Source organism: Alistipes timonensis JC136 (genome assembly GCF_900107675.1).
Taxonomy (GTDB): domain Bacteria; phylum Bacteroidota; class Bacteroidia; order Bacteroidales; family Rikenellaceae; genus Alistipes; species Alistipes timonensis.
The window spans coordinates 115,343-230,685 of sequence record NZ_FNRI01000005.1; the positions used below are offsets into that span (position 1 = coordinate 115,343).

Below are 115,343 nucleotides of genomic sequence, written 5' to 3' on the forward strand. Positions count from 1 at the left end.
TCCATCGCCAGCGTCCCGCCGTGCAGTTCGGCCAGGGAACGCGACAGCGCCAGTCCGATTCCCGTTCCGGTCGATTCGTCCTTGCGGGCATGGCGGAAGAACGGGGCGAAGATAGGCTCACGCATCTCCGGAGGCACGACCTCGCCGTCGTTGGTGACCGTGACCCGGAACGCATCGTCAACCACCGACAACCCGACGCGGATCATCGTTTCCGAATATTTCAGGGCATTGTTCATCAGGTTGCTCAGAATCTTGATGAAAGCCTCCCGGTCTACCTGCGCATAAATCTCCCCCTCGCCCGGCTCCAGTTCGAAGGTCTTATGCTGCTGCTTGGCCGAGGAGCTGAAACGATAGAACGTCTCTTCGACGATATCCGTCACGTTCTGCCGTGCCAGATTGAGCGACAAGCGCTCCTTCTCGATCTTCTGGAAATCCAACAACTGGTTCGTGAGGTCCAGCAGCCGATTGGTGTTGCGGTCCATGACGATCAGGTCCTCGGCGATGCTCCGGTCCATCGTCTGTTTGCCGAGGATGTTCTCCAACGGGCCCTTGATCAGTGTCAGCGGCGTACGGATCTCGTGCGCAATGTTGGTGAAGAAGCTGATCTTGGCATTATACAGCTCCCGTTCCTTCTCGCGCTCGAAAGCCTGGATGTGCTGCTGCTGGCGGCGAACGTTGCGGCGCGTATGGTAAATCCGGATCAGCACGAGCGCACCCAGCGCAAGCAGTCCGTAGACGACATAGGCCGTCACGGAGAGGTAGAACGGCGGCGAAACCTCGATGAAAAGCCGTTTCTCAGGCTCCGCGCCGGCATTGCCCGAACCGGCCGGGAGGCGTACCCGGAAGTTGTATTTGCCGTAAGGGATTTTCGAATAGGTGATCGTGGCGCTCCCGGGCGTATATTGCCGCCACTTGTCGTCGAAGCCTTCGAGTTTATAGAGCAGGCGGTTGGTCTGCGGCTCACGGTAGCTCAGGGCAGCGATTTGCAGCGTCAGGGAGTTCTGGTTGTGCTTCAGGCGGATCGAATCCGAGCAGATGATGCTCCTGCGCAGCGGGGAGTTCCGGCCTCCGACCAGGACCTTCTCGTCCAACAGCGAAAAATCGGTGATGTAGATAGGCGGCACGTAATCGGTCTTACGCCCGAGGAGCGTCTCGGGGTTGAAGGAGATCAATCCCTCGATACAACCGAAATAGATGGTTCCGTCCGGGGATTTATACCCTGACTTATAGTTGAACTGGTTGCTCAACAAGCGGTCGGTCACGGTGTAGACCTGCCGGACACTGCCCGCCCGGGGATCGAACAGCGCCAACCCCCGGTCGGTCGTGATCCAGAAGAAACCCTGGTCGTCCTCGATGATCTGGAAAACAACGTCACTGGGCATTCCGTTGAAGGTGCTGTAACGGACGAATTTATTTCCGGCCGGGTCGAAACGGCAGAAGCCCGAACCTTCGGTGGTGAGCCATATCCGGCGGTTGCTGTCTTCGAAAACGCTCGTAACGTTGTCGTAGGGAAGCGAATTCGGATCGTCGCCGTCGTGCAAGAACTGCGTCCAGGCATCATTGCGCGCATCGTAGCGGTAAACGCCGTTGGAGGAGGTGCCCACCCACAGATTCCCGTCCGAATCCTCCCGGATATCGTGGACCATCTTGCCGCCGTTGATCTCCGGAACGTGCAGGAATCGGTCCGTCTCGCGGTTGTAATACTGAAGGCCGTGCATGGTTCCCACGTAGATACGCCCGCCGTTGGTCTTGTAGAGCGCGAAAACATAGTTGCTGAACAGCCGCCCCGGCTTGTTGTCGTTGTCGTATTTGCGGATACGGCCCGTCCGGGTGTCGATCACCCAGATACCTTTCGCAAAGGTGCTCACCCAGAGGTCGTCCCCGTCCATCAGCAGTCCGTGGACGTTGGTGAACTCCCGGCTCGGGGAGAAAAAGCGGAACGAGCCGTTTGCGGGATCGAACGTATAGAGTCCGGCATCCTCCGTGCCTATCCAGAGCCGCCCGTCACTGCCCGGACAGATTTCCCGCACGCGGCGGCCCCGGAGGCTGTGCGGATCGTCGGTGTGGTAATATTTTTCGAAATCGGAATTCCGCTGGGGCAGGTAATTGATGCCTCCGAAGAACGAGCCGATCCACAACCCGCCCTCGCGATCCTTGCAGAGCGAGTAAACGGCGTTGTCCGAGAGCGAATAAGGGTCGTAAGGAGAACTTTTCAAATGCTGGTAACGCCGGGTGCGAATGTTGTAGACGACGATGCCCGATTCGGTGCCGATCCACAATTCGTCGGGCGAATACGGCAGGATGTGCCGCACGAACAGCGGTGCATCGGGATTGTCCGACAGCCGGAGCCGGGTGACCGTCCCGGCAACGAGGTCCACCTTCGCCACGCCGTGTTCCTCCAGCCCGAGGTACATCTCGTTGTAGTCGCTCAGGCAGATGAAGGAGATGATGTCCTTGGGATAAATCTCCTGCCCGTCGGCATCGAGGAACGGCTTCACGTTTTGGAACAGGTCTTCGGTACAGTAAAGCCCGCCGCCATAGCCGGCGAACCAGATGACACCGTTCTTATCGGAGGCGAGGCTGCGCAGCGGCTTCCGCGGCTTGTAACGGCACTCGACCCCGCGGGTCTGCGGGTCGTAGCAGAAAACGTCGCTGTTCTCCACGACGATCCAGACACGGCCTTCCCGGTCGCAGTCGAGGATCGAAATGGGCTTGGTAATCGGCTTCCCGTCGGCAGCGTAGAGCGGCACACCGGAAAAATTCTCCGTCTCGGGGTCATAGATATAAAGCCCCGAGTCGGTGCCGACCCAAATCCGGTGGTCGTGGTCCTGGACGAGACATTTGATCAGGCTGTTCCCCAGTCCGGTCGTGAGACGGGGATCGTGCATGAAAGTCTTGAACGATTTCCCGTCATAGCGGCATAGGCCGTCCTTCGTGCCGAACCACATGAAGCCCTTGTCATCCTGAATGATCGAGGTAACCGTATTTTGTGACAATCCGTCGTTGATGTCCAGCCGGTCGAAATGGATCGACTGCGCACGGCCCAGAAAAACGCCGCAGCAAAGCACAAAGACAAGCGAGTAGAATTTTCCCATACGAAGTTTTGGTTAGCAGAACAAATATAAGTAATTAAAATCACAAAAAAATATCCCGTAGACACTGAGACAAAAGAGGCAGTCAACGCAATCAATTCACAAACAACACATTACAAATCAAAAACAATCCGTTTATCCCGGCGGCGATACAAAATTGAGATAATTCTTGTGTTAATAGCGACTATATTTTCTTGCACCGGTTTTCCCTTTCATACCTTTGTTCTAAGTAAAACACCCAACTTAAAACGGCACGCCCCGAACGGCTGCCGGACCGAAAGTAACCGATGAAAAAGTGCATTCCCATCCTGTTCGCATGCTGCGTGATAGCCGGTGAAACCTCTGCCATGGAGGGCCGCCTGTCGCAGCGAATCACACTGAAAACCCCGGGTAACAGCGCCGTGACCTATAACCTGCGCGAAACCGCCAAGGAGGGGGGGGGAATTTTAGAGGCTGACCGACAGCTGCCGCTGACCATCCGACGGCAAAAAACCGAAACAGACAGCGAAATCAGGATCGTTCTCACGCTGACGGCGGACGATCTCCTATATTATAATGTAGAGCAGTCGTTCAGCACGGGCCTCGTCCACGAGAACTGTCTCTTCTATATGCCCGGGTTCTGGTATCACAAAAACCTGCGGTCGCCCCAATCGGCTCCCTCATTCCACACCAGCGACAGTTGGCAGGTGCGCGAAGACCGTCTGAGCACGCCCCTCACGGGTATCTACGACGAAAAATCAGGAACCTATTACACGGTGCTCCGCACCGACACGCCCGACTGCGAGGCGCTCGCCTGTCACAATTACGGCGAAGTGATCCTCTCGGGCAAAACATCGCTGGGCTTCACGGGATTCCGCAATGCGGACGCGCACGCGGCGCTGGTCTTCGGGTTCCCCTACTGCGAAGCCCCGAAATCCTATATCCGCAAACTGACCCTCGCCCCGGCCGTCCGGGCATTCGAAAAACTGGAGAAGGGCGAGACGCGCCGTCTGACATGGACGATCCGCAAGGGCGTCAGCCCTTCCTACTCGTCGTTCGTGGCCGGGGTGTGGAACGACTCCTTCGACACGCTCGATCCGCAGCCTCTCGAACCGCGCCATACCCCTGCCGAAGCCAAGGCCATCCTGGCCGAATATTTCTCCCAGAGCTATGTCGGGGACTATCCGCTGAAATTCACCTCCGGCGTGGAACTCCGCACGGCCGACTGCGAAAGCACGGACCTCGCCGAGGTGGGATTCGTGGGCCGCGTGCTGCTCAACGCCTTCAACGCGCTGGAATACGCCGAAGCGAACGGCCGCGAACAGCTCGCAGCAGAGGCCCGGTCGATCTTCGACAGCTACCTGCAATACGGATTCACACCGGGCGGCCTGATCCGCGAGGTGGTCGATTTCAAGCGGGAACGCGAGACCGACGTTTACAGTATCCGCCGTCAGTCGGAGGGCCTCTACGCCCTGCTGAACTACCTCGACTATGAGAAACAACACGGCCGCAGCCATCCCCGGTGGGAGGCTCGTATCCGGACCCTGCTGGAGAAATTCCGCACGCTTCAGAATCCCGACGGCAGTTTCCCCCGCAAATTCCGCGACAACCTGACCGTCGTGGACGCCTCGGGCGGCAGCACGCCATCGGCCACGCTGCCCCTGACGATGGCCTATGCCTATTTCAAGGACGAGGCTTACCGCCGGAGCGCCGAACGCACGGCCGACTATCTCGAAAAGAATCTCATTTCCAAAGCCGACTACTTCTCGTCGACGCTCGACGCCAACTGCGAGGACAAAGAGGCTTCGCTCTATGCCGCAACGGCGATGTACTACCTGACGTTCATCTCCGAGGGCGCCGAACGGCAGCGCTACGTCGATCTGTGCCGTGAGGCGGCCTATTTCGCCCTTTCGTGGTACTACCTCTGGGACGTGCCTTTCGCCCAGGGGCAGATGCTCGGCGACGTGGGCTTCCACTCCCGCGGCTGGGGCAACGTGTCGGTGGAGAACAACCACGTCGACGTCTTCATCTTCGAATTCGCCACGGTGCTCGACTTTCTGGCCGAAGCGTGCCACGAACCCCGCTTCGAGCGCATGAGTGCCGTAATCCGAAGCTCGATGCTCCAACTGATGCCCGTCGAAGGATCGATGTTCGGGATCGCCCGCACGGGCTACTACCCCGAGGTCGTACAGCACACCGCCTGGGATTACGGCAAGAACGGCAAAGGCTTCTACAACGACATCTTCGCGCCGGGCTGGACCGTGGCGTCGCTCTGGCAGATGCTCAGCCCCGACCGCGTCTCGAACTATTTCGCCAACCGATAAACCCACTGGAAAATGACACGAATTCTACTGCTCCTCATTCTCCTCGCACCGCTCGCCGCACCGGCGCAGAACGCCCTGAAAGAACGCGAGACGATCTGCACCCTGACCTCGAAGGAGGGCCACGGCGGGCAGTTCGACTGGAAAATGAAACGCGCCGACGAGGTGGGCGTACGCTCCGAGGAGGTCTCCTCCGCCAAGCTCCCGACCGAAGAGTGGCTGCCGGCGGTGGTCCCGGGAACGGTGCTCAACTCGCTGGTGCACGACGGCGTCTACCCCGAGCCGTACTACGGGCTCAACAACAAGCTGGAGTCGAACCTCATCCCCGACCTCTACCGCGCCGGACGGGATTTCTACACCTATTGGTTCCGGACGGAGTTCCGGCTCGACAAAAACGCCTACCGGGGCAAAAAAATCTGGCTCCAGGCCGACGGCATCAACTACCGCGCGGAAATCTGGCTCAACGGCAGCATGGTGGGCAACACGGCCGGCATGTTCCTGCAGCGCGTCATCGACATCACCGACAAGGTCACGTTCGACCGGGAGAACGTCCTGGCCGTGAAGGTCTACCCCGTGGACATGCCCGGCACGATACGCCCCAAAGGCGGCAAGTCGTTCGGCGCCAACGGCGAGTTCCAGAACGGCGGCAACGGCGAGATCGGCCGCAACGTCACCCAGCTGATGACCGTCGGGTGGGACTTCTTCTACCTCGACGGCATCCGCGACCGCAACACCGGCATCTGGCGCGACATCACGCTCTTCACCACCGGGCGCGTGCGGCTGGCACATCCGTTCGTGAAATCCGAGTTGTCGAAACCCGGCTACGACGTGGCGCGCCAGACCGTCTCGGTCGAGGTGAGCTATCCCGACTACATCCCGCAGAACACCTGGCGGAAAGCCAAAGTCAGCGGCGAAATCCGCGGTGAAGGCATCCGCTTCGAAAAAGAGGTGTCGCTCTACCGCGGCGAGGTCCAGGAGGTGGTCTTCACCCCCGAGGAGTTCCCGCAGCTGGTGATCCGCAATCCGCGCTTGTGGTGGCCGCTGAACAAAGGGAAACAGGAACTCTACGACCTGACGCTGAAAGTCGAATTCGACGGCCGGGTCAGCGACTCGATTTCGACGCGCTTCGGCATCCGGGAGATCACCTCCACGACCGACACGCCGGACAGGTCGCGCACGTTCAGCGTCAACGGCCGGCCGCTCTTCATCCGGGGCACCAACTGGCTCCCGGAAGCCATGCTCCGCACGTCGGACGAACGCACCCGCGCCGAACTGCGCTACACGGCCCAGTCGGGCGTGAACCTCATCCGCTTCTGGGGCGGCGGCATCACCGAATCGGACTATTTCTTCCAGCTCTGCGACTCGCTGGGCATCCTCGTCTGGCAGGAGTTCTGGATGACGGGCGACACCAACCACCCCAACGATCCGGGCGTCTACTACGCGAACGTGGTCTCCACGGTGAAGCGCATCCGCAACCACCCCTCGCTGGCCTACTATGTCTCGTCGAACGAGAGCACCGAAATGCCGCAGATGGAACGACTGCTCGAAAAACTCGACGGCACGCGCGGCTATCAGATGCAGTCGGAATGCGGCGGCATACACGACGGCAGTCCCTACAAGCAGGTCAACATCATGAGCCACTACGAGGACAAGGCTTCGCCGCGCGGCAGCCGCGTCTACGGCTTCAACCCCGAATACGGCGCCCCGTGCCTGCCGACGGTCGAATGCCTGCGCGAAATGATGGACGAAAAGGACCTGTGGCCCATCAACAAAGCGGTCTGGGACTATTCCGACGGCAATGGATTCCACCTCATGTCGACGCTCTACACCGACATGACCAACGAATACGGCCCCTCGCAGAGCATCGAGGAGTTCGCCGAAAAGGCGCAGTTCCTCGGCGCCATGAACTACAAGAGCATCTGGGAGGTCTGGAACTACAACAAGTTCGGCTACGGCGACCGCTACACGTCGGGATTCCTCTACTGGTACCACAATTCGGCCGTCCGTCAGGTCGCCGGACGCATGTGGGACTGGTCGCTCGAACCCACCGCGGCGCTCTACGCCGCGCAGAACGCCTGCGAGCCCCTCCACCCGCAGTTCGACTACCTGAAAAACACGGTGTCGGTGGTCAACGACCACTACCGCGCATACCGCGGCTACCGGGTTACGGCCGAGGTCTATGACCTCGACATGCGGCGCATCGACTCGCAGTCGGCGACGGTCGACCTGCCCGAAGACGGCGTTGCGAACGACGTGCTGACGCTGAATTTTTCGGCGTCGAAGACCCCGGTGCAGTTCATCAGGCTGAAACTCTTCGACGAACGCGGCAAGCAGGCGGGCAGCAATTTCTACTGGCGTTCGGACAACGAATACAAGGGCGCCAACACGCTCACCGGCCCGGCGACGGCGGGATTCCAGTCGCTCGGCGAACTGGCCCGGACCCGCGTCGCCGCGTCGTACGAAACCTCGGTAGACGACGGATGCCACTACATCAACCTCCGACTGAAAAACACCGGCCGCACGGTGGCGTTCTTCACGCAGGTACAGTGGCTCGACGAGCGGCGCAAGCCCGTGCGGCCGTCGTTCTACACCGACAACTTCCTCTGCCTGATGCCGGGCGAGAGCCGGACAGTGCGCATCGAAACGGCACTCGACAAACTCCCCGGAGAGACATACACGCTCGTCGTGAGGGGCTTCAATCTCGACACGCGCGAATTCAAGGTCAAAATCCGGCGTCCGTGAAACTCCTGCTGTACATTTTCGCCCTCATCCTGGCAATGGGCATCCTGACCCGCAAGCACACCTACGACGTGGTGATCGTGGGCGGAACCCCTGCGGGGATCACCGCCGCCGTCGCCGCCGCACGCGAAGGAAAAAACAGCGTCATCCTCGAACGCTCGGGACACGTCGGCGGGCTCCCGGTCAACGGACTGGGCGCCACGGACATCGCCACGCGGGGCGCCACGGCGGGACTGTTCGCCCGTTTCGTGGCGCTGAACAAGGCCCGTTACACCGAAAAATACGGCGCCGGCTCCCCGCAGGTGCGCGATTGCAGCGACGGATACCATTTCGAGCCGTCGGTGGCGGCGGAGACCTTCGAACGAATGCTCGCCGAGGCCGGTCCCGGAAGCATTACGGTTCTGACCGGACGCCAGTTCGACGCCGAAGCGCGCTACGTCGAGAAGCGGGGCGACCGAATCGTTTCGATCCGCATCCTCGACCGCACGACGGGCCGGGAGGAACAATACCGCGGCGCCGTGTTCATCGACGCGACCTACGAAGGCGACCTGGGCGCAGCCGCAGGGGTTCCGTTCCGGACCGGACGCGAAGGGGCCGACGAATACGGCGAACCCTGCGCCGGAAAAATCTACCGCTGGTGGAAGCACGGTCCCGACGCCGACGGCACGACCTATGAGGGCGACGACGCCATCCAGGCTTACAACTACCGCCTCTGTCTGACGGACGATCCGCAGAACCGGCTGGCGATCCCCCGGCCCGAAAACTACGACCGCAGCGAGTACGCCTCGCTGGTCGGCGACGTATTGGACGGACGCAACACGGACGCCCGTTACCGCAGGGCGGATTCGGCGGCTATCGCCCGGAACCGCCGGCGCATCGGGGCCGGAGAGCGGACCTCGGCCCCCGGCGACGTCTGGGGCATGGCCAAGGTGACGAGCATGACCCGCCTGCCGAATGCCAAGACCGACGCCAACAACCAACACCTCGCACTCATCTCCACGGACCTGCCCGAAGAAAACTGGCCGTGGCCGACGGCCGGCTGGGCGTGGCGCGACCGTTTCGCAGAGCGTCTGCGCGACTATACGCTGGGCCTGCTGTGGTTCGCCCAGCACGACGAGGCGCTGCCCGCGCATTTCCGCGAAGCCTGTCTGCGGTGGGGCCTCGCCGCCGACGAATACCGCGACAACGACGGATTTCCGCGTCAGGTCTACGTCCGCGAAGGCCGGCGGCTGGAAGGCTGCTATTTCTTCACCGCCAAAGACGCCCTGCCCGAAGCCGAGGGGAAGCGTCCGCCGCTCCACCGCAGTTCGGTCACCGCAAGCCACTACGCCCTCGACTCGCACGCCGTGCGCAAACGCGAGCCGGGGCGCATACACCTCGACGGATTCTTCAGCCACCCGACGGCCGTTTACACGGTTCCCTACGGCGTGATGGTTCCCCGGCGGGTCGAAAACCTGCTCTTCCCGGCAGCCGTCTCGGGCAGCCACGTCGGATTCTCGACCCTGCGCATGGAGCCTTGCTGGATGGCCTTGGGCGAAGCCGCCGGAACGGCAGCCGCACTGGCGATCGACAGCCGCCGGAACGTCCGCGAAATCACCGTGGACACGTTGCAGGAACGCCTGCTCCGCCACGGGGCTGTGCTGGTCTACCTGCGGGACCTGAAACCCGGCGATCCCGATTACGCCGCCGTACAGCGGTTGGCGCTGCGGGGCTTCTTCCCCGAATGGGAAGCCGGTCTCGACCGCCCGCTCGACGAACCCACGGCGCGTCTCTGGAGCTCGCTCGCCGGACGGAAAATACCGGCCGACGGCACGACCACCCGGCGGGAATGGCTTCGCCGGATCACAATGAACTAACTTCTAAAACAAAATGAATATGAAACGAATTTTCTCCTTTCTGACTGCCTTCCTGGCCATTGTCACGATGATGCTGTGCTGCAGCCATTGCAGCAAGGACGACTCCGACAACGGCAACACCGGAAAACCGTATGTCCGGCTCAATTTCAGCGAAAAGATGGTGTCCAACTCCGCCGGATCGCTCGAAATCTTCGTGTCGTCGAACACCGAATGGATCGCCGAGCCGCGGAGCAAATGGCTCAGCGTAACCCCCAACAGCGGCAAGGGCGACCTCTCGGTGCGCATCTCCTTCGAGACGAACGGCACGGAGAAGCGCACGGGCATCGTCCGCTTCACGGCCGACGGCGTCAATCCGGTCGAGATCACCATCACGCAGTCGGCGCTGACCTTCACCAACCCCATCACCATCGGGGGTAACGTCGCCACGATGCCCGATCCCTACATCGTCAAGGACGGCGAATATTACTACACCTGCAAGGCGAGCGGCAACGGCATCGCCATCTCGCGCTCCTCGCGGCTCACGGCAATCAACAGCACCACCAAGAAATGGAGCCTCCCCTACGAAGGCCCCTCGAAACCGTGGAACATCGCCGACCTCTGGGCTCCCGAGCTGTTCCACATCGGCGACCGCTGGTACGTCTACTACGCGGCCGGACGCCGCGGACAGGACGGAATCACCGGTTACAGCACCCAGCGCAGCGGCGTACTCCGTTCGAAAGCCAACGACCCGCTGGGCGAATGGGAGGATATGGGCATGCTTTACACGGGCTACAACTACCAGCCGGGCATCAAGCCCACCATAGAGAACACGGAATATGCCATCGACCTGACGACCTTCGAGCTGAAGGGTCAGCGCTATGCCGTCTGGTCGGGCAACGGAACCGACGCCGTTCAGCAGATCCGCATCGCTACGATGTCGGACCCCTGCACCATCTCCTCGTCAATGGTCATCCTCTCGACCCCCACGCAGTCCTGGGAAACGATGGACGGACGCAAGATCAACGAGGGTCCCGCCATACTCGTCAACGAGGAGAAGGGCAAGCTCTTCATCGTCTACTCCTGCAACCCGTCGTGGACCAAGAACTACCGGCTGGCCTGGCTGATGCTCGACATGAACGACGGCGACCCGATGAATCCGGCCGACTGGAAGAAGTCGAACAACTACGCCTTCTGGCGCTGCGACAACACGAAGGAACCGGTATCCGGAGTCAACGGACTGGGACACTGCACCTTCACCAAATCCCCCGACGGAACCGAGGACTGGATCGTCTACCACGCCATGCGTTATTCCGACGGCGGATGGGGCCAGCGTTACCCCTTTGTCGAGAAATTCACGTGGAACGCCGACGGAACGCCCGATTTCGGGAAAGGCGCCGGATGGGGCGAATCCCTGTTGCTGCCCTCGGGAGAGACGCTCTGAAAACATCTTCGCATTGTTAACCTAACCGAATAACAGTACCGCAAACCGATGAAAAAATTCCTTTTAGTTGTACAAACCCTGCTGCTGCTCGCGGCGGCCTCGAACGTTCAGGCACAAAAAAGCTACGACCTGAAAAAATTCCCGAAGGGATGCCAACCCGAAGAGATCGGCATAAGGCTCACCGAACGCTACCTCCAGACTCCGCACTCGCACTGGGGCGACATCAACTCGAAGTACAAGGTAACACTTGTAACCTATCCCGATGTCTGTGCCTGGCTGGGCGCATTGTGGTTCACCGCCGGAACCGGCAACGACAGCCTCTACACCCGGCTCGTGGAGCGTTTCGAACCGCTGTTCACCACGCAAAAGAACTTGCAGCCCAACCTGTTTCCCAAGGATCACAACGTCGTCGATTTCTATGTCTTCGGCGCCGTGCCGCTGGAAATCTACAAACGCAACCACGATCCGAAATACCTGGAGCTGGGCATGAAGTATGCCGACGGCCAGTGGGAGCTGCCCGCCAATCCGCAGCACTACAAGCAGCTGTCCGAAGCGAAAAAATACGCCGACGACGACTACTCGTGGCAGACCCGGCTCTGGGTCGACGACATGTTCATGATCACCGACCTGCAGGCCCAGGCTTATCTGGTTACGGGCGACAAGAAGTATATCGACCGCGCCGCCCGTGAGATGGCGCTCTACCTCGACCGCATCCAGCGTCCCAACGGACTCTTCTACCACCACACCGGCACGCCCTACTTCTGGGGCCGCGGCGACGGCTGGATGGCCGTCGGCATGGCCGAAATGCTCCGCATGCTCCCGAAGGACAACCCCTACCTGCCGCGCATCCGGGCGGCCTACATGCAGATGATGGAGACGCTGCTGCGCTATCAGGCCTACGACGGCATGTGGCGTCAGATCATCGACAACCCCAATTCCTGGAAAGAGACCTCCTCGACGGCCATGTTCACCTACGCGATGATCCTCGGCGTGAAGAACGGCTGGCTCGACCGGAAAATCTACGGCACGGCCGCCCGCAAGGCATGGCTGACGCTGCTCTCCTACCTCGACGAGAAAGACAACCTCCGCAACGTCTGCGAAGGAACCGGCGCCAAAAACAGCTTCGACTGGTATCAGAACCGCCGCCGCCTGACCGGCGACCTGCACGGACAGGCTGCCATGCTGTGGTGCGCCTATGCGCTCTCCTGCGACGTGAAACCTTACAAACTGACGCCGAAACGGTAAACCAGCCCCTATCATGTACAAAATTCTGAAAACATTCCTTCTCGGATTCGCCTTCGCCGGACTGTGCCTGGCGGCATGCAGCGAGAAAGCCACCTCCGGATCGGGCGTAAAGCCCCAACCCAAGCCCGACCCGACGCCCGAAGTCGAAGATTACGACCTGATCAACTTCCCGGACCGGAAGGGTCCCAAAACGGTCGGCGAAGGGGTTGTCAACCTCTTCATCCGCTCGGGAAACTCCAACTGGGGAGACATGCACTCCAAGACGAAGAGCACGCTGACCTCCTATCCCGACGTCTGTGCCTGGCTGGGTGCATTCTGGTACGCCGAGGCGGCCGGGAACAACGATCTGTTCAACCGGCTGGTGGCGAAGTTCGACCAGTTCCTCGAAGTGGACGACAAGAACATCGAACCGAACAAGAGCCTCGTGACGCAGATTCCCCGCACGGAAAACAATGCCGTGGACTACAACATCTTCGGCGCCGTGCCGCTCCATATCTACTACGTCAAAAAGCAGCGCGGCGCAGCCGAGTCGGAGATCAAAAAGTACCTCGACCTGGGACTTCGCTACGCCGACCAGCAGTGGGAGCTGCCGACGGAGCAGAAATACCTGGAGAAGATGAAGAACCCCGAGTATTATCACAACCTGGGTTATTCGTACCAGACGCGCCTGTGGATCGACGATATGTTCATGATCACGGCGCTCCAGTCGCAGGCCTATCTGGCGACGGGCGATGAAAAGTATATCGAACGGGCCGCCAAAGAGATGATTCTCTACCTCGACGAGCTGCCGGGCGAAAACGGGATTTTCTACCACGCCCCCACCGCCAAATTTTTTTGGGCCCGCGGCAACGGCTGGATGGCCGTGGGAATGCCCGAAATGCTGCGGATGCTTCCCAAATCGTCGAAATACGACGTCTACCGCAACCGGATTCTCACCGAATACAAGAAAATGATGGCCACGCTGAGCGCCTATCAGTATGACAGCGGCCTGTGGGGACAGCTGATCTACCCCAATCAGGGCGACATGTGGGAGGAGACCTCCGGATCGGCCATGTTCACCTATGCGATGATCCTCGGCGTGAAGAACGGCTGGCTCGACGAGAAGACCTACGGCACGGTCGCCCGCAAAGGCTGGCTGGGAATCCAGAACTACCTGAACACCAACTTCGAAATCCGGAACGTCTGCTGCGGGACCGGAGCCGGCACGAGCTACGCATACTACCGCGACCGGGAGAAATACACCGGCGACCTGCACGGACAGGCTGCCGTGATGTGGTGCGCCTATGCACTGACAGAACTGGCCAACGAACAACAGCAATAAACGTCACGAAAACTAACCTAAAACTCTCCTGCATGCCTATGAAAAAAATACAGCAGACCGAATGAAGGAACATTCGGTCCGGGGTGAAACTCGCCTCCCGGACCACGGGCTTCCTCGGCCCGGACAACCTCTGAATTATTATCATCAATCAACTAAAACCGTATGGAAAAATTTTATAAAACAAGCACCGGGTGCGCCAGAGCCCTGAAAAGCGTGAGCTTCGCCCTGCTTCTTGTGATGTTCCTGTCGGTGAACGTCGGCGCTGTCCATGCACAGGGCGCCTCCGCGCAAACGGGGAAACGACGCATCACCGGAACCGTCACCGACACCGACGGAGCACCGCTGGTCGGCGCCACCGTCTACATCAAAGACACCAACGTCGGAACGACGACCAACACCGACGGACTCTTCGTCATCGACGTACTGCCCAAACAGCAGATCACGGTCAGCTACATCGGCTACCTGTCGCAAACTCTGCCGACCGACGGCCGCGAAGTAATCAACATCAAACTGAAGTCCGACACGGACCTGCTCGAAGAGGTCGTCGTCGTCGGCTACGGCAAGCAGAAACGCCAGGCGATGGTCAGCTCGATCGCCACCGTCGGATCGCGCGACCTGATGCAGTCGTCGTCGAGCAACCTGACGAGCAACCTCGCCGGACAGCTCGCCGGTCTGATCAGCATCCAGCGCAGCGCCGAACCGGGACGCGACGATGCCGAATTCTGGATTCGCGGTATCAGCACCTTCAAGGGCGGAACCAACCCGCTGGTGCTCGTCGACGGAATTCCCCGTGACATCAACAACATCGAGGCCGACGAAATCGAAACGTTCAGCATCCTGAAAGATGCCGCGGCGACGGCCGTCTACGGCGCCGAGGGTGCCAACGGAGTCATCCTCGTAACCACCAAGCGCGGTACGATCTCCCGTCCCAAAATCTCGTTCCGCATCGAACAGTCGATCGCCTCGCCGCAGCGTTTGCCCGAGTTCGTCGATTCGTGGGACTACCTCGAACTGGCCAACGAGGCCCGGTCCAACGACGGACTCACGCCCAGTTTCAGCGCCGCGCAAATCCAGCTCTACCGCGACCGCGCGGACAACGACCTCTATCCGAACACGCAGTGGATCGACGAACTGGTCCGCAAAGCCGTGCACAGCCAGCGCTACACGCTCAACTTCCGCGGCGGCGCCGAAAATGCCAAATATTTCGTCTCGATGGCCTACTACCAGTCGGACGGCGTCTTCAAGGAGAACCCCAACGGCAAATACGACAGCAACTTCGGATTCGAGCGCTACAACCTGCGCAGCAACATCGACCTGAAAGTGAGCAAAACCACGCGCCTGAGCGTCGATCTCGCGGGTCAGTACGTACACCGCCGCACGGCCAACCGTTCGGCCGACGACATCTTCAGCTTCATGCTGCACACGCCGTCGTACCTCTTCCCGGCCATTTACAGCGACGGCACGCTCGCCAGCTACGAGAAGCAGGCCGACTCGAACAACCGCAACCCCTACAACATGCTCTACAATCAGGGCTACCGCCAGGAGTGGGGCGTGAAGATCCAGTCGAACATCAAACTGGAACAAGACCTGAAATTCATCACCCCGGGTCTGAGCGTCCGCGGAAGCGTCAGCTTCGACTACGACGGCAGTTCGGCGACGCTGCGCGACTACTGGCCGAGCCTCTACCACGCCAGCGGCCGCGACGCCGAAGGCAACCTGGTCTTCACCACCACCTCGTCGGGATCGCCCGAGATATCGGACCCCAAGTTCACCTCGACGAGCTATCTGCGCAAAATCTACATCGAAGGCGCCGTCAACTACCAGCGCACGTTCAACTATGTCCACAACGTCAGCGCCATGATCCTCTACATGCAGAAGGAGCAGCAGAAGAACGATCCGGTGCTCCCCTTCCGCAAACAGAGCATCGTGGGCCGCGTGACCTATTCCTACGACAACCGCTACTTCATCGAGGGCAGCTTCGGCTACACCGGCAGCGAAACCTTCGCCAAGAAGAACCGTTTCGGCTTCTTCCCGGCCGTCGGCGTCAGCTACTTCGTCTCCAACGAGAAATTCTATCCCGAAGGGCTGAAAAAGGTGATGAACAACCTGAAAATCCGTCTCTCGATGGGCCGCACGGGTAACGACGACACGGGAACCGACCGCTTCCTCTACCGCGCGACGTTCAACACCGAGGGCCACACCTTCAACCAGGGCATCGGAACCTCGGCCTCGAACGGCATGGGAGCCGGCATCTACGACCTGCGTTTCATCAACAACGACATCCACTGGGAGATCGAAACCAAACGCAACGTCGGACTCGACCTCGGCTTCTTCGACAACGAAATCGAACTCACGGCCGACTATTTCAACAACCGCCGCAAGGACATCCTGCTGGAACGCAACACGGTCCCCGGAGTCGCCGGATTCCACGCCAAACCGTGGCAGAACTACGGTATCGTTGACAACTGGGGCGTCGACGCCAGCCTGAACGCCCGCCACGACTTCGGCAAAGTCCGCATCAGCGCCCGCGGTACGTTCACTTTCGCGCGCAACAAGATCATCGAATACGACGAGCTGAACCAACTCTACGACTACCAGCGGATCACCGGCACGCGCGTGAACGAGAACACACTCTACATCGCCGAGCGCCTCTACACCGAAGACGATTTCATCCGCACGCAGAATCCCAACGGAACCTACTCCTACGAACTGCGTCCGGGTCTCCCGACCGTCGCGCTGCAAGGAACCCTCGGCCCGGGCGACATCAAGTACGCCGACCTGAACCACGACGGCGTGATCGACAGCAACGACAAGATGCGCGGCGTAGGACACCCCTACAATCCCGAGATCAATTACGGTTTCGGCCTCAACGTCGAGTACAAAGGCTTCTACGTGAGCGCGTTCTTCCAGGGCACGGGCAACTCGTCCGTACTGCTGGCGTCGGGCAACAATCACTTCTGGCCCTTCAACTGGTATGAAGACAAATCCAACTACCGTACGCTGTTCCTCGACCGCTGGACGGCAGACAACCCGCGCCAGGATGTCACGATGCCGCGTCTGCACAGCCATTACAGCCACAACGTCAACAAGGAACCCAGCACGTGGTGGCTCCGGAGCGGCAACTTCCTGCGCTTCAAGAATCTCGAAATCGGCTACAACCTGCCCAAGACCTTCCTCCGCAAGATCCGTCTCGACGCGGCCCGCATCTACATGCTGGGCAACAACCTCTGCGTCTGGGACGACATCAAATACTGGGACCCCGAGCAGGGCAACCGAAACCAGGGCATGAGCTATCCCATGTCCCGCACCTTCACGCTGGGACTCGAAGTCAACTTCTAATCAAGGAGAACGAACTATGAAACAGAATTTTGTAAAAATACTTTCCCTCGGACTGCTGGCCTGCACGGTCTGGTCGTGCAGTTTCCTCGACGTGTCCGACGAACTGGCCGGCGGCATCTCCGACATCTCGCAGGTGTTCAGCAATGTCGACCGCACCAAAAAATGGTATTCGCAGGTCTTCAACAACCGTCCCGACTATTCGGCCGTCTGGGTCACGGACAGCCCGATGGGAAATCCCTGGACCGCCTACTCCGACGAAATCTACACGCGGCTGGCCAACAATGCGGGCAAATACACCGAGTGGAACTCGGCCAACAACAATTCGCAGCGCTGGAACACGCTCTACGAGAGCATCCGGCAGGCCAATATCTTCCTCGAACAGGCTCATCCGATCGTGGACGAGGGAGGTCCCGACGCCGACCGTCTGACCGAAGCGGAGATCAAGCTCTACAAGGCGAACGTCCGCTTCATGCGTGCGGCTTACCACTACTACCTGATGGAGATGTACGGCCCGATTCCCATCGTCGACCATTCGATGACGCTGGAAGACAACCTCGACCTTCCGCGCAACTCGCTCGACGAGGTGATCGAATTCATCGACCGGGAGCTGAAGGAGTGCATGGAAGAGATGGCGCAGGAGCCCTACCACGACAACGAAAACCTCCGCGCCGTGCCCACCAAGGGCACCGCGCTGGCGTTGCGCGCCAAACTGTGGGTCTACGCCGCCAGCCCGCTCTTCAACGGCGGATGGGCCGAGGGCCTGGCGCTGACCAACAAGGACGGAAAACGGCTCTTCCCCGACCGGGACGACTCGAAACTGCAAACGGCGGTGGACCGTCTGCGCGATTTCCTCGACTACGCCGAATCGGGCAGCCGCTACGAACTCGTCAACACGGGCAATCCGGACAAGGACCTCTACAACCTGTTCCAGGAGTACAACAAGGAGATTATCTGGGCCACCTCGACCAACTCGTGGGGCAAACTGGGGGAACAGAAATTCGACACCTTCGCCACCCCGCGTTCGCAGCCTCAGGGCCAGGGCGGATTCCACGTCCTGCAAGAGTTGGTCGACGACTTCTACATGAAGGACGGCAAGCCTGTCAAGGCCACCTCGTTCCTCCCCAAATCGGAACTCTACCCCGCCAACGAAGCCGAGATGGGAACCTACAACGGCGTTCAGGTGTCGAAGATGTACATCGACCGCGAACCCCGTTTCTACAACACCGTCACGTTCTCGGGCATGAAGTGGCACATGAGCAATCAGGAGATTCAGTTCTACCGCGGCGGCAAGGATGACAACTCGGTGGCCGACGGCGCCCCGCTCACGGGTTACCTGCTCTACAAGCGCATGAACCGCACGGTCTACGGAGGCAACATCTCCGGCGCCGTGACTTCGAAATACCGTCCGGTGATTATTTTCCGCCTGGCGGAGTTCTACCTGCTCTACGCCGAGATGCTCAACGAAGTGGAACCGGGCAACAAGGACGTGCTGAAATATGTCAATCTGGTGCGTCAGCGCGCCGGGCTGGACGACTTGGAGGCGCTGAATCCTGCCATCGAGGGTAACCAGACCTTGCAGCGCGAGGCAATCCGCCGCGAGAGCCGCATCGAACTGGCCACCGAGGGACAGCGCTACTTCGACGTGCGCCGCTGGATGATCGCCGACAAGGCGCCCGGCGAAGGCGGCCAGGGAGGCGATTTCCACGGCATGAACGTCGATCAGGCGCAGCCCGCGTACTACACCCGCACGAAGTTGCAGACCCGCTCCTTCAAGAACAAAAACTACCTCTATCCCATTCCGCTGGACGAGATCAAGCGCAGCGACATGCTGGTGCAGAATCCCGGCTGGTAGAGCGTATAAACCGATAAACTTACGATAATGAAAAAAATCAGCATATTCCTGTTCGCGGCGGCGGCCCTGCTGGGTGCCGGATGCAACGACAGTTCCGACACGGACAAAGTGATTCCCGTTTCGGCGATCGCTCTCGATTCGTCGCTGAGCAGCGGCATCACGCTGGTCGTCGGCCAGACGGCCGACATAGCGGGCAAAGTGACGGTACGCCCCGAAAATGCCACGGATAAGACCGAAACCTACGAGTCGTCGGACCCGGAGACCGTCTCGGTAGACGAAGCCGGCGTCGTGAAGGCCGTGAAGCCGGGCCTGGCGATGGTCACGATCAGCGTGGGCGGCAAGCACTCGCACTTCGAAGTGGAGGTCAAAGAGCAGCGGATTTCCGTCGAGTCGGTTACGCTGCCAGCCGAACTGGCCGACGGCGCAACGCTGAAACTCGGCGCAACGCTCGACATCGCCGGCAAGGCGACGATCCTCCCCTCGAACGCCACGGACAAGACCGAAAGCTACAATTCGTCGAACCCGATGATCGCGTCGGTCACCGAAGAAGGCATCGTATCGGCAATCGCCATCGGCGAAGCGACGATCACGATCTCCGTCGACGGCAAGTCGGCCCAATTCACCCTCACGGTCGAGAAGATCGCCGTGGAGTCGGTCACGCTGCCCGACGAGTGGAAAGACGGCTATACGATGCCCCTCAGCGGAACGCTGGAGCTTGCCGGAAAGACGGCAGTGCTTCCCGAGAACGCCTCGAACCGTGCCGAAAGCTACGATTCGTCGGACAAGGAGGTCGCCACGGTCAGCGCCGAGGGTGTCGTAACACCGCTGAAAGCCGGAAAAACGACGATCTCGATCACAATCGACGGAGTTTCGGCATCGTTCGAGCTGACCGTCGCCGCCGACGTTCAGGTGGACATCGAGACCATTACGATTACCGACGGCCGCTGGAACAACTCGCTGGGTACGGCGAGCGTCGAGCTTAAGAACGGAACGGCGACCTACGATCTCTATTCGCGCCTGGTCATCACCCCCAAGAATCAGAACGAGGGCGTGGCGTATCAGATCGTCAACAAGGACGGTGAATTCATCGACATCGACGAAAACGGCCTGATCACCTGCAAGAAGGTCGGTACGGCCACGGTAGTCGTTACGGCGAAGAACCACAAAAGTCTGGCCCAGGGCAATACCAAGAAGGTGATCTTCACCCTGAACATTACCGATTCGAACGACCTCGACCGCACCGGCTGGAGCATGTCGGCATCGGGACCGATCAAGGGTACCGGCGGCAATGCCACGGCTGCGCTCGACGAGGTATTCGGCACGAGTTCGTTCCCGACGGCGAGCGCATCGATTCCGGCTTCCGATGCAACGATCTTCGGTCTGGACCGTCCCGGCAAGAATGGCGCCGGCGACACGATCTGGTTCGTGGTCGATATGCAGCAGCAGAGGAGCGTAAACTACTTCCGCATCATGCACCAGGGCGTACGCAACGCCGACCGCGGTTGCCGTTGGAATGGTTTCACGCTCATCGAAGGCAGCAACGACAATTCGGAGTGGACGCCGATTGCCGAAAATGTAAAGCTGCCCGATATGAGTTACAAATCGCAGCTCGACCCGAACGACGGCGGCACCCGCAATATCGACGATTATCGTACGACGTCGAATGTAAAGTTCCCCTCGACAGTAAATTACCGCTACCTGCGTTTTGTCGGCAAGGCAACCAACTTTACGGGATCGAACGGCACCTGTCAGATCGCGGAACTGTACCTCGGCCTCGACGAATAGACTTTCCGGCTCCGGCGGCGGAGCGTACTGCCGCCGGGGTTCGGAATCTTTAACCGAAAAAACGACTTTCAAATTATGAAAAAGATAAGTATTTGTCTGTTTGCCGTAGCGGCCCTGTTGTGCGCCGGCTGCGAAGACGGCATACCCGAACCGGGAACGATGGACGTTCCCGCAGAGAGCGTCGTGCTCGACGAGGAGCTGAGCGGCGGCCTGGTCATGGAGGTCGGCGAAACGAAGGACGTGTCGCTGAAAGTGACGGTGCTGCCCGTAAACGCCACCGACCTGGCGGAGCTCTTCTATTCCTCGAACATCGAAGTGGCGACGGTCAGCCCCAAAGGCATCATAACGGCACACAAAGCCGGCATCACCATGATCTCGATCTACGTGGGCGGCATCGAAACCTATTTCGCCGTGACGGTCGTCGATCAGATTCCGGTCGATATCGAGTCGATCTCCTTCTCCACCCCCTCCATGGACGCCTACGCCGGAGTCGGTTACAGCCTCTTCCTCTCGGTCGAGCCGTTGGACCAGAACGAAGGCGTGATCTTCTCGTCCTCCGATCCGGAAACAGCATCGGTGAACGCCGAAACCGGCCGCATGATCTGCCACCGGAGCGGCAGCGTCACCATCACGGCCGCTGCCCGGAACCATCCCGAAATCAAGGCGACGATGAGCGTTTCGATCACCGAGTTCTTCGGCGACTGGGACCGCAGCAAATGGTCGATGAGTTTCTCGCACGGCTGGAAAACCGACGCTTCGATCGGAAGCAGCGCGACCGCCGCTATCGACGGCAACGAGAACACGACGCTGTCGATGGACCGTCCGGGCAAGGTCACCAGCATTCCCGCCGACGCCGAAATCTGGTTCCAGATCGACCGCGGCGACAATCCGGGCATGGTCAACTACCTGCGTATTCGCCACCGTCCGGAAGGCAACAACAACAAGAACATTCTCGTCCGCTGGTGGGGCTTCAACCGCATCGAAGGCAGCAACGACGGCACGAACTTCGAGGTCATCGCCGAACGCGTCGCGCTGACGCCCGATCCGAACGTATACGAGAACCTGCTGACGGACAATGTTCCGATCCCGGAGAACGACTTCCGCTATCTGCGCTTCATCGGCTGGAACGATGTCAGCACGGTATCGCCCTTCCTGGGATTCTACTGCGCACGCGGTACGGCTTACGGAGGAACCAACCCGGGCGGCACCATCCAGATCAACGAATTCTACCTCGGCCGCGAACAGAAATAAGCCGTCGGGTACTGTAATCGAGAAGGCCCGAAGAACGAATCTTCGGGCCTTTTCACACTTTTAAAACTCAGACTACGATGATACGAAAAACCCTCTTAACCTTAGCCCTGCTGTGGATGCAGGCCGCGGCCCTGCAGGCGCAGGTGACGCTGACCGGGCAGGCCGCCGCACGCACGGACTTCGAGCTGGCCGCCGCGGATTCCGGCGCGGCCGTCTGCTACGACGCCGGGGACGCCGCGGTTGTGGAAACCGCCGCCGGGCTGTTCGCCGCGGATGTCGCCCGCGTAACGGGCCGCGAAATTCCGGTCGTCGCCGGGCAGGAGCTTCCCGCAAAGACGCGCTGCGCCGTGATCGTCGGAACGATCGGTCAGAGCTGCTGGATCGACGAACTGATCGCGGCCGGCAGGATCGACGTTTCGGCCATCGAAGGCGGCTGGGAACGTTATGCAATCCGGCTGGTCGACCGTCCGGGACACGGCGTGCGCAAAGCGCTGGTCATTGCGGGCAGCGACCGCCGCGGCGCGGCCTACGGTTTGCTCTCGGTGTCGCGCGCCATCGGCGTGAGCCCGTGGTACTGGTGGGCGGACGCCCCCGTGAAACACCGCGACCGGCTGACGCTGCGCGTCACGGATTTCACGTCGGAAAGCCCCTCGGTGAAATACCGCGGCATCTTCATCAACGACGAGGACTGGGGCCTCTACCGCTGGGCGAAGGAGAACTTCGAAAAGGAGCTGGGCAACATCGGCCCGAAGACCTACGAGAAGGTGTGCGAACTGCTGCTCCGCCTGCAGGCGAACTACCTGGCCCCGGCGATGCACGACGCAACGACGGCTTTCTACAAAATACCCGAAAACAAAGAGATCGCCGACCGTTACGCCATCGCCGTAGGCTCGTCGCACTGCGAACCGCTGGGGCTGAACACCGCCAGCGAATGGGATTCGAAGACCATGGGCGAATGGGACTACGTGAACAACCGGGCCGGAGTGGACCGGGTGCTGAAGGAGCGCGTCGAGACCTCGGCGCCCTATGAGAACGTCTACACGCTGGCCCTGCGGGGTCTGCACGACCGGGCGATGGCCGGCAGCGAGGACCTCGACGCACGGAAGGCCACCATGCAGGAAGCCCTGCTCGCGCAGCGGCATATTCTGGCAGACGTGCTGGGCAGACCCGCGGAGGAGATTCCGCAGGTGTTCACCCCCTACAAGGAGGTGCTCGACGTCTACAACCGGGGATTGCAGCTCCCCGACGATGTGACGATCATCTGGCCCGACGACAATTACGGCTACATGAAACGCCTGAGCAGTCCCGCGGAGCAGAAACGTTCCGGGCGTTCGGGCGTCTACTATCATTCGTCCTACCTGGGCCGTCCGCACGACTACCTATGGATGAACACCACCTCGCCGACGCTGATGTACGAAGAGCTGCGCAAAGCCTACGACTCGACGGCCGACCGCGTATGGTTGCTGAACGCCGGCGACATCAAGTCGTGTGAATTCGCGGTCGATTTCTTCCTGGCGATGGCCTGGGACATCGACTCGTTCGATTTCCGGCGGGCCGCGGATTACCGCGCCGAGTGGATGAGCGGCCTGCTGGGCCGGGAGTATTTCGACCGGTTCCGGGAGATTTCCGACACGTTCTACCACCTCGCATTCGTCCGCAAGCCCGAATTCATGGGCTGGGGCTACCAATGGGCCACGGACAAGCACGGCAAGGAGCGGAATACGGACACCGACTTCTCCTTCACCAATTACCGCGAGGCCGACCGGCGGCTCGAAGACTACGCACGGATCGCCGGGCAGGTCGACGCGCTGATGGACCGAATGCCCGAAGCGAACAAAGCGTGCTTCTACCAGGTGTTCTACTATCCGGTGAAGGCGTGCGAACTGCTCAACCGCATGGTGCTCCGCGGACAGCAGAACCGCCGGTATGCCACGCAGCAGCGTGCCGCGACCGATGCGCTGGCCGCCGAAAGCCGCATGTGCCACGACAGCCTGCAGATCATCACGGCGGGCTACAACGCCCTGCTCGGCGGCAAGTGGAACCATGTAATGACAATGAAGCAGGGATTCGCCGCATCCTATTTCCAGCTCCCGGAACTGCGGAGCGCACAACTCGCAGCGCAGGCCCGGCTGGAAATACAGGCCGAAGGCGAGGATGTGATGAAAGGGCTGCGGAGCTTCCACATGCTTCCGACGTTCAACACGTTCCTGCGCCGTTCCTACTTCGTGGATGTTTACAACAAGGGCCGCGAGCCCCTGCAATGGAGCGTTTCCGCCAGCGACGACTGGATCGTGCCGAACCGCACGGCAGGCACGACCCGCACCGAAGAGCGTATCGAAGTGTCGGTGGACTGGACGAAAGTTCCCGTCGGGGACGAGGTGTCGGGCTGCCTGACGATTGCCGCCGCGAACGGAGAGAGCCGCCGCGTACTGGTCTCGGTGTTCAACCCGGCCTCCCCCACCCGCGAGGAGTTGCAGGGATTGTACGTCCAGCACAACGGATACATTTCGATCCCGGCGGCGGATTTCCACCGCAAGCGCGAGAACGACGTGATTCGCATCCGTCCCGTCCCGAACCTCGGCGTCGAGAACACGGCGCTCCAGCTGGGCGACCCGACCCTGCCGAAACAGAACACCCGGCGGCGCGAGGTGCCCTGCGTGGAATACGATTTCTATACGTTCGAGCAGGGTTCGGTCGATGTTTACACCTACGTTCTGCCGACCTTCGTAATCAGCGCCGACCGGGGATACGCCGGACACGAGGCAACAAACCTCGAAACTCAATACGGAGTCTGCATCGACGAAGGCCCGGTGATGAACCCCTCGACCTCGTCGATCGAATATGCGCAGATCTGGTACGAGAGCGTACTGCGGAATTGCCGGGTGAACAAAACGACGCTCCACATCGGCAAACCCGGCAGGCACACGCTGAAAATCCTCTGCGGCGACGCCGGCACGGTGCTTCAGAAGATCGTGCTGGATTTCGGCGGCATGCAGCGCTCCTACCAGGGGCCGCCGCCCACCCGTGCCGAAAAGGTGCATTGAAAAAAGGAACGATCCGGAAAATTCGGATGAGTGTTTTAAAAAAAAGTGAAGGCAAAAGGTGTAAAGCACAGATAATCAATATGTATAAAATCTGTCTTTTGCACGAATTTTAGGCAGAAGAGCCTGAAAAAGCAGAATTCGACGGGAGTTTCGTTACCAAATCGCAACCCCGTCGAATTGCTTTATAATAGTACATATACTACTGAATTACAATTTCTTGCGCAGATATGCATAAATCCATAGGACTCAACAACCGATACCTTTGTAACATCTAAAAAATTGTTGAGTTATGAAAAGTTTTATCTGAAAAAGGATAAAGTCTCCCAAGACGGGAAAGTTCCGGTCATGGGGCGCATCATGGTCAATGGCACGCAAGCCGGTTTCAGTTGCAAGTTGAATATCGACCCGGCGCTATGGGATGAGAAAACCAATTATCTGAAATCGCAACGGGATATTACGCATGGATGCTCTCGGAAGGACATTGCGGCAAGACAATGGCTTTCGATCGTACTCAGACATTGAAATGTGTTTTATATGTAGCCGTTGAGCAAGGCTGGATAGACGGTATCCGGGTAAAATCGACGATACGCGGGTCTTTCCCGTGAAAGATCGAAAAGTATGTGCACAACGATGAAACGTATTGCCCAAAAATGCGGCATTACCAAGAATCGCTTCCGGAGGCAGATCGTATTGCAGATAGAACAGATTTTCGAGCGCCCGTCCGGGTGTCGTCTTTTTCAACTCTTCGGAGATGTGATGACTGAAACCCTCTTCATCGTTCGTTCCGACAGCGAAACGTACGGCATGCAGCGTTCAGTCGAGCGTCAGGTAAATACTTCTGATTCGGTCTTCCCGCATATCCGTTACATTTTTATTGCGGCACGTTTGCCGCCGGCGGGACGGGAATGCCGCAGTCTCCGTTCTGTTTTCCGTCTTTCGGTTGCGGTGCCCGTTCCGGGCAGGGAAACATGCAGTTTCGCGTCCGGCGATGACTCCTTGTGTTCCGTCAGGAATCTCCCGTTCTGAATGTTGTATTCCGTGCGAAGAATACCCGCTGCGATTTCACGGGCCTGCTGCTGCAAGGCACCGTACCCGAAGTCGTGCGTCGATTGCCGGCTTCCCATACGCGCCCGGTCGCCATCCCGGAGTTTCGCCGCCACCTCGGAGAAAAACTCCCGATGTCTGAAACGATGCAACCCGTCGTCGGCCACAGATGCGGCATACCCGTTTTCCGCAATATACAACAGCGTTGCGAGATCGTGATTGCCTGACGATACCTGTGTCCGGTTCCCGGCAACGAACCGCTCGAAGTCTTCATAGCGCGGCGATATGGAATATGCTGCCGAACATACGCCTTCCGAAAGTACCAACCTTGGAATCCGCTTCTCCCCGGTAAAGCTGTACCGGGATTTCTCCAGTCCCGGATACTCGCTTTTCAGATCGCTTTTCACGAATTTGTCGATACACCTGTCCGCCAGCCCGGATCTTGGCCGAAGAGGCGTCGTAGTTCGCTACGGCGTAGAATGAACAGGGGGTGCTGGCAAGAGATTTGGGTAGGGAGAATGTCGCCGATTTCGCGGCCAGCTCGCTGGATGTTAAATCCCGGCGGATAATGAAGTTGTCGGCATTATCGAAGACGAAAATCGACAGTGACGACAACGAAGACTCTCATGCCTCGGCCGAGGCTGCCGAATCGAAGAAGGAGCGGGTATCGGCGGCATCATCGGTAAGAGTAAGTGCGATACGTGCCTCGTCGGTGAAAGAACTGGGTGAAGGTCCAACTTGGGTCTCCTTGTTGCAGGAAACGAATGCGGCAGCGAAAACTGCAACGGCTAAAAGGATGTTTTTCATGTTATTTGGATTTTGAATGCAACGATGCACTATGCGTCGCTTTCTGCTGCAAATGTATAATACAAAATCACTGAAAAGTACACTTTTCCGGATGCCTCTCGGGAAAAATCAAACAGTTTTTTGTAAAGTATGAAAATATAATTAACTGAAAAATAACCTGTTGAAATTTTGCAAACGGAGAAAAACTTTCTGATTTCCTCATTCCTGGCAGTCCTCCGCACTCTCTATCGCAAGTGTCCTTCAACGACCTGCTCGTAAGCTTTCTTCAATTTATCCAAAAAGGGAGTCACTGCCGTACAGCGGTCGAGCAGCTTGGTTTTCTTTACGTAGACATCATTGATCGTTATTAAATAAAAGGTCGTCCTTAAAACATTATCTGCATACTGATTGAACATAAGCCTGGGTTAGTTCCAATAGATTCGATTCATTATGGGATAACAACGCATATATACGGGTGTCGATAAGCGTTTTCATAATTGAAAAAATTACAGACTGATTTATAATCATGCCATTGAAAAAGTAGCTTTATAACCAGGTTCGCAATTGCAAGGAATGGCTGAATTCATTTCTGCACAAAAAAGCCCGCATCTATTATGCGGGCTATCAATAATAAAAGAAAAATCACTCAAATGATATAATTATCTCATTTTTGATTATTCACGAATAGTCCGGAGTGTTATAGCAATGAACATAAGTAATGATATAGCATACCAGCTAATCTCACGCATCCTTCAAGGCATGGTCGCCCGGCAAGGGCTCGCCGCTCCACGCCTTGAGGTTGGTCCACGGAACGGGAGCCCCGCACCAAAACGGGTCGGAAGCCGGAAGTCCCAGCGGCAGGAAAAACGTCAGGCAATGGTACAGGCTCCCCGTGTTGACGTAGCGTTCGGCCATACCGCCCTGCCGTCCGCCGACGAAGCCCACGCGCAGCCATCCCTCGCTGTCGAAATTGTCCGGGCATTCGAGCTGCCGCCGCAGAACGGCGGTCATGGCGCACCGCACCTGGGGAGGAGGAACCTCGTCCGGAAGCGAGTGCAGCAGGGCCGACTGCCCGAGCGCATGGAACACGCCGAAACGGCAGGCCGTGATCGAACGCCCCAGCACCGGATAACTCCCGTCGGGAGCCACCATGCGTTCCAGAATGGCCGCATAACGGGTATGGCGGCGGCGTTCGGTCGCCAGCGTACAGCTGTCGGCCAGCCCGTGCCGCTCCATGACCGTCAGCACGTCCAACAGCATCGGATGGATAACGTAGCTGTTGTAATAGTCCATGTGGAAGAACTTTCCGTCGCCGTACATCCCGTCCCCCTTGTAAAAGTCGTTCAGAAAACGGTCCGTACCGTAGCGCATGCGCGCCGTGTCGCACGACCCGGTGAGTTCGAGAAGCGCGGCTTCGACCATCGACGCGAAGAGCAGCCAGTTGGTCTCCCCGGGACGGATCGTGCGCGTCCGCTTCAGGGCGTCGGTCAGATTCGCCCGCGCCGCAGCATCGAGTTCGGTCCACAACTGCCTCTTCGCACGGAGCACGCCCTCGGCCAGGTAGGCCGCATCGACCAAAGGCTGGCGCCCGCGGTCGAAAGTCAGGTAACCGGCGTCCGAGGGATCGACGGCCCGGGAGAGCGCACGACGGGCCAGAAGACGGTATTCCGCCTGCCGGGGATCGGACTCCCCGTCCAGTTCGAGCCACGGTGCGATACCGCAAAGCGTGCGCCCGAGCGCCTCCAGACAGGCGAAATCCCGGCGTTTTCCGAGCGAGTCCGGCGACTCGTAGGGCATCGCCTCCTTCAAGGTTCCCGCCGCCGCATGGCGCAGGACGGGATCGGCGATACGGATCATCGAAGAGAGCCACGAGGCCCGGTCGGCGGCTCCGGAAGTTTCCCGGGAGGATGAACATCCGGCCGCGAAGAGGATGCAGATCAGCATCAGAAATCGAAATCGTTTCATGGAATCAGTCTTTCAGGTATTTCAGGAATTTCGAGCCATAACGTTTTTCGCACATCCCGACGATGCGGGACTGGATCAGGCAAAGCGTCAGGGCTATCGCATAAATGAGCAGGAACCGGAATCCCCACCAGACATCGGTCATCGAAGTCTTGATCAGCCGGGCGAAGGGAATGTGCCACAGATAGAGCCAGATGGTGTTCCGTCCGATGAACAGCGCCGGACGGCACGCGAGCAGAGGGCTCCAGTATTTCCGCAGGCCCCACAGCAGCAGGCTCACGGTCGTTCCCCACAGCAGGAAATAGGCCCGCGGGGGATATTTGTAGGGCTGCATCCGCAGCCACGTTCCCGTCGAATCCGCCATGACCGCCGCCGCACAAACCATCGCCGTCAGGAAGATCCCGCAAAACCACAGGCTCCGGCGCCGGTCGGCATACCGCATGCGGACGCCCGCCAGGAACGGAATGGAATACCCCACGGCGTAGAGCAGCCAGTCATCGACCAGAAATCCGAGATGCAGCGGTTTGAGCCACCCCGTCAGCAAAGCCTGCAAACCGAACAAGGCCGCCAGCAGAGCGATGAATCCCCGGTCGTCACGCACGGCCCGCACCAAACGCAGCAGCGGCGGAGTCAGCAGCATGACAATCAGAAAGACGCGGAAAATCCAGACATAATTGATGCTCGGCTTCAACCGCAGCAGATACGTGCCCACGACTTTGCGCGCGGCGAACCACTCCACGGCCCCGCATTCGGAGAGCAGCCACATGACCAGAAAATAAACGGTCAGAAAGAGGTAAAGCGGGATCAGCAGCCGCCCGAGCCGTTTGCGGACGAACGAGGCATAGCCGACGACCTGCCGTCCGGAGTAAGAGAGTCCCGAAACGAATATCATCAGCGGCACGTCGAACGAACGCAGCTGGAACAGAGCCGCGGGAGGCCCGATATGGGCCAGAAAAATCATCGAGATCCCTATGAACCGGAGCAAATCGACTGCCGGATCGCGCAGGGCGGCCGGATGCGGCTGCAACGGAGCGCCGCCGTTCATCGCATCATTCGTTCTCATCGTTCTTCGCTTTTTCGATCCGCATGCGGAATTTGGGATTCTCCGGCTCCTCGTGCGACGAGAAGACATACGACCACATGCGCTCCACGATCTCAGGATGCTCGGCGGCTATGTCGTGCATCTCGCGCGGATCGTCGGCCAGGTTGAACAGTTCCATCTGCCGGGGACCCGCATGGACCCGGCGGAGCAGCCCTTTCCAGTCACCCCAGCGCACCGCCACCCATCCGTTGCTTCCGGGAAACTCCCAATAGAGGTATTCGTGCTGCCGCTGCGTGTCCCCGCGGCCGTCGAGGAGCGGCCGGAACGAAATGCCGTCGGTCCGAGGCGTGCGGACGCCGGCCAGATCGCAGAGCGTAGGCATCACGTCGGGGAAATAACCGATCCGGTCGCTGACGCGCGGACGCAGCCTATCGCCCCAGACCACGATGAAGGGGATGCGGATGCCCCCTTCGCGGAGCGACGACTTACCCCACCCCTTGCCGCAGCGAAAAGGCCGTGCGCTGTCGAACCACTCGCTCGACGAACAGGAGTTCGACGCCGGACCGTTGTCGCTGGTAATGACGATAAGCGTATTGTCGCGGATACCCAGCCGGTCGAGCTCCGCCACCAGGCCCCCGATCTGACGGTCGAAATAGGTGATCATCGCCGCATAAGTCGCATGGGGCCAACGGGAGGGATAGTATCCCCGGCCCTCGATCGGACTCTCATCGCCGAATTTATCGACATAATAACGCACGTCGGCGTCGGGAGCCTGCATCGGGCTGTGCGGAAGCGGCGTGGTCCACATCAGGAAGAACGGACGATCCCGGTTCTCGCGCACGAACGACAACACCCGGTCGTACATCAGATCGGGGCTGTACTCCGTCTGCGTGTACTTGTCGTAACTGTGCGGATCGAGTGGATCGGCGCCCTCGTCGAGCGGGGTTCCCGGAGCCACGAGCCGGTTGCCGAGATAAAACCGCCGGTCGTTCTGCCAGAGGAACGGCGGGTAATAGGTGTGCGCCTGCCGCTGGCAGATACATCCGAAATAGGTGTCGAAACCCATCTTGCCGGGTGTGCTTTCGGTCGCAGGTCCCCCGACGCCCCACTTGCCGATCATGGCCGTGGCATAGCCGGCATCGCGCAACACCGTGCCCAGCGTCGGGGTTCCGGCCTTCATCGGAGCCTGGCCCTCGAGCGTCGAATCGCGCAGCATGGCTTCGTGGTTCCAGACGTCGCCGCGCCACTCCATCTCGTCGTTGGCGCGGATTTCGGCGTGGCCGCTGTGACGCCCCGTCAACAGCCCGCAACGGGCCGGGGAGGAGAGCGGCGCCGAGGTGTACATCTGTGTGAAACGGATGCCGCGCGCACTCAACGAATCAATGTTCGGAGTCTCGATCTTCTGCTGTCCGTAACAGCCGAAATCGCCGTAGCCGGCATCGTCCATCAGGATAAAGACGATGTTCGGGCGCGGAGGCGCATCATCTGCACATCCGCACAGACAGAACGGCGGCAGCATAAAAGACAACAACGCATTACAGGTCTTCATATCGCATGGTCAGTTTATTTCGATCCGCAGATCAGTTTTTACTTCCATAGTATTATCTTCGATCAACCATTGCAAATAAAGCACGAAAAGGCCGTAAAAACAAACAGACGAAAGCCAAAACATTTAAAAAGAAATTATAATGCAATCTTTTTATACTATAATGCAAATTTTTTTCGGGCTTCATCCCGAATTTATATCAATCGTTCGAACATCGAAACCAGGCGGCGACCGGGTAATGGTCCGAAATATAGGGGGCACCATAATCGCCTGTCAACGTTCGAAATTCGATGGCACGGCAACCCTTCCCGGCAAAAAAGATATGGTCGAGCCAGTTCGGAGCCGATTTGCGGCCATAGCCGTTCCATGAGGGTTTATCGTCTGTCAACGGAGCTTCGGCACGTGCATCCGCCATGCAGGCGTGCAGCGGAGCGAAGCAGGCATCCGTCGTGCGGGAATTGAAATCCGCCGTAAGAATAACGGGTGTTTCCTTGGTATTTATCCCGCCGATACGTGCGGCAATCAGTTTCAGAGACTCAGCACGCGCCGTTTTGCCGATGTGGTCGAGGTGCGTATTGAAAAAATAAAACCGCTGTCCCGAAGCCCTGCAACGGAACAATCCCCACGTACAGGTACGGTTGCAATAGGCGTCCCAGCCTTTCGAAACCGAATCAGGAACCTCCGATAGCCAGAAAGTACCCCGATCCAACAGTTCTACTTCGGACTCGCGCCAAAACACCGCCATCGTCTCCTCGGCGGGATACTCCCCCGTTTCGGAGGGGACCTTTCCCGAATCGCGGCCGACGCCGTACCATGCATAACCCGGACAGTTTGCCGCCAAAAATCTGAGCTGGTGGGGCTGCGCTTCCTGCAACCCCACTAACGTCGGCTGTTCACGGCGAATCATCTCGGCGGCAGCCTGTCTGCGGTTCTCCCAACGATCGTTGCCGTCCAGTTCGCTGTCGAGCCGGACATTGAATGAAACTACACCGATTTCAGTTTCCCGGTTACCGCCTTCGCACGCCGCAAGACTCAGGCAGAAACCTGCCAATACCAATTTCCAATTCATAGATACATTCGTTTTAAAGATTACGGGGAATCAGCCGGACCCGCAGCTCCCGGCGCTGCCCGGCGGGAATCTCCGTTTCGAAGCCCACATGCACGGTGCCCGGATTCGGAGCGTCCCAATCATTGGGTGGATCGTTGGACAGAACGCGCATCCGGACCCGGCAGCCCGGGGCGTCGGCCACGAGCGTCATTCGCTTACCGTTCTGCGTCAGTTCGATCCGGTTGCGGCCCGTCACGACGGCCTGGGCCGGCGTGCACATCGTCCATTCGACGCGGACCGGCATATCGCCCGTTTCAATACGGTCGCAGACAAACAGATAACGATCGCGCTCGACCGTAACGGTCCGCTGTGCGCAGCGGAGCCCTTCACCAAGAACTTCGGTCAGGTCGATCACGGCTCCGTGGCTCCCGTGTGACCCGATCGTGTCGACTATCGGTGCAAACCCGCGTATCTGATGATGACAGCCGTTGATAGTCAGCGTGTTGTGCGACGAATTTCCGATCCGGAACACCTCCCAGCGTTTGCTCTCCGGCTTCTTGCTCCACAGGTCGATGCCCCGGCTTTCGAGCGAATAATAGTTCTGCATGCCCAGATCCATCGCCCAGCGTTCGCCCAGCGCGTCGAACACGAACGAACCGGCATCCATATGCGCGTGCGAAGTCGCAGCCGAACCGCCCTTGACGCCCAAATAGAGATCGTCCGGAGAGTTCCAGCCCGACCGGTAAATGTAAACCGGGGTCTTGCCGCGGTTGAACCATGTGTGTCGTGCCGGTTCACGCACGGACGACCAGTCTACCCCGGCAGCGTAGAGCAGCAGCGTAGGCAGTAAGCGGTGGTCCGTGAAGTCCGTTTGGGGGCCTTCGCCGCCGGGCAGGTAGTTCCACAACAGCGAACAGTCTCCGGTCCGCCGGGCGAACCAGGGAAACATGACTTGCACGAAGGCCCGCGGCGGCGCATCGGAGAAGTTGAACGAATAGCCGCACGGACCGGTCATGAACTGCATGAACCGGGCCGATGCCAGAAACCCTTCACTCGCTGAAAGCCCTCCGTCATGCCCCAACGCGCTTTCGAGCGCCGCAATCAGCATGACCTCGAAGCCGGTGCCGTAGCCCCAGTAGTTGTACCCCTCGGGATACCCTCCGTCGGGTGCGTAAACGGTCATGGCCCGGGGATTGCTCTCCATACATTTCTCGACGATCTCCCGGCACTGCTCGGGAAACTCTTCGTAGATCGCCAGCGCCCCGTACACCAGTCCGGCATTGCAGACCTGGTTCCAGTTGTTCGTCCGCTTGTAACACTTGTCGCCGTATTTAGGAATGGCCGTCGGAGCGAATCCCTTCTCCACGATGGCCCGGCATATGCGGGCACGCATTTCGCCCGGAAGCCGGTCGTAGAGCCAGTCGTAGCCGATCGCCAGCCCAAGCACCATCTCGCCCACGTCGAGAAAATGGATGGGATTCCAGTCCTCGAAAGTGCACACCGCCTCCATCTCCCGCACGGCCCCCGCATAGTAGCGTTCATCGCCGCTCATGCGGTAAGCATAGGCGAGGTAGTAAATGCGCTTGAGCGCCAGTCTCGACACATCCAGCAGCCTGCGCCCCGTCTTGATCCGTTCGACGGGAGGTTCGGAAAGCGTCGCGTCGCAAAATGCGAACAACCGGGACTGAATCCAGGCCAGAGCCGGCACTTGCTCCGCGGCGGCTTTGACCGCCGCTTCGTCCACCGACGGCAACAACAGCCGCGGATGCGGCGCGATGGCGTCGTAATCGAAATGCTGCCCCCGGACAGCAACCGCCGTCCAAAGTAACAGGACCGACAATACAATCTTACTTTTCATGATCAACTTATTTTTGTAATCCGAAGAGTGCTTTTACAGGATAATGGTCGGAAATATAAGGTGCTCCGTAATCATCCGTCAGTACCCGGAACTGGCGCGCGACGCAACGTCCCGAAAGAAAGAACACGTGGTCGTATTTCTTCGACCCTGTGGCCTGCCCGTAATCGTTCCATGTCGCACGATTGTCAGAGAGCGTCGCTGCGGCCCGAGCGTCGGACAGATAGGCCAGCAGCGGCGCAAACGCGGCCTCGTCGGTTTCGGCATTGAAATCGCCCGTAAGGAACGCCGGCTGGCGTTTGTCGTTGATGCGTTTCATGTTGGCGATCAGGATGCCGATCTGTTCGCCGCGCGGAATAGTTTCAGTAGCCAGATGCGTGTTGAAAAAGTAAAACCTCGTCCCCGTCGCGCGGAGCCGGAACAGCCCCCAGGTGCAGGTGCGGCGATAGTCCGCCGAAGGCAGTTTCGACACCTCGCCGGGAGTCTCCGACAGCCAGAACGTCCCCTTGTCGAGCAGTTCGGCTTCGGATTCGCGCCAGAATATCGCCATCGTCTCTTCACGCGCGTAAGCATCGGTCTCGGGCGGCGGCGTTCCCGTATCGCGCCCCAGACCATACCACGCATAGTCGGTGCAGCTGCGCGCCAGCCAGGTGATCTGATGCGCCTGCGCCTCCTGAAGCCCCATCACGATCGGTTTTTCACGTTGCAGCATGTTGACGGCCGCCGCACGGCGTTCGCTCCACCGGTTCGCTCCGTCCTGCGCGCTGTTGTCCACGCGGATATTGAACGACACGACGCTCACGTCCGCATACTCCGGCTGCGGACTGCCGCCGCCGGAACCGCCCTGCGGCCCGTCGTCCGCCGGCCGCCCGTCGTCGGACGAGCAGCCGGAAGACAGAAAAAGGGCCAGAAGCGGAAAAATCAAAATCTTGAGTACCATACCGCCGAAAATCAGTAACGGAACACCGCATAGCTCGGCCAGTGGTCCGAGACGTAGGGAACATCGTCGAAATACTGCTGCGTCACCACGTAATAGGCGTCGATCTTGAGCGAGAAATTCGAGAACCAGATGTGGTCGATATACGAAGCGCTCGTCGTTCCGTAGTGGTTGTTCGTCGCTGTATTGAGATCGCCGACGGGTGCCTGCTCACGGGCCAGGAGGTAGGAATCGCGCACGGACGTGTCGTAGAAAATCGAGTTTTGCGCGTTCGCGTTGAAGTCCGCGGTCATAAACGTCGGGAGATTCTCCTTGTTGTAAAAGGCGATCCGTGCGAGGATGATCTCCAATTCTTTCTTGCGTACCGCATCGCTCTTGGTATCCAGGTGGGTGTTGAGCATGAAGACGTGTCGTTTGTTCTCGTTGAGTTCGAATTCGGCCCACGTGGCGCCCCGGACATAGCTGGCTCCCAGCGCAGGCGTTTCGAGCGGTTCGTCGGGCGTCTCGGAGAGCGAGAACACGCCCCAGCGGACGAGCGACACCTCCGACGGGCGGTAGAAGATGCCGACGACCTGGCCGTTCTTCACGGGAGGTTCGCTCCAGTCGGTGATCGGCTTGCCAACGCACTCGTACCCCTCGTCGGCCAGCGTCTCCTTCAGATAATCCCACTGTCCGCGCAGATAGGCTTCCTGCACTCCGCACAGCGTCGGACGCTTGTCCTTAAACACGGCGGCTACGGCTTTTTTCCGCACGTTCCAGTCCTTGAACGAACCGTCGTTGTCCGTCGAGTTGACCCTGACGTTGAAAGTCATCACCCGGAACTCCTGTTCGGGCAGACGGTCCTGTCCGGGGTCCAGACCTTCCAAATCGGGGAATTCCGGCTCCCCAGCGTCGGAGCACCCCGTCCATCCGGAAACGGCAGGGAGCAGGAAAATCAATATCCATATCAGTCTTTTCATAACAGCGATTTTCTATGTTTGATATTACTTGTAGTTTTCCGGATTCTCGTCCTGCCATTCGTTCACGCCGTCGCGCACGCGGTTGCGGAAAACCAGAACGTCCTCGATGTAGGTCGTCGTGCCGTCGCCGTTGGCGAACTTGTAGTTCAGAAACAGCCGGCGGTCCTGCAACCGCTTCGCACGGTTGAAATAACATCCGTCGCCGAAAGGTTCGATCACATACCGTCCGTCGGCCGAGGCAACGTCGAGCCCGCCGTCGTCGCGGAGCGTCAGCCGCAGCGAACCTTCCCAGTCGCCCAACCGCGAAGTGGTCAGCGCATCCGGCGCCACGGTGGTCAGCGTGTAGACGCGGCTGTCGTCGTGAGGAATCTCCAACGGATACTCGTTCTTTTCGACGACCTCACCCGTCGCGTCGTTCTTCACCGTCGTTACGCCGCCATGCCAGTAGTTGCCGAACAGCATGTTCTCGTAACGCACGGCGATCACGGCGAAACTCTTCTCCAGGGGCACGACGTCGGCATCGGCCTCCGCGATGCGGAACGCAAGGGCATAATAGGGCAGCGGCGAGGCGTGCGGGTCGGCGAGAAACCGCTCGTCAGCCTTCACGGTGACCGTCGCCGTATGGCGTCCGGAACGCACGACCATCCGTTCGGGATCGCTCAGTGAGAAATACTCCGCAGGCAGCGGCGTCAGGTCGGAGATTCCGCTCGCCTTCACGGCGTCGGTGACGTAGCTCTGGCTCACCGAACCGGAGGCCGAAGCACCGCTCATCACCCCGAAAGCCGTGAACGGTTCCAGCTCCTCGTCGTCCGAGCCGAGCAGCGAAGCGAGATTTCCGGTTACGAGAGCAGGTTCGACAGCATAACGCACGCTGCGGTCGCGCCCGTTGGCGGACGTGCCGCCCAGCACGACCCCGACATCGAAACGCATCCCCTCGCCGACGACGAAGGTCCGCAGATCGTACTGATACGGCATATAGATGCCCGTGTGTTCGAAATCCTTTACATAATCGTCGTAGCAACCCGTGCATGCGAGCGCAGCCGCAGCGACGATGAACTTTATCTTTTTCATAACATTCAAATTTCCTGTGATCATTAATTCCATGCCGTCCAGCCCTCGTTCTGAACCAGATTCGGCGAGCGGCGCATCTCCGTGGCCGGAATGGGAAGCCAGCGCGAGGCGAACACGCGGCTTTCGACCGGCTCGCGGCCGTATCGGCTATCGCCGACGACCGCCTTGCTCACCGTTCCGTTGAGCGCCGAAACATCCTCGGCCCAGCGGCGCAGATCGAAGAAGCGTTCGCCTTCGAAGCAGAGTTCGATCCGGCGCTCGTTGCGCACGAGCGTCTCGAATGCCTCCTTTCCCTGAGCCGCACAGGCGTCGAGGTAGGGATCGGCGGCGGCGCCCAGTCCCGGTTCCCCATCGCCGGTCGTGCGGCTGCGCAGGTAACCGACGGCCTGACGGGCCGAATAGCCGAAACGCGTGGCGTCGAGCGGTCCCGCAACCCGGTTGGCCGCTTCGGCGAACGCCAGGCACATATGCGTCCAGCGCATGAATGCAACCGAACGCGGCGCGGTCTGTACGGTGAGGTCCGATTTGTTCCACTCCGAATAGAGGAACTTGCGGGCGTAGTAATTCGTCGGCGAATTGTTCGGGCCGTTGGCCGCGTCCCGGCCTCCGGCCGACATGTCGAATGTATACTGGACCTTTCCGTTAGACTTGACGATCTGCGAATTGTGGTAGAAGACCGTAGCGTAGAATCGCGGATCGCGCCCCGCATAGGGATCGTTCTCGTCATAGCCGCCCGCCGGGTCGCCGATCGGATAGCCGTTGGCCATCGGGAACGCATCGACCAACTCCTGTGTAACGCCGACGGCGCCCGTGCCGTTGAAGCCGTTGGGATAGAACAGCGTCTCCATATTGGCGTTGGACGAGGGCGACGAGGAGCAGATGATCTCCGGGCTGTCGGGATCGCTCCAGGAGAAACGCGCCTTGGGATCGAACGCTCCGAGTTGCGCGCCGTCCACTTCGAGCTTGTATTTCATTACCTCAGCAGCATATTCCGCAGCCTTCTCCCAGCGCGACAGGTCGTTTTGGGGATTGAACGCCGGACTGGCCCACATCAGGCAGGTCATGGCCTTGAGGGCGACCATCGAGATGCCGTCGAAACGGTGCCAGTTCATCGAGCCGCTCACGGTCTGATCCTCGAAGAAGACGTCGCGGTGGGCCTGCGGCAGATATTCCAGCGCCTTGTCGCAGTCGGAGAGAATCTGCGCGACACAGCGGTCGTAGCTGTCGCGCACCAGATCGCCGCCTACGTAGGGCGAGGTAACGATCGGAAATCCGAGCAGCTCGCCGTCGGCGCTGCGGCCGCCGAACTTCCGAAGCAGGTCGTACTGAAACCAGGCCCTCAGGGCATAGGCCTCGCCCTGATAGAGTTTGCGCGCCGCCTCGTCGGTCTCGGGATTGACATAAAAACGGGTATTCAGCCCCAGATCGTTCTCAAGGAAGCGGTTGACGTAGTAGATGCCCTCGTAGTCGCGGCTCCACCACGAGGCGAAGGGATCGTCGCCCGGCGACAGCGAGCCGGTTGCCAAACGGCGCATGGCGTGCGACTGGTCGCGTGCGACGGCGTTGTCCGTGGCGCACTCCAGGTAGGCGTATTCGGTTCCGTTGTAGGAGTTGGGCAGCAGCGAGTAAGCCTTGATAATGAAGCCCCGGATCATCGACGGATAATTCTTCAGATTATCCTCGTTATATCCGCCGTTGGGCATCGGGTCGAGGAGGTCGGAACATCCCGCGAGAAGGAGCGCCGCGGCGGCTGCAAGCGTTGATAAAAGATTCTTCATGATTGTCATCGGTTAAAAGGTAAGGTTGATACCCCCGGTGAAGGTACGGAACAGAGGGTACGCAGAAACACCCGAATCGACCGATTCCGGATCGACGTCCTTGATCCGGGAGATCGTCAGCAGATTCGCGGCCCGCACGAACAGACGCAGTTTCTTGATTCCGCACTTGTTTCCCGCACGCAGCGGCGCATCGAATCCCAGTTCGACATTCTGAATCTTGAAGAACCCGCCGTCGCGCAGCCAGTAGGCCGACTTCTGGAAATTGTTGTTGACCTTGTTGTAGGTGATTCGGGGATAATCGCCGTTGAAATGCTCCTTGACGAATTTCGAGTAGTTGTCGTCACCCCAACCGTTCCAGAAATAGGCATTGGTGAAAGGAATCTGATAACCCGCACGTCCCGTGCCCACGACCGTCAGGTCGAACCACTTGTAGTCGAAGTGCAGATTGAGCCCATAGACGAACCGCGGGTCGGTGTGGCCGATGACGCGCTGATCGTTGGAATCGACGCGCCCGTCGCCGTTCAGATCGGCATATTTCAGGTCGCCCACGCTCGTTTTCTCATCGAAAACCTGCACGGGCGACTCAGCGATCTCCTCCTCGGAGGTGAATTTGCCCAGATAGACGTAGCCGCGATAGGCATCGAGCGCCGTTCCGGCCACGGCCTGATAGTCGTAGGTGAAGACCTCGTTGTAACGCAGGCATTTGGACTTCGACCAGGTGAAGTTGGCGCCGATCCGATAACCGAAGTCGCCCGCACGGTCGCCCCACGAAACGGACGCCTCGATGCCGTGACGCCGCGAAGCGTTGTGATTCTGATAGGTCGAGATGTTGCGCTGTCCCATGTAGAGGGGCAGAATCGAACTCATCTGCGTGATGATGCCGTCGGATTTCGAATAGAACCACGTCGCAGAGAAGTCCAGCCGGTCGCCCAGCGCTCGCAGATCCACTCCGGCGCTCGCCTCCTTACGCTTTTCCCAACCCAGATCGGGATTTCCCAACCGCGTCAGGTTGGTGCGGGGATAGGTCACGGTGGAGCTTTTGCCCAACCATCCGCCCTGCGACGTCGAAGGTCCGAACGTCATGTTGCTGCCCACCTGATAGTCGTCTTCGTAGAGGTACTGCGCGCCGAAGTTCTCGTATCCCAGCACGCCGCCTTGGGCGCGCAGCTTCAGCAGGTCGAGCCAGCCGGCATCGGCCAGGAAAGACTCCTTCGACAGGACCCAAGCCACACCGGCCGAGGGGAATGTTCCGTAGCGCTTCCCGGCGCGCAGCCGCGACGACCCGGCGTAGTTGATAACGCCTTCGACCAAATAGCGGCCGCCGTAGGAATAGGAGACCGTCCCGATCATATTCTGCTGACGGTCATAGCTCGACTGTCCGGTGCGCGCCACCGACGAAATGTAATAGGTTGCCGTGACTCCCAGCTTGTGTCCGTTGCGGGCGAAGTCGTAACTCAACCGTTCGTAGAGATTGAGGCTCTGATAGGTATACTTGTCCTTGAGCGACTTGTCGGAAACCTCCTCGCCGCGGTGGGTCGGCGACATAGCGCCGAGCGTATGGTCCGACGGATCGTAGACGTAGGCGACGTAATCGGGATTCTTGCCGATGCGCGTCATCGAATAGACGTTGAGATTGACGAACGTCGTCGACCGGAGTCCCTTGGCGAACGACGAGCAGTCGTAGTCGAGCGTGGCGTTGACCATTCCCGTACGGCCTTTGGTCGTGTAGGAGCCGTTCTCCGAAAGCGCCGCGACGGGGTTGTTCGGATAGCGGCTGCTCACGCCGTAAATCGTCCGCCCGCGTCCGATCGCCTCATCGTCGCCGCTCCCCGCCGTCGGGGGTTCGACGTGCAGCGGGAATGCAATGGAGGGGATCGTCTGCAAGTCGCTTAACACGGCCGTCAGTTCGTCGGTGTTCGTCGTGCCGCGTCCGTACATGGGCGAACGGCGGAAGGTCATGCCTCCGAAGAAGCTCACGTCGGCCCTCAGACGCCGCGTGATCGTGGCATCGACGCGCGTATGCACGTTCAGCCGGTTGAAGTCGGACGTGGGGCCGATCCGGTAGATGTCGCCCTCGCCCGTATATCCGATATGGGCGTTGTAGCGCACGGCCTTCGTCCCGCCGTCGATCAGCACGCCCGCCCGGGTATAGGGCTTGGTGTCCTTGAGCATCAGCGAACGGAAATCCACGTTGGGATACTGCATGTCGTCGGGATTCCCTTTGCGGTAGCCGTCGAGCGCCAGCGTGCCGTAGAGCGGAGCGAGGCCCTCCGAATAACGCGCATAGTTGTTCATCTTGGCATAGTCGACGCCCCCGACCCACTCGGGAAAGCGGTCGACGACGCTCACGCCGCGTTCGAAGCTCAGCCTCACGTCCGTGCCGCCGATCCGGCCCCGCCGGGTGCGGATGTAGAGCACACCGTCGGCGGCCGTCGGTCCGAACTGGGCCTTGTCGGCGATGTCGGTCAGCAGCGTCACGGATTCGATTTGTTCGGGATCGAGCTGCAACTGGGTGATGTAGACCGGAACGTCGTCGACGATATACTGAATGGCCTTGCCGCGGGCGTTGAGCAGCACGGACGCCTGGTCCGAGGCGACGGAAATGCCCGTTGTGCCGCTCTTTTCCACCACCTCCAGTCCGGGAATGAGTCCCGTCAGCTGGTTGCGGATGTCGGCGCTGGGGTATTTCCCGACTGCGCCGCGCCCGATCGAACGGGTGCTGCCCGTGCGTTCATCGACCGCAACTCGGCGGTTCATGGGAAGGTAGACGATGCTGTCCGTTGCGGCGCCGGAGGTCTGCGCAGCCGTGCTCCCGGGAACCGCGGCCGCCATACAGCCTGCCAGAACAGCGGTCAGCATCCTGATTCTGTATTTTTTCATAGTAAGTTCTGTTTAGGTTAGTCCCAGTAGTCGTTGTTCACGAAATTCTTCATCTTGGACGCTTCGTCGGCAGGCAGCGGGAAGTAGTACATACAGGGCTTCCAGGTCGGCTGACGGGCGTCCTCCAGTTCGAAACGGGTGTACTTTTTCTTACCGCCGACCAGTTCGATGTCCATGCCGTACAACTTCTGCGTCATGGATTGCTCGCAGGTCCTCCAACGGCGCGAATCGCGGAAATAGTGATGTCCCTCGTAGGCCAGTTCGACGTTGCGTTCGTTGTAGATGCGCGGGCGGAACGTATCCCGGTCGGCGGTGAAACGCTCCTGCACGTTCGGCATTCCGGCCCGTTCGCGCACCTTGTTCACCGCATCGAGCGCCGTCAGGGCGAGCCCTCCGGCCGTGCCCTGCGGTCCGGCGTACTCGTTGACCGCCTCGGCATAGTTCAGGTAGAGCTCGGCCACGCGGATGATCGGGTCGATCTGCAGATAGGAGGTGTTGTATTTCCCGTCCCAGTACTTGCGCAGGTAATAACCCGTGTTGGAATGTCCGGCCGTCGTCGAGGTATAGCGCGGCCAGCCGAACGAACGGTTGTTCTTCGAAACCTTCGAGGTCGGATAGGTGCCGTCCTGCTTGCGGTAGATGTTGATTACGTCGGAACCGGCGCTGCCCTCCACCTTCATGCCGTCGTGCACGACCGTCAGATCGAACCGGGGATCGCGGTTCGCATAGGGATTCTGGTCGTCGTAATGCCCGGCGGCGACGGCGGCCCGGCGGTCGTCCTCGGTTTCGAGCGGATCGCCCCATTTGGTCTCGAACTTGTCGACGTAATTCTGCGTGGGACAGGTTCCGGCTCCCTTGCTGTGGTTGTTCTGCGGCTGGGCCAGCAGGCAGGAGGTGCGGCCGTTCTTGCCGTTGCTCTTGCCCAGATGGGCCATCGCCCAGAGCTGCTCGTTGGTGCGGGGACCTACGGTGAAGTTATTCGACCAGTTCTTGATCGGCACCATCGAATAGCCCCACTCTCCGGCCAGCGTGATGGCTTCGGCGCAGACCTCGGCGGCGGCACGCCAGTCGCTCTCGCCGTAGCGGTTGTTGAGTTTGCTGGCGGCGAAGAGCAACGCGCGGCCCTGCATCGCCTTGGCCGTCACGCCGTTGGGATAGCGGGCTCCTTCGCTGGTGAGGTTTCCTTCGGTTCCCGGCAGACCGTCGCGGCGCAGCGTGCCCGCAGCCTTCATGTATTCGTAAGCCGTGCCGAAATCCTCGGCGCACCGGACGAAAGTCTCATAGGCCGAAAGCCGCGGGAGGTCCCACTCGTCGTCCGCCCCGAGCGTCTCGGTCATGTAGGGCATGCCACCGAAATAGCAGCAGAGCGTGAAATAGGCGAATCCGCGTATGAAATGAGCCTGTCCGAGCAGGTCGTCGTGCTGCTCCGGCGTGGCGTCGGCCATGCGGTCGACGTTGGCGATAGTCTTGTTGCAGATGCGGATGATCTCGAACATCACCTGGAACAGCGGACGGCCTTTGGGCGCGTCGTTGCAGAAGAACTGCTGGAAAGTCGTGTTGAACGACCCCTTCTTAACGCTCAGACCGCCTTTGCGGCCCGTATCCGCCGCATCGGTGAAGACATAGAACGAATAGCGGTTTTCATTCATGTCCATAATCATCGGCGCCGCCATGAAGATATTCCGGTAACGCACCGTGCTTCCGGCGGCGTGGCCGCTGAACTCGCGGTAGTAGACCGTCTGGAAATACTGCCACGTATTATTATAGGAGGTGAAGATGTCCTCTTCCTGAATTCCCAGATCGGGCGACATGTCGAGGTAGCTGCACGAGCTGCCGCACAGGCCGAGCACTACGAAAAGGGATATGATCAATTTTTTCATGTTTTCCGGTATTAGAATCCTACTTTGACACCCAGTTTTATGGTCGTCATGATGGGGTAAAATCCCGACGAAAAGCGTGTGGCCATCGGATTGCCTTCGATCAGTCCGGTGAAGGTCCACAGATTGTTGGCCGTCATGTATACCGACAGGCGGTCGATGCCGACACTGTTTTTGAGCTTCTTCCCGCCGAACGTATAGGCGGCATATACCTCCTTGACGGTCAGGAAATCGGCCTTGCGCCACGTATGTCCTTCGAGGGCGATGTCGGCGTCGCCGTTGGCGCTGATGCCCTCCTTGCCCCACTGGTAGGCGGCTTTCGAGGTGGTCAGTGCCGCGTGCGCCGCCCCGCGGTTGTCCGGGCGCCAGTAATCCATCTGTGCCTTGTGCACCCGGATGTCCCCGCCGTTGAACTCATACTCGAAACCGCGCTGGAAATCGACGTACTTGCCCGAATTGCCGTAGAACAACACGTTAAACGCGAATCCCTTGTAGTTCAGGCCGCCGCCGAACGAATAGATCACGGGCGAATACTTCGTGCCGTCGATCGGGTGCAGATCGTTGCTGTCGATCTTTCCGTCGGCATTATAGTCGAGGAACTTGTAACTTCCGGGAAAGACGTTCCCGTTCCACGAACTGTTGTAGGAGGGATAGTTGTGGATGTCGTCTACCGAAGTGTAGTACCCGCCGTCAACCAGCTCGGTGCCGCTGGTCTGCGATCCCCACGGCTTGCCGGCCATCTTCTGATAGTCGGGCAGATACGGCTGGTCGGCATAGTAGACGATCCGGTTCTCGTTGAGGCTCACCATGCCGTTGACGTTATAGGTCAGCCCGTAACGGGTCGTGCGCCGGAATCCAAGCTCGATCTCCAGACCGTGCTTCTTGAGTTCTCCCTTGTTGACGGGCTTGAACGTTCCCCCGACCAGCAGCGGGGTCTGCATGGAGGTCGATACGAGCATGTCTTTGCGCCGTTCGTCGAAGAGGTCGACCCCCAGCGTAATCATGTCGAGCCATCCCATCTCGATGCCCAGGTCGCGTTTGCGCGCCGTCTCCCACTTGGCGGTCTCGTTCGCCGCCGCGGATTCGAGAATCAGGGGCAATTTGTTCTGGCTCGTGGTCTGGTTCTCATAGATGCCGTAATAGAGCCAGCGCTGTCCCGACGCCTGGTCGCTGCCGACAAGGCCGTCGGAGTAGCGCAGCTTGAATTTGTTCCACCACGGCAGGGCCTCTTTCCAGAAACGCTCTTGAGAAAGGACATAGCCCACGGCCACCGACGGGAAAAATCCATAGCGGTTCTTGGGCGAGAACTGCTCGGAACCGGTGTAACCGATGTTGGCCTCCAGCAGATACTTGTGGCCGAAATCGTAGGTGACGCGCCCGACGAGTCCCTGCGTGCGGTAGGCCCAGTCGGTCTGCTGCAAGTTCTCGCGCTGGTTGAACAGCACGAGCGCCGAAACGTTGTGGCGGCCGAACCGGCGGCTGTAATTGACCGAACCCTCCCAGTAGAAAGTCGTGTAGTAGGTGTTCTGCAGTCCGCCCTGCATGACCTTGTAGGGCTTGATCGTCGAAACCTCGAGCGACGCACTCGTGTCGATCCACGGATTCTCGATGCCCGAATCGTAGTAATCCCAGTCGATGCGGTAGGTCGGAATCTTCTCGTCCTCGGTCTTCTGCGACACACGCGAAAAATAAGAGCTGAGCGATGCCTTGGCCTGGACGGACAGTCCTTCGGTGATGAATCCGAGGTCCTGTTTCAAAATAACGTCCGTAAAGAGCTTGTTGCGCGTCGTCTGCGTGAAGTTGGGATAATTCAGCTCCGTGTAGGGATTCTTGAAATAGGTTCCGTAGTCGTTGGAGTTGACCAGCCGCTTTCCCGAGGCGTCGGGATAGTCCGTGTCGGGAATCTCCTCCAGCGCCCAGGCCGGGAAATAGGCCGGATACTGCATCGGTGAAGCCGAATAGAACATATTGATCAGCGACGAGACGCTTCCGCCAGCCGCATTGCCGTCGGGCATCTGCTTGACACCGAGCGTCCCGCCCACCTTGACCGACAGCGACGTGGATTTCGTCAGCTTGAAATCGAGGTTCGAACGGTAGTTGATCCGGTCGTATTGGAACGTGGTGTTTTTATAGTCGCTTTGCTTCTTGATGATCGAACCCTCGTGGGTGTATCCCAGCGAAAGGAAATACTTGACCCGTTTCGATCCGCCCGAAACATTGAAGTTGGCGTTGACCGTCGAGGCGCATTTCTTCATCAGCAGGTCGAACCAGTTCGTGTCGGGATAGCGCAGCGAATTAATCCGCGACGAGGGGCTGCGGTACTCCTCCAGCTCGCGCTGCGAGTAGAGATTGCCGAACTGACCCATGTTCATCATAGCCGAATTGTACATCAGCCCGGTCGTGTACGAACTGATGTGCTCAGGAATGTCGGTCGGAATGTCGAGTCCGTACTCCACCGAAAGATTCATCTTCGGACGGCCCGTCTCGCCCACCTTGGTCGTCACGATGATCACGCCGTTGGCGCCCTTGGCACCGAAGACGGCCGTCGCCGAAGCGTCCTTCAGCACCGAGATCGTCTCGACCTCGTTCGGGTCCAGATCGGCGAAATCACGCTCCACGCCGTCCACGAGGACCAAAGGCGCCGAACCGTTCCAGCTCGAAACGCCGCGGATCAGCAGCGTGGCATTGTTCTCGCCCGGCTGGCCGCTCGACTGGATGCTCGTCACGCCCGAAAGTTTACCCGTCAGAGCGTTGGTGATATTCGTCGTACCCGAATTGACCAGCGACTTGTTATCGACCTGCGAGATGGCGCCCACCACGCTCTCCTTGCGCTGAACGCCGTAGCCCACAACCACGACGTCGTCGATCTTCGTCGCGGAATCGGTGAGTGTTACACTCAGAGGCCCGGAATGGCTGCTTACGGTAATCTCCTCCGTGTTGTAGCCCAGAAAAGAAATGATAAGAATGGAATTGTCAGGGACCGAGAGTTGGAAATGTCCCTTGGTGTCGGAGAGAACGCCTCCCAGATCGGGACGGTTCTTCACGAAAACGGCAGCGCCCGGAACCGGGCGTCCGTCACGGTCGGTTACATGGCCCGATACCGTCCGTTTATGGCTCGTTTTTTGTTGGGGGGGGGTGTTTGCGCCTGCGACGCGCTCTGCGCCCCGAACGGGTCTGCGACCAGACCCGCGAGCAGCGCCGCCGCCCAGAGGAATCGGCCTCCGGTCCTCATGCGTCGCTCACGATGCGATACTTTCATTTTCTTGGTTTTCATAGGTTAGAATTTGTGTGCCGGTATGCTGTCGCACATACCCAAGTCCCCGAACGGGACGTAACCGAGGTGTGTCATTCATCGAATTTACCCATAAGCATGTCATTTTTTTGATAGTTACACTATTTAAGTTCACGGTAGCGAAGCAGCGCTTCGACGAAATAGTAGTCCGCATAGATGATCGGCACGTCCACCTGGCTTCCCTTGGGCTTGTGGCCGACGCTGTGCGAGAGCAGGAACCCGTGTGCAGAGCCCGCAGCGTTCAGATAGCGGTCCGAAGCAAGACTCTTCAAAATACGCCGGGCCGCTTTCACATAACGCCGCGACTGTTCGTGAGGAACGTACTCCGCGAGTTCGAGCAGCCCCGAGGCGATGATGGCGCCTGCCGAGGCGTCGCGCTCTTCGCCCGGACGGTCGAAATCCCAGTACGGAACCCCGTCTTTGGGAAGATTCGGGTGGTTGAGAATATACTCCGCGCTCTTCACCGCACGGTCCAGATAGTGGGCGTCGCCCGTCTCGCGGTAGCACATCGTAAAGCCGTAGAGGCCCCAGCTCTGTCCGCGGGCCCATGCCGAGGACGAAGAATAGCCCTGACCGCCGCGGTGCTCGCGCACACGGCCCGTGGCGGAGTCATAAACGACGATGTGATAGGCGCTCCCGTCCTTGCGGAAATGGTTGCGAAGCGTCGTGTTGGCATGGGCGACGGCGACATCGCGGAACCGCGGATCGCCCGTCAACCGGCTCGCCTCGAAAAGCATTTCCAGATTCATCATGTTGTCGATGATCACCAAATAAGGGTCCGGCAGGCGGTTTTTGTTGTCCCACGAACGGATCAGCCCCACTTTGGGATCGAAACGCTTCAACAGCGTCTCCGACGTTTCCACCAACAACCGCTCATAAGCCTTGTCGCCGGTAAGCCTCGACCCGAGCCCCACCGGACAGCCGACCATGAAGCCCAGGTCGTGCGTACGTTCGTAAGACGAAAGCCCGGCAAGGGCCGCCGTGCGGCGACGGGCGCGCCAAAGCCACGAGGGGTCCTGCGTTTCGCCGTAAAGGAGCCACAGGGTGCCCGGAAAAAAGCCGCTCACCCAGCTGCGGATGCTTTTCAGCTCAAGAGCGCCCGCACGGTCCAGACTCGTCGGATAGAGCGTCGTATCCGTAAGTTCGGAATCCAGTTGCGCCGCCTGGACGCAGGCGCGGTCCAGCGACCGGCGGACAAAACGCTGTGCGAACGAATCCGAAACGACAAGAGTCGCCGATAAACAACAAAAGAGAACAAAAAGAGGTTTCTTCATACCATACCTATTAGTCAATTAGAAAATCAGTTTATCCCAAAACAGACGACCGATCAGTGGCAGCCGTGATTTGTTTTTAGGATTAGTTTTGGTTAACCAATGCAAATAAAGGATAAAAAGATCATAAAAACAAATAAATGCAAATAAAAAATATCTTAAAAGAAATTATATCACAATCTTTTCATGTAATAATTAAATCTCTTTGCTGTTTTCAAAGCAATACGGAGATACTCTTGAAACTGATGTGTGTAGAGAGACGTTTTATGCAGGCCTTAACATGCCGTTCACATTTGTTTAACATCCAGTATTATACCAAAATTCCGCTTCATTTTTATCCGTTTTATATAATGGAATGCCCGGAAATACAAATAAGTTGAAAATTCCACGTATGTCTTTGTGCTGTTTCCGAGGCTACCTACTCCCCGTTTAGCACGTTATGCACCGCATCTGCGGGTTTTGGAGGTCTGCGGCAGGTTTCGCAGCTGTGCTTTTCGGCGCGTTTTCGGCGTTCAAATTTCTCGCGGGCATCTATTCGGCGCGGGCGGTTTTTGAGGGTTCTGCCTCTCGTTATGGCTCTTGCGGCGGTGTCGGGACATCGTGCGTCTCGTTCTTTCCCCCGTGGTTGTCTTCGTGCGGTTTCTCCTGCGGCTGTTTTACTAATATTCAACACCTTACAACTATGGGAAAAGTCACATTGTTATTCGCAGGAAAGAGTTACGACACCAACGTACAGAGCGTGCGGGAGAATCAAATCGTCATTTTCGACGGCCCTTACAGCAAGTATTGCCGCATGGTCGTGGCCGGAATCGAACACACACAATCCGGTTATAATTACCGATTGATCGACCCCGAAACCGCAGAGGAGCACTCCGCAGATCTGATCCGCCCCTTGCGGGACAAATTCGGTATCGGGCACTATTACGACGACGAGCACCCCGAATTTATGGATGCCGCCGAGGTTGCGGCGCTCCGCACCCGTGCCAACGCCCTCAAAGCCGAGCAGGAAGCCGTCCGACGTGCGGCGGCGGAAGACGCGGAACGGTTACGCACCATCGGCGCGGAGCGTCTGCGGCAGATCGTTCCCGACGATGCCGTGGCCGTCATCATCGGCGAACAGCATGAAAGCGAATGCGACCCCTATACGGACTATTTCGGCTCGCGTATCGTGCGCACAGTGATCCTCGGATTCTCGACCCACACGCGCGATCTGTTCCCCGAAATGCGCAAGGCCGCGGCACGGTTCGAGGGCACGGCACACCTAGCCGAGCGTAATGCCGAGTACGAACACCGTGAAAAGTACAGCATGGGGCACGGCTATTACCTCGGCACGCACCGTTATTCGGGCTGGCAGGTCAGCAAGGAATCGTGCCGCGACAAAGAGGGCGTTATCAAGCGTTTCGCCGTCGTGGCCGGAAATCCCGAGAACGTATGCATCGAGAACCCTGCACCCGCACCGCAGACCGCCGCCCCCGAAACCGTGGCCGACGCACGTGTCGAGATCGTGGAATACTCCGCGAAGTCGATCGCCGTATTCGGCGATACGAAACCCCTGCGCGGCACACTCCGCGATCTGAACAGGCTGTTCCGCGCCTACCTTACGCACGACGGCACCCGGTGCGCCGGGTGGATTTTCTCCAAACGCCGAGAACAAGAGGTGCGCAGCGCATTGGCCGCCTATCTCAAATAACATTCAACCCGGGGCGGGCATCCGCCCGCCCCACAACACCCGAGAGCATGAACGAACAGATAACAGCTATCGCCGCGCTCCTGCTGGAGATCAACGGCAAAGAAAAATACACCGCCTTTTTCGATTTCAGCGGCCATGTACACACTTTCAGCATCCGGATTTATTCCGGCAAGTGGTCGCAGGGGAAAGCCCCTCTTTTCAACCTCTCGTTACAGAACAAGGACGGACAACAATGGCGGAATTGGGACAACGCGCATGCCATGTCCGGCGATTCAATTCTCTCATTCTTAACGACTTTATTATGAAATCATACGAAGAAATCGTACAGCGCACGGCGGATTTCGACTACATGATGCGCACGCAGTTGCCGGAAAAGTACATGCCGGAGGTGTTCGGCGTCATGGCCGGGGAAGACCCCGATCTGCGGCAACTCCTTCACAACGCATCGCGTAACGGCATAGGCATTACCTACCTGCTGTTCAAAATACCGTACGACCGCCACAAGCAACTGATCAAATACCTTTCAAAATAATCTTAAAATCATCACACCATGAAAACGAACGAAACCAACACCACGACCGCAACCGCCGCCCAGAGCACGAAATCGACCGTTTTGCTCTCCATTGACAAAATCCGCCCCAACCCCAACAATCCGCGGCGGAGTTACGACGAAAATGCCCTCGCGGAACTGGCCGCCTCCATTGCCACGCACGGCCTTATTCAGCCCATCCGGGTGCGAGCCGCAGAACAAGGCGGCTATATCATCGTCTGCGGCGAACGCCGCTACCATGCCGTGCAACCGCTCGGCCAGACCGAAATCGAGGCCATCGTCGATGCCGCTCCCGCCAACGAACGGGCGATCTTCGACCTCGCGCTCTCGGAGAACATTCAGCGCGAGGAGATGCCGTCGCTGAAGACGGCACAGGCCTGTTCAGCCGCATCGAGAACCGCCGCTTCATGCACACGGTGCGGCACGATCTTTCCGAACGGGTTATCGAGCTGCTATGCCGGCAGATACATCGTGAAATATGCACATTGCACTATGGCGGACAAGTCGTGGAATGACCTGCCTGCCACACCAGAGAATTGTAAGTTGTAAAATATTAAAAGTGCCCGGAAAGCCGGGCACTTTTAATTGGGTTCAATCCCGGATCAATATCTGTGTTTCGGATATTCCGGAAAGAGGATCAGCCAACATAGTCCGATGGCGACCAGTACCATTCACGCTGCGATGTTTTCCGGCTGGGCGAGTTGCAGAACTTCCTCGATGACCATGAATCTCCGGAGTTGGGGCTGGACTGCGACGAAGCCGCCGCGGAACGCGACCGTCTGCAGCTTCGGATCTATGCCGAGGCCATCACCGCCTTTATGAAAAGGCAACCCGCAGCATTTCCGGACAATGTGTGCCTGCGCGACTATGCCGAGGCGCTGGTCGATATCGCCTATGAAGCCGGCCGCAGGAAGTTCCGGCCCTCGGACAATTTCCGCGATACGGCCGCGACGCTCATTGCCTGGGGCGACGAGTTCTCCCGGCAGCACGGGGATGCGAACCGGACGGAGAAGGAGTACCCCAACGAGATTTACCGATTCACCGACGAGAAACTGCGAGGCGTTTCGAATAAGGACGATCCGAATGCGGAGTTCGACATCGCCTTTCTGAACCGTGCAGCACTCGAAAGACATGGATATGACGTTGCGACGATTACGGACAGCGATCTGCAGGAGTTGGCCGGACGGAATGGAAGGCGCTCGATGCTCCCGTTTCCGAGCGGCGCATCTACAACACGCCCCAGCCCGTGAAACTCGTCAAGGACCACGGGCGGCATACCACGGTCTGCTATTTCGTCAGACCGGAAGACGACATCAGGCAACCGCAGGACATGACACTCGAAGAGTTAATCTACAAAGAGTCATGCCCTACAAGCAAAGTTACAGCGTAGAATGATCCCATCATCCGTATGCCACTCGATTTGGATGATGTGGACACGCAGACTTGCCGAATCATCGACCTCTGTGAGCGAGCCAGTGTTCAGGTCCCTGTGCATCCGAGGCTGCGCGATACAATGTATTAATATAATATCCATTTACCATGCACGAAGCAGAACAATATTTACGCAATCCAGAAACCCCGAACTCCCTGTACATCCAGTATCAAGGTCGACGCCGACGCCTGTTTTACAACCGCGATCAAAACATTTGCGGCATTATCGGTATTGGCAGACGAAGGTATGGCTTCGGATTCGGCGACTGGGACAACATTGAAAAGATTTTCAAACCGGCTCCGGACAAAGCCCCTGAGGAAATCAATCGTCGTCTGATCTGCAAATTCCAACGGGAAGCGGCCAAAGCGGGATTCACAAGCCCATTCATCCGCAATATCCAGAATGCCGATTACAGAAAAAGTCTCTATAAAAACGGGATCACGACCGGCACCTGCATCGACGGGCAGATCATTACGCTCGATGCCGTGCGGAGATACTGCGGCGAAACGACCTACCGGTGTTTCTGCGAGGCAGTCCGTAGCCGCACGCCGTTCCACTCGGGCCGGTTTGACTTTCGGGGCTACGACGGTTCGCTATGGGTGGAGCCCTGCGATAAGGATGATGGCTACCACCGGGTTGGAGACCTTGCCGCAGGATTCTCCAAAGAGTACCGCGGATGCGGTAACGGTTATTACTATCTGCTTATCAACGAACAAACCTTCATTGGCTGCGATATAGACTAACGAAAATCCGGACTATTATGAAAATCATGTGTCAGGAACATTACGGCAAGGTAGTGCAGTACGCCGAAAGTATCGGCGACAAGACGCTCCACGAGTGTCTGAAACGGCTCGAACGGCGGGAGCAAAATCCCCATCATCCGTGTGAGATCGAACTTTACAAAGACTTTGCTCCGCATTCATTCCTTTTCAAGGAACGCTATCCCGACGGACGTTTGGGCGTTGTCGGCGGATTGGTCTATCACGGGCAGCCGGACCGCTCGTGCTGTTTCATCGACGAGCCGTTTCACGGTTGGATGACCCATACCTGAAAAGTTGAATACGAATTGTCGATCCCGGCCGGACACAATAAATCCGGCCGGGATTTTGTTTTATTATTAAATATTGGTAATTTTGCGTAAAGACTGAACAATTATGAAAACGACATCGGTAGCCCTCGGCGTTTATTTCGAGGATTTCATCAAGGCAAAAATCGCACAGGGGCGTTATAATAATGCCAGCGAGGTTATTCGGGCAGGCTTGCGGCTTTTGGAGGAGAACGAGAGCCGTCTGACGGAGTTGAAGACTGCCATCCGCGAGGGAATCGACAGCGGCGTAGCCGAAGGATTCGACCTGGAGGATCATCTGAAAACCCTGAAAGCCAAGCGGACGAATGGATGAAATACGGTTTACCCGCAAAGCGGTCGAAGACCTTTCCGACATTTGGAACTATACGGCGGATATGTGGTCGGAGCGGCAGGCGGATACCTATTACAGGTTATTGATCGCCTCCTGCCGCAAGCTGGCAGGCAATCCTGTGTTGTTCGGTCGGGAATATAAGGAACTTGGAGCTGGAATTTACGGATTCAAGGTCAATAAGCATATCGTCTTTTATCGCATTGTAGGCGATAAGGGGATTGAGGTCGTGCGTATACTTCACGAACGGATGGATCTTAGCAACCGATTCGCAGATTAGAAAACATTAAAAAAATAAGCATCCGTGACAAAACAAGAAATCGTTAAACAAATCGCTCGGGAAACAGGTGTCGAGGCCACGACCGTATCAGCTGTCGTGGAGGGTTTTATGAAAGAGGTGCGCGTCGCGCAGATTCGCAAGGAAAACGTTTTCCTGCGCGGATTCGGAACGTTCCTGATTAAGCACCGTAAGGAGAAGACAGCACGTAACATCACAAAGAATACGACGCTCAAAATTCCGGCGCACGATATTCCGGCGTTCAAAGCATCGCCCGAATTTCTGCGTCTTTTGAAATAGTACAACAAGCCGAGTAAATTGCTCGGCTTTTTTCTTTATTTTACATCCCACCTTTGTCAAGTTTATTTTCGAGCACCGGTGCTTTTACCCTGTAATACAACATAGGCACGATATTTTCGTTTGTATTGCGAACGAACTCCGCAGGGAGTACCGAGGAAACGACGCAATTTCACACTACACAGCCGGCAGGAACCGGCAAAGCCCCGCTTAACTATTTGTCGAAACGACGACACGATGCCCGACTGCATTGTGTGCCGACACCCCGTATGCCCCTGCGCCTAATTATGCACGATGAATATTCATTTCGATATATATGGTCTTATAACGACGACTGTCAAATCGCTGCCCTACGTCAGCGAGGGCATTCCGGCGGGATTCCCGTCGCCGGCCGCGGACTATATCGGCGACCGCATCGACCTGAACGAAGTCCTCATACTGAGTCCGGGTGCGACATACTATGCCCGCGTTCGAGATTACTACTTGGTCGAGGAGGAGCTGGAGCAGGGTGACGGCATCCTTTTCGACACGCGACTTGCACCGCGCACCGGGGACCTGGCGTTTTGCGAGGTCTGCGGCGAACGGGTGCTGAAATATATCCGCAAACGGGGGGGGGCGCGAGCTATGGCTTCTCGGCGGCGGGACGGACGACACGCTTCCTGTTGACCGCGAAACCGAAGCGCGGGTGCTGGGCGTCGTTACGGTCGTCATCAAAATCCGGCGGTTCAAGCGACGGCGCACACGCCTTATCGACCGCCTGCCGCAGAAGGAACAACCCGCGCTGTTCGAGCGGCGGGCGATCCGAGCCTCGTATTTTCCGGAGAGCGACGAGCCGTGCGGAAGGTTCGGGCGATCTCGTGGATGTTGGCCTTGATACCGATGATCATCGGCTTGCGGGCCAGTCCCAGACGGTGCATCTCATACGCTGCGACGCACATGATGAGCGTCTTGCCCGTACCGACCTCGTGGTCGCAGATGCCGCCGCCGTTCTGCTTGATCATCCAGATTGCATCCTTCTGGCTGGGATACAGGTCGTTGATGCCCAGCCCCCGCAGGTCGAGCCCCGGAAACTGCTGATGGCTGCCGTCGTAGCGTGGACGGACATAGCAGTTGAATTTGCGGTTGTAGAGATCGGTCAGCCGCTCTTTGAAATCGTCGGGCTGCGCATGCAGCCATTCGACGAATGCCTGCCGGATTTCGGTGATGAGCGTGTCGGCCTTCTGCCGGGCCTCGAAGTCGGGAATCCGGATGGTCTTGCCGTGTTCGTCCTTGCCGCCGTCCTTGTTGATGTTGGGCAGCGTGTTGAGCATGGCATGGTGCAGCAGATCCATACCGTCGTAGACCTCGAAGTCCCCTTTGACGACGTATTTCTGGGAGATCAGGGGACTGTACCCGTGGTTCTCGATGCCGAAGGCATCCATCTTCGCCGAATAGCTTACCGATACGGGAGCCTGAAAGAAATGCTCGCAGAAGCCTTCGTAAATATCGGTCGGTATCCATCGCTCGCCGAGGTTGAAATCCAGCTCCTCGAACTCAATGCGTTTGGGTCCGGCCTCACGAAGCAGCACGAGCGAGCGGCGGCAGGCATCGTCGTCGGGGTTCTCTTTGAGTAATTTTCGATTCATTCGGCTTTGGCGACGACATTCCCTGCCGCGAGCCGTTCGCAGATTTCATACCCTTTGACCAGCGGATTGTAGAAAATGCGATCGCCCAGTTCGTCGATCAGCTCTTGCCGGGAACGCGATGCGAGCGACTCCATATAGGAAAACTCCACCCGTCCGAACTTGTTGAGCGAGGCGGCCAGCGCTTCGGCCGCTGTATCGACCTGTTTGAGTTCGTTAGGGTCGAACGATACAGGGCGTCGGAGGATGTCGGAGAGCTGTTTTCGGCCTTCGACGAAGCGTTCGAGTCCCAGCACCTCCCGTCCGCCGGGATCGTTCAGGATGAAGGCGGCATTCTCCTTCTTGTTCAGATCGCCCAACAGAGCCGTGAAGTTCTCGTAACATCCGTTGAGTTTGCGCCGCAGGCCCTTGTATTCGATCTCGTTCTGCATTTCGAGCCGGCAGAGCAGCTGGCAGGTATCCCGCAGCGAATATAGCGTTCGGCCCGGTATCGGGACAAGGTTCCCAGCTCTTCGGGATGGAACGTACAGCCCTGTCGTGTCAGGCCGCCCAGACGCCCGACTTGCCCTTCGAACCAGATCAATAAAGCATGGATCGACTATAAACGAGTCGCGTCACCCCACCATGACGGGTGATTTCTCGCCAAAGCAGATTAACAGATACTTCAATAACTTTTCGGCATTTATCCGACAAGCCGGTTCCTCTTTGAATATATGTTGAAAAGCCTTGTCGAACGCATCCCAGAGTTTTAGGCTCTCCCTTGTTTTTAGAAGATTGTTATCGTCGCATCATGAAAGGTATCAGTTTTATCAAGTTCCACAGGATCGTGAAAGGGGCTGTGAAAAAGCCGACAATTACGGAAAGGAGTAATTTAAGCACGTAATAGATCGCCCAAGCCGTCAAATCTCCCTGCACCAATCGCCAGCCGACGACAGAGTTCAAGAACTGCCAGCCGGAGACCACGGCCATCAGCATATAACCGCTGGCAAATCTTCCATCGGGAAATCCATTCCCTTCCATGAAATTCCATTTATATCCCAGGATGAACAGCCCGACATAAACAAGCAGATGAAAAACAATCGAGCCGACAGTCTGGCTTCTCAATTTTTCACGGCATGCGGCGCATACGGGTTTTTGCCGGTTTTGTACGCATTGTACACACAGTCCTTTTCCGCATTCCGTACATTGGGCGACTGCCGCTTCGGCAGGATGATTTGCACAATTCATAAATCGAGGTTAACGGTTTCGTATGCAAAAATAATTTTTTCTGCCTAAAAAATACGCTGGCGCAAAAGAAAAACCAGTGCAATACCATCCTTCGCCCTGATCCGAAAATTTGGGAAAACGACCGATATTTCTTATATTTGTAAGGATCGAATGTGTATTTCAATACATTCGGTCCCAGATATATAACATTCGGTCGTTTTATAACCTTTCGGATATGACAATCGAGAAACTGGACGGCACTTCACCCCGCCTTTACACGCTCGTCGCTCCGCTGGTCATGCGGCGCAGCGTATTGCGCCAGAACAACAACTACCCGTTTTGGACTTCGCGTGCGCACACGTGGTTCGTCGCGTGGGAGGGCGAGACCGTCTTCGGGTTCATGCCCGTGGAGATCACCGACGGCGGCGTGGCCAAGATCAACAACTACTACGTTTCGGGTGACGATCCGCTGCTGCTGTCGCGCTTCCTGCGCGAGATCATCCAATACTACCACCGCGACTATACGATACGCTCCGTAACGCTGCTCCGCCACGCCGAGGTGTTCCGCACCGAGGGATTTGTTCCCACGAAGGAGTGGACACAATACGTGACGATGCAGTACGGGAAAAAGCGGCAGCCATGAACGTCTACGAGCGGACACAGCGGCGGCTGAAAACGGTCTTCGATCTTTTCGACAACATCTACGTCTCCTTCTCCGGCGGCAAGGACAGCGGCGTGCTGCTCAACCTCTGTATCGACTACATACGGCGGCACGGCCTGCGGCGCCGAATTGGGGTCTTCCATATGGATTACGAAATCCAGTACCGCGATACGCTCGACTATGTGGACCGCACGCTGGCCGAGAACACCGATATCCTCGATGTATACCGGGTCTGCGTGCCGTTCAAGGTGCAGACCTGCACCTCGATGTTCCGGCAGTACTGGCGGCCGTGGGAGGAGTCGAAGCGGGACATCTGGGTGCGGGAGATGCCCGGGGGATGTCTTACGCAGCGCGATTTCCCGTTCTTCACCGACGAAATGTGGGATTACGAGTTCCAGAACCGCTTCGCCGAATGGCTTCACGCGCGCAGCGGCGCGGTGCGCACGTGCTGTCTGATCGGCATCCGCACGCAGGAGAGCTTCAACCGCTGGCGCACGATTTACAGCGACCGCAATCACCATCGCTTTTCAGGCAAACGGTGGATACGCCAGTGGGTCGGCAAAGGTATTTGCAACGCCTATCCGCTCTACGACTGGCTGACGACCGACATCTGGACGGCGAACGGTCGTTTCGGCTGGTCCTACAACCGGCTGTACGATCTTTTCTACCGCGCCGGCGTGCCGCTCGACAGTCAGCGCGTGGCCAGTCCGTTCATCTCGCCGGCCATCGCCAGCCTGCATCTCTACAAAGCCATCGATCCGGATACGTGGGGACGCATGGTCGGCAGGGTCGACGGGGCCAATTTCGCGGCGTTGTACGGCAGGACGGCGGCCGTCGGCTGGCAGTCGGTGCGCCTGCCGAAAGGAATGACGTGGGAAAGCTACATGCACTTCCTGCTCTCGACGCTTCCGGAGCCGACGCGGCGCAATTACCTCGAAAAACTCTCCGTAAGCATCCGCTTCTGGCGTGAAAAGGGCGGATGCCTCTCCGAGGAGACCATCGCCAGACTGCAAAAGGCCGGCATCCGCATCGAAGTCGGCGACAGGAGCGCCTACCGCACCGACAAGCGTCCGGTGCGCATGGAGTATCTCGACGACACGGACCTGCCGGAATTCAGTCTGCTGCCTACGTTCAAGCGTATCTGCATCTGCATTCTGAAAAACGACCACGCCTGCAAATACATGGGTTTTTCGCCCAACAAGAGCGAAACGCTGCGCCGCAGGAAAATCATGGAAAAATATGAATCGCTATTACGAACATCCGACCGAAAAAAGCTACCGGAGCCCTGTCTATAACGTTCGTGCCGTACCGGTGGAGAAGGTCGTGGCGAACAGCTACAACCCCAACGTCGTGGCGCCGCCCGAAATGAAACTGCTGGAACTGTCTATCTGGGAGGACGGCTATACGATGCCGTGTGTCTGCTACTACGACGCAGGGAAGGACCTTTACGAACTGGTGGACGGCTACCACCGCTATCTGGTGCTCAAGACCTCGAAACGCATCTACGAACGCGAACGGGGGCTGCTGCCCGTGGCCGTGATCGAGAAGGATCTTTCGAACCGCATGGCCTCGACCATCCGCCACAACCGGGCGCGGGGCACGCACAACGTCGAGCTGATGAGCGAGATTGTCGCAGAACTGACCCGGGCGCGGATGTCCGACCAGTGGATCATGCGTCATATCGGCATGGACCGCGACGAGTTGCTGCGATTGAAACAGATCACGGGCCTCGCCGAACTCTTCTCCGACAAGGAGTTCAGCCTCGGCGATGCCGACGAGGACACGGTCGAATTTGTGCTATAACTGCCCGCTTATTCCGGAATCGCGATCAGCTCCACGGGCTGATCCCGTTTCGGGTCCAGCGGATGGGACTGACAGGACGTTTTTCCGAAGTCGATTCATGCAATGATCCGACCGTCGTAAGGGGGGGGGCACCAGCGCCAGCGGACGGTATTCGCGCTGCCCAAGTTCACGATCTCCGATGACAAGGTACTTTTAGAGGAAATCACCGAGAAAAACGGAGCCCGGCATCAGACTACCGAAATAACGAGCCGGGAGATTTTGAATGCCAAACTGCTATAAATTAGATTGATCCATGAAAACACCGGGGGCTGTCCGAAATTTCGGACAGCCCCCTCCCTTCATTAACGAGTCGCGTCACCTCACCCCGACGGGTGATTTCTCGCCCAAACAGATTATCAGGTATTTCAATAACTTTTCGGCATTTATCCGGCAGGCCGGTTCCTCTTTGAGTATACATTTAAAAGCTGAGTCGAACGCATCCCAAAGCATCAGGCTGAAGCGGTCGGCTTCGACAGGGCTCATGTACTTGGCCTCCATGGTCGGAAGCCACATCGAAAATTCGACGTTGACCGATTGTCGGAACAATTCCAGCAGTTCGTCGGATTCGTGGCGGTAGTCGAGAAACGTGTTTTCGCAAATCCCGAACTTAGGCCGGATGACCGTTTCATAGATTTTCGCATGGGTTCTGCGATGGTCATGCTTCTCGAAAAACCAGCGGTCGATCTTTTTGACGCTTACCACACGATAAGGGCGATAGAAATTCTCGTTATCCTTTTCAAAACCGTTCATAAAATCCATCATTTTGAGATTAGGAAAATTTGTTCGTATTCAGACGATGCCGGAACGGCGATCCGTGCGCACGAGTCTTCGCAGGCCGGCTTTGCGGGCAGCCGGGCGAAAGCGGACGGTGCCATCAGAATGAAGACGAATCGGAGGCGGTCGATACGGAACGGACAGCGGTTCCGTTGCCTTTATCGAAAAACGGGGAATCCGCAGGCAATCCGAAGCAATCCGGTGAAACAAATAAGTTTCACCGACAGCGGAATTTTCGAATAAAAGTTGTAATTTGGGGCTTGTTTCTAAACTGTAAATCAGCCTTTCGCTTTCACATTCGGGTCGATTCATGGTGGCACATCTTTTGATTCGCATTGTCAAAAAATATGCGCGGTTCTCGACCGGTTGCTTCGTACCGTCCCAAAGGTTATGACGAACCAGTCAAGACCGCGCATTACGATCTTGCCTGTTTATCCGTCATTGAGGTAAAAGTTGGGGACTTACGAAACGATAAACAGTTTACAACAGATAAATGCTCTATTGTTATCCCGAATATAGTCATTTCTTCGTTATCATCCAAATTTTTTCCGGTGTTTTTGTGAGAAAATCGATTTCCAAAACGCGAAATCCGCTGCACTACGCAGTAAGTACCCGGCAAAACCGACCGCCGTAAATTCTTCGTTAAACGCGCATCGAGACGCACCTGTTATAATAAAAAATTGGAATGGTTCCACATATTCTTGCAAGGGCCCGACGTTTCATCCATCTTTGCCGCACAAACTATAAAACAGACTAAACGAATGAGAGTGAAATACTGTAATTTCAAAGTCGGGGAGGTATATCTTTTCCATACCGACGATCCCCGATGTCCGGATGCGGAATCCTTATGGGGTCTTTACGACAGACACGACGGGGGCTCGGTCCGACTGGAATCTTGCTCGACGGATCAGAAGCATTTTTCGAAAGGCCGGCATCTACCTGAGCAATACCGGTTCTGCCGCCTCTCGACCCGCAGTGAATTACGTGATTACATGGTCAACAGCATTTGCTCGGAAATAAAGGGCCTTTCCTGAAATGAGCAGGGACAATTATAATCCGTACCGGATAGTCGGCGCCAAAAAGATCGACGTATGGTTTTATGAAGAGGGCGATATGCGAAGAACGCACCGCATCGCCTACGAACTGGTCATTCTGCCGCTGTACGGAGTCTGCGAGAACAGTTTTCTGGATTACAGACACCAATCCGACGAACTGCTCGAACTCTTTATCCAGCCGCCCTATATCGAAGTTCCGCTGTGGCTGATGGTGATGACGGTCAAGAAAATGCCGGTTCACGAAGCCAACCGGTTCTTCGAGCTCCTCCGCACGAAGATGGACCGCATATTCAGGAAAACGTCCTACCCGCTGACGGCCAATCAGCTCTTCAGACTGCTCGTCGAAGCCCTGGCAGAGTTCATGTATTAGAAGAGTGACGCGACTCATTGCCGGAGGGGAGGCCGTTATCGGTCTCCTCTCTTTTTGTATGATGTCAGGCAGCTTTGCGTTCAGAGTCCGAGCGTCTGCATTTCCGCGACCGGCTCTATAATGCCTTCGTCGTAAGGGTCCCCGTAGTTGAACTTCGGCCGCACGGGCCATGCCGTCATCTCTTTTTCGGGGTATACGGTCAGCAGGGCCGCGACGGCCATTTCTCGAAAAGCGTCTCGGCCCGTGCGTTTTTGAACAGATTCTCCCGGTCATAACGCTGAGCATCTCCGGGCTTCGCAGTTCTTGGAATCAGCCCCCATTGCATCACTTGGAGTTTGTCGCTCCCGGAAACAATGACACATTGCGGCTCGGCGTATGCGGGGATGACGTATATATCCTCGGCCAGCCGAACGTCATAAAGGCTCATCCTGCGTCCGGGTCCGGTGTCCTGACGGACCCTTGCGTCCCGTTCCTGCTCGGCGAGTACCTGCCGTGCAGCTTCGATAATATCCAACTGCTTACTGTACCTTTTGGCTACGGCCGCTGCATTTGCTGGCAGAGAGGTGAAAAAACACATAAACAAAAATTCTTTACAAAGTTAGACGGCAATATCTATCCGGTCGCTCCACTTGGTCGAGGGACATTTCGAAAGCATCTCGCGATGCAGCCGGGTGTTATTCTGCCCGGTCAATTCCGCACCCAGCACCACGAGGCGGCTGTCGAGGTTCAGCGGTCCGTTGACCTCGTCCACCGCGGCCTGCAAACGCCGCAGCTGCCGGATGGAGTGAGTGACGATGCCCCATATCAACCGTTCGTTCTCGCCGGTAATCCGAATCGGAGCATAGTCCTTGTTGCCGGGCATCAGCCAGATCTCCCCGTCGTCGTGCACCTCGACGTATTTCATGGTGAAACCTTCGGAGGTGACGCATACGGCAAGATCGCCCCACCGGGGTTCGAGCATCCGGTCCACGATCACCGAGTCGCTGTCCTCGATGTCGTCGTCGATCAGGGAGATGCCCCGCACTTTCCCGAAGAAGGTGCTGACCGGGTTGGGAATCAGCTCTTCGGTCAGGTCGACGAACCCCTCGACGGGCCTATCCCAATGCCTGTCTGCTCTATCCCGGCAAGGAGGACTTCACGCCGGAGAACCGCCTGCGGATCTTCAGCGACATCAAGGACAACAACTGGGACTGCATCATCCTTACGCACGAACAGTTCGGCAAAATACCCCAGTCGGCCGAGGTGCAGCGGCAGATTCTCCGGCAGGAGATGGACGACATAGATGAAAATCTGGCGTCCTACGAAAAGCAGGGCGGACATGTGGACGGCTGGTTTCTGCGCGGTCTGGAGAAGCGCAAAGAGAATCTGGATGCCAAGCTTCACGAGTTGCAGGAGACAATCGACGCACAAAAAGACGATACGGTAGATTTTCAGCAGATGGGAATAGACCATCTGTTCGTCGATGAGTCGCACAACTTCAAGAATCTGATGTTCAACACCCGCCACAGCCGCGTGTCGGGGCTGGGAAATACCGACGGCAGTAAAAAAGCCACGAACCTGCTGTACGCTATCCGCACCATTCAGCAGCGCACGGGGCGTGATCTCGGCGCGACATTCCTTTCGGGAACGACCATTGCCAACTCCCTGACGGAACTATATCTGCTGTTCAAGTATCTGCGTCCCAAAGAGCTGGAGCGGCAGGACATTCCCTGCTTCGATGCGTGGGCCGCGGTATTCGCGCAGAAAACATCGGAGTTCGAGTTTTCGGTGACCAACGAAGTGATCTCCAAAGAGCGTTTCCGCTATTTCATCAAGGTTCCGGAATTGGCCATGTTCTACAACGAGATTACCGACTACCGCACGGCCGCAGACGTGGGAATCGACCGTCCCGAGCTGGACGAGGAGTTATGCCAGATACCTATGACCGACGATCAGCAGGCATTTTTGGACAAGCTGGTGCTCTTCGCCAAGACGGGAGATCCCGAACATATCGGACGCGCCGACCTGAGCGACGGGGAGATCAAAGCCCTGATGCTGTTGGTGACGATGTACTCCAACAAGCTCTCGCTCGACATGCGGCTGATAAGTCCCGCGATGCGGATTCGCCGGGCAACAAGGCCAGCCGCAGTGCCGCCAACATCGCTGAATACTACCGGCAATACGGAGATCAGAAAGGCACGCAGATGGTCTTTTGCGATCTCTCGACCTATAAGCCCGGCATCTGGAACGTCTATTCGGAGATCAAACGCAAACTGGTCGAAGACCACGGTATTCCGGCGCAGGAGATCCGCTTCGTACAGGAGGCCGCGAGCGACAAGGTGCGGCAGGCGATGTTCGACGCCATGAACGAAGGGAAAATCCGGGTGCTCTTCGGCTCGACGCAGAAACTCGGAACGGGAGTCAATGCCCAGCAACGGATCGTTGCCATGCACCACCTCGACATTCCGTGGCGGCCGATGGATCTGGAACAGCGAAACGGCCGCGGCGCACGGAAAGGCAACATAGTCGCCAAGGAGTATGCCGGCAATAAAGTCAAAGCCTATGTCTATGCCGTTCTGCGCACGCTCGATGCCTATAAGTTGAATCTGCTGCACAACAAGCAGCAGTTCATCGACCAGCTCAAGCGCAACCGGTTAGGTGCGCGGCGGTTGGACGAGGGGGGGGCATCAGCGAGGATTCGGGGATGAACTTCGCGGAGTGGATGGCCGTGGTGTCGGGAAATACCGATCTGCTGCAAAAAGCCAAGCTCGAAGGCAGGATCGCGGCGCTGGAGAGCGAGCAGACGATCTTCATGCGTACCCGACATGAGGCGCAGAGCCAACTGCATCGTTACACGGCGGAGATCGGACGACGGGATGCGATGCTCGAACGTCTGAAACGCGACTGGGATATGGCCCAAAGAGGAGGAATTGAAGCGGCTCAAGGCCGAGGCAGAGTCGCTGACCCGGAAGATTCAGCTCGACATCGCACAGAAGCAGCAGGAGATGCAGGCGAAAACAGCAGATAACCGCAATGAGCCGAAGATCGAAAATGCGGAGATTGTGGACGAGGCCGCCAGACCGTCGAAGGCAGAGCCGCTTTCTGCGGCATCCGGGAGCCAAGAAGAACCGCCGGAAGAACGGGAGCACGTCGTGTCTCTGCCCGAATCGAACTTTATTCGCAATCATATTCTTCTCGTGCGGCCCGCGACGAACGTGAAGGCCAAAGGGCCGAAGTTATAAAAAAGCGAGGCTGTCTAAAATTTGTTAGGCAGCCTCGTTGAATTTGAATGGTTATTCCCGATCAATCGTAATTGCCATATCCGGCACCGCTTGTTCAGAAGATACGCTTACTCTCCTGCATGTCTTTCAGATTAATGAAATCCAGTACATTATAATATTGCTTGCCATCCTGATCCTCGACGGGACAGAGTTTCCCGCGACGTTTGTATTTCTCGACGAAATCCGGATCGAGCCGGATGAGCTGGCAGACTTCCTCCTGCGTCATCGAAAGAGAAATACGACGCTCCCGGCAGACATGCTGCAATACGAGGAGCATGTTCGAGGCTTTCATGTGGCTGCGAACGAGCAGAGCGAATTTGCTTCGCTCGATAAGAATCATCTTTTTCATGACTTCTCTACTTTATTAGTTGATGTGGTGTGGGGTTCATTCCGGAGGGCTTCGAGAACGCGCGATCTGCTGTAATAGATTTTGCCGCCGTGCTTGACATAAGGGATCGTGCCGTCGCTCCGACGACGGGAGAGAGTACGGTCGGACATCCGGGTAAGCATGCGGACTGCCGGAGTGTCGATCAGGTCATCGGGTAAAGGTCGAGAATGGTTCTGGATAAGTAGTTCGAGACGATTGAACCGCCGCAATACCAGACGTAACAAACGCAGAGTCGGATTACCTTTCAATGGCTTCATTAGCAATAATCGTTGGTTAGACGATGCAATGATAGGAAACATCCCGATAGCAATAATTTAGTTAAAACAGGCAACTAAATAATCGATTCGCTCATAGCACAAAAAAGCATATCCAACTCGGATATGCTTAAATAGTACTTAATGCTTTTCCATTCGTTAATTTGCTTATGTATAATATTTAACTATATTTATCGTGAGTTCTCGGATTTATTGTATAAGGGGGCAACAGAATGTAAGACTTCCGTCACCAATTCGTAACCCTTCCTCTTTTCGATAAAAATACCGTTCTGATTTACAGAACGGTATCTCAAAAACAGTCAGCCGAAAATTCGGACCGTTCCTTTTTTTCAGGACGGCGGGAAACGTCACTCCGGACGTCCGGGAACGGGGTCCCCGGGCGTCGTGACAGCCGGATCGTAAACGGCGACCCCGACACGCGAGTCGGCACAACCGTAATAGAGGTACCACCGGGATTTGAAATAGACCAGCCCCTCGATGAAGACCGTCCCGTCCTTGTACTGGCCGCTCTTCTCAAAATCGTCCACCGGACGGAAGAACGGCACGTCGAGGCGTCCGATCACCTTTCCGGGCTCCTGCGCGTCGAAGAGGATTTGTCCGGCGGAGTAGGTGCGTGCGGGATAGCGTTTGTCCCGCCCCTCGCCGAGCCGGTTCTGGCCGTTGTAAAGCAGCAGAATACCCTTGTCGGTCAGCAGCGCCGGAGGACCGCACTCGGTCAGGGCGCTGTCGAAATAACCCTCACGCGGATAGACCACTCCCTTCAGATTCCCGTTTGCATCCAGCTCGGGGGTCCAGTCGATCAGGTTGTCCGATGTAGCAATGTTGACCATCCGTTCGCCCCAGTACATCATATACTTCCCGTTCACGCGCGTGATGACCAGCCGGTCGCCGTCGAGCTTCGTCACAATCGACCCCGACTTGCTCTTCAGGTCGCGGAAACGTCCGTCGTAAGCCTTGGCGAATGCCGGTCCGTGCTTCGTCCAAGTCACCAGGTCGCGCGACGTGGCCACGCTGAGCCGCGGGATGCGACGGTTCCACGAGGTGTAAAGCATCACATAGGTTCCGTCCCCGGTGACGGCCACGCGGGGATCTTCACAACCGCCCGGCCAGTCGCACTCCTTCATCCCGTCCTCGGCCGGAAAGAGCACCGGAGCGTGCCCGAGGCGCATCGTCACGCCATCCACACTCCGGGCCAGCCCGATACGCGACGTACGTTTGCCGATACCGGTCGCCGAATTGTCCTCGGCGCGGAAGAGCACGCAAATCTCCCCGTCCCTGACGGTTGCGGCAGGATTGAACGTGTCGCTCTCCATCCATCCGACCAAATCCTTACGCATCGGACAGAAGAACCGGACCTGCGAATCGGGCAGGATGACAGGATTGGCACCCGCAGGCCGGACAAACCCGCCCAGCGCCCATTCCGGCAGCCGGTTCTCCGTCATCCCGGGCTCCGCGGCCGAAGCACGGTCCGCACCGCCGCAAACGAGGACGGAGAGCCCGGAAGCCGCCAGCAGCATTCTGAATAATTGTTTCATGGAATCTGGTTTTAAGTTTGGTTTCCCCGGGTCGGTTTTCCTGCGCCCACGCGCTTTTCCCCGAGGTATTCGCCGGTTTTTTCGTGACCGGCAAATTCGTTACAAGATACGAAAAAACGAAGGAAAATAAAAACAGTTTTCGCAGCAATTTCTCACACATCGATCCAAAACAGACAGGGTTGTAACTTTTTAAGCTACAACCCTGTTCGAATACGGTACAATGTGCGGTGCAGATGCGCCGCGGTCATCGGAAACTATTCATACTGGCCGGATTTCAGCCGTTCGACCTCCTCGCGGGCCAGGAACCGCCAGGCTCCGCGTTTGAGGTTCTTCTTCGTCAGGCCCGCGTAGTAAACACGGTCGAGTTTAGTCACGGTGTAACCCAGGAACTCGAAAATGCGCCGCACGATGCGGTTGCGACCCGAGTGAATCTCGATGCCCACCTCCTGCTTGTTCTCTTTGACATAGGAAATCTCGTCGGCGAAAATCTCGCCGTCCTCGAGCGTGATGCCCTCGGCGATACGATCCATGTCGGCGCGCGTCAGGGGCTTGTCGAGCGTCACCTGATAAATCTTCTTCTTCTGGTACGAAGGGTGTGTGAGCTGCTTCGTGAGGTCGCCGTCGTTGGTGAACAGCAGCAGTCCGAGGCTGTTCTTGTCCAGACGCCCCACAGGGTAGATACGCTCCGTGCAGGCTCCCTGCACCAGTTCCATCACCGTCTTTCCGGCGTGCGGATCGTCCAGCGAGGTGACATAACCCTTGGGCTTGTTCAGCACCAGGTAGACCTTCTTCTCGCCCTGAACGCGGCTGTCGTTGAACTTCACCTCGTCGGTGGGCATCACCTTGGTTCCCAGCACCGTCACGACCTGTCCGTTGACCGATACGAGTCCCGCCGTGATGAAATCGTCGGCCTCACGGCGCGAACAGATGCCCGACTGGGCGAGGAAACGGTTCAGGCGGATTTCGCCCGTTTGCTTCGCCGGATCGTATTTCGGATACGAAGCCGGTTTGTCGTCCTGCTTGCGGAATCCGCCGGGCTTATAAGGTTTGTCGCTGAATTTACGGTCGGAAAATTTCTTGTCGCCGAATTTCTTATCCCCGAACTTCTTGGGGCCGAATTTTTTCTCGCCATAAGCGGGTTTGTCGCCGTAACGCGGCTTCTCGCCGAACGGACGGCGCGGACGGTCACCCTCCTCGCGGCGGGGACGGTCATTGTCGTCAAAGCTGCGGCGCGGACGGTCGCTGTTGTCGTAACGGGGCTTGTCGCCGAACGTGCGGGGTTTGTCACCGAATGTACGATGGGGTTTGTCGCCGTCGAATGCGCGGCGGGGACGATCGCTGTCATCGAAACTGCGGCGGGGACGATCGCCCTCTTCACGGCGGGAACGTTCGAAAATAGGACGGTTGTCGGCCGTGAAATGAGGGTTGTACGAAGCCCGGCGTTCGGGCTGGTGGTCATGGGACGGCTGCTCCGAATCGGCAGCATCTCGCTGCAAACGCGGGCGACGCTCGACACGCTCCGCCGTAGCAACTACGGTGCGCTTGCGCTTGTCGCGTCCGAAGCGTTCGAGCACCGGGGTCGAGTCGTTTTTGGGATCTTTCATCGTTTCTGTTCTACTAAATAAAGTGTCGGGGGCAAAGATAGTGCAAGTTTCGGGGATAACAACACATTACGTGCCCGAATTAAAGATAAAAGCGAAGCCGGACTGCAAATTTGCCACTTTTACCTTATCTTTGCATCCGTTATGACCATGAACCGCGAAATACTGCGCATCGCGCTCCCCAATATCGTTTCGAACATCACCGTACCCCTCATGGGCATCGTTTCGACGGCCATCGCCGGCCATTGGGGCGCCGATTCCGCGGCCACGATCGGCGCGCTGGCCATCGGGGTGTCGATCTTCAACTTCATCTACTGGAACTGCTCGTTCGTCCGCATGGGCACCAGCGGCCTCACGGCACAGGCTTTCGGCGCCGGCAACTTCCGCGAATGTACCAACATGCTGGTCCGCGCACTGTCGGTGTCGGCCGTGATGGGCGTGCTGATGATTCTGCTGCAATACCCTCTGGGTGAACTGGCGCTGTGGGCCATGAACGGCAGCCAGATGACCCGCGATTATTTCTATGCCCGCATCTGGGCCGTACCGGCGGGCATCATCCTCTTCGGCTTCAACGGCTGGTTTACGGGGATGCAGAACGCCATCTTCCCGATGCTGACGGCTATCACGGTCAACGTCGTGCACATTCTTTGCAGTTTGTGGTTCGCATTCGGGATGGACATGGGCATCGTGGGCATCGCCTATGCATCGGTGATCGCCCAATGGACGGGCGTGGGGCTCTCAGCGCTGCTGCTCATGGCCAAATACCGGCCGCTGCTCACCGCCGTCGACTGGTCCGAAGTGCTGGACTTCAAACCCCTGAAGACTTTCTTCATCATCAACCGCGACATCATCCTCCGCACGTTCTGCATCGTGGCCGTCTATACGTTCTTCACCGGAGCCTCGGCCCGGATGGGCGATCCCGCACTGCTGGCCGTGAACACCCTGCTGCTGCAACTGTTCACGCTCTTTTCCTACATGAACGACGGCTTCGCCTACGCCGCCGAAGCACTCACGGGCCGGTTCATCGGCGCCCGCGACGGCATGTCGCTGCGCGACTGCCTGCGAAAGTGCATCTTCTGGGGAACGATGGTGTCGGTGGTCTTCGTGGGCATCTACCTCGTCTGGTGGCGCGACCTGGTGGGCGTGTTCATCGACTCCTCGGCCCCCAACGCCGGGCTGATCGAAGAGCTGGCAGGGCGTTACATCGTCTGGATCATCCTCATCCCCATCGCTTCGGCCATGCCCTTCATCATGGACGGCATCATGGTCGGAGCCACCGAGACGCGCGTCATGCGCGACTCGATGTTCTGGTCCACGGCGGCCTATTTCGCCATCTACTACGCCTGCTACCCGCTGATCGGCAACAATGCCCTCTGGCTGGCCTTCACGCTCTACATGTTCCTGCGCGGAGTGATCCAGTACTTCATGACCCGCCGTCTGAAGAGCATCCTCGAAAAGGTCGCCGCCTGAATGGTCCGGAAATCCCCGCAGCAATCGACACAGTATAAACCGACTCTGCCGGAGCCCAAAGGCCCCGGCAGAGCAGAATCATCATCAGTATCGCCGAACGTGCATGGCGCCGTTACAGCGTCACCCCGGTCTTGAAGATGGCGATCTCCTTGAAACCGGTCTTTTCGTGCTTGAGGTGTTCGCCGTCGGCCGTGGCCATCACCTTGTCGATGAAGCGGTCCAGCACCGCCTGCGGCTCCTCGTCCTCGACCAGCGTTCCGGCGTTGAAATCGATCCAGTTGGCTTTGAATTCCGAGAGCTGGGTGTTGGTCGAAATCTTCATCGTCGGGACGAAAGCCCCGAACGGCGTACCGCGGCCCGTGGTGAAGAGCACCATCTGACAGCCCGACAGGGCCAGCGCCGAGGCGGCCACGAGATCGTTGCCCGGAGCCTGCAACAGATTGAGGCCCTGCCTGGTAATGGGCTGCGCATAGTTCAGCACATCGACGACGGGCTGTGCCCCGCCCTTCTGCACACAACCCAAAGATTTCTCCTCGAGCGTCGTGATGCCGCCTTTCTTGTTGCCCGGCGAGGGATTCTCGTAGATCGGCTGGTCGAACTTGCGGAAATAGTGCTTGAAATCGTTGATCAGGCAGACCGTCTCGTCGAAGATCCGGCGGTCCGCGGCGCGGTCCATCAGAATCGTCTCGGCACCGAACATCTCGGGAACCTCCGTCAGCACCGTGGTCCCGCCCTGCGCGACCAGCCAGTCGGAAAACAGCCCCACCAGCGGATTGGCCGTGATGCCGGAGAAACCGTCCGAGCCACCGCACTTCAGCCCCACTTTGAGGTAAGAAAGCGGAAGCGGCCGGCGTTTATCGCTTTTCGTTTTTTCGACCAGCCCGCGGCAGATTTCGAACCCTGCCTCGATCTCGTCCTCGACCTCCTGCGCAATCAGGAATTTCACACGCTCGTCATCCCACGCGCCGATCACCTCTTTCAGGGCCGACACCTGATTATTCTCGCACCCGAGGCCCAGCACCAGCACGGCGCCTGCATTGGGATGCTTCACCAGCGCCGCCAGCGCTTTCTGCGTGTTGGCGTGGTCGTCGCCCAACTGCGAACAGCCGTAATTGTGGGTATAGACCCGCACGTCGTCGAGGTGCGAACAGTCGCACTCGCGCTTCACGCGCTCGACGATGGCCTGCGCCTGTCCGTTGACGCACCCCACCGAGGGCACGATCCACAACTCGTTGCGAATGCCCATCGTATCGTTCCTGCGCAGGTAGCCCATGACCTTCACGTCGCGCCGGGGATACGTCACGTCGTAGACCTTCGGGGCATAGGTGTATTCGAGGTCGTCACGAAGGTTGGTCTTCAGGTTGTGGGAGTGAATCCACCCACCCTGCGGGACCTCCTCCGTGGCATGACCGATCGGATAGCCGTATTTCACGACGTTCTCGCCCGCGGCGATGTCGCGCAGGGCGAACTTGTGCCCCCGGGCGATGTCGTCCCGGAGCGTCACGACGGCACCGTCGACATCGACCGTCTCGCCCTTGTGCAGGTCATCGGCCAGCGCGACGGCGACATTGTCCGCGGCATTGATTTTCAGAAATCGTTTCATAATCATCGTGTGCTGAAAAGGGCAGGAACGGCCTCCGAAAAGACGCCGCACCCTGCCCTCCAAAGGTAAATTAATTCTTCAGAAACTTCGCCAAGGCGCCCTCCATGCCCAACGCCTCGATGTCGCGGACATAGCCCGCAACAGCCGGGATGAAGCCCGGAACTTCCGAGAAATCGACGGTGAAGATACCGCTCTCTTTCACGATTTTCGTGACGGTGGCCTCGATGTCGGCCGAATCCCAGTTCGCACGGATATACTCCACGAACTCCTTCGTATCGTCGGGCTCGAAGCCGCTCTTGGGGCTGTAAAGGGTCATCAGCGCCGCAAAGGTGAAGCACTCGTGCTCGGCGATGCGCTGCGCTTTGAACCAATTATCGCGGACGGTCGGATAGTTGCGCGCCTCCCACTTCGACAGCGAATTGAGCGAGATGGACCGGAGCATGTGTTTGATAAAGGGGTTGTAGAAACGCTCCAGAATCCCGGCGGCGAACTTCTTCAGCTCGGTCTGGTCCTCCTCGATCATCGGAATCACCTCCTCGGCGACCATGTCGTTGACGAACTTTTCAATCGCGGGGGTGTCGAAAGCGTCCATCACCGTCTCGCAGCCCATTTGCAGGGCGATGGGCACCATGCCCGTGTGCGAACCGTTCAGGATGCGGACCTTTTTGTCGCGGAACTGTTTGATCGACGGCATGAAGATCACATGCAACCCCGCCTTGTCCAGCGGCAGCTCCTTCATCACCTCCTTGTAGCCCGGACCGCCGATAGCCCACAAGTGGTACAATTCGGCCTTCACCACAAGGTTGTCGTCATAGCCGATCTCCTCTTTGATCTCGTCGATCTGCTCACGCGGGAATCCCGGCACGATGCGGTCCACGAGCGTGTCGCAGAAATGACAGTTCTTTTCGACCCAGTCGATGAACTCCTGCCCCAGCTTGTGATACTCGGCATGTTTGATGACGTACTCGTGGAGCGTCGAACCGTTGTTCTCGATCAGCTCGCAGCAGATGATGCACAAACCTTTGGCAGGATCACCGCCAAAATGTTTAAAACGCTTGTACAGCAGCGCCGTCATCTTTGCAGGATACGATTTCGGGGGTCGGGCCGTCAGGTCGTCGCCCTCCTCATAGCGGATGCCCGCCTCGGTGGTGTTCGAAATGGTGATTTTCAACTCCGGGGAGAGGAAATAACGCTCGTAGGTCGCATAGTCCACATAGGGATTGAACGAGTCCATGACGCTCTTCACCAGCCGCACGTCCTTCTTGGGCTGCTTGTTCTCGACGCCCTCCAGGTAGACGTGGTACATGTTGTCCTGCTTGTGCATCAGGTCGATCATCCCCAGCACCTTGTGCTCCGGGTCGATAATCGGCTGGCACACAGCCACTCCGGCATCCATGACGCCTTTCTCGTTGGCAATGTCGATCTGCCAGTCCACAAAGGCCCTCAGGAAGTTGCCTTCGCCGAACTGCAGGATGCGGACGGGGTGGCCGACCTTTTCGACGGTCGACTTATTCAGTTGCTTAATCATTGTATGTCAGGTTTTTAAATTACTCCAATACAATAGGCTTGTATTTCGGAACCAGCGCCTTCATCACGATCCAGCCGATGAGGTAAGCCACGGCGCAGATGCAGAAGACAACGAAATATCCGGCCGGTTTTCCCTCGAAGCCCATGTAAGCCATGTTGGTCTCCTCGGCATGCACGAACAGCCATCCGGCGAACCACTGCAGGATCATCGAACCGACACCTCCGGCCATGCCGCCGATACCGGTCACGGTAGCGATCGCCGACTTGGGGAACATGTCGCCCACGGTCGAGAAGATATTGGCCGACCACGACTGGTGCGCCGCACCACCCAGACCGATCAGGATAATCGGGAACCACGGCGAGATCGTACCCATGGGCTGCGCCAGCAGCACGAGCAGCGGAATGAACGCGAAGATCAGCATGGCGCGCATGCGTGCCGCATAGGGATTCAGCCCCGTCTTGTTGATGATGATCGTCGGAAGCTTGCCGCCGTAGATCGAGAGCATCGTGATGGCATAGAGCGTGAAGATCAGCGCCACGCCCAGCCCCTCGGACATTTTGATTCCGAACTGCGAATTGAGGTACGAAGGGGTCCAGAAGAGGAAGAACCACCATACGCCGTCGGTCATGAACTTACCGAAGGCGAAAGCCCAGGTCTGTTTGAACGCGAGCGTCTTCCAGAACGACATCTTCGGGCAATCCTCCTCTTTCTGCTCCTTGGCGACGGCTCCGTTGATAAGTTCGTGCTTGTCCTGCTCGATGTACTCCAGCTCGGCAGCGTTCACCTTCGGGTGGTCCGACGGCTTCTTGTACATGAAGACCCAGAAACCCATCCAGACAAAGCCCAGGGCGCCGATCACGATGAAGGCCATCTCCCAGCCCCAGGCCTTCGCCAGCAACGGAATGGTCAGCGGGGCGAACAGCGCACCGATCGAAGCGCCGGCGTTGAAGATCGAGGTGGCATAGGCGCGGTCCTTCTTGGGGAAGTACTCGGCAGTCACTTTGATCGCTGCGGGGAAGTTGCCCGCCTCACCGAGGGCGAGGATGCAGCGTGCGGCGATGAAGAAATACATGCTGACCATGGCGATAGTCGCGGCCATGGCCGAGCCGGCCTCGACGGCGCGCAGCGCGGCGGCATTGGGAAGTCCCACCCATGCCTCGGTGGCCACGCCGCAGAGGGCGTGCATGCAGGCACCCACCGACCAGACGCCGATGGCCCACAGATAACCTTTCTTGGTCCCCATCCAGTCGATGAAGCGGCCTGCGAAGAGCATGCAGACGGCGTAGACGATCGAGAAGATCGAGGTGATAAGTCCGTAATGGTACTCGTTCCAATGGAACTCGGGTTTGATAAATTCGTCCCACGTCAGCGAGAGCACCTGACGGTCGAGGTAATTAACGGTCGTTGCGAAGAAGAGCATCGCACAGATGACCCAGCGGTACTGCGTCATCTTCCCAGCGAGAGTCGATTTGTTGTTTGTCATTATGGGGTTTAATTAAGTAGTGTTCAGGAATTGGTGAGCCGCATGAACGGCGTCCGGCAACGGATCGGGGCCGCCGCCGGACGACCGAACTTACGGAATATCAACATCTAACGCACCTTGGCGATCACGTCCAGTGCAAAACGGCATTTTTCGGAGATGGCCTTCCAGTCTTTCGCGGCTATCACCTCCTTGGGGAAGAGCTGCGAGCCCATGCCCACGCAGAAAACACCGGCTTTGAACCATGCCGTGAGGTTTTCCTCGGTGGGCTCCACAGCTCCAGTGGCCATGATGTTCGACCACGGCAGCGGCGCTTTGACGTTTTTGACGAACGACGGGCCGCCCACGTTGCCCGCGGGGAACACCTTCGTCAGATCGCAGCCCAACTCCTGTGCGAAACCGATCTCGGTGACCGATCCGCAGCCGGGGGTGTAGGGAACCAGATGACGGTTGCAGACCTTGGCGACCTCGGCGTTCAGGTAGGGACCCACGACGAAATTGGCGCCGTACTGGATGTAAAGGGCCGCGGTCGGGGCATCGACGATCGTACCGACGCCCAGCACCATTTCGGGGCACTCTTTGGCGGCGAACTTAATGACCTCGACAAAGACCTCCGAAGCGAAATCGCCGCGGTTGGTGAATTCGAAAGCGCGCACGCCGCCTTCGTAGCAGGCTTTCACGACCTGCTTGGCGATCTCGGCGTCAGCGTGATAGAAAACGGGAACCATACCGGTCTTACCGATGGCTTCCAGAACTTGCATTTTTGAAAAACGTGCCATTATCTTATTGCATTTTAATTACCAATCAAATCCATTTTGTCGTCAGGGCGAGATGGATTTCGGTTTTCGCGCCGCAGGACACGGATGGGACATAGTAGCCTATTTCCCATTCGGGGCCTGCAAGGGAAGGCCGAAAGGCGTCCGCCCTCACGGCAAAATCAGCGCTGGACGCGGCCGCTGGCATTACCTCCTGCCAGGCTCTCGACCTCCTCGGCCGATACGAGGTTGAAGTCGCCGTTGATCGTGTGCTTCAGGGCCGATGCGGCAACCGCGAACTCGAGGGCCTCGCCCTGCGTCGGCTTGGTCAGCAGGCCGTGGATCACGCCGCCCGAGAACGAGTCGCCGCCGCCCACGCGGTCGATGATCGGATCGATGTCGTAACGCTTCGACTCGTAGAACTCCTTGCCGTTGTAGATCATGGCTTTCCAGCCGTTGTGCGTCGCCGAGAACGACTCACGCAGCGTCGAGATCACGTATTTGAATCCGAACGTCTCGGCCATCTGGCGGAAAATGCCCTTGTAGCCTTCGGCATTGGTTTCGCCGCCCTCGACATCGGCGTCGGGCTTAAACCCGAGGCACAGCTCGGCGTCCTCCTCGTTGCCGATGCAGACATCGACATACTGCATGAGGGGCTTCATGATCAACTGCGCCTTCTCCTTGGTCCAGAGCTTCTTGCGGAAGTTCAGGTCCACCGACACCGTCACGCCGTGACGCTTGGCGGCCTCGCAGGCCAGCTTCGTCAGCTCGGCGGCCTTGTCCGAGATCGCGGGGGTGATGCCCGACCAGTGGAACCAGTCGGCGCCCTCCATAATGGCGTCGAAGTCGAAATCCTGCGGATCGGCCTCGGCGATCGACGAATGCGCGCGGTCGTAGATCACCTTCGAAGGACGCATCGAAGCGCCCGTTTCGAGGTAATAGATGCCCACGCGATCACCGCCGCGGGCTATGAAATCGGTCTTCACGCCATACTTGCGCAGCGCGTTCACCGCCGACTGGCCGATCTCATGTTTCGGGAGCTTCGAGACGAAATAGGCATCGTGGCCATAGTTGGCACACGAAACGGCTACGTTGGCCTCGCCGCCGCCGTAGACGACGTCGAACGAATCGGACTGAACGAAACGCGTATTGCCGGGCGTCGAAAGACGCAGCATGATTTCACCTAATGTTACGATTTTCATGGTTCTATTGCGTGTTAAAATTTGAAGAAATTCTTAGCGTTCTTGTAGCAGATGCCCTCGATGATCTCCTTTCCGATGAAGTCGATCTCCGAAGCGGGCAGCAGGCCGTTCTCGATGTCGTTGCCCACGAGGTTGCACAGCGTGCGGCGGAAATACTCGTGACGCGGATACGAGAGGAACGACCGCGAGTCGGTCAGCATGCCGACGAAACGGCTCAGCAGGCCCAGCGTCGAGAGAGCGTTCATCTGCTTCTCCATGCCGTCCTTCTGGTCGAGGAACCACCATCCCGATCCGAACTGGATCTTCCCGGCGCCGTAGCGTCCGTCCTGGAAATTGCCGATCATCGTGGCAACGAGCTCGTTGTCGCGGGGATTGAGGTTGTAGATAATGGTCTTGGTGAGTTTGTCGTCGCGGTCGAGCAGGTCGAAGAATTTCGCCATCGACTTGCCGACCGTGAAGTCGCCGATCGAGTCGAAGCCCGTATCGGCGCCCAACTGCCTGAACATGCGGCTGTTATTATTGCGAATGGTGCCATAGTGGAACTGCTGCGTCCAGCCCGTCTCCCAGTCCATGACGGCGAATTCGACCATCATGGCAGTCTTGTATTTGAGCACCTCGGCATGGGTCAACGCCTGCCCGCCGTATACCTTATTAAAGATGGCATCGATCTCATGCTGGGTGTAATCCTCGGCGTAGAACTCCTCGATGCCGTGGTCCGAGAGTCGGCAGCCCACCGACTCGAAGAACTTGTGACGCACGCGCAGGGCCTCGATCACGTCGGCGAATTTCGAGATCGCGACGCCCGAAACCTCCGAAAGACGGTCGATGTAGGCCCGGAAATCGGCCGGAGACTCCACGGCCATCGCCTTGTCGGGGCGCCACGTGGGGAGCATCTTGGTTGCAAAACCGTCCTCACGGACTTTGATGTGGTGCTCGAGCGAGTCGATCGGGTCGTCCGTCGTGCAGACCGCTTCGACGTTATAATGCTGCATCAGGCCGCGGGCGTGGAACTCGGGCTTCTGCAGCAAGGCGGTGCAATGGTCGTAAATCTCGCGGGCCGTCGAAGGATTCAGCAGTTTCGTCACGCCGAAAGCGGTCTTCAGTTCGAGGTGCGTCCAATGATAGAGCGGATTGCGCATCGTATAGGGCACCGTCTCGGCCCATTTCTCGAACTTCTCCCAATCGGTCGTATCCTTGCCCGTGCAGTACTTCTCATCGACGCCGTTGGTACGCATGGCGCGCCATTTATAATGGTCGCCTTCGAGCCAGATTTTCGACAGGTTGTCGAAGCGGTGGTTCTCGGCAACATATCCGGGAATCAGGTGGCAATGATAGTCGATGATCGGCATCTTGGCCGCATGGTCGTGGTACAGCCGCTCGGCCGTGGGGGTCTGCAACAGGAAGTTGTCGTCGTTAAACTGTTTCATATTCTATCGGTTTCGTTTTTAAATTGTTAGTTTCGGGCGAGGCTCCGCGAAGCGCTCTTTTTCACAACGTAAAATTACGAACTTTCCGCCACTCCCGATACGAAAAATTGCCAAATAAAGTAGATTATTTGCCAATTTGGTTGACCAATGTACGGAAAAATCGTAAATTTGCCTAAAATACAACAAAAAATCTTTAAACATACCGTATGAAAAACATGATTCTTGGGATTGCAGCCGCCCTGTCGGCCGCCTGCACCCCTGCCCTGAAGGTCGATGTCGCCAACACGACCCAGATCGAACGCGATGACGAGACCGTCGAAATCGCCTGGTCCGAAGTGGCTGCGCTCGAGGGCGCAACCCCGGAAAACATCGTCGTCCTGAACGACGACAACGAGCAAATCCCGTCGCAGGTGCTTTTCCGCGGCACGGCGGAGCCCCAGGCGTTGATCTTCCAGACCGACGCCGACCCGATGGAGACCAAACGCTTTAAAATCGTCACGGGCGTGCGCCAGAACTACCCTGCCGAGGCGTTCGGCCGCGCGGTTCCCGAACGTTACGACGACTATGCGTGGGAGAACAACAAGGTGGCCTACCGCCTCTACGGCCCGGCGCTGGAGACCTCGCCCGAAAAGCTCATCACCCCGGGCATCGACGTATGGGTGAAGTGCACCGAAAAGCTGGTGATCGACGAGTGGTACGCCCGCGGCAAATACCACCACAATTTCGGCGACGGCATGGACTGCTACAAGGTGGGCGTGACGCTCGGTTCGGGGGCTTCGCTGCCGTTCGTGGGCGGTAAGTTCTGGATGATGGGACACAACTACGCCACGGCCCGGACGCTGGACAACGGTCCGATCCGTACCACCGTCGAACTGACCTACGCGCCGTTCGACGTCGACGGCACTCCCGTATCGCTCACCAAGACCATCTCGCTCGACGCCAATCAGCGTTTCAACCGCATGGACAACGTCTACGAGGGCGCATTCGCCGAGATGCCGATCGCCGCGGGCTTCGTGCGCCACGATGTGAAACGCGTGATGACGGGCGACGACTGGATGGCAATGGTCGAGGCCGTTTCGGACTCGAAAGACCCCGTGCGTGACGGCGACATCTACCTGGGCGTGATCCTGCCCGGCGCCGAGATGCTGGCCGACACACTGGGCCACGCCGTGGCCGTGAAGAACGTGAAGCCGGGCCAAACGCTGACCTACTACGCCGGTTCGGGCTGGAGCCAGGGCGGCGTGGAGGACATGGGCGAATGGGTCGAGGAGATCGGCACAGCGCAGGCCGCCGCCGTGACGCCGCTCCGGGTGACGGTCCGCAAATAAGTTGAAAATTATCATGAAAAGTCCGGTCTGATGACCGGACTTTTTCGGTGCCGTAACGGCACTTTTATAAGCCGGAAAGTTTTACCGAAGCACACGCACGATTCGGGGTTGAACCTATCCGACTTTTTTGTACCTTTGTAAGAAATCAACGCGTCACCTCGAAAAACCATGAACAACCAAAAAATCGTCACTTTCGGAGAGATCATGCTGCGGCTCACGCCGCCCGATTACCTGCGTTTCAATCAAACGAACCTGTTCCGCGCCAGCTACGGCGGCAGCGAAGCCAATGTAGCCGTTTCGCTGGCCAATTTCGGGCTCCGCAGCGAGTTCATAACCCGACTGCCCGAAAACCGCGTGGCCGACGCCTGCCTCGACGACCTGCATCGCTACGGCGTCGGCACCCGGGGCATCCTCCGCGGCGGCAAGCGGTTGGGGCTTTATTATATGGAGGAGGCCGCAGCCATGCGCACCTCCCATGTGGTCTACGACCGCGCCGACTCGGCCTTCGACACCCTCCAACCGGGGATGATCGACTGGCGCACGCTTTTCAACGACGCATCGTGGTTCCATTGGTCGGGCATCTCGGCCGCGGTGAGCGCCGACACGGCCGCCGTATGCGCCGAAGCGATCGCCGTGGCGCGGGAGATGGGGCTGACCGTCTCGTGCGACATCAACTACCGCAAAAACCTCTGGAAATACGGCAAAGAACCGCAGGAGGTGCTGCCGCCGCTGATGGAACAGTGCGACATCTTCTTCGGTACGGACGACGAATACGAAAAGGTCCTCGGCATGCACCTGCCGAGGTTCGAGGCCCACAACGCCTCCTACCAGCCCGACACGGCCGGTTACGAACGTGCTTCGGCCGAGGTTGCGGCGCGCTTTCCCCGCTGCCGGGGCATCGTCTTCGGACTCCGCAGCGTCCTGAGCGCCAACCACCACCTGATCTCCGGAACGCTCTACACCGGAGGCCGGCTGCTCTCCACGCGGGTTTACGACATCGACAACGTGGTGGATTGCGTCGGCGTGGGCGACGCCTTCGTGGGCGGACTGATCTACGGGATGGCCGAGCACGCCGGGGACATGCAGTTCGCACTCGACTTCGGCACTGCGGCCTGCGCGCTGAAAAACACCGTGCCGGGCGACTACAACCAGTTCACGGCCGAGGAGGTCGCCCAGTTGGCCCGCGGCTCCGTTTCGGGCCGCATAGCCAGATAGCCCCCGCCCGCCTAAGAGGCGGGTTCTAGGGGGGGGGGGCGACGGATCGTTCGTACGCTGACAACCCAACCTGCGCCCCGCAAGCACGGAAATTTACACGAAAAAGCCCGACTTATAAAAGTCGGGCTTTTCTGTTTTAACCGGGCGGAGCGCAGCATGGGCCGAAAGCTCCATACCTTGCCGTTGCCCCCTAAAGCCGGCCTCTTAGGCCGGTTATTCGCCTTTGGCCTTCTTGTAGAGGTCGTTATAGGTGTTGTACTTCTCCATGATGCCGGGTTCGTCGCGCAGACGGAAACACAGCGACTTGAGGAACTCCAACGTGTCGATGTCGTCGGTCTTGATCTGGTGAGCCTTCTCGAACCAGGGCACGGCAGCCATATAGACATCGTTGACACCCTTCAGGTCAGCATCGTAGGCGGCCTGGCTGCTGTACTGCTTCTCGTTCATCTCCTTGTTCAGCGCATCGCCCTTGATCGTGTAGAACACACCCAGGTAATAGTTGCCTTCGAACATGTCGGGCTTCAGCTCCACGACCTTCTTGAACGAGTCGATGCTCTGGTCGTAATCCTTCAGCGCGTAGAAGATACGTCCGCGGCCGAACCACAGGTCGACGTTCTCCGGATTGTCCTGAATGGCCTTGTCGATCAGCGCCACGAGGTCGGCGGGATTGCCCACGCCCTCCTCCGAGGTGTAGAGCTGCATCAGGCCGTCGAGGATACGCTCGTTCTTCGGGAACTTCTCGATACCCGTCAGCAGAGCCTCCTTGGCCTTGATCACATTGGCTTTGTCGGCCTCCTTCTGGCCGTAAAGGCAGTGGAAGAGGTAGTAGTAGATGTTACCCTCCTCGTCGGCATAGCCCTTCTCGATGGCCTTGGTCAGCAGCTTGGCGCCCTTGACGAACGATTTGGGATTGTTGGCGCCGTCGACCGTCAGCAGGTAGCCCGCATAGTAGAGCAGCGCGGGATCGGCCTCGCCGTAAGCGGGGCTCGACTGGGCCTTGTAGGCCGTTTCGTAGGCCTTGGCAGCCTCGACGTAGTTGCCCGTGTCGATACCGGTGTTACCGACCTGCGAGCAGAAATCGCTGACCTGCTTCAGCCCCTCCTTGACCTTGTCGGCCGTCTTGGGGTCCAGCTCGTAAGCCTTGTTGTAAGCCTCGATGGCCTTCTCGGGAGCGTCCTTCATCACCCACTTCGTCTGCTTCCACGTGACAACCTTGTTGTCCTTGACATAGGCGGTGAAATAGTTGTACACCCACGCATCGTACTCCACGCCGTTGAGCGTCTCCTTGGACGCCGACTTGGGCTCGCCGACAGCCAGTTTCAGCATCGCGGCGTCCATGTTGACGAAGAGGCTCTTCGTAGGCTCGATGGCCACCTCGTAGAAGGCCTTACCGCGGTTGATCCACGTTGCGGCCTTGACAGCCTTCTTCTCGTTGGCGATGTCGGCATCGCTCTTTTCGATCTTGGCGAGAAGCGCTTCCTTGTTCACTTTCTGGGCCTGCACGGCGGGAACTGCTACGAGCAGCGCCGCGAGAGCCGTCAAAATCGTTTTCTTCATAGTAAACTGAAATTTTAAAGTTTTTTGATGTTTTCAATTATTCTTCCGCAGAGGGAGCATCGGTCGCGGGCGTCTCGGCCCCGTTCTCAGCGCCTTCCGCAGACTGCACTTCCTCCTCGTCCCCGGCTGCCGGCACGGCCATCACCGAAGCAATGGCATCGCCTTCGCGGAGGTTGATGATACGCACGCCCTGCGTAGCGCGGCCCGCGAGGCGGATCTGCTCGACGGCGGTGCGTATGGTGAGTCCCGAACGGTTGATAATCATCAGGTCGTTCTCGTCGGTAACGGCCTGTATCGAAATTAGTTTGCCTGTCTTTTCCGTAATGTTGATGGTCTTCACGCCCTTTCCGCCGCGGTTGGTGATGCGGTACTCGTCCAGATCGGTACGCTTTCCGTAACCGTTCTCGCTCAGCACCAACACGTCCTGCTTCGAATCGGGCTCCACACAGATCATGCCGATCACCTCGTCCGACTCCTCGATCGAGATACCGCGCACACCCGCGCCGACACGTCCGATCGGACGCACCGTCGACTCGTTGAAGCGGATGGCCTTGCCCTCCTTGGCCGCGATCATCACCTCGGCATTGCCGCTGGTGAGCTTGGCCTCGATCAGCTGGTCGCCCTCACGGATGACGATGGCATTGACACCATTCTGGCGCGGACGCGAATAAGCCTCGAGTTTGGTCTTCTTGATCGTGCCGTCCTTCGTACACATGATGATGAAGTTGTTGTTCACATACTCCGCATCGGCCAGGCTCTTGACATTGATATAGGCGCGGACCTTGTCGTCCGGCTCGATCTGGATGACGTTCTGGATGGCACGTCCCTTCGACGAGCGCGCTCCCTCGGGAATCTCGTAGACCTTGAGCCAGAAGCAGCGGCCCTTCTCCGTGAAGAACAGCATCGTATTGTGCATCGAAGCCACGTAGATATGCTCGATGAAATCCTCGTCGCGCGTGGCGCTGCCCTTGGCGCCCACGCCGCCGCGGTTCTGCGTGCGGTATTCGGCCAGCGGCGTGCGCTTGATGTAGCCCATGTGCGAGATGGTGATGACCATGTCGTCGTCGGCGTAGAAATCCTCGGGGTTGAACTCCTCCGAAGCGTAAATGATCTCCGAGCGGCGCTCGTCGCCGTATTTTTCTTTGATCTCCAGCAGCTCGTCCTTGATGATCTGCATCTGCATCGACTCGTTCTCGAGCACCTCCGTCAGATGGGCGATCAGCTTCATCAGCTCGTCACGCTCGGCGGTCAGCTTCCCGTGCTCCAGACCGGTCAGCGCGCGCAGACGCATCTCGATAATGGCCGAAGCCTGGATGTCGCTCAGCTCGAAACGCTCGATAAGGGTCTGCTTCGCGGCGTCGGGCGTCTGCGAAGCGCGGATGATGCGCACGATCTCGTCGATGTTGTCCTGCGCGATCAACAGTCCCAGCACGATGTGCAGGCGCTCCTCGGCCTTGCGCTTGTCGTAGCGCGTGCGGCGGAGCACCACGTCGTGACGGTGCTCGATAAAATACTTGATCAGGTCGCGCATCGGAAGCATCTCGGGACGCCCCTTCACCAGCGCGATGTTGTTCACGGCGAACGACGTCTGCAGCGGGGTGTTTTTGAACAGCGTGTTCAGCACCACGCTCGCCACGGCGTCCTGCTTCAGGATGATGATGATGCGCAGGCCGTTGCGGTCCGATTCATCGTTGATGTAGGAGATGCCTTCGATCTTCTTGTCGTTGATCATGTCGGCGATCTTCTTGATCATCTCGGCCTTGTTGATCATATAGGGGATCTCCGTGATGACGATGCACTCGCGGCCGCTCGGCGTATGCTCGATCTCGGTCTTGGCGCGCATCATCACACGTCCGCGGCCCGTCAGCATCGCCTCTTTCACACCCTCGTAGCCGTAGATGATACCGCCCGTGGGGAAGTCGGGACCTTTGACGTACTGCAAAAGCTCCTCACCCGTGATCTCGGGGTTGTCGACATAGGCGCAGCAGGCATCCACCACTTCCGAGAGGTTGTGCGGAGCCATGTTCGTAGCCATACCGACGGCAATACCGCTGGCGCCGTTGACGATCAGCAGCGGGATTTTCGTGGGAAGAACCGTAGGTTCGGGGATCGTGTCGTCGAAGTTCAACGTCCAGTCGACAGTCTCCTTATCAATATCGGCCATCACCTCGTCGGTGATCTTCTTCATACGGGCCTCGGTGTAACGCATGGCAGCCGGCGAGTCGCCGTCCATCGAACCGAAGTTACCCTGTCCGTCGACCAGCGGGTAGCGCATCGACCAGTCCTGAGCCAGGCGGACCATCGCATCGTAGACCGACGAGTCGCCGTGGGGGTGGAACTTACCGAGCACGTCGCCGACGATACGGGCCGACTTACGGGTGGGTTTGTCGGAGTAGAGGTTGAGCTCCGCGCTCATATCGTAGAGGATGCGGCGGTGTACGGGCTTCATACCGTCCCTGACATCGGGCAGCGCACGCGACACGATGACCGACATCGAGTAGTCGATATACGCCGACTTCATCTGCTCTTCGATATTGATGGGGATGATACGCCCCACCAAACCGGCATTCTTTTCTTCTTCCGTTAACATTATTCCGTGTTTAATCCTTTTTGTACCGACACCGCACGTCGCCGGGTCGATACCGATCGAAAATTAGCAATCTTTTAACATACAAAAATACGATTTATTTCCGATCTGAGCAACTTTGCAGGCAAAAATCGCTTCGCGCGCGCGATATTTTTCAGAAGTCATGCCGTTTTTGGCCCTTTTCCGGCGATCTGACGGTCTGAAAAAAAATTCCCGGCAGAATGCCGCACCAAAAGCGGATTCCCGCGGCATCCGAAGCCCGGTCCTGCGTCCGATGCGACGGCAAACGGCGCGACAATTTGTCGTTTACGCAGGATTTTCTACCTTTGCGCCCACTATCAATTTTATATGACCCTGATCAATACCCCCAAAGAGGTCCTCGCACTGGCCGGCCGGTCCGCGGCGGACAAACTGCGAAACCCGGTCTCCAAGACACTGATCCTCGCATTCCTCGCCGGAGCCTACATCGCCATCGGCGGATTGTTCTCGCTCATCGCGGGCTTCGGATTCCCCGGAGCCGCCGAAGCGCCCGGATTCCAACGCCTGCTCTCGGGCGCGGTCTTCCCGCTGGGACTTATCCTGGTGGTTTTCACCGGCGCCGAGCTCTTCACGGGCAACAACGCCGTGCTCGTCCCGGGAGCGCTCGGACGACAGTACGGATGGAGCCGGGTGCTGCGCAACTGGGGACTCGTCTACATCGGGAATTTCGCCGGGGCGCTCTTCTTCACCTGGTTTCTGGTCGTCGTACCCGGCGTACTGTCATCGGAGTTATGGCAGAAAGCGGCCTACGGCATTGCGCAGGCCAAGGTCTCGATGCCGTGGATGACGGTGTTCCTGCGGGGCGTGGGCGCCAACTGGCTGGTATGCCTGGCCGTATGGCTCGGACTGAGCGCCAACGACGTACCGGGCCGGATGATGGGGCTGTTCTTTCCGATCATGTGCTTCGTGGCGATCGGCTACGAGCACTGCATCGCCAACATGTTCTTCATCCCGCTGGGTATGATGCTCGGTGCGCCGGTCACGTGCGGGGAGTTCTTCATCGACAACCTGATCCCCTCAACCCTCGGCAATATCGTGGGCGGAGGCCTCTTCGTAGGGGGCCTCTATTGGCATCTCAACAGGAAATAATCGGAAAAATCGTCCGTCAGCGGAAGTCTATGAACTCGTAACCCGCATAGGCCTGCCTGTCGAACACGCGGACATGCCCCGCGAGCGGCGCAACGCCGAGGACGCTGACCTGCACCTGCTCGCCGTCGTAGTCGTAGGAGAGCGACAGGGGGCGCATCGTGGCGGTGTCGACCGTCACGGTAACGTTACCCGCCGGAGAGTCGTTCCCGGCAGCGGGCGTCAACCGCACGACGGCGCGGCCCCCGGCTTCGGAGACCAGCGTCGGGACATACTCGCTGCCGAGGAAATCGAAAGCCCGGACGGGATTGTTCAGGATATTGCGGCTCGCGGCATCGACCTCCGTCACGGTCACCTCGCGGCGGCGGTTGTCGATCTCGTAGCGGATCACACTGTCGGCAAATACCTCGGCATCGGCCAGCGCGAGGTAATAGTTCCGCCCCTCGACGACATAACTGCCGCGGTTGTTGTAATCGCCCGCAACAACCTCGAAATCGACGCTGTAACCGGGCATCGCGCGGAATCCCGCAGCGAGTTTTTCGAGTATCTCCGTGGCGCGTCCTGCCGCCGAAACAGCCTGAATACCCGCCGCGAGGGCTATAAGGACTAAAAATCGTTTCATCGTCGGATTCGGATTAAAATACCCCCAATTCCTGCAGTTTCGCCTCCAGCGAAGGCAGGTCGTGGTAGAGGATGTCGCGCGGCTTGGCGCCCTGCTGGCGGCCGACGATGCCGGCACGCTCGAGCTGCATCATGATACGCCCGGCACGGTTGAAGCCCACCTCGTAATTGCGCTGGATCATCGAGGTCGAAATCGACCCGTCCTGCACGGCGCTGCGGGCGATCTCGGAGAAGAGCGAATCGTATTTCAGGGGCGCCGAGGAAGCCTCCTCGCTGCCCATCTGCTGCCCCTCGCCGTTGTCGGGCGTGTAGTCGGGCAGCGCATAGGCCGCCGTGTAACCCTGCTGTTTGGAGATGTAATCCACAATGCGCTCGACCTCCTTGGTCTCGACAAGCGCGCACTGGATACGCGTCAGTTCGCCGTCCTTCGAGATGAGCATGTCGCCGCGGCCGATCAACTGGTCGGCGCCGGGACGGTCGAGAATCGTCCGCGAGTCGATCATCTGCATCACGCGGAAAGCGACGCGGGCCGGGAAGTTGGCCTTGATCTTACCCGTGATGACATCGACCGACGGACGCTGCGTGGCGATGATGAGATGGATGCCGATGGCGCGGGCTTTCTGGGCCAGACGCGTCACGGGGGTCTCGACCTCCTTGGCCGTCATGATGAGGTCGGCGAACTCGTCGATCACCACGACGATATAGGGCATGAAGCGGTGGCCGTTCAGCGGATTGAGTCGCCGCGAGGTGAATTTCTCGTTGTACTCCGAGATGTTCCGGGCGCCGGCCTTCTTGCACAGCTCCAGCCGGTTGTCCATCTCCGTACACAATGCGTTGAGCGTATAGACCGCCTTGCGGGGATCGGTGACGATGGCTTCGTCCTCCGACTCCATCTTGGCCAGGAAGTGGCGTTCGACCTTGGAGTAGAGCGAAAACTCGACCATCTTGGGGTCGATCATCACGAATTTCAGCTGCGCAGGGTGCTTGCGGTAGAGCAACGAGGTGATGATGGCGTTCAGCCCGACGGACTTACCCTGTCCCGTGGCGCCGGCCACCAGCAGGTGGGGCATCTTCGCCAGGTCGAAGACGAAATTCTCGTTCTGGATCGTGCGTCCGATCACCACCGGCAACTCGGCTTTCGACTCCTGGAAACGCAGCGACCGCACAGCCGAATACATCGACACGATCTGCTTGTTGCGGTTCGGGACCTCGATGCCGATGGTTCCCTTGCCCGGAATCGGGGCGATGATGCGGATGCCCGATTCGGCTTTGAGGCTCTGGGCGATATCGTTCTGGAGGCCCTGTATTTTAGCGATTTTGACCCCCTGCGCCTGCACGATCTCATAGAGCGTGACCGTGGGACCCACGGTGGCTTTGATGCGCTGGATCGGAATGCCGAAATATTTGAGCGTCTCCTCGATCTTGGTCTTGTTCTCGAAAATCTCCTCGTCCGACACTTCCGAATCGGAAACATAGTCCTCCAGCAGCGTCACGGGCGGCTTGTGGTAATTCACGAGGTCTTTCAGCGGATCGTAGCTCTCCGTCGGGATCGCCTTTTCGTCGACCAGCTTCGCCTCGTTGGACTCGACCGTCACGACGACGCCTTCACCCTGGGGCTCGGGCGCCGGAAGCACTTCGGCGGGCGTCTCCGCAGTCACCTCCACCGGTATTTCCGCCCGCATCTCCACCGGTTCTTCGGGTTCGTCGCCGACGATAATTTCGGTAAAAGGTCCGTCGGACACGGGAGCCGCCGGTGCAGCAGGACGGAATGCAGGGCGCTCCAGCTCGATCAGTCCCCCGCGGCCCATCACCACACGCCCTTCGGGGTGCGAAAGGTCGACCTCGGTGAACTCCTCGTCCCCGGCGGGTTCCTGCGGTTCCGTTTCCTCCGGAACAACCTCGCCGACGGGCTTTCCGTCGGGCGTCAGCTCTATAAAAGGATCGTCGTCCTCGTCCCGGAGCGTGGCTTTCGCGGCCGCAACGGACTCCGCGGGGCGCTCCACATGTATCGGCGCGGCTTTCTGCACCGGAGGTTCCGGAACAACGGCGGCAGGAGCGGCAGGAGCGGCAGGGGCGGCAGGCTCGGCGGCTTTCGGAGCCGGCTCGGGAGCCTCCTCCGTGATCGCCCCGTCTTCTCCGGGAACGCGGCCGAGGGGTACGACCACCTTATGTTTGACGATCTCGACGATCTTTTCGCCCTTGTCAGCCATGACGTTGCCGACCTCGTTGACCTTGTTGATGAAATTGCGGTTGATGAATACGCCCGTCAGAATCCACCCGCCCAACAGCAGGATGAGCGTTCCGACCGCGCCGATATGCGTGCGCAGCAGGGTCGAAACCTCGATGCCGAACGCACCGCCCCACCCCGTCGAGCAGCAGATGCTCCAGCGGTCGGCAAAGGCGAACCCGAGGGTCAGCGACCCGAGGATCATGATGAAGAACAGCGAGAGGATCGAATGGTTCACCAGCAGCGGCCGCTGGCGGATGATCCTTATCCCGATCAACACCAGCATCACGGGAATCAGGATGCCGAACAGCCCGAACGAGCGGTCGACCAGCAGCATCCCCAACCGCGCCCCGGCGACGCCGCACAGGTTCTCGATCTCGGCGCCGATCAGTTCGCGGTCCTCGACCGACTTTTGCAGCACGCTCTGGTCGGGAGCCCAGCTGAAGAACGAAAAGAATACCGCGGCGGCGGAGAACAAGCCCACGAACAGCAGCAACAGGCCCGCAATCCAGCGCGCGCTGTCGCGGTTGGAACGCTGCACGTTCTGTCGTCCGTTGGGGGATGTCGTATTTTTGGATGCCATTTTTGTTACGCTTGATTTATCAAGCGAAGGTACGAATTTTTTCCGACATTCCGGATTCCGGAAGCCAAAAATAGCGCGACAGCAAAAATCAGAGGGATTCCAGCCCCTTCTTTTCGAGGCGGCGGCGGTACTCTTCGCCGGCGAAGGTGTGGAACGTGAAGCGGGGCGCATGATCCGCCGAAGCGTGCAGGCCGCAGTCGTCGAGCAGTTGCGCCACCCGGCGGGCGACGGCGGGCGACGGATCGACGATCGCAGCGCCGCGCCCGGCGACGACGCGCTCGAGCACGGGCGTCAGGAAAGGATAGTGCGTGCATCCCAGCACGATCTGGTCCGCACCCCGGGCCAGCATCGGCTCCACGGCGGCGCGCACCGTGGCTTCGGCCTCGGGCGTATCCTCCCGGTCCCCTTCGACCAGCTCCACGAATCCCGTGCCCGGATAGGTCAGGACCTCGATCCCGCTGCCGTATTTGGCGGCGGTGCGGCGGAACAGGTCGCCTTCGAGACTCCGCTCGGTAGCCAGCACCCCCACCACCCCGCTGCGGGTCGCCAGGCAGGCGGGTTTCACGGCGGGCTCCATGCCCACGATCGGCAGGTCGGCGTATTTTTCGCGCAGGAAGTCGATGGCAGCGGCCGTGGCGGTGTTACAGGCCACGACAACCATTTTGCAACCCAATTCGACGAGCCGCGCGACGGCGGCATCGGCCAACGCCTGCACCTCCCCGCGGGGACGCGAACCATAGGGACAGTTGGCGCCGTCACCGAGGTAGACGAGCGATTCCCCGGGCAGCATGCGCCTGATCTCGCGCCAGACGGTCAGCCCGCCCATTCCCGAGTCATAAACGCCTATCGGCGCGTTATTCGAATTTGCAACCATTTTTTGTACTTTCAAGCCCCGTCTTTCAGCCGGGCCAAAATATACTCCACCACCTCCTCGTCGGAAAGCCAGTCGCAGTCGACGACCAGCGACGCCTGCGCATAGAAAGGCTCCCGGACGGCCATGTCGCGCTCCATGAAGGCTACCAGTTCCTCGTCGTTCAGTCCTTGCAGGCGGGGCCGCTTGCGGCGTCCGTAAGGGCTCAGGCGGCGGGCGATCTGCTCCGCCGAGCGGCGCAGGTAGACCGTGCAGCCCGCGGCATTCATCCGGGCCATGTTGTCGCTCCACGTGGGCAGCCCTCCGCCCGTGGAGACCACCGGAACGGCGCCCTCGTCGATCACGCGGTCCAGCACCTCGCGTTCGACCTCCCGGAACCGCTGCTCGCCCTCGTAACGGAAGACATCGGAGACCGACGCCCCCTCGCGCTCCTCGACCAGCGCATCGGTGTCGGCATACGAAAGGCCGAGACGCCGCGCCAGCTTGCGTCCGAGGGTGCTCTTGCCGCAGCCCATGTAACCGACCAGAAAGAGGGGTTTCATCATCGCTGTCCGTTAAAACAGGTTCAGTTGCTCGGGGTCGATCATTTCGTCGGCATCGCCTTTGGCGCGCTCGATCTCGAACTCCACGCCCCCGACGATCGTTCCGCCCGAGGGCTGGCCCGCCGGCTTCGCTTTCGGCGCAGTCTTTTCAGCCGTTTTATCCTCGCCGGCAGCATCCTGCGTCATATCATCTAAAGCGCCCGTCAACTGACTGCAGTCAAAGTCCTCGTCATCAGCCGGTTCCGGCTCGGGAGGCAACTCGGGTTCGATCATCCGCAGTGCGGCGACATCGTAGGTCGTCAGGCGCTTGCCCTTGGCGCGGTGGCTCTTGACGCCCACGAATTCGTCGACATCGACGAGATCCGCAGGCCGCGAAGCGTGCGCCCCCTTGTAGGTGATCTCCAGTTTGGCGCCGGCGCGGTCCGTCACGCAGACGAAATCGGCATCGGCATCGAGGAAATCCTGCGTCTTGTCCGACATTTCGGCCGTGAAACGCTTCATGTAGTAGTACTGCTGATCGCGGTCGTAGTAACACAGGCTGTAAATCCGGTCGGATTCGTAGCGCGCCACGCGCACGGTGTCGTCGGGGAAGTGCTGCATCAGGTCGTAGCCCGTGATGTAGTACTGATTCTTCGAAGTCCACACGATCAGCTTGTCGTCGCCTTTGAACTCGCCCAGCGGTTTCCCGCGGCCGTCGGCGTTCAGGCGGCGGACATCTTCGTCGAACCAGATGTCCTGCCCCCCGAGCGTCGAGGTCCCGCGCTCCTTCAACACGATCTTGTGGATTCCGTAGCGCGAGAAAAGGTTGCCCTGGCTCTGGCGGCCTTTGATGGCGAGGGTCGAGAAATCGAGATCGACGATCACCTTCTTCAGACGCGGACGAGGCTTAAAGTAAACCTTCAGCACCTCGGCCTCACCATTCGGATTCACAGACATATACAGAATCTCGCTTTTGGGCGTTCCCTTGGTGATGTCGTACTCCTTGTCACGCGTGATGCCCTTAATGGCGCAACGCTTCATCATGATCGCACCGTTCTTGCCGTCGCGGTAGAGGACGTTGTAAATCGTGCGGTCGTCGTTGCGTTTGAAGACCCCGATATAGTAGATGTTCTTGTCGAAGAAAGCCTTGTCCGAGACCTTCGTGATGACGTAACGCCCGTCCTTCGTGAAGACGATCACGTCGTCGATGTCCGAGCAGTCGCAGACCAGTTCGGCGTCCTTCATCGACTTCCCGATGCCGAAGAAGCCCTCAGCGCGGTCGACATACAATTTGGCGTTGGTCACGGCGACCTTCGTGGCTTCGATCGAATCGAACTCGCGCAGCTCCGTGCGGCGTTCCTTGCCCTTGCCGTATTTGTCGCGGATGCGCTCGTAATAGGCGACGGCATATTCGGTCAGGTGGTCGAGATCGTACTGCGTCGATTTGATGTCCTCCTCGATCTGTTTGATCTCGTTGTCGGCCTTGTCCGAATCGTAGCGCGAAATACGGATAAACTTCAGCTCCGTGAGGCGCTGCACGTCTTCAAGCGTCACTTCACGTCGCAGCCGTTTCTTAAAGGGTTCCAACCCCTTATCGACGGCGGCATAAGCCTCCTCGCGGCTCTTGCTGCCCTCGATCAGCTGGTAGAGCTTGTTCTCGATGAAGATGCGTTCCAACGACGCGGCATGCCACGCCTCGTTCAACTCCCCGAGTTTGATTCGCAGCTCGAGCCCCAGCAGCGACTTGGTATGTTCGGCCGAGCGGCGCAGAATCTCCGAAACGCCCAGAAAATGCGGCTTCTCATCCCAGATCACGCACGAGTTCGGGGAGATCGACACCTCGCAGTCGGTGAAGGCGTACAGGGCGTCGATGGTCTTGTCCGACGATTCGTCGGGAGCGACCTGAATGACGATCTCGACTTTGTCGGCCGTATTGTCGTCGACCTTGCGAATTTTAATCTTGCCCTTGTCGTTGGCTTTGATAATCGAATCCTTAATCGATTCGGTGGTCGTGGTATAGGGGATTTCGGTGATGGCCAGCGTGCGCTTGTCGATCTTCGAAATCTTCGCCCGGACCTTCACGGCGCCGCCCCTCAGTCCGTCGTTGTAGCGGCTCACGTCGGCCATGCCGCCCGTCGGGAAGTCGGGGTAAAGCTGAAATTCACGGCCCTGCAAATGAGCGATGCAGGCGTTGATGAGCTCCACGAAGTTATGGGGCAGTATCTTCGACGCCAGGCCCACGGCGATACCGTCCGAACCCTGCGCCAGCAGCAGCGGGAACTTAATGGGCAGCGTGACGGGCTCCTCCTTACGGCCGTCGTACGACAGCATCCACTCGGTCGTCTTCTTGTTGAAGACCACGTCGAGGGCGAATTTCGACAGCCGCGCTTCGATGTATCGGCCCGCGGCGGCCTCGTCGCCCGTGAGAATATTGCCCCAGTTGCCCTGACAGTCGATCAGCAGGTCCTTCTGCCCCAACTGCACCAGCGCGTCCTTAATCGAGGCGTCGCCGTGCGGGTGGTACTGCATGGTCTGGCCCACGAGGTTGGCCACCTTGTTGTAACGGCCGTCGTCCACGACCTTCATCGCGTGGAGGATACGCCGCTGAACGGGCTTCAGTCCGTCCTCGACGTGCGGCACGGCGCGTTCGAGGATCACGTACGAAGCGTAGTCCAGGAACCAGTTCTTATACATGCCCGTCAGCTTGCGCACGCCTCCCTCCTCCTGCGTCAGGCGGTCGAACTTGCCCGCCTTGGCCGGAGCCCCGGAGGCAGGCGCGTCGTCCGCCGCGTCGTCCGCGGTTTCGGGCGTCGGGGCGTCCCCGTTGAAATCCCCGCCGGGGATCAGATCGTCTTTATCTTTCTCTTCTGCCATAATTCCTTAGCTGATTTTCAAGTCCTGCTCGACGATATCCTCCTCGATACGCAGATTGTCGATAATGAAGCCCTGCCGCTCATACGTGTTCTTGCCCATGTAAAACTCCAGCAGGTCGTGAATCGGGTCGTCCTTGGTGATGCGGACCTTGTCCAGCCGCATGTTTTCGCCGATGAACTCCTTAAACTCGTCGGGCGAAATCTCGCCGAGACCTTTGAATCGCGTGATCTCGGCGTTGACACCGCATTTCCCGACCGCCTTCAGCCGCTCCTCCTCGGAGTAGCAGTAGAGCGTCTCCTTTTTGTTGCGCACGCGGAACAGCGGCGTTTGCAGCACGAACAGGTGTCCCTGACGAATCACCTCGGGGAAGAACTGCAGGAAGAAAGTCATCATCAGCAGGCGGATGTGCATGCCGTCGACATCGGCATCGGTGGCGATGACGACCTTGTTATAGCGCAGGTTGTCCATATCCTCCTCGATGTTCAGCGCCGCCTGCAGCAGGTTGAACTCCTCGTTCTCATAGACCACCTTCTTCGTAAGTCCGTAGCAGTTCAACGGCTTTCCGCGCAGTGAAAAGACCGCCTGCGTGCGCACGTCGCGGCTCTTGGTTATCGACCCCGAGGCCGAATTACCCTCCGTGATGAAGATCATCGACTGCTCGGCCAGTTCGCTCTTGTCCGTGCGGTGTATCTTGCAGTCGCGCAGTTTCTTGTTGTTCAGGCTCACTTTCTTGGCCGTCTCGCGGGCCTTCTTCTGGATGCCCGAAATCGCCTTGCGCTCCTTCTCGTTCTCGACGATCTTTTTTTGCAAGACCTGCGCCGTCTCGGGATGCTTGTGGAGGTAATCGTCGAGGTGCTTCGCAAGAAAGTCGCCTACGAACGTATTGACCGACACGCCCTGCTCGATCTCACGCGAACCAAATTTAGTCTTCTGCTGGTTCTCGAACACGGGATTCGAAACTTTGATCGAAATGGCCGCCATGATCGACGTGCGGATGTCCGACGGATCGTAGTCCTTGTGGTAGAACTCTTTGACGGTCTTGGCAATAGCCGCCCGCAGCGCCACCTGATGCGTACCGCCGTGGATGGTGTGCTGTCCGTTGACGAACGAGTCGTAGCTCTCGCCGTAACCCGTTCCGTGGGTGATGACCACCTCGATATCGTCGCCCGTCAGGTGAATCGGGGGATAGAGCGGCTCCTCGGTCAGGTTGTCGTTCACAAGGTCCAGCAGACCGTTCTTCGACACGTAGCTCTTGCCGTTGAAATTGAGCGTCAGTCCCAGATTCAGGTAGCTGTAATTGCGAATCTTTTGCTCGACGTATTCGAGATTGTAGGCGTATTCGCCGAAAATCTCCTCGTCGACGCGGTACGAAATGAACGTGCCGTTCTTCTCGTGAACCCCGCTCTCCCACTTGTCGCTGACCTCCAGTCCTTTGGAGAAAGTTACCGTGCGGGCTTCGCCGTCACGCACCGAACGGGCCGTAAATTCGCTCGAAAGCATGTTCACCGCTTTGACACCCACGCCGTTCATGCCGACGGTCTTCTTAAAAGCCTCGCTGCCGTACTTGCCGCCCGTGTTCATCTGCCCGACGGCCACCGAAAGCGATTTGAGGGGGATGCCGCGGCCGTAGTCGCGCACCGTGACCACCTTGTCGGCGATCGTGATGTCGATCTGCTTGCCCGCCCCCATGATGAACTCGTCGATCGAGTTGTCGACTACCTCCTTAATGAGCACGTAAAGCGCCTCGTCGGGCTGCGAACCGTCACCCACCGTGCCGACGTACATGCCCGGACGCAGCCGGATATGCTCCCGCGGGGAGAGGGTCACAATGGCATCGTCGCCGTAGTTGTTTGCGTTTGTATTGAGTAAATCTGCCATAATTCGTTATTTTCGGATCTCGGCCAAGGCGTCGCACATCCGCTCGCGGACCGTCTGCATCAATTCGTGGGTTTCCATTGCGGCAACCTCCGAGACCGGGACGGGAGGCAGCACGCGGACCGTGATCCGGTTGCCCCAATTGAAAGCCAGGTTCTTTTTAATCAGCGTCTTGGTGCCGGTCATCACCACCGGGAGGATCTCCACACCGGCCTCCTTGGCCAAGGTGAAGCCCCCGGCCTTGAAGCGGCCGATCTCACCGTCCTTCGAACGCGTGCCCTCGGGAAAGATAGCCACCGAAGCCCCGCGCGAAATCCACATCTTGCCGTCGCGGACCAGTTGCTCCAGCGCCTCGGCGGCACGGCCGCGGTCGATGCAGATGTCGCCGTGCAGCACGAGGTACTGCCCGAAGAAGGGCGTTTTGAAGACCTCGCGTTTCGACACCCAGCGGAAATTGAGCGGGATATAATAGAGCGCCGGAATGTCGATCACCGTGTTGTGGTTCACGACGATGACGTAACGCTTCTTCCGGTCGATCAGTTCCCGGCCGATGATCGTCTGCCGCCAGAAGGGCGGGATGAAGAAGAAGGTCCGCACCAGGATACGCGACAACTCGTGCACTATCCGGCGTCCCCGGTCGAAGGGATAGCAAAAGATTAGCGCAAGGGCTGACAAAATCATGAAAAAAGTGCACAGAAGCACTAAAAAAAGGTAGTATAAGGCGCTCAACATAGTGTCCGGGGACAATTAGCCACATTAATTCAATTTGCAAATTTAGGAAATATTTCCCGGGATTCCTATCTTGCTGCCGGAGGACTTTTCAACAAAATATCCACTACTCCTATATAAAAAGCCCGATCGCAAAAAAAGTTGCGGAAAAATTTGGTCCGCAGCCGGGGGGGGGTATCTTTACACCCGTAAAACACCCCGCAAGACCTCGGACCTCCATATACGTAAGTATCGAATATTTTCTGATATTTTTAGTACTATGTGTTGCATAGTATAAATATTATTACATATCTTTGCGCAAACAACTAAAGTGCAAAGCAGAATATTATGAAAAGACTGATTCTCCTCATCGTCATCCTAGCTTCGGCCGCAAGTCAGCTTTCGGCGGCCCGTCTCTACCCCTCGACCGGGCGCGTGGTGGACGAGCAGGGAAACGCCGTCGAATATGCGACGGTCGTGCTGCTGAAAGGCTCCGAACAGGTGGCGGGCCGCACGACCGACGCCCGGGGGCGTTTCGAACTGAAAGTCGCGCCGGGCAGCTACACGCTGCAAATCCAGTTCCTCGGGTTCGACCCCGTGAAAAAGGAGGTCCGCGTTGAGCAGGACAACGATCTGGGAGATTTCGTGATGCGGTCCTCGGCGACCGGCATCGAGAGCGTGGTGGTGAAGGCCCGGCTGGTGCGGCGCGAGGCGGACCGGTTCGTGGTCGACGTGGCGAACACCCCCGCAGCCATCGGCAAGGACGGCATCGAACTGCTCGAACACGCCCCCGGCGTCTGGATCGACGGCGAGAAAATTTCGATCAACGGCAAGAGCGGTTCAAAGGTCTACATCAACGACCGGGAGCTGCGCATGGAGCCCGAGCAACTGCTCACCTACCTGCGGTCGCTCCGGGCCGAGGAGATTCAGAAGATCGAGGTCGTGCCCACCACGGGAGCCGACTACGACGCCGATTCGGCGGGCGGCATCATCCGCATCACGCTCAAAAAACGCCGCGAGAACGGCGTCGACGGCTCGGTGGCGTTCAACACCCAGCAAGCCGACATAATCAACCGATACAACCCTTCGGCCAACATCAACATCCATTCGGGACGCCTGGACTTCTACGCCTCGGCGTGGGGATCTTTCGGGAAAGACAGGACGACCACCGACGAACGGACCCTCTACAATACGGCGGACAAGGCACTGAACGCCCATTCGGAGATGAAGGGCCGCAACCGCAGCTTCGGCGCCAGCGCCGGAACGGTCTTCGAGATCAACCCGCGGCACAGCGTCGGCGCGGAGTTCGAATACTGGCGCAACCGCGACGGTGAACCCAACGACTCCTACACGGATTTCCGCAACGGAGAGGTCACGACGCGTACGGACAGCTATTTCGACAAACTCGACCGGCGCAACAACTATTCGGCGACGTTCAACTACATCTGGAAAGTCGACACGCTGGGTTCGACGCTCAAACTGCTGGCCGACTACACGCGCCGCCAGACCGACTCCCGCAACGACAACGAGAGCCGCATCACGCTCCCCGGAGGCGTCCTCGATTCCGTCTACCGCGACAATGTCGTGAGCCTCTACAACATCGCCACAGCGACGCTCGCCCTCGAGAAGAATTTCTCGCCCCGCTGGTCGCTGAAGGCAGGCGCCAAGTACACCTACAACGACATGCACAACGACGCCCTCTACGAATACCGCCAGGGCGACGCATGGCTGCGCAACGAGCAGCAGAGTTTCGTGATCGACTATACGGAAAACATCGCGGCGGCCTACTCCATCGCCTCGGCCCAGCTCGGACGCTGGAGCCTCGTGGCGGGCCTGCGCGGCGAGTACACCCACACGACGGGAAAAGACGTCGGGCAGGACTACTTCTCGCTCTTTCCCAACGCCAACGTCTCCTACTCCTTCTCGCAAGAGAAAGGCTGGTCGCTGATCGCCCAGTATGCCCGGACCATCGAGCGGCCGCGGTTCTGGAGTCTCAGCCCGCAGCGGATGCAGATTTCGGACTACACCTACCAGACGGGCAACCCGTCGCTCGACCCGGCGTTCAAGCACGACGTGAGCCTGACGCTGGTGGCCGCCCACAGATACACCCTCACGGCAGGCGTGCAGATCGTGAACGACGAAATCCAGCAGACGATGCGGGCCGATCCCGAGAATCCCGACCTGCTGCAACTGGCCTGGGTCAACTACGACGCCACGAAAGGCTATTACCTTTCGGCCAACCTCCCGTTCCAGCCCGCGAAGTGGTGGCAGCTGAATGCCAACGTCACCTACATGCGCCGCGGACAGCGCGTCGAGCAGCACGGCGCCGAAGAGTTCTTCAACTGGGGATTCGTCAACCTCTCGACCACCTTCACCCTGCCGGCGAAATTTTTCATCGATTTGTCTTACCGCTACCAGAGCCGGCTGGATCTGGGCAACTGCTGGGTGGAGCCCGATCACCGGCTGCAGGCGGGCCTGAAGAAACGTTTCGGCGACCGCTTCACCGCCTCGTTCTCGGTGGAGAACCTGCTGGACCAGGGACAACTGATCGGCGCGCGCGGCGACGGATTCGTCCGCACGGTGAAGGCCCGGCAAACGTGGAGCAACCGTTCGTTCCGCATCGGGGTGACCTGGAATTTCAAATCGGGCAGGGCCTTCAAACGCAAGGCCGTCGAAGCGGGATCGGCAGACGAAAAGAGCCGTCTGTAACGACGACAAACGAACGGCGCCGGAGGTAATTCCTCCGGCGCCGCCGTTTCTGCAAAGTCCGTCAGCGGGTGCGGCGGATGCGCGGCAGCGGCAAACGGCGGGCCCAGCGCACAGCCCAGCGCGGCAGCCGCGGACGGGCCATCCAGCGGGCCAAGTGGGTGACGGAGGTCGGGATACGGAGGGACTTGCCTGCGATGATGAGCGTCACGGCAACAAGGATCAGCGCCACGCCGACGCCGATGCGCAGCGTGAACCGCTCTCCGAAAACCATGACGCCGAAGAACAACGCCGTGACGGGTTCCAGCGCCCCGAGAATCGCCGTGGGCGTGGAACCGATGCGGCGGATGGCCCCGGCCATCGTCACCAGCGAAACGATCGTCGGAAACAGCGCCAGCGAAACGGCGTTGACCCACATCAGGGGCGAAGGGATGGCCTGCAAATCGGCACCGCCGCGCAGCCGCACGACATAGACCAGCGAACCGAACAGCAGGCTGTAAAAGGTAAGCTTTTCGGTCGGGAGGTTTTTCAGCGACGAGCGGTTGATGCCGACGATATAGACGGCATAGGCGAGCGCCGAGAGGAAGACCAGCAGCACGCCCGCAAGGCTGAGCGTCGCGCCGTCGCCCCCTTTGTAAAGCAGGGCGATGCCCGTGCAGGCCAGGACGATCGAGAAAACCGTGGCGGCGGTGACCCGTTCGCGGAAGCCGACGGCCATGATGACGGCGACCATCACCGGATAGACGAACAGGATGGTCGAGGCGATGCCGGCGTCCATGAGGTTATAGCTCTGGAAAAGCAGCAGCGAAGATACCGAGAAAAGCACGCCCATCGCCGCCAGAGGCAGGATGTCGTGCCGCGTGAGGGCAAACGACTGCCGCCGGAAGAGCATCAGCGCCCCCAGCATCACCACAGCCAGCACATAACGGTAAAAAAGGACCGAATCCGGACTCATGCCCGCCCCGTAAAGGGGCAGCGCAAAGAGCGGATTGAGTCCGTAACTGGCCGCAGCTATGGCTCCCAGCACATAGCCGCGCGAACGTTCGGAGGCCATTTAGAACGTCACCTGCGGAGCGGCTTCCGAGCCTTCGGCAGACTCGAAATAGGGCTTCTGTTCGAAGCCGAACATCCCGGCCACCAGATTCGCCGGAAAACGGCGCACGGCGACGTTATAGACCCGGGCCATGTCGTTGAAGTCCTTGCGGGCGACGGCGATCCGGTTCTCGGTGCCTTCGAGCTGGGCCTGCAGCTCGAGGAAATTCTGGTTGGCCTTCAGGTCGGGATAGCTCTCCGAAACGGCGATCAGCCGCCCCAGCGCCGAGCGCACCTGCGCCTGCGCCTGCTGGAACTGCGCGAGCTTCTCGGGCGTCAGGTCATCGGCCGAAAGGTTGATCGACGTAGCTTTGGCACGCGCCTCGGTCACCTCGTTCAAAGTCTGGATCTCGTGGGCCGCATAGCCCTTCACCGTATTGACCAGATTGGGAATCAGGTCGGCACGGCGCTGATACTGCGTCTCGACATTGGACCAGGCGCCTTTGAGCCCCTCCTCCTTGTTCACGAAACCGTTATACGTCGCATAAAAGAAGATCACCACCACGGCGACTACGCCGATCCAAATCCATTTTTTCATACTTATCTGTTTTTAATCGTTACCATTTCGAACCGGCCCCGCCGCCGCCGAAGGAACCTCCCCCGAAACCGCCGCCGAAGCCGCCGCCCGAGCTGCGGCCGAAACCGCCGCCGATGATCGTCCCGCCGCCGGCGCCCCCGCTGAAATTGTCGTCGCGGAGGTTCCGGGCCTGCCGTTTGACCACGGCGCCGCAGGAGGAACAAACATAGGTATATTCCACCAGCCGGTAATTCTGCGTGACACTCAGCACCCGCTGGGACTCCTGCCGCAGCGTGAATTTATGGCACTTCGGGCAACGGCGCCGGACGTAGTAGACCACGAGGACCAGCCCCAGCGGCCCCACGATGAAGCCGACGACGATCACGAAGATCATCCACGCCGGAAGCTCATCGCCGGAATCGCCGCTGAGGTCGACTTCGCCGCCCTCGAGGATCGTGGCCGCGGCTTCGATGCCCGCAACCATGCCCGCACTGTAATCCCCCTCGCGGAAAGCGGGGAGCATATAGTTGAGCTGGATGCGTTTGCAGAGCGCATCGGGGAGGATGCCCTCCAGTCCGCCGCCCGTGACGAAGCGTATCTCGCGCAGGTCCTTCACCAACAGGATGCCCAGTCCGTTGTCACTCTTGGCTGAGCCCACGCCCCAGTCGCGGAACAGCTCGACGGCGAACGAAAAGGCGTCGCCGCCCGCAATGTCGTCGACGGCGACGACCGCCACCTGCGCAAGCCCCCGTTCACGCAGCGACGCGCAAACGGAGTTGATACGTGCCGTGGCCGCTGCGGAGAGGATGCCGTCGGGATCGGAGACATAGCGCTGCCGGTCCATACGCTGGACGTTGGGAATCTCGTCCGGGCGATAGGTCCCCGCAAGGGCCGACAGTGTGCCGGCAAGCAGCAGGCAAAGGATCGTGATCTTTTTCATAACCTCGGGAGCAAAGATAGGCAAAAAAGCGGGATTCAGTACGTCTGCACAAGATTTTCGGCCGAGGGCGTCAGCGAGTCAGTATCCGGTAGCTCCACGGCGCCATATCCTCCTCGACGCGCCCCCGGAGTTCGCAGGGTTCGCCCGTCATGGCGTCGGTGTACATACCGGCGTAGATGCCCGTATAGTAGTCGGCATGGATGGCATAAGGCGAAAGGTTCATCACCGCCACGACGCGATTGCCGGCCGTCTCGCGGACCATCGTCATCAGGCAGTCCTCGGCGTTGTTGCGAATCTCGATCATCGCCCCGCCCCGCTCCCCCGCGGCGAGGGCCGGATTGCCGTGGCGCAGGGCCGTGAGGCGACGGTAGAAGTCGGTGAAGCCGTTGGCCCGGTATTCCCGGATCGGATCGCGGTCGAAGAAGGCGAACGAGTGGTCGTAGCCGATCTCCTGTCCGGTATAGATCAGCGGCAGGCCGCGCGGGACGACGAACGTAAAAACCGCCATGATCTCGCGTGCGTCGCCCATACGGGTGAATTCCGATCCGTTCCACGTATTTTCGTCGTGGTTCGACGTGAACGCAAGCCGCATGGCCGAATCGGGATAGCGGCCGCGGTCGGCATAGATGTAGTCGCGCAGCGCCGTGACGCGCACCCGCTGCCGGGCCACGTCGTTCAGCAGGTGGTGCATCTCCCAGGCGTAGCAGGCGTCGAAGCCCCCCTCCTCGACCAGATTGCGCTCCTCGGCCTCGGCCAGCAGGAACAGGTCGGGATGGATGCGCCGGAGACGTCGGGAAGTCTCGGTCCAGAAATCGACGGGCACCAGCATCGCCATATCGCAGCGGAAGCCGTCGACGGCGTGCTGCGTGATCCAGAACTCCATGGCGTCGCCCTGCGCCCGCCACACGTCGCGGTTGGCGTAGTTGAGCTTCGCGGTGTCGGACCAGTCCCACGGCACGGCAGGCTCCCCCGCGGCGTCGCGTTCGTACCACGAGGCGTGTTGTTCGGCGATCCACCGGGCGTCGCGGGCCGTATGGTTGGCCACCCAATCGAGCAATATCTTTATGCCGAGGCGGTGGGCTTCGGCGACGAAGGCGTCGAAATCGGCCATCGTGCCCAGTTCGGGATTCACGGCGCAGTAGTCGCGGATCGAATAGTAGGAGCCCAGCGAGCCTTTGCGCCCGGCCTCCCCGATCGGATAGATCGGCATCAGCCACACGGCATCGACGCCGAGGTCTCGGAGGAAAGGAAGTTTCGCGGCGGCGGCGCGCAGCGTGCCTTCGGGCGTGAGCTGGCGCACGTTCATTTCATAGAGAACGGCCTGGTAGCTCCATTCGGGATGCAGGTTCATGCGACAATTGAAAATTAAGAATTAAAGATTTCCCGCACGGCGACAAGACGGCGCATGCCGTGGATTTCGATCTCGAGGGGATCGCCCTCGTTCGTGACCTCGACGGCCGCAGGCGTGGCCTTTACGGTGAGCACACGGCCCCGGAAGTTGACTTTGAATGCGAGCGACTCCCACCCTCCGGGCAGCCGCGGATCGAACGACAACACGCCGTCGCGGACGCGCATGCCCCCGAAGCCCTCGACCACCGAGAGCCACGACCCGGCCATCGAGGTGACGTGGCACCCTTCGGCGACCTCGCAGTTGTAGTCGTCGAGGTCCAGCCGCGCCGTGCGCAGGTACATTTCGACCGCTTTTTCCAGGTCGCCGAGGCGCGCGGCGAGGACGGCATGGACGCAGGGCGAGAGCGACGATTCGTGGACGGTGCGCGGTTCGTAGAAGTAGAAATTGCGGCGGAGGGTATCGAGGTCGAACTCCTCGCCGAAGAAATAGAGTCCTTGCAGGACATCCGCCTGTTTGATGAAGCACGAACGCAGGATGCGGTCCCACGACCACTTCTGGTTGATGGGCCGCTGGGCCGGGTCGAGGTCCTTCACGAGCGTCTGCTCCTTGTCCAGGTAGCCGTCCTGCTGGAGGAAGATGCCCAGCTCCCGATCCTCGCCGAGATACATGTTGTCAGCGATGCGGTGCCACACAGCCGTCTCGGCGGCCTCGTCGAACGCCCGTTTCGCGCAGATGCGGGCATAGTCCGCAGGGCGGTTTTCGCGCACCCATCGGGCGGCCCGGGCGGCGTAGCGCATCGACCAGCAGGCGATATAGGAGGTATACCAGTTGTTATTGACATTGTTCTCGTACTCATTGGGGCCGGTGACGCCCAGCAGGACGTATTGCCGCCGCGCATCGGACCACGTGATGCGCTGCGCCCAGAAGCGCGCGATGCCCACGAGCACCTCCAGTCCGCAGTCGGCGAGGTATTGTTCGTCACCCGTATAGCGGATATAGTTATGGATGGCATAGGCGATGGCGCCGTTGCGGTGGATCTCCTCGAAGGTGATCTCCCACTCGTTGTGGCACTCCTCACCGTTGATCGTGACCATCGGATAGAGCGCCGCACCGTCGCGGAACCCCAGTTTGACGGCGTTCTCGACGGCTTTGTCCAGCTGGTTGTAGCGGTAGACCAGCAATTCGCGGGCCACCTCCGGCCCGGCCGTGGCCAGGTAGAACGGCAGGCAGTAGGCCTCGGTGTCCCAATAGGTGACGCCGCCGTATTTCTCGCCCGTGAAGCCCTTGGGACCGATATTGAGGCGGGTGTCGACTCCGGTGTAGGTTTGCAGAAGCATAAAGATACAGAAGCGGATGCCCTGCTGCGCCGCAGGATCGCCCCCGATCACGATGTCGCACCCGTGCCAGCGGGCCGCCCACGCCTCCTCCTGCTCTTTCAGCAGGGCGTCGAAGCCCGTCCGCAGGGCGTCGGCGGCGACGGCGCGCGCGGCGGCGGCGAGGTCCGCCGAAACGTGGTTGAGCGACGAGCAGATGCCCGCATATTTATATAATGTCGCGGTACGGCCCGCCTCGCAGCGCACCGCAGCGGTATGGCGGACCTGCTCGGGCTGCGTTCCGCAGCGGAACTCCGCGCCCTCCAGCTCCACGGCCTGCGCCCATGCGGCCTCGAAACCGCTCTTGCGGGTGCGGCTCTGCGTGACGTCGGCGTCGGTTGCGACCGGTTCCCAGAATTTCTCGTCGTAGTTGGCGTCGGCATTGCGCACATCGGCGTCGATATACGGCGAAAAGGTGATTTCGGCGGCGCGGTTCAGCGGCGTGACGGCATAGCGGATGACGCCCAGTTCGCGGCGCGTCAGCGACAGAAAGCGGACGGCCTCGACCGAGACTTCGACGCCGTTGCGCATCGTGACCGTCATGCGGCGCGTCAGCACCGAGCGGCGCATGTCCATCTCGCGGTAAAAGTCCGTCACCGCGACCGTCGCCAGGTCGAGCGGCTCGCCGTCGACCTCGATGTCGACCCCGATCCAGAATGCCGCGTTGAGCACCTTGGCGAAATACTCCGGATAGCCGTTCTTCCACCACCCCACACGGGTCTTGTCGGGGTAATACACCCCGCCGATGTAGTTGCCCTGAAGCGACGGGCCCGAGTAACGTTCCTCGAAATTGGCGCGGCCGCCCATGACGCCGTTGCCCAGCGCAAAGAGCGATTCGGCGGCTTCGACCCGCGCGGGGTCGAAATCGGCCTCGACGATCCGCCAGGGGTCTATGACAAGGTTCAGTCTATTTCTTTGCATAACATTTCAAACGTAAATCCCTCGAAACCATTCAACTGCATCGTGGCCCCCGCAAGCAGGGGGCTGCCCCCGACGCCCACCGAGCGCATGCCGGCACGCGCCGCGGCCTCGATGCCTGCGGCGGCATCCTCGAACACTACGCAGTTTTCGGGCCGTACACCGACCGCTTCCGCCCCTTTGGAAAAGACCTCGGGGTCGGGCTTGGGACGCGAGACCCCGGTGCCGTCGACGACGGCGTCGAACAGCGGACGCAATTCACAACGGTCGAGGATCGTCCCGGCGTTCTTCGACGCAGAGCCCAGCACGGTCAGCACCCCGTGGGCGCGCACGTCGCGCAGGAACGCAACGGCTCCCGGAAGCACCTCCGCAGGCGTCATGGCCGAGACATAAGCCAGATAGCGGGCGTTCTTCTCCGCAGCGAGGCGCTCCTTTTCGGCCGGGGAAAAGCGTTCATTCATCCCTCCGGCGCGCAGCACGATGTCGAGCGAAGCCATGCGGCTCACCCCTTTGGTGGCTTCGCCCGCGGCGGGCGTGAATTCAAAACCCAGGTCCCGGGCCAGTGAGGCCCACGCCAGGTAGTGGTAGCGGGCCGTGTCGACGATTACCCCGTCGAGATCAAACAGGCAGCAAGCGATCATTTTTTCGTAATTTCGGACGTTAAAGATACTATTTTTTCCCGACATCCGCCCCATCGCCTGCACACTTATATAATAACTGCGCGACACGTCGTTTCATTTCTACAAATAATTACTATCTTTGCGTCGTAATTTTACTAAACACGCCTTATTTTTAACATGAATCAACTCCGTCTTCTGATCGGGAGCTTGTTCCTCGCTATCCTGCTCGTTTCGTGCTCGGCACAGAAACGCGTGTGGTATCTGCAGGACGCGCAGCCGTTCACTCCCGAGCAAATCGCCGAAAACGGCCAGATACGCATCAAACCTCTCGACCGCCTGACCATCGTCGTCAACAGCAAGGACCCCGAGCTGGCCGTGCCGTTCAACTCTTCGACCTCGTACAACTCGCTGACCGGAAGCAACATCAGCAGCACAGCCAGTTCGCAAGCCCTGCAGATGCGCACGGTGGATGAAAACGGCATGCTCGACATGCCCGTGATCGGCAAGGTCAAATGCGCGGGCAAAACCCGCAGCGAGCTGGCCGAGACCATCGCCGACAAAATCCGGGAAGGCGGGTATATCAACGACCCCACGGTCAACGTGCAGTTCGCCGACATGAAGATCTCGGTGATCGGCGAGGTGCTGCGTCCCGGATTCTACGATGTCACGCGCGACAAGATTTCGATCTTCGATGCGCTGGCCATGGCCGGGGACATGACCGTCTACGGCGTGCGTTCGGAGGTGATCGTGACGCGCGAAGTCGACGGGGTGCGCACCATTCAGGTGCTCGACCTCACGTCGAAGGAGATTTTCGACTCCCCGGCATTCTACCTCCAGCAGAACGACGTGGTATACGTCAAACCCAACAAGTACAAGGCACAGGCCGGAGAGATCAGCCAGAACCGCAACTTCTACCTTTCGCTGGTGGGTACCGCCATCTCGGTAGCGACGCTCATCGTAACCCTTACCAAATAACCGCCCGACATGACCGAACAGCAGATCAATTCCCCGCAGCAACAGGGAAACGATGAAATGACCGGCGCCGTTACGCTGCACGACATCATCCGCATGGTCATAGCCAACTGGTATTGGTTCGTGCTCTCGGCCCTCGTATGCCTTAGTCTGGCTTACTATTACCTGGCAAGCACGCCCAAGATATACAGCCGCACGGCGACCATCCTCGTCAAAGACAGCCGCAAGGGAGGCGACCTCGAGTTGACGGCGTTCAGCGACCTGGCCGGATTCCAGAACCGCCGCAGCGTCGACAACGAGGTCTTCATCCTCCAGTCGCGCCGCCTGATGACCGAGGTCGTCAAACGCCTCGACCTCACGGTCAGCTACTCGGTCCGCGAACGCCTCCGCAGGCGCGACCTCTACGCACAGTCGCCTGTCGAGGTGACGTTCGTCAACGACAGCGACAACCAGTCGCTCTCCATGGAGATCACCCCGCTGGAAGGCGACAAGGTGAGGCTGACGAATTTCGAGGACAGGTTCGTCACCAAACAGGAGACCCGCAGCAGCATCACGGCCGCCTACGGCGACACGATCCCGACCCCCGTCGGGCAGGTCATCGTACGGAAAAGCCTCTACATGAAGCCCGAATACACGGGCGTGCCGATCCGCGTGGTGAAAAATTCGCTCTCGCGCACGACCAACGCCTACCGCAACGCCGTGAAGAGCGACGTGGCCAACAAGCAGGCTTCGGTGGTGACGATCTCGATGAACAACTCCGTGCCCCGGCGCGCCGAAGACATCCTCAACACGCTGATCTCCGTCTACAACGAGGACGCCATCGACGACAAGCGCCGCGTATCGGTGACGACCGCCGAGTTTATCAAAGCCCGTCTGGCGGTCATCGGCCGGGAGCTGGGCGACGTGGACCGCGACATCGAGGACATCAAAAAGGACAACCAGATGGTCGACATCACCTCGGAGGCCGCACGCAGCGTCTCGGAGAGCAGCAAATACAAGGCCGAGGGGCTTTCGCTCGAGAACCAGATCAACGTCGCCGAGTTCATTCGCACCTATCTGAACGATCCGAAAAACGCCGGGGAGCTGATTCCCATGATGGCGTCGGTGACCAATCAGGGTATCTCGTCGCAAATCGCGGATTACAACAACGCCATCCTGCGGCGTGAAAAACTGATGGAGAACAGTTCGGACCGCAGCCCCGTGATCCAGGACCTCGACAACCTGCTGGCATCCGTGCGCCGCTCGATCGTCGCATCGCTCGACTCGCACATCTCGACACTCATCATCCAGCGCGACGCCATGCGCAAGGAGGAGACGCAGGCCAACCGCCGCATTTCCACCATGCCTTCGCAGGAAAAAGTCATCCTGGGCATCACCCGCCAGCAGAAGATCAAAGAGGAGCTGTTCCTCTACCTGCTCAACAAGCAGGAGGAGACGCAGCTCAACTACGCCGTCGCCGAGAGCAACGCCCGCATCATCGACCTGGCATACGGCAATACGCTCCCCGTGTCGCCGCGCCCGATGCTGATTCTGGCCATCGCACTGATCGTAGGTCTGGCGATCCCGTTCGGACTGCTCTACCTGATCGGCATGCTCGACACGACCATCCGCGGCCGCAAGGACGTGGAGGACAACATCAGCGCCCCGTTCCTGGGCGACATCCCCTACTCCGAAGGCGGAGCCGGCGGAGATTCCGGAATCGTGGTGCGCGAAACGGGCCGCGACGCCCTGTCGGAAGCGTTCCGCATGCTGCGTTCGAGCATGACGTTCATGAACGTCTCGGCCGGAAACGAGATACACACCATCCTCTTCACCTCGTCGGATCCCCACGCGGGCAAGACCTTCGTGGCGACGAACCTGGCGACGACGCTGGCCATGGCCGGCAAACGGGTGCTGCTGATCGACCTCGACCTCCGGCGCCACGCCCTCTCGTCCCAGCTGGGCCACGGCAACTGCAAGACGGGTATCACCAGTTATCTCGCAGGAACCACCGGCCTCGACAAACTGATCGCCAAGACCGGATTCCACGACAACCTCGACGTGATCTACGCCGGCATTCAGCCGCCCAACCCTACGGAGATGCTCCTCTCGAACAAGCTCGACAAGATGATGGCGGAACTGCGCAAAGAGTATGACTACATCTTCATCGACAGCACGCCCGCCATGTCAGTGGCCGACGCCATCATCACCGACCGTCTCTCGGACCTCTGCATCTACATCGTACGCGAAGGCGTACTCGACCGGCGCCAACTGCCCGACATCGAGCGCCTCTACCGCGAGAAGAAACTGCACAACATGGCCATCGTCCTGAACGGGACACGCTCGCGCCGTCACGGTTACGGATATGGATACGGGTACGGTTACGGCTACGGATATGGATACGGTTACGGCGATGAATACAAGGAGGTAAGCTACCGCAAGCGCATCAAAAGCTTCTTCCGTTCGTTGTCCCACAAAATCAAACGATAACAAATGGCAATCAAGGACGCGACGATAGCAATCGACTTCGACGGCACGGTGGTAACACACGCCTACCCCGAAATCGGGGAGGATGCGGGAGCCGTCCCTGTACTGAAAGAACTCACCGGCAACGGATGCCGGCTCATACTCTACACGATGCGCCACGGCAAGCTGCTGGATCAGGCCGCGGAGTGGTTCCGCCGGAACGGCATCCCGCTCTACGCCGTGAACGAGAACCCGGGACAGAAGCGCTGGACCTCTTCGCCGAAAGTCCATGCCGACCTCTATATCGACGACAGCAGTCTGGGGTGCCCCCTGCGGTTCGTGGACGGGGAAAAACGCCCCGTAGCCGACTGGGTCCGCATCCGCGAACAACTGGTGAAAGAGGGATTCCTGGACTGAAAACCAGCCCGGGCATCCGGCAATAATAAAGCGAGACCTCTTTCGAAGTCTCGCTTTATTCATATAGGTCGAAACGTTATGCCCACAAGTTTTTAGGATATTTCCCGTCGGCAATCATCTTCTCGATGGCGGCCATCAGCGCCGGTTTGTCCTCCTTGTAGGTGACGCCGTGCCACTGGGCGGCCGAACGCAGCACACGGAGCGTCGCCGTGCCGTCGCCGATCAGCTTGTTGACCATCGTCGGGATGTAAAATTCCGATTTGAGGTTTTCGTGGTTCTCGGCATACCATTTCGCAAAGTACTCCTTCGTATGGACGAAGAAATCGGGCGTGAAGCCGAAAAGGTTCATCGAAACCGGCGTATCCTCAGCCAGCTCTTCGTCAGCGCCGCCGTCGTGGAAGACGATCTTGCCGTCGGGCATGCGCTCGATCTGCGTACGCTCGACCATCGACGTAAGGTCGCCCTTCGGATCGACGCCGCAGACGCCGCGCGAAACCGTGCCGTTCTCCGAAAGGGTCCGGTTCAGGTCGTAGGCAACCATGCAATAGCTGTTTTTGCTGTCGCCGAGCTTCGAGAGGTAATCACCGATAGTCTTGTAGGCCTCGGCTCCGTAGAAGTCGTCGGCGTTGATTACGGCGAACGGCTCGTGAACGGCATCGGCTGCCATCATCACGGCGTGGTTGGTACCCCACGGCTTCACACGTCCTTCGGGAACCGTAAGCCCCTCGGGAAGATAATCGAGCTCCTGAAAAACAAAATCGACGGCGATGCGTCCGCCGAAGCGGTCGGCCGAAAAGACCTCGCGGAACTCCTTTTCAAAAGAGTGGCGGATGACGAAGACCACCTTGCCGAAACCGGCGCGGATGGCGTCGTAGACCGAATAATCGATAATGGCCTCGTTGTTGGGACCGACGCCGTCCATCTGTTTGAGCGATCCGTAGCGGGAGCCCATGCCCGCCGCCAAGACCAGTAATGTAGGTTTAACCATACTTTTTTATCTGTTTGTGACGTTTAGGTTCAAAGCAATTGCAAAGGTAAAAATTTTAAAGGCGATGCCAAAGGTTTTTTGGAATTTTGGCTACCTTTGTCAAACGTAACCCTGAAAAAACGTTCCCGGAAAATGAAATTTCTGATGAGAATACGGGCGTGGTGGCGCGGGCTGTTCCGCAAACGCCGCTTCAACATGCTCAACGCCACGGACAACTCCGAGGAGTGGCACATACACCTCTCGCCCGCGAGCATTTTCGCCGGACTGGTGGCGTTCGTCCTGCTGCTGTTCATCCTCACGCTGTCGCTGATGGCGTACAGCCCCGTGCTGGAGTTCCTGCCCGGATACCGCACCGAGGCCGACCGTTCGCGCGAAAGCCTCCTGCAGAACATCATCCGCCTCGACTCGATGGAGCGCATGATGAACGACATGATGACCTACAACCGCAACATCGCCCTCATCATGGAGGGGCGCACCCCGGTGGCGCGGACGCTGGCCACGTCGGACTCGTCGCGCATCAGCAAGGTGCTGGTGATGCCTTCGGCCGAGGATTCGCTGCTGAGGGCCCAGATGGAAGGCGACGGGGAGTATGCCATAGCCCCCCGCAGCGAGGGGTCGCGCCGCAAGGTCCGCGAGGCCATCGAACTGGTGACGCCCGTCGAGGGGATCATCACCGGGCATTTCGACATCAAACAGGGGAATTTCGGCGTGAAGATCGCGGCGGCGGCCGGCGACCGCGTCGCGGCCATCGACAACGGAACGGTCGTGCAGAGCATCTGGGCTCCGGAAACGGGTTACACGGTAGTCCTGCAACATGCCGGAAACCTGATCTCGATCTACAAGAATCTTTCGCAGTCGCTCGTGTCGGTCGGACAGACCATCCGCCCGGGCGAACTGATCGGATACAATGCCGAAGCCGAGAACGGTGAGGTGAAACTCTTCGAATTCGAACTCTGGAACAACGGCAAGCCCGTGGACCCGGAGGGATACATCGTCTTCTGACAAACACATGAAACAACGACTTGCCATACTGGGTTCGACCGGTTCGATCGGCGTGCAGACGCTCGACATCGTCCGCGAGAACCCCGACCGGTTCGAGGCCCGCATCCTCACGGCCAACCGGAACTGGGAGAAACTCGCACAACAGGCCCGGGAATTCGACGCCGATACGGTGGTGATCGCCGACAAGAGCCATTACACCGCCCTGAGCGACGCGCTGGCCGATACCGACACGAAGGTTTACGCCGGAGAGGAAGCCGTGGCGCAGGTCGCCGGAGGCGGCGGCAGCGAAGTGGTGGTCAACGCCCTGGTGGGCTATGCGGGGCTGGCGCCCACGGTGGCCGCCATCGAGGCGGGCAAGAAGCTCGCGCTGGCCAACAAGGAGTCGCTCGTGGTGGGCGGAGCCTGTGTGATGCCGCTGGCCCGGGAGCGGAAGGCTCCGGTGATCCCGATCGACTCGGAACACTCGGCCATCTTCCAGTGCCTCGTGGGCGAACGCGCCCCGGTCAGAAGGCTGATCGTCACGTGCAGCGGCGGCGCGTTCCGCGACCTCGCGGCCGAAGAGCTGGCGAACGTCACGGTGGAACAGGCGTTGCGCCATCCCCAGTGGGACATGGGCGCGAAGATCACGATCGACTCGTCGACGCTGGTCAACAAAGGATTCGAGGTGATCGAGGCCCACTGGCTGTTCGGAACCCCGGCCGAGCGGATCTCGGTGCTGCTCCACCCCCAGTCGATCGTGCATTCGATGGTCGAATTCGAGGACGGGGCGATCAAAGCCCAGTTGGGAACCCCCGATATGCGCATGCCGATCAGCTTCGCGCTGATGTTCCCCGACCGGGCGAACCGTCCGGGCGAGCGGTTCAACTTCCTGAACCATCCGCAGTTGACCTTCGCCGAGGTGGACCGCGCGAAATACCCGGCGCTGGAGATCGCCTACGACTGCCTGCGGCGCGGCGGCACGGCGGCCTGCACGATGAACGGGGCGAACGAAGTGGCGGTAGCCGCGTTCCTTGCGCGCAAGTGCGCGTGGCTCGACATCGTGCGCGCCATCCGTCATGCGCTGGAACACGCGTCGTTCACCGCCTCGCCCACCCTGGCCGATTACGCCGAAGCGAACGCCGAAGCCCGAGCGCTGGCGGCGGAATTTCTGAAACTGTAACCACATTCCGACAATGGATATTTTAGTCAAAATCATTCAGTTCTTCCTCTGTTTCACCATTCTCGTGGGCATTCACGAGCTGGGACACTACATCATGGCGCGGGTCTTCAAAATCCGCGTCGACAAGTTCTACATCTTCTTCGACCTGGGATTCTCGCTGTTCAAATTCCGGCGCGGGCACACCGAATACGGACTGGGCTGGCTGCCGCTGGGCGGATACTGCAAGATCGCCGGCATGATCGACGAATCGATGGACAAGGAGTATCAGAAACAGCCCCCGCAGCCCTGGGAATTCCGGTCAAAACCCGCCTGGAAACGCTTCCTGGTGATGATCGCCGGCGTGGTGATGAACGTCGTGCTGGCCGTGGCCATCTACATCGGCGTCTGCTATACCTGGGGCGACGCCTATTTCTCGAACGAGGATGCCAAATGGGGCTACAACTTCAACGAAGCGGGCCACAGTCTCGGATTCCGCGACGGGGACCGGCTGGTGAGCATCGACGGCGAGGCGGTGGAGAACCCGATGGTGTTCCTCAACTCGCTGCTGATCACCGAGGGCGACCGCCGCGTGGTCGTGGAGCGCGACGGAGAGCAGGTGGAACTGACGCTCCCGCTCGCCGAGCTGATCGCCATGCGTCAGAACAAGGGCTATGAAAAACTCCTCGTCCAGCGCATGCCCTTCCTGATCGACAGCGTCGTGGCGCCGACAGCCGCACAACTGCTGAAAGGCGACGAGATCGTCGCCATCGAGAGCCGGCGCACGGCGGACCGTTACGAAAAGATGGATTACCGCGATTACAGGTCCTATCTGCAACTCCATGCCGGCGACACGGTGCAGCTGACCGTCCTGCGCGACGGCGGGACGCTGGAACTTCCCGTTCCCGTCTCCGCCGAGGGAACGATCGGCGTGATCGTGCAAAACCCCTACACGCTCCGCACGCAGACGTACACCTTCTGGGAGTCGATCCCGGCAGGTTTCCGCAGGGCCGGCGACATGATCTCCTCCTACTGGGAGCAGTTGAAGATGATCGTGCAGCCCAAGACCAAGATGTACGAGGAGCTGGGCGGGTTCATCGCCATCGGCAGCATCTTCCCCTCGTCGTGGGACTGGCAGGATTTCTGGCTGAAGACCGCCTTCCTGTCGATCATCCTCGCCGTGATGAACATTCTGCCCATCCCGGGACTCGACGGCGGGCACGCGATATTCACCTTCTGGGAGATGGTGACGGGCCGCAAAGTGAGCGACAAGGTGCTGGAAGGAGCGCAGTACGTCGGGCTTATCATCATCCTGTTCCTGCTGCTCTACGCCAACGGAAACGACATATACCGCTTCTTCATCAAATAACGGCGGGGACGCCGAACAGTTAAAACGGTCCGGATCAGGAGATTCGGGCCGTTTTTGCGTATCGGAGAGAACCGAAAACAGCAGCATTTTGTAATTTTTTTTGTAATTTACCTAAAAAGCAAGTATATTTGACCGCAAGAGGAAGCTGCGCCCGCAGCAAAGGTTAGTTTAACGAGAGACGAAGAAACCATGAGTAAGGACGGAACATACAACGGCCCGGAGGTCTCTGTATTCCGCAGTTCGGAGGGGGGGGGAAATATCCCCGAGTTCTTCCGGAACTATTATCCCATGTTCGTCTCCTTCGCCCGCAACTTCGTCCAGAGCCGCGAGGTATGTGAAGACCTCGTACAGGAGGCTTTCGTGGCCCTGCTCGAACAGGGCTGCACGTTCGACAACGAATACATGGCCAAGGGATTCCTCTACAAAACCCTCCGCAACAAATGCCTTAACCATCTGCGCCACGAGCAGATACGCAGCCGCTATGCCGAAATGCAGGCGGCGCATTACAAACGCGAACGCAGCGAGAAAAAGAGCGAGGAATTTTTCATCGACGCCATCATGCGCGAAGAGTCGTCGCTGATTATCTCGCAGGCGATCGAAGGACTGCCGGAGATGGGCCGGCAGGTGCTCAACATGTCGGTCGAAGGGCTCTCCAACCAGGAGATCGCCGATGTGCTCGGCATCTCGATCAACACCGTGCGCACGCACAAATCCCGCGCTTACAAAGTCCTGCGAATCGTGCTTTCCAACCAGTGGATGCTCTTCTGAGCCGCTGAAAGCCGCCCCTCAAGTTACGATTTTACACCCTCCTAACCGATGCTGGAATAAGTTTTTACATTTTTTTCACATCGCGTGTCATCCGCTCCCGCTTCCGAAGTGTTATAATAGTAGTGTTAGTCGGGAATATCATATCATTCATTAAGGCAGGCATGCTGCTGGGACGTTTTTTCGTGTCGAAAACATCCCCGCACGAGCGTGAACAGCTCAAACTGCGCCTCCGGGAATTGGAAAAAGAGGACAAAATCCGCATCGTCGGGAAAATCCTCAATGCCGAAGAGCTGGAACGCCGCCGGGCGATCCGCGCCGAATGCGACGTGGA

The 115,343-nt window shown here is 58.8% G+C and carries 90 protein-coding genes and 3 pseudogenes (2 of these 93 running past the window's edge); 43 read left to right on the plus strand and 50 right to left on the minus strand.

Annotated features, from left to right (window positions below; all coding sequences use genetic code 11):
• Window positions 1-3,095, minus strand: the 5' portion of a protein-coding gene (locus BLU78_RS08100; RefSeq protein WP_010260334.1) for a hybrid sensor histidine kinase/response regulator transcription factor. The gene continues 883 nt to the left of window position 1, outside the view; only the first 3,095 of its 3,978 coding nucleotides appear in the window; the start codon lies at window positions 3,093-3,095; its stop codon lies beyond the left edge, outside the window.
• Window positions 3,096-3,379: 284 nt separating this feature from the next.
• On the opposite strand from BLU78_RS08100, the gene BLU78_RS08105 reads away from it, so the two are divergent.
• From BLU78_RS08105 to BLU78_RS14385, 12 genes and pseudogenes are all read left to right on the plus strand, one after another.
• Window positions 3,380-5,395, plus strand: a complete 2,016-nt coding sequence (locus tag BLU78_RS08105; RefSeq protein ID WP_010260337.1) for a hypothetical protein — start codon at window positions 3,380-3,382, stop codon at window positions 5,393-5,395.
• Between the two features lie 12 nt (window positions 5,396-5,407).
• Complete coding sequence (locus BLU78_RS08110; protein WP_010260339.1) at window positions 5,408-8,134, plus strand: glycoside hydrolase family 2 protein; 2,727 nt, start codon at window positions 5,408-5,410, stop codon at window positions 8,132-8,134.
• Window positions 8,131-9,987, plus strand: coding sequence for an FAD-dependent oxidoreductase (locus BLU78_RS08115; protein WP_010260347.1), 1,857 nt, complete (start codon window positions 8,131-8,133; stop codon window positions 9,985-9,987). Before BLU78_RS08110 ends, BLU78_RS08115 begins: the two co-directional genes overlap by 4 nt.
• Window positions 9,988-10,006: 19 nt before the next feature.
• Window positions 10,007-11,407 (plus strand): family 43 glycosylhydrolase, encoded by a 1,401-nt coding sequence (locus BLU78_RS08120; RefSeq protein ID WP_020693234.1) that lies wholly within the window; start codon window positions 10,007-10,009, stop codon window positions 11,405-11,407.
• 48 nt (window positions 11,408-11,455) lie between these two features.
• Window positions 11,456-12,652, plus strand: a complete 1,197-nt coding sequence (locus BLU78_RS08125) for a glycoside hydrolase family 88/105 protein (RefSeq protein ID WP_010260354.1) — start codon at window positions 11,456-11,458, stop codon at window positions 12,650-12,652.
• Window positions 12,653-12,665: 13 nt separating this feature from the next.
• Window positions 12,666-13,973, plus strand: a complete 1,308-nt coding sequence (locus tag BLU78_RS08130; protein ID WP_010260357.1) for a glycoside hydrolase family 88/105 protein — start codon at window positions 12,666-12,668, stop codon at window positions 13,971-13,973.
• A 162-nt stretch (window positions 13,974-14,135) separates the two neighbouring features.
• Window positions 14,136-17,312 carry a SusC/RagA family TonB-linked outer membrane protein gene (locus BLU78_RS08135; protein ID WP_010260360.1) on the plus strand — a complete coding sequence of 1,059 codons (3,177 nt, stop codon included), beginning with the start codon at window positions 14,136-14,138 and terminating at the stop codon, window positions 17,310-17,312.
• 16 nt (window positions 17,313-17,328) lie between these two features.
• Complete coding sequence (locus BLU78_RS08140; protein ID WP_010260363.1) at window positions 17,329-19,164, plus strand: RagB/SusD family nutrient uptake outer membrane protein; 1,836 nt, start codon at window positions 17,329-17,331, stop codon at window positions 19,162-19,164.
• Window positions 19,165-19,191: 27 nt separating this feature from the next.
• A complete protein-coding gene (locus BLU78_RS08145) occupies window positions 19,192-20,949 on the plus strand; it encodes an Ig-like domain-containing protein (RefSeq protein ID WP_010260366.1) in 1,758 nt (585 codons plus the stop codon).
• Window positions 20,950-21,024: 75 nt separating this feature from the next.
• Window positions 21,025-22,200 carry an Ig-like domain-containing protein gene (locus BLU78_RS08150; protein ID WP_010260369.1) on the plus strand — a complete coding sequence of 392 codons (1,176 nt, stop codon included), beginning with the start codon at window positions 21,025-21,027 and terminating at the stop codon, window positions 22,198-22,200.
• A gap of 77 nt (window positions 22,201-22,277) precedes the next feature.
• Window positions 22,278-25,244, plus strand: coding sequence for a glycosyl hydrolase 115 family protein (locus tag BLU78_RS08155; protein ID WP_231290738.1), 2,967 nt, complete (start codon window positions 22,278-22,280; stop codon window positions 25,242-25,244).
• 279 nt (window positions 25,245-25,523) lie between these two features.
• A pseudogene (locus BLU78_RS14385) lies at window positions 25,524-25,676 on the plus strand (Arm DNA-binding domain-containing protein); the annotation flags it as partial.
• A 431-nt stretch (window positions 25,677-26,107) separates the two neighbouring features.
• Here the strand turns inward: BLU78_RS14385 and BLU78_RS08170 are convergent.
• From BLU78_RS08170 to BLU78_RS08250, 16 genes and pseudogenes are all read right to left on the minus strand, one after another.
• Window positions 26,108-26,695, minus strand: coding sequence for a DUF6047 family protein (locus BLU78_RS08170; protein ID WP_010260375.1), 588 nt, complete (start codon window positions 26,693-26,695; stop codon window positions 26,108-26,110).
• Window positions 26,696-26,912: 217 nt separating this feature from the next.
• Complete coding sequence (locus BLU78_RS08180; RefSeq protein WP_074712054.1) at window positions 26,913-27,095, minus strand: hypothetical protein; 183 nt, start codon at window positions 27,093-27,095, stop codon at window positions 26,913-26,915.
• A gap of 720 nt (window positions 27,096-27,815) precedes the next feature.
• Window positions 27,816-29,039: a DUF2264 domain-containing protein gene (locus tag BLU78_RS08185; RefSeq protein ID WP_026020631.1), complete on the minus strand. Its 1,224-nt coding sequence runs from the start codon at window positions 29,037-29,039 to the stop codon at window positions 27,816-27,818.
• A gap of 4 nt (window positions 29,040-29,043) precedes the next feature.
• The gene (locus BLU78_RS08190) at window positions 29,044-30,099 is read right to left on the minus strand and encodes an acyltransferase family protein (RefSeq protein ID WP_010260382.1); all 1,056 of its coding nucleotides are present in this window, start codon (window positions 30,097-30,099) and stop codon (window positions 29,044-29,046) included.
• Window positions 30,086-31,627 carry an arylsulfatase gene (locus tag BLU78_RS08195; RefSeq protein ID WP_052306682.1) on the minus strand — a complete coding sequence of 514 codons (1,542 nt, stop codon included), beginning with the start codon at window positions 31,625-31,627 and terminating at the stop codon, window positions 30,086-30,088. Before BLU78_RS08195 ends, BLU78_RS08190 begins: the two co-directional genes overlap by 14 nt.
• A gap of 196 nt (window positions 31,628-31,823) precedes the next feature.
• Window positions 31,824-32,693 carry an endonuclease/exonuclease/phosphatase family protein gene (locus BLU78_RS08200; RefSeq protein WP_010260386.1) on the minus strand — a complete coding sequence of 290 codons (870 nt, stop codon included), beginning with the start codon at window positions 32,691-32,693 and terminating at the stop codon, window positions 31,824-31,826.
• A gap of 13 nt (window positions 32,694-32,706) precedes the next feature.
• Window positions 32,707-34,530, minus strand: a complete 1,824-nt coding sequence (locus BLU78_RS08205) for a heparinase II/III domain-containing protein (RefSeq protein WP_010260391.1) — start codon at window positions 34,528-34,530, stop codon at window positions 32,707-32,709.
• A 7-nt stretch (window positions 34,531-34,537) separates the two neighbouring features.
• Window positions 34,538-35,452 carry an endonuclease/exonuclease/phosphatase family protein gene (locus BLU78_RS08210; RefSeq protein ID WP_244886504.1) on the minus strand — a complete coding sequence of 305 codons (915 nt, stop codon included), beginning with the start codon at window positions 35,450-35,452 and terminating at the stop codon, window positions 34,538-34,540.
• Between the two features lie 26 nt (window positions 35,453-35,478).
• On the minus strand, window positions 35,479-36,423 hold the full coding sequence (locus BLU78_RS08215; RefSeq protein WP_010260398.1) for an endonuclease/exonuclease/phosphatase family protein: 945 nt from the start codon (window positions 36,421-36,423) through the stop codon (window positions 35,479-35,481).
• A 24-nt stretch (window positions 36,424-36,447) separates the two neighbouring features.
• The gene (locus BLU78_RS08220) at window positions 36,448-37,494 is read right to left on the minus strand and encodes a DUF1735 domain-containing protein (protein WP_010260401.1); all 1,047 of its coding nucleotides are present in this window, start codon (window positions 37,492-37,494) and stop codon (window positions 36,448-36,450) included.
• A gap of 23 nt (window positions 37,495-37,517) precedes the next feature.
• A complete protein-coding gene (locus BLU78_RS08225; RefSeq protein WP_010260405.1) occupies window positions 37,518-39,272 on the minus strand; it encodes a RagB/SusD family nutrient uptake outer membrane protein in 1,755 nt (584 codons plus the stop codon).
• A 12-nt stretch (window positions 39,273-39,284) separates the two neighbouring features.
• Window positions 39,285-42,152: a SusC/RagA family TonB-linked outer membrane protein gene (locus BLU78_RS08230; protein ID WP_143029374.1), complete on the minus strand. Its 2,868-nt coding sequence runs from the start codon at window positions 42,150-42,152 to the stop codon at window positions 39,285-39,287.
• A gap of 17 nt (window positions 42,153-42,169) precedes the next feature.
• Window positions 42,170-44,032: a RagB/SusD family nutrient uptake outer membrane protein gene (locus BLU78_RS08235; protein WP_010260410.1), complete on the minus strand. Its 1,863-nt coding sequence runs from the start codon at window positions 44,030-44,032 to the stop codon at window positions 42,170-42,172.
• An 11-nt stretch (window positions 44,033-44,043) separates the two neighbouring features.
• Window positions 44,044-47,076, minus strand: a pseudogene (locus BLU78_RS08240) (SusC/RagA family TonB-linked outer membrane protein); the annotation flags it as partial.
• Between the two features lie 38 nt (window positions 47,077-47,114).
• Window positions 47,115-47,288: a hypothetical protein gene (locus tag BLU78_RS14195; RefSeq protein WP_244886505.1), complete on the minus strand. Its 174-nt coding sequence runs from the start codon at window positions 47,286-47,288 to the stop codon at window positions 47,115-47,117.
• 134 nt (window positions 47,289-47,422) lie between these two features.
• Window positions 47,423-48,595, minus strand: coding sequence for a glycoside hydrolase family 88 protein (locus BLU78_RS08250; RefSeq protein ID WP_010260423.1), 1,173 nt, complete (start codon window positions 48,593-48,595; stop codon window positions 47,423-47,425).
• Window positions 48,596-49,274: 679 nt separating this feature from the next.
• On the opposite strand from BLU78_RS08250, the gene BLU78_RS08260 reads away from it, so the two are divergent.
• The 11 genes from BLU78_RS08260 to BLU78_RS08315 all read left to right on the plus strand — a co-directional run bounded on the left by BLU78_RS08260 (window position 49,275) and on the right by BLU78_RS08315 (window position 54,919).
• A complete protein-coding gene (locus BLU78_RS08260) occupies window positions 49,275-50,282 on the plus strand; it encodes a hypothetical protein (RefSeq protein ID WP_026020633.1) in 1,008 nt (335 codons plus the stop codon).
• A gap of 47 nt (window positions 50,283-50,329) precedes the next feature.
• A complete protein-coding gene (locus BLU78_RS08265; RefSeq protein WP_010260428.1) occupies window positions 50,330-50,587 on the plus strand; it encodes a hypothetical protein in 258 nt (85 codons plus the stop codon).
• A complete protein-coding gene (locus BLU78_RS08270) occupies window positions 50,584-50,814 on the plus strand; it encodes a hypothetical protein (RefSeq protein ID WP_010260432.1) in 231 nt (76 codons plus the stop codon). The genes BLU78_RS08265 and BLU78_RS08270 overlap by 4 nt, the downstream gene beginning before the upstream one ends.
• A gap of 18 nt (window positions 50,815-50,832) precedes the next feature.
• The gene (locus tag BLU78_RS08275) at window positions 50,833-51,381 is read left to right on the plus strand and encodes a ParB/RepB/Spo0J family partition protein (RefSeq protein ID WP_010260435.1); all 549 of its coding nucleotides are present in this window, start codon (window positions 50,833-50,835) and stop codon (window positions 51,379-51,381) included.
• A 152-nt stretch (window positions 51,382-51,533) separates the two neighbouring features.
• Window positions 51,534-52,082, plus strand: a complete 549-nt coding sequence (locus tag BLU78_RS08280; protein ID WP_020693214.1) for a hypothetical protein — start codon at window positions 51,534-51,536, stop codon at window positions 52,080-52,082.
• Window positions 52,083-52,371: 289 nt separating this feature from the next.
• A complete protein-coding gene (locus BLU78_RS08290; RefSeq protein ID WP_010260446.1) occupies window positions 52,372-53,007 on the plus strand; it encodes a hypothetical protein in 636 nt (211 codons plus the stop codon).
• Between the two features lie 17 nt (window positions 53,008-53,024).
• On the plus strand, window positions 53,025-53,315 hold the full coding sequence (locus BLU78_RS08295) for a DUF4120 family protein (RefSeq protein ID WP_010260449.1): 291 nt from the start codon (window positions 53,025-53,027) through the stop codon (window positions 53,313-53,315).
• 103 nt (window positions 53,316-53,418) lie between these two features.
• A complete protein-coding gene (locus tag BLU78_RS08300) occupies window positions 53,419-53,664 on the plus strand; it encodes a type II toxin-antitoxin system ParD family antitoxin (protein WP_010260452.1) in 246 nt (81 codons plus the stop codon).
• Window positions 53,657-53,959, plus strand: coding sequence for a type II toxin-antitoxin system RelE/ParE family toxin (locus BLU78_RS08305; protein WP_010260455.1), 303 nt, complete (start codon window positions 53,657-53,659; stop codon window positions 53,957-53,959). Before BLU78_RS08300 ends, BLU78_RS08305 begins: the two co-directional genes overlap by 8 nt.
• A gap of 24 nt (window positions 53,960-53,983) precedes the next feature.
• Window positions 53,984-54,256, plus strand: a complete 273-nt coding sequence (locus BLU78_RS08310; RefSeq protein WP_026020635.1) for an HU family DNA-binding protein — start codon at window positions 53,984-53,986, stop codon at window positions 54,254-54,256.
• Between the two features lie 291 nt (window positions 54,257-54,547).
• On the plus strand, window positions 54,548-54,919 hold the full coding sequence (locus tag BLU78_RS08315; RefSeq protein WP_010260461.1) for a S24 family peptidase: 372 nt from the start codon (window positions 54,548-54,550) through the stop codon (window positions 54,917-54,919).
• A gap of 80 nt (window positions 54,920-54,999) precedes the next feature.
• Here the strand turns inward: BLU78_RS08315 and BLU78_RS08320 are convergent, their stop codons facing one another.
• The 3 genes from BLU78_RS08320 to BLU78_RS08330 form a co-directional block, all read right to left on the minus strand.
• A complete protein-coding gene (locus tag BLU78_RS08320) occupies window positions 55,000-55,878 on the minus strand; it encodes an N-6 DNA methylase (protein WP_010260464.1) in 879 nt (292 codons plus the stop codon).
• Window positions 55,875-56,306 (minus strand): DNA methylase, encoded by a 432-nt coding sequence (locus tag BLU78_RS08325; RefSeq protein ID WP_010260467.1) that lies wholly within the window; start codon window positions 56,304-56,306, stop codon window positions 55,875-55,877. The genes BLU78_RS08320 and BLU78_RS08325 overlap by 4 nt, the downstream gene beginning before the upstream one ends.
• A 346-nt stretch (window positions 56,307-56,652) precedes the next feature.
• The gene (locus BLU78_RS08330; RefSeq protein ID WP_231290739.1) at window positions 56,653-57,102 is read right to left on the minus strand and encodes a hypothetical protein; all 450 of its coding nucleotides are present in this window, start codon (window positions 57,100-57,102) and stop codon (window positions 56,653-56,655) included.
• 214 nt (window positions 57,103-57,316) lie between these two features.
• On the opposite strand from BLU78_RS08330, the gene BLU78_RS08335 reads away from it, so the two are divergent.
• From BLU78_RS08335 to BLU78_RS14200, 4 genes are all read left to right on the plus strand, one after another.
• The gene (locus BLU78_RS08335) at window positions 57,317-57,724 is read left to right on the plus strand and encodes a hypothetical protein (protein WP_010260474.1); all 408 of its coding nucleotides are present in this window, start codon (window positions 57,317-57,319) and stop codon (window positions 57,722-57,724) included.
• A complete protein-coding gene (locus BLU78_RS08340; RefSeq protein ID WP_010260478.1) occupies window positions 57,721-59,037 on the plus strand; it encodes a DUF3440 domain-containing protein in 1,317 nt (438 codons plus the stop codon). Before BLU78_RS08335 ends, BLU78_RS08340 begins: the two co-directional genes overlap by 4 nt.
• Window positions 58,982-59,545, plus strand: a complete 564-nt coding sequence (locus BLU78_RS08345; RefSeq protein WP_010260481.1) for an IbrB-like domain-containing protein — start codon at window positions 58,982-58,984, stop codon at window positions 59,543-59,545. Before BLU78_RS08340 ends, BLU78_RS08345 begins: the two co-directional genes overlap by 56 nt.
• A 171-nt stretch (window positions 59,546-59,716) precedes the next feature.
• A complete protein-coding gene (locus tag BLU78_RS14200; protein WP_231290765.1) occupies window positions 59,717-59,824 on the plus strand; it encodes a conjugative transposon protein TraN in 108 nt (35 codons plus the stop codon).
• A 75-nt stretch (window positions 59,825-59,899) separates the two neighbouring features.
• On the opposite strand, the gene BLU78_RS08355 is transcribed toward BLU78_RS14200, so the two are convergent.
• Together BLU78_RS08355 and BLU78_RS14000 are read right to left on the minus strand one after the other, a co-directional pair.
• Window positions 59,900-60,334: a hypothetical protein gene (locus BLU78_RS08355; RefSeq protein WP_231290741.1), complete on the minus strand. Its 435-nt coding sequence runs from the start codon at window positions 60,332-60,334 to the stop codon at window positions 59,900-59,902.
• Between the two features lie 39 nt (window positions 60,335-60,373).
• The gene (locus BLU78_RS14000) at window positions 60,374-60,670 is read right to left on the minus strand and encodes a hypothetical protein (protein WP_143029376.1); all 297 of its coding nucleotides are present in this window, start codon (window positions 60,668-60,670) and stop codon (window positions 60,374-60,376) included.
• Window positions 60,671-61,471: 801 nt separating this feature from the next.
• On the opposite strand from BLU78_RS14000, the gene BLU78_RS08365 reads away from it, so the two are divergent.
• Window positions 61,472-61,783, plus strand: coding sequence for a hypothetical protein (locus tag BLU78_RS08365; RefSeq protein ID WP_231290742.1), 312 nt, complete (start codon window positions 61,472-61,474; stop codon window positions 61,781-61,783).
• Between the two features lie 80 nt (window positions 61,784-61,863).
• On the opposite strand, the gene BLU78_RS14205 is transcribed toward BLU78_RS08365, so the two are convergent.
• From BLU78_RS14205 to BLU78_RS14215, 3 genes are all read right to left on the minus strand, one after another.
• Window positions 61,864-62,004: a hypothetical protein gene (locus BLU78_RS14205; protein WP_020693210.1), complete on the minus strand. Its 141-nt coding sequence runs from the start codon at window positions 62,002-62,004 to the stop codon at window positions 61,864-61,866.
• Complete coding sequence (locus BLU78_RS14210) at window positions 61,983-62,297, minus strand: SOS response-associated peptidase (RefSeq protein WP_231290744.1); 315 nt, start codon at window positions 62,295-62,297, stop codon at window positions 61,983-61,985. Before BLU78_RS14210 ends, BLU78_RS14205 begins: the two co-directional genes overlap by 22 nt.
• Before the next feature lie 84 nt (window positions 62,298-62,381).
• The gene (locus tag BLU78_RS14215) at window positions 62,382-62,855 is read right to left on the minus strand and encodes a LexA family protein (RefSeq protein ID WP_315969154.1); all 474 of its coding nucleotides are present in this window, start codon (window positions 62,853-62,855) and stop codon (window positions 62,382-62,384) included.
• Window positions 62,856-62,863: 8 nt separating this feature from the next.
• Here BLU78_RS14215 and BLU78_RS08380 point away from each other — a divergent pair.
• Both BLU78_RS08380 and BLU78_RS14220 read left to right on the plus strand, forming a co-directional pair.
• Window positions 62,864-64,673: pseudogene (locus BLU78_RS08380) on the plus strand (helicase-related protein); the annotation flags it as partial.
• Between the two features lie 19 nt (window positions 64,674-64,692).
• Complete coding sequence (locus BLU78_RS14220) at window positions 64,693-65,004, plus strand: hypothetical protein (RefSeq protein ID WP_010260502.1); 312 nt, start codon at window positions 64,693-64,695, stop codon at window positions 65,002-65,004.
• Between the two features lie 94 nt (window positions 65,005-65,098).
• Here the strand turns inward: BLU78_RS14220 and BLU78_RS08385 are convergent, their stop codons facing one another.
• The 3 genes from BLU78_RS08385 to BLU78_RS08400 form a co-directional block, all read right to left on the minus strand.
• Complete coding sequence (locus BLU78_RS08385; protein WP_010260504.1) at window positions 65,099-65,392, minus strand: hypothetical protein; 294 nt, start codon at window positions 65,390-65,392, stop codon at window positions 65,099-65,101.
• A 661-nt stretch (window positions 65,393-66,053) separates the two neighbouring features.
• Entirely contained in the window at window positions 66,054-67,241 is a 1,188-nt protein-coding gene (locus BLU78_RS08395; RefSeq protein WP_390620272.1) for a glycoside hydrolase family 130 protein, read from the minus strand.
• A gap of 254 nt (window positions 67,242-67,495) precedes the next feature.
• Window positions 67,496-68,845, minus strand: a complete 1,350-nt coding sequence (locus BLU78_RS08400; protein WP_010260509.1) for a pseudouridine synthase — start codon at window positions 68,843-68,845, stop codon at window positions 67,496-67,498.
• Window positions 68,846-68,986: 141 nt separating this feature from the next.
• On the opposite strand from BLU78_RS08400, the gene BLU78_RS08405 reads away from it, so the two are divergent.
• Window positions 68,987-70,312 (plus strand): MATE family efflux transporter, encoded by a 1,326-nt coding sequence (locus BLU78_RS08405; RefSeq protein WP_010260511.1) that lies wholly within the window; start codon window positions 68,987-68,989, stop codon window positions 70,310-70,312.
• A 112-nt stretch (window positions 70,313-70,424) separates the two neighbouring features.
• Here BLU78_RS08405 and BLU78_RS08410 read toward each other — a convergent pair whose 3' ends face one another.
• From BLU78_RS08410 to uxaC, 6 genes are all read right to left on the minus strand, one after another.
• Window positions 70,425-71,918, minus strand: coding sequence for a UxaA family hydrolase (locus BLU78_RS08410; protein ID WP_272867256.1), 1,494 nt, complete (start codon window positions 71,916-71,918; stop codon window positions 70,425-70,427).
• A gap of 67 nt (window positions 71,919-71,985) precedes the next feature.
• Complete coding sequence (locus tag BLU78_RS08415) at window positions 71,986-73,443, minus strand: tagaturonate reductase (protein ID WP_010260514.1); 1,458 nt, start codon at window positions 73,441-73,443, stop codon at window positions 71,986-71,988.
• 19 nt (window positions 73,444-73,462) lie between these two features.
• Window positions 73,463-74,926, minus strand: coding sequence for an MFS transporter (locus BLU78_RS08420; protein WP_143029377.1), 1,464 nt, complete (start codon window positions 74,924-74,926; stop codon window positions 73,463-73,465).
• A 107-nt stretch (window positions 74,927-75,033) separates the two neighbouring features.
• Entirely contained in the window at window positions 75,034-75,702 is a 669-nt protein-coding gene (locus tag BLU78_RS08425) for a bifunctional 4-hydroxy-2-oxoglutarate aldolase/2-dehydro-3-deoxy-phosphogluconate aldolase (protein ID WP_010260516.1), read from the minus strand.
• 158 nt (window positions 75,703-75,860) lie between these two features.
• Window positions 75,861-76,880: a sugar kinase gene (locus BLU78_RS08430; RefSeq protein ID WP_044106220.1), complete on the minus strand. Its 1,020-nt coding sequence runs from the start codon at window positions 76,878-76,880 to the stop codon at window positions 75,861-75,863.
• Window positions 76,881-76,894: 14 nt separating this feature from the next.
• Window positions 76,895-78,307, minus strand: coding sequence for a glucuronate isomerase (uxaC, locus tag BLU78_RS08435; protein ID WP_010260520.1), 1,413 nt, complete (start codon window positions 78,305-78,307; stop codon window positions 76,895-76,897).
• A 206-nt stretch (window positions 78,308-78,513) separates the two neighbouring features.
• On the opposite strand from uxaC, the gene BLU78_RS08440 reads away from it, so the two are divergent.
• Both BLU78_RS08440 and BLU78_RS08445 read left to right on the plus strand, forming a co-directional pair.
• Window positions 78,514-79,635 (plus strand): DUF4861 family protein, encoded by a 1,122-nt coding sequence (locus BLU78_RS08440; protein ID WP_010260522.1) that lies wholly within the window; start codon window positions 78,514-78,516, stop codon window positions 79,633-79,635.
• Between the two features lie 168 nt (window positions 79,636-79,803).
• On the plus strand, window positions 79,804-80,850 hold the full coding sequence (locus BLU78_RS08445) for a sugar kinase (protein ID WP_010260526.1): 1,047 nt from the start codon (window positions 79,804-79,806) through the stop codon (window positions 80,848-80,850).
• Window positions 80,851-81,063: 213 nt separating this feature from the next.
• On the opposite strand, the gene BLU78_RS08450 is transcribed toward BLU78_RS08445, so the two are convergent.
• Window positions 81,064-82,407, minus strand: coding sequence for a tetratricopeptide repeat protein (locus BLU78_RS08450; protein ID WP_010260528.1), 1,344 nt, complete (start codon window positions 82,405-82,407; stop codon window positions 81,064-81,066).
• A 37-nt stretch (window positions 82,408-82,444) separates the two neighbouring features.
• Window positions 82,445-84,997, minus strand: a complete 2,553-nt coding sequence (gene gyrA, locus BLU78_RS08455) for a DNA gyrase subunit A (protein ID WP_010260529.1) — start codon at window positions 84,995-84,997, stop codon at window positions 82,445-82,447.
• A 345-nt stretch (window positions 84,998-85,342) separates the two neighbouring features.
• On the opposite strand from gyrA, the gene BLU78_RS08460 reads away from it, so the two are divergent.
• The gene (locus tag BLU78_RS08460; RefSeq protein ID WP_010260532.1) at window positions 85,343-86,122 is read left to right on the plus strand and encodes a formate/nitrite transporter family protein; all 780 of its coding nucleotides are present in this window, start codon (window positions 85,343-85,345) and stop codon (window positions 86,120-86,122) included.
• Window positions 86,123-86,138: 16 nt separating this feature from the next.
• Here BLU78_RS08460 and BLU78_RS08465 read toward each other — a convergent pair whose 3' ends face one another.
• The 7 genes from BLU78_RS08465 to BLU78_RS08495 all read right to left on the minus strand — a co-directional run bounded on the left by BLU78_RS08465 (window position 86,139) and on the right by BLU78_RS08495 (window position 96,312).
• A complete protein-coding gene (locus tag BLU78_RS08465) occupies window positions 86,139-86,741 on the minus strand; it encodes a LolA family protein (protein WP_231290745.1) in 603 nt (200 codons plus the stop codon).
• A 13-nt stretch (window positions 86,742-86,754) separates the two neighbouring features.
• Complete coding sequence (locus BLU78_RS08470) at window positions 86,755-89,550, minus strand: FtsK/SpoIIIE family DNA translocase (RefSeq protein WP_010260535.1); 2,796 nt, start codon at window positions 89,548-89,550, stop codon at window positions 86,755-86,757.
• 88 nt (window positions 89,551-89,638) lie between these two features.
• Window positions 89,639-90,424, minus strand: coding sequence for a glutamate racemase (gene murI, locus BLU78_RS08475; protein WP_010260537.1), 786 nt, complete (start codon window positions 90,422-90,424; stop codon window positions 89,639-89,641).
• An 11-nt stretch (window positions 90,425-90,435) separates the two neighbouring features.
• Window positions 90,436-90,963 carry a shikimate kinase gene (locus BLU78_RS08480; protein ID WP_026020637.1) on the minus strand — a complete coding sequence of 176 codons (528 nt, stop codon included), beginning with the start codon at window positions 90,961-90,963 and terminating at the stop codon, window positions 90,436-90,438.
• Window positions 90,964-90,975: 12 nt separating this feature from the next.
• Complete coding sequence (locus BLU78_RS08485) at window positions 90,976-93,816, minus strand: DNA gyrase/topoisomerase IV subunit A (RefSeq protein WP_010260540.1); 2,841 nt, start codon at window positions 93,814-93,816, stop codon at window positions 90,976-90,978.
• Between the two features lie 6 nt (window positions 93,817-93,822).
• Window positions 93,823-95,694, minus strand: a complete 1,872-nt coding sequence (locus tag BLU78_RS08490) for a DNA topoisomerase IV subunit B (protein ID WP_010260542.1) — start codon at window positions 95,692-95,694, stop codon at window positions 93,823-93,825.
• 6 nt (window positions 95,695-95,700) lie between these two features.
• Entirely contained in the window at window positions 95,701-96,312 is a 612-nt protein-coding gene (locus BLU78_RS08495; RefSeq protein ID WP_020693195.1) for a lysophospholipid acyltransferase family protein, read from the minus strand.
• A gap of 435 nt (window positions 96,313-96,747) precedes the next feature.
• Here BLU78_RS08495 and BLU78_RS08500 point away from each other — a divergent pair, with 435 nt between their 5' ends.
• The gene (locus tag BLU78_RS08500) at window positions 96,748-99,108 is read left to right on the plus strand and encodes a TonB-dependent receptor (RefSeq protein ID WP_010260547.1); all 2,361 of its coding nucleotides are present in this window, start codon (window positions 96,748-96,750) and stop codon (window positions 99,106-99,108) included.
• Between the two features lie 61 nt (window positions 99,109-99,169).
• On the opposite strand, the gene BLU78_RS08505 is transcribed toward BLU78_RS08500, so the two are convergent.
• The 6 genes from BLU78_RS08505 to pgmB form a co-directional block, all read right to left on the minus strand.
• Window positions 99,170-100,159: an EamA family transporter gene (locus BLU78_RS08505; protein ID WP_010260548.1), complete on the minus strand. Its 990-nt coding sequence runs from the start codon at window positions 100,157-100,159 to the stop codon at window positions 99,170-99,172.
• A complete protein-coding gene (locus tag BLU78_RS08510; RefSeq protein WP_010260550.1) occupies window positions 100,160-100,735 on the minus strand; it encodes a LemA family protein in 576 nt (191 codons plus the stop codon). It lies immediately after the preceding gene.
• Window positions 100,736-100,754: 19 nt separating this feature from the next.
• Window positions 100,755-101,654, minus strand: coding sequence for a TPM domain-containing protein (locus tag BLU78_RS08515; protein WP_010260553.1), 900 nt, complete (start codon window positions 101,652-101,654; stop codon window positions 100,755-100,757).
• Between the two features lie 70 nt (window positions 101,655-101,724).
• On the minus strand, window positions 101,725-103,005 hold the full coding sequence (locus BLU78_RS08520; protein ID WP_010260555.1) for an alpha-amylase family glycosyl hydrolase: 1,281 nt from the start codon (window positions 103,003-103,005) through the stop codon (window positions 101,725-101,727).
• 14 nt (window positions 103,006-103,019) lie between these two features.
• Window positions 103,020-105,299, minus strand: a complete 2,280-nt coding sequence (locus tag BLU78_RS08525) for a family 65 glycosyl hydrolase domain-containing protein (protein WP_010260557.1) — start codon at window positions 105,297-105,299, stop codon at window positions 103,020-103,022.
• The gene (gene pgmB, locus BLU78_RS08530; RefSeq protein WP_010260560.1) at window positions 105,281-105,937 is read right to left on the minus strand and encodes a beta-phosphoglucomutase; all 657 of its coding nucleotides are present in this window, start codon (window positions 105,935-105,937) and stop codon (window positions 105,281-105,283) included. The genes BLU78_RS08525 and pgmB overlap by 19 nt, the downstream gene beginning before the upstream one ends.
• Window positions 105,938-106,093: 156 nt before the next feature.
• Here pgmB and BLU78_RS08535 point away from each other — a divergent pair, with 156 nt between their 5' ends.
• The 3 genes from BLU78_RS08535 to BLU78_RS08545 are packed head-to-tail and all read left to right on the plus strand — an operon-like array spanning window position 106,094 to window position 109,750.
• Window positions 106,094-106,891 (plus strand): polysaccharide biosynthesis/export family protein, encoded by a 798-nt coding sequence (locus BLU78_RS08535; RefSeq protein ID WP_010260562.1) that lies wholly within the window; start codon window positions 106,094-106,096, stop codon window positions 106,889-106,891.
• A gap of 9 nt (window positions 106,892-106,900) precedes the next feature.
• Window positions 106,901-109,357: a GumC family protein gene (locus tag BLU78_RS08540; protein WP_010260564.1), complete on the plus strand. Its 2,457-nt coding sequence runs from the start codon at window positions 106,901-106,903 to the stop codon at window positions 109,355-109,357.
• 3 nt (window positions 109,358-109,360) lie between these two features.
• Complete coding sequence (locus BLU78_RS08545; RefSeq protein WP_010260567.1) at window positions 109,361-109,750, plus strand: hypothetical protein; 390 nt, start codon at window positions 109,361-109,363, stop codon at window positions 109,748-109,750.
• 76 nt (window positions 109,751-109,826) lie between these two features.
• On the opposite strand, the gene BLU78_RS08550 is transcribed toward BLU78_RS08545, so the two are convergent.
• Window positions 109,827-110,738 carry a nucleotidyltransferase family protein gene (locus BLU78_RS08550; protein ID WP_026020639.1) on the minus strand — a complete coding sequence of 304 codons (912 nt, stop codon included), beginning with the start codon at window positions 110,736-110,738 and terminating at the stop codon, window positions 109,827-109,829.
• Between the two features lie 132 nt (window positions 110,739-110,870).
• On the opposite strand from BLU78_RS08550, the gene BLU78_RS08555 reads away from it, so the two are divergent.
• From BLU78_RS08555 to BLU78_RS08575, 5 genes are all read left to right on the plus strand, one after another.
• Complete coding sequence (locus BLU78_RS08555; protein ID WP_010260570.1) at window positions 110,871-111,740, plus strand: murein hydrolase activator EnvC family protein; 870 nt, start codon at window positions 110,871-110,873, stop codon at window positions 111,738-111,740.
• Between the two features lie 7 nt (window positions 111,741-111,747).
• Window positions 111,748-112,899: a 1-deoxy-D-xylulose-5-phosphate reductoisomerase gene (locus tag BLU78_RS08560; RefSeq protein ID WP_010260574.1), complete on the plus strand. Its 1,152-nt coding sequence runs from the start codon at window positions 111,748-111,750 to the stop codon at window positions 112,897-112,899.
• 13 nt (window positions 112,900-112,912) lie between these two features.
• A complete protein-coding gene (gene rseP, locus BLU78_RS08565; RefSeq protein ID WP_010260577.1) occupies window positions 112,913-114,244 on the plus strand; it encodes an RIP metalloprotease RseP in 1,332 nt (443 codons plus the stop codon).
• Between the two features lie 189 nt (window positions 114,245-114,433).
• The gene (locus BLU78_RS08570; RefSeq protein ID WP_020693189.1) at window positions 114,434-115,012 is read left to right on the plus strand and encodes an RNA polymerase sigma-70 factor; all 579 of its coding nucleotides are present in this window, start codon (window positions 114,434-114,436) and stop codon (window positions 115,010-115,012) included.
• A 161-nt stretch (window positions 115,013-115,173) separates the two neighbouring features.
• Window positions 115,174-115,343, plus strand: partial view of a FecR family protein gene (locus BLU78_RS08575; RefSeq protein ID WP_010260597.1) — the beginning only. 1,009 nt of this gene lie beyond the right edge of the window; the window shows 170 of its 1,179 coding nt (coding positions 1-170); the start codon lies at window positions 115,174-115,176; its stop codon lies beyond the right edge, outside the window.

Excerpts from the sequence above, each read along its gene's own strand:
- BLU78_RS08105 (WP_010260337.1), top strand. The coding sequence starts at position 3,380 with ATGAAAAAGTGCATTCCCATCCTGTTCGCATGCTGCGTGATAGCCGGT.
- BLU78_RS08110 (WP_010260339.1), top strand. The coding sequence starts at position 5,408 with ATGACACGAATTCTACTGCTCCTCATTCTCCTCGCACCGCTCGCCGCA.
- BLU78_RS08120 (WP_020693234.1), top strand. The coding sequence starts at position 10,007 with ATGAAACGAATTTTCTCCTTTCTGACTGCCTTCCTGGCCATTGTCACG.
- BLU78_RS08125 (WP_010260354.1), top strand. The coding sequence starts at position 11,456 with ATGAAAAAATTCCTTTTAGTTGTACAAACCCTGCTGCTGCTCGCGGCG.
- BLU78_RS08130 (WP_010260357.1), top strand. The coding sequence starts at position 12,666 with ATGTACAAAATTCTGAAAACATTCCTTCTCGGATTCGCCTTCGCCGGA.
- BLU78_RS08135 (WP_010260360.1), top strand. The coding sequence starts at position 14,136 with ATGGAAAAATTTTATAAAACAAGCACCGGGTGCGCCAGAGCCCTGAAA.
- BLU78_RS08140 (WP_010260363.1), top strand. The coding sequence starts at position 17,329 with ATGAAACAGAATTTTGTAAAAATACTTTCCCTCGGACTGCTGGCCTGC.
- BLU78_RS08145 (WP_010260366.1), top strand. The coding sequence starts at position 19,192 with ATGAAAAAAATCAGCATATTCCTGTTCGCGGCGGCGGCCCTGCTGGGT.
- BLU78_RS08150 (WP_010260369.1), top strand. The coding sequence starts at position 21,025 with ATGAAAAAGATAAGTATTTGTCTGTTTGCCGTAGCGGCCCTGTTGTGC.
- BLU78_RS08155 (WP_231290738.1), top strand. The coding sequence starts at position 22,278 with ATGATACGAAAAACCCTCTTAACCTTAGCCCTGCTGTGGATGCAGGCC.
- BLU78_RS08180 (WP_074712054.1), bottom strand. The coding sequence starts at position 27,095 with ATGAAAAACATCCTTTTAGCCGTTGCAGTTTTCGCTGCCGCATTCGTT.
- BLU78_RS08185 (WP_026020631.1), bottom strand. The coding sequence starts at position 29,039 with ATGAAACGATTTCGATTTCTGATGCTGATCTGCATCCTCTTCGCGGCC.
- BLU78_RS08190 (WP_010260382.1), bottom strand. The coding sequence starts at position 30,099 with ATGAGAACGAATGATGCGATGAACGGCGGCGCTCCGTTGCAGCCGCAT.
- BLU78_RS08195 (WP_052306682.1), bottom strand. The coding sequence starts at position 31,627 with ATGAAGACCTGTAATGCGTTGTTGTCTTTTATGCTGCCGCCGTTCTGT.
- BLU78_RS08200 (WP_010260386.1), bottom strand. The coding sequence starts at position 32,693 with ATGAATTGGAAATTGGTATTGGCAGGTTTCTGCCTGAGTCTTGCGGCG.
- BLU78_RS08205 (WP_010260391.1), bottom strand. The coding sequence starts at position 34,530 with ATGAAAAGTAAGATTGTATTGTCGGTCCTGTTACTTTGGACGGCGGTT.
- BLU78_RS08215 (WP_010260398.1), bottom strand. The coding sequence starts at position 36,423 with ATGAAAAGACTGATATGGATATTGATTTTCCTGCTCCCTGCCGTTTCC.
- BLU78_RS08220 (WP_010260401.1), bottom strand. The coding sequence starts at position 37,494 with ATGAAAAAGATAAAGTTCATCGTCGCTGCGGCTGCGCTCGCATGCACG.
- BLU78_RS08225 (WP_010260405.1), bottom strand. The coding sequence starts at position 39,272 with ATGAAGAATCTTTTATCAACGCTTGCAGCCGCCGCGGCGCTCCTTCTC.
- BLU78_RS08230 (WP_143029374.1), bottom strand. The coding sequence starts at position 42,152 with ATGAAAAAATACAGAATCAGGATGCTGACCGCTGTTCTGGCAGGCTGT.
- BLU78_RS08235 (WP_010260410.1), bottom strand. The coding sequence starts at position 44,032 with ATGAAAAAATTGATCATATCCCTTTTCGTAGTGCTCGGCCTGTGCGGC.
- BLU78_RS14195 (WP_244886505.1), bottom strand. The coding sequence starts at position 47,288 with ATGAAAGTATCGCATCGTGAGCGACGCATGAGGACCGGAGGCCGATTC.
- BLU78_RS08250 (WP_010260423.1), bottom strand. The coding sequence starts at position 48,595 with ATGAAGAAACCTCTTTTTGTTCTCTTTTGTTGTTTATCGGCGACTCTT.
- BLU78_RS08260 (WP_026020633.1), top strand. The coding sequence starts at position 49,275 with ATGGGAAAAGTCACATTGTTATTCGCAGGAAAGAGTTACGACACCAAC.
- BLU78_RS08265 (WP_010260428.1), top strand. The coding sequence starts at position 50,330 with ATGAACGAACAGATAACAGCTATCGCCGCGCTCCTGCTGGAGATCAAC.
- BLU78_RS08270 (WP_010260432.1), top strand. The coding sequence starts at position 50,584 with ATGAAATCATACGAAGAAATCGTACAGCGCACGGCGGATTTCGACTAC.
- BLU78_RS08275 (WP_010260435.1), top strand. The coding sequence starts at position 50,833 with ATGAAAACGAACGAAACCAACACCACGACCGCAACCGCCGCCCAGAGC.
- BLU78_RS08290 (WP_010260446.1), top strand. The coding sequence starts at position 52,372 with ATGCACGAAGCAGAACAATATTTACGCAATCCAGAAACCCCGAACTCC.
- BLU78_RS08295 (WP_010260449.1), top strand. The coding sequence starts at position 53,025 with ATGAAAATCATGTGTCAGGAACATTACGGCAAGGTAGTGCAGTACGCC.
- BLU78_RS08300 (WP_010260452.1), top strand. The coding sequence starts at position 53,419 with ATGAAAACGACATCGGTAGCCCTCGGCGTTTATTTCGAGGATTTCATC.
- BLU78_RS08305 (WP_010260455.1), top strand. The coding sequence starts at position 53,657 with ATGGATGAAATACGGTTTACCCGCAAAGCGGTCGAAGACCTTTCCGAC.
- BLU78_RS08315 (WP_010260461.1), top strand. The coding sequence starts at position 54,548 with ATGAATATTCATTTCGATATATATGGTCTTATAACGACGACTGTCAAA.
- BLU78_RS08320 (WP_010260464.1), bottom strand. The coding sequence starts at position 55,878 with ATGAATCGAAAATTACTCAAAGAGAACCCCGACGACGATGCCTGCCGC.
- BLU78_RS08325 (WP_010260467.1), bottom strand. The coding sequence starts at position 56,306 with ATGCAGAACGAGATCGAATACAAGGGCCTGCGGCGCAAACTCAACGGA.
- BLU78_RS08330 (WP_231290739.1), bottom strand. The coding sequence starts at position 57,102 with ATGAATTGTGCAAATCATCCTGCCGAAGCGGCAGTCGCCCAATGTACG.
- BLU78_RS08335 (WP_010260474.1), top strand. The coding sequence starts at position 57,317 with ATGACAATCGAGAAACTGGACGGCACTTCACCCCGCCTTTACACGCTC.
- BLU78_RS08340 (WP_010260478.1), top strand. The coding sequence starts at position 57,721 with ATGAACGTCTACGAGCGGACACAGCGGCGGCTGAAAACGGTCTTCGAT.
- BLU78_RS08345 (WP_010260481.1), top strand. The coding sequence starts at position 58,982 with ATGAATCGCTATTACGAACATCCGACCGAAAAAAGCTACCGGAGCCCT.
- BLU78_RS08355 (WP_231290741.1), bottom strand. The coding sequence starts at position 60,334 with ATGAACGGTTTTGAAAAGGATAACGAGAATTTCTATCGCCCTTATCGT.
- BLU78_RS14000 (WP_143029376.1), bottom strand. The coding sequence starts at position 60,670 with ATGAATCGACCCGAATGTGAAAGCGAAAGGCTGATTTACAGTTTAGAA.
- BLU78_RS08365 (WP_231290742.1), top strand. The coding sequence starts at position 61,472 with ATGCGAAGAACGCACCGCATCGCCTACGAACTGGTCATTCTGCCGCTG.
- BLU78_RS14205 (WP_020693210.1), bottom strand. The coding sequence starts at position 62,004 with ATGGCCGTCGCGGCCCTGCTGACCGTATACCCCGAAAAAGAGATGACG.
- BLU78_RS08385 (WP_010260504.1), bottom strand. The coding sequence starts at position 65,392 with ATGAAAAAGATGATTCTTATCGAGCGAAGCAAATTCGCTCTGCTCGTT.
- BLU78_RS08395 (WP_390620272.1), bottom strand. The coding sequence starts at position 67,241 with ATGAAACAATTATTCAGAATGCTGCTGGCGGCTTCCGGGCTCTCCGTC.
- BLU78_RS08400 (WP_010260509.1), bottom strand. The coding sequence starts at position 68,845 with ATGAAAGATCCCAAAAACGACTCGACCCCGGTGCTCGAACGCTTCGGA.
- BLU78_RS08405 (WP_010260511.1), top strand. The coding sequence starts at position 68,987 with ATGACCATGAACCGCGAAATACTGCGCATCGCGCTCCCCAATATCGTT.
- BLU78_RS08415 (WP_010260514.1), bottom strand. The coding sequence starts at position 73,443 with ATGATTAAGCAACTGAATAAGTCGACCGTCGAAAAGGTCGGCCACCCC.
- BLU78_RS08420 (WP_143029377.1), bottom strand. The coding sequence starts at position 74,926 with ATGACAAACAACAAATCGACTCTCGCTGGGAAGATGACGCAGTACCGC.
- BLU78_RS08425 (WP_010260516.1), bottom strand. The coding sequence starts at position 75,702 with ATGGCACGTTTTTCAAAAATGCAAGTTCTGGAAGCCATCGGTAAGACC.
- BLU78_RS08430 (WP_044106220.1), bottom strand. The coding sequence starts at position 76,880 with ATGAAAATCGTAACATTAGGTGAAATCATGCTGCGTCTTTCGACGCCC.
- uxaC (WP_010260520.1), bottom strand. The coding sequence starts at position 78,307 with ATGAAACAGTTTAACGACGACAACTTCCTGTTGCAGACCCCCACGGCC.
- BLU78_RS08440 (WP_010260522.1), top strand. The coding sequence starts at position 78,514 with ATGAAAAACATGATTCTTGGGATTGCAGCCGCCCTGTCGGCCGCCTGC.
- BLU78_RS08445 (WP_010260526.1), top strand. The coding sequence starts at position 79,804 with ATGAACAACCAAAAAATCGTCACTTTCGGAGAGATCATGCTGCGGCTC.
- BLU78_RS08450 (WP_010260528.1), bottom strand. The coding sequence starts at position 82,407 with ATGAAGAAAACGATTTTGACGGCTCTCGCGGCGCTGCTCGTAGCAGTT.
- gyrA (WP_010260529.1), bottom strand. The coding sequence starts at position 84,997 with ATGTTAACGGAAGAAGAAAAGAATGCCGGTTTGGTGGGGCGTATCATC.
- BLU78_RS08460 (WP_010260532.1), top strand. The coding sequence starts at position 85,343 with ATGACCCTGATCAATACCCCCAAAGAGGTCCTCGCACTGGCCGGCCGG.
- BLU78_RS08465 (WP_231290745.1), bottom strand. The coding sequence starts at position 86,741 with ATGAAACGATTTTTAGTCCTTATAGCCCTCGCGGCGGGTATTCAGGCT.
- BLU78_RS08470 (WP_010260535.1), bottom strand. The coding sequence starts at position 89,550 with ATGGCATCCAAAAATACGACATCCCCCAACGGACGACAGAACGTGCAG.
- murI (WP_010260537.1), bottom strand. The coding sequence starts at position 90,424 with ATGGTTGCAAATTCGAATAACGCGCCGATAGGCGTTTATGACTCGGGA.
- BLU78_RS08480 (WP_026020637.1), bottom strand. The coding sequence starts at position 90,963 with ATGAAACCCCTCTTTCTGGTCGGTTACATGGGCTGCGGCAAGAGCACC.
- BLU78_RS08485 (WP_010260540.1), bottom strand. The coding sequence starts at position 93,816 with ATGGCAGAAGAGAAAGATAAAGACGATCTGATCCCCGGCGGGGATTTC.
- BLU78_RS08490 (WP_010260542.1), bottom strand. The coding sequence starts at position 95,694 with ATGGCAGATTTACTCAATACAAACGCAAACAACTACGGCGACGATGCC.
- BLU78_RS08500 (WP_010260547.1), top strand. The coding sequence starts at position 96,748 with ATGAAAAGACTGATTCTCCTCATCGTCATCCTAGCTTCGGCCGCAAGT.
- BLU78_RS08505 (WP_010260548.1), bottom strand. The coding sequence starts at position 100,159 with ATGGCCTCCGAACGTTCGCGCGGCTATGTGCTGGGAGCCATAGCTGCG.
- BLU78_RS08510 (WP_010260550.1), bottom strand. The coding sequence starts at position 100,735 with ATGAAAAAATGGATTTGGATCGGCGTAGTCGCCGTGGTGGTGATCTTC.
- BLU78_RS08515 (WP_010260553.1), bottom strand. The coding sequence starts at position 101,654 with ATGAAAAAGATCACGATCCTTTGCCTGCTGCTTGCCGGCACACTGTCG.
- BLU78_RS08520 (WP_010260555.1), bottom strand. The coding sequence starts at position 103,005 with ATGAACCTGCATCCCGAATGGAGCTACCAGGCCGTTCTCTATGAAATG.
- BLU78_RS08525 (WP_010260557.1), bottom strand. The coding sequence starts at position 105,299 with ATGCAAAGAAATAGACTGAACCTTGTCATAGACCCCTGGCGGATCGTC.
- pgmB (WP_010260560.1), bottom strand. The coding sequence starts at position 105,937 with ATGATCGCTTGCTGCCTGTTTGATCTCGACGGGGTAATCGTCGACACG.
- BLU78_RS08535 (WP_010260562.1), top strand. The coding sequence starts at position 106,094 with ATGAATCAACTCCGTCTTCTGATCGGGAGCTTGTTCCTCGCTATCCTG.
- BLU78_RS08540 (WP_010260564.1), top strand. The coding sequence starts at position 106,901 with ATGACCGAACAGCAGATCAATTCCCCGCAGCAACAGGGAAACGATGAA.
- BLU78_RS08545 (WP_010260567.1), top strand. The coding sequence starts at position 109,361 with ATGGCAATCAAGGACGCGACGATAGCAATCGACTTCGACGGCACGGTG.
- BLU78_RS08550 (WP_026020639.1), bottom strand. The coding sequence starts at position 110,738 with ATGGTTAAACCTACATTACTGGTCTTGGCGGCGGGCATGGGCTCCCGC.
- BLU78_RS08555 (WP_010260570.1), top strand. The coding sequence starts at position 110,871 with ATGAAATTTCTGATGAGAATACGGGCGTGGTGGCGCGGGCTGTTCCGC.
- BLU78_RS08560 (WP_010260574.1), top strand. The coding sequence starts at position 111,748 with ATGAAACAACGACTTGCCATACTGGGTTCGACCGGTTCGATCGGCGTG.
- rseP (WP_010260577.1), top strand. The coding sequence starts at position 112,913 with ATGGATATTTTAGTCAAAATCATTCAGTTCTTCCTCTGTTTCACCATT.
- BLU78_RS08570 (WP_020693189.1), top strand. The coding sequence starts at position 114,434 with ATGAGTAAGGACGGAACATACAACGGCCCGGAGGTCTCTGTATTCCGC.